The 114307-nt window shown below is 67.0% G+C and carries 103 protein-coding genes, 2 pseudogenes and 1 riboswitch (2 of these 106 only partly in view); of the genes and pseudogenes, 60 read left to right on the forward strand and 45 right to left on the reverse strand.

From position 1 onward, the window contains the following. From U4012_RS03360 to U4012_RS03380, 5 genes are all read right to left on the reverse strand, one after another. Positions 1 to 290: the 5' portion of a type II toxin-antitoxin system RelE/ParE family toxin gene (locus U4012_RS03360; protein WP_415750353.1), read on the reverse strand. The gene continues 79 nt to the left of window position 1, outside the view; only the first 290 of its 369 coding nucleotides appear in the window; the start codon lies at positions 288 to 290; its stop codon lies beyond the left edge, outside the window. A 400-nt stretch (positions 291 to 690) separates the two neighbouring features. Continuing rightward, positions 691 to 1542: a hypothetical protein gene (locus U4012_RS03365; RefSeq protein ID WP_321796188.1), complete on the reverse strand. Its 852-nt coding sequence runs from the start codon at positions 1540 to 1542 to the stop codon at positions 691 to 693. 102 nt (positions 1543 to 1644) lie between these two features. Then, positions 1645 to 1785: a hypothetical protein gene (locus U4012_RS03370; RefSeq protein ID WP_193759801.1), complete on the reverse strand. Its 141-nt coding sequence runs from the start codon at positions 1783 to 1785 to the stop codon at positions 1645 to 1647. 116 nt (positions 1786 to 1901) lie between these two features. Next, positions 1902 to 2234, reverse strand: a complete 333-nt coding sequence (locus U4012_RS03375; RefSeq protein ID WP_321796191.1) for a DUF2322 family protein — start codon at positions 2232 to 2234, stop codon at positions 1902 to 1904. Between the two features lie 273 nt (positions 2235 to 2507). Beyond that, positions 2508 to 3212: a flavin reductase family protein gene (locus U4012_RS03380; protein WP_321796193.1), complete on the reverse strand. Its 705-nt coding sequence runs from the start codon at positions 3210 to 3212 to the stop codon at positions 2508 to 2510. Positions 3213 to 3441: 229 nt separating this feature from the next. Between U4012_RS03380 and U4012_RS03385 the strand changes: the two genes are divergently transcribed. Together U4012_RS03385 and U4012_RS03390 are read left to right on the forward strand one after the other, a co-directional pair. Continuing rightward, positions 3442 to 3768: a thioredoxin family protein gene (locus U4012_RS03385; RefSeq protein WP_257774374.1), complete on the forward strand. Its 327-nt coding sequence runs from the start codon at positions 3442 to 3444 to the stop codon at positions 3766 to 3768. A gap of 10 nt (positions 3769 to 3778) precedes the next feature. Further along, the gene (locus tag U4012_RS03390) at positions 3779 to 4198 is read left to right on the forward strand and encodes a secondary thiamine-phosphate synthase enzyme YjbQ (protein WP_057926333.1); all 420 of its coding nucleotides are present in this window, start codon (positions 3779 to 3781) and stop codon (positions 4196 to 4198) included. A gap of 68 nt (positions 4199 to 4266) precedes the next feature. On the opposite strand, the gene atsR is transcribed toward U4012_RS03390, so the two are convergent. Genes atsR through U4012_RS03410 form a run of 4 tightly spaced genes read right to left on the reverse strand, consistent with a single transcriptional unit; the run spans position 4267 to position 7987 of the window. Next, positions 4267 to 6087, reverse strand: a complete 1821-nt coding sequence (gene atsR / locus U4012_RS03395) for a hybrid sensor histidine kinase/response regulator AtsR (protein ID WP_321796196.1) — start codon at positions 6085 to 6087, stop codon at positions 4267 to 4269. 9 nt (positions 6088 to 6096) lie between these two features. Then, positions 6097 to 6597, reverse strand: coding sequence for a molybdopterin-dependent oxidoreductase (locus U4012_RS03400; protein WP_257774377.1), 501 nt, complete (start codon positions 6595 to 6597; stop codon positions 6097 to 6099). 48 nt (positions 6598 to 6645) lie between these two features. Next, positions 6646 to 7524 (reverse strand): response regulator, encoded by an 879-nt coding sequence (locus U4012_RS03405; protein WP_321796200.1) that lies wholly within the window; start codon positions 7522 to 7524, stop codon positions 6646 to 6648. 40 nt (positions 7525 to 7564) lie between these two features. Further along, the gene (locus U4012_RS03410; RefSeq protein WP_193759802.1) at positions 7565 to 7987 is read right to left on the reverse strand and encodes a hypothetical protein; all 423 of its coding nucleotides are present in this window, start codon (positions 7985 to 7987) and stop codon (positions 7565 to 7567) included. Between U4012_RS03410 and U4012_RS03415 the strand changes: the two are divergent. The 5 genes and pseudogenes from U4012_RS03415 to U4012_RS03435 form a co-directional block, all read left to right on the forward strand. Then, positions 7893 to 8117 (forward strand): annotated as a pseudogene (locus U4012_RS03415) (sel1 repeat family protein); the annotation flags it as partial. The gene U4012_RS03410 and the pseudogene U4012_RS03415 overlap by 95 nt on opposite strands. A gap of 285 nt (positions 8118 to 8402) precedes the next feature. Continuing rightward, positions 8403 to 11426: an ATP-binding protein gene (locus tag U4012_RS03420; protein WP_321796202.1), complete on the forward strand. Its 3024-nt coding sequence runs from the start codon at positions 8403 to 8405 to the stop codon at positions 11424 to 11426. A 268-nt stretch (positions 11427 to 11694) separates the two neighbouring features. Next, on the forward strand, positions 11695 to 11892 hold the full coding sequence (locus U4012_RS03425) for a hypothetical protein (protein ID WP_321796204.1): 198 nt from the start codon (positions 11695 to 11697) through the stop codon (positions 11890 to 11892). Positions 11893 to 12116: 224 nt separating this feature from the next. Continuing rightward, positions 12117 to 12800, forward strand: coding sequence for a response regulator (locus U4012_RS03430; protein ID WP_044845413.1), 684 nt, complete (start codon positions 12117 to 12119; stop codon positions 12798 to 12800). A 61-nt stretch (positions 12801 to 12861) separates the two neighbouring features. Beyond that, complete coding sequence (locus tag U4012_RS03435; protein ID WP_321796207.1) at positions 12862 to 15915, forward strand: ATP-binding protein; 3054 nt, start codon at positions 12862 to 12864, stop codon at positions 15913 to 15915. Between the two features lie 48 nt (positions 15916 to 15963). On the opposite strand, the gene U4012_RS03440 is transcribed toward U4012_RS03435, so the two are convergent. Beyond that, entirely contained in the window at positions 15964 to 16980 is a 1017-nt protein-coding gene (locus U4012_RS03440) for a 1-aminocyclopropane-1-carboxylate deaminase (protein WP_044845411.1), read from the reverse strand. Between the two features lie 191 nt (positions 16981 to 17171). Between U4012_RS03440 and U4012_RS03445 the strand changes: the two genes are divergently transcribed. The 3 genes from U4012_RS03445 to U4012_RS03455 all read left to right on the forward strand — a co-directional run bounded on the left by U4012_RS03445 (position 17172) and on the right by U4012_RS03455 (position 18756). Further along, on the forward strand, positions 17172 to 17672 hold the full coding sequence (locus U4012_RS03445; protein ID WP_124520873.1) for an Lrp/AsnC family transcriptional regulator: 501 nt from the start codon (positions 17172 to 17174) through the stop codon (positions 17670 to 17672). A gap of 110 nt (positions 17673 to 17782) precedes the next feature. Further along, on the forward strand, positions 17783 to 18286 hold the full coding sequence (locus U4012_RS03450; protein WP_044845409.1) for an antitoxin Xre/MbcA/ParS toxin-binding domain-containing protein: 504 nt from the start codon (positions 17783 to 17785) through the stop codon (positions 18284 to 18286). Further along, positions 18283 to 18756 carry an RES family NAD+ phosphorylase gene (locus tag U4012_RS03455; RefSeq protein WP_044845408.1) on the forward strand — a complete coding sequence of 158 codons (474 nt, stop codon included), beginning with the start codon at positions 18283 to 18285 and terminating at the stop codon, positions 18754 to 18756. The genes U4012_RS03450 and U4012_RS03455 overlap by 4 nt, the downstream gene beginning before the upstream one ends. Before the next feature lie 60 nt (positions 18757 to 18816). On the opposite strand, the gene mdeB is transcribed toward U4012_RS03455, so the two are convergent. After that, on the reverse strand, positions 18817 to 21543 hold the full coding sequence (gene mdeB / locus U4012_RS03460) for an alpha-ketoglutarate dehydrogenase (protein WP_321796213.1): 2727 nt from the start codon (positions 21541 to 21543) through the stop codon (positions 18817 to 18819). A 165-nt stretch (positions 21544 to 21708) separates the two neighbouring features. Between mdeB and U4012_RS03465 the strand changes: the two genes are divergently transcribed. The 8 genes and pseudogenes from U4012_RS03465 (at position 21709) to U4012_RS03500 (ending at position 29448) form a co-directional block, all read left to right on the forward strand. Beyond that, a complete protein-coding gene (locus U4012_RS03465) occupies positions 21709 to 22236 on the forward strand; it encodes an Lrp/AsnC family transcriptional regulator (RefSeq protein ID WP_124487053.1) in 528 nt (175 codons plus the stop codon). 256 nt (positions 22237 to 22492) lie between these two features. After that, positions 22493 to 24214, forward strand: coding sequence for a ubiquinone-dependent pyruvate dehydrogenase (poxB, locus tag U4012_RS03470; RefSeq protein WP_321796640.1), 1722 nt, complete (start codon positions 22493 to 22495; stop codon positions 24212 to 24214). A gap of 293 nt (positions 24215 to 24507) precedes the next feature. After that, positions 24508 to 25098, forward strand: coding sequence for a class I SAM-dependent methyltransferase (locus U4012_RS03475; protein ID WP_044845405.1), 591 nt, complete (start codon positions 24508 to 24510; stop codon positions 25096 to 25098). 139 nt (positions 25099 to 25237) lie between these two features. Beyond that, positions 25238 to 25357: pseudogene (locus tag U4012_RS03480) on the forward strand (glycine betaine/L-proline ABC transporter ATP-binding protein); the annotation flags it as partial. 712 nt (positions 25358 to 26069) lie between these two features. After that, the gene (locus U4012_RS03485) at positions 26070 to 27314 is read left to right on the forward strand and encodes a hypothetical protein (protein ID WP_321796216.1); all 1245 of its coding nucleotides are present in this window, start codon (positions 26070 to 26072) and stop codon (positions 27312 to 27314) included. Between the two features lie 230 nt (positions 27315 to 27544). Further along, positions 27545 to 28033, forward strand: coding sequence for a hypothetical protein (locus tag U4012_RS03490; RefSeq protein WP_321796218.1), 489 nt, complete (start codon positions 27545 to 27547; stop codon positions 28031 to 28033). 3 nt (positions 28034 to 28036) lie between these two features. Further along, on the forward strand, positions 28037 to 28729 hold the full coding sequence (locus tag U4012_RS03495) for a C39 family peptidase (protein ID WP_321796221.1): 693 nt from the start codon (positions 28037 to 28039) through the stop codon (positions 28727 to 28729). An 8-nt stretch (positions 28730 to 28737) separates the two neighbouring features. After that, positions 28738 to 29448, forward strand: coding sequence for a hypothetical protein (locus U4012_RS03500; protein WP_321796223.1), 711 nt, complete (start codon positions 28738 to 28740; stop codon positions 29446 to 29448). Positions 29449 to 29544: 96 nt separating this feature from the next. Here the strand turns inward: U4012_RS03500 and U4012_RS03505 are convergent, their stop codons facing one another. Then, positions 29545 to 30921 carry an acetate kinase gene (locus tag U4012_RS03505; RefSeq protein ID WP_415750354.1) on the reverse strand — a complete coding sequence of 459 codons (1377 nt, stop codon included), beginning with the start codon at positions 30919 to 30921 and terminating at the stop codon, positions 29545 to 29547. Between the two features lie 885 nt (positions 30922 to 31806). Then, entirely contained in the window at positions 31807 to 32958 is a 1152-nt protein-coding gene (locus tag U4012_RS03510; RefSeq protein WP_124487047.1) for a porin, read from the reverse strand. Positions 32959 to 33531: 573 nt separating this feature from the next. Between U4012_RS03510 and U4012_RS03515 the strand changes: the two genes are divergently transcribed. From U4012_RS03515 to U4012_RS03525, 3 genes are all read left to right on the forward strand, one after another. Then, complete coding sequence (locus U4012_RS03515) at positions 33532 to 34569, forward strand: ABC transporter substrate-binding protein (RefSeq protein ID WP_124487046.1); 1038 nt, start codon at positions 33532 to 33534, stop codon at positions 34567 to 34569. Between the two features lie 70 nt (positions 34570 to 34639). After that, positions 34640 to 35605: a proline/glycine betaine ABC transporter permease gene (locus tag U4012_RS03520; protein ID WP_321796226.1), complete on the forward strand. Its 966-nt coding sequence runs from the start codon at positions 34640 to 34642 to the stop codon at positions 35603 to 35605. A 14-nt stretch (positions 35606 to 35619) separates the two neighbouring features. Continuing rightward, positions 35620 to 36441 carry a quaternary amine ABC transporter ATP-binding protein gene (locus U4012_RS03525; protein WP_052664826.1) on the forward strand — a complete coding sequence of 274 codons (822 nt, stop codon included), beginning with the start codon at positions 35620 to 35622 and terminating at the stop codon, positions 36439 to 36441. Positions 36442 to 36475: 34 nt separating this feature from the next. Here the strand turns inward: U4012_RS03525 and U4012_RS03530 are convergent, their stop codons facing one another. Next, positions 36476 to 37507 carry an NAD(P)H-quinone oxidoreductase gene (locus U4012_RS03530; protein WP_321796228.1) on the reverse strand — a complete coding sequence of 344 codons (1032 nt, stop codon included), beginning with the start codon at positions 37505 to 37507 and terminating at the stop codon, positions 36476 to 36478. Between the two features lie 121 nt (positions 37508 to 37628). On the opposite strand from U4012_RS03530, the gene U4012_RS03535 reads away from it, so the two are divergent. Both U4012_RS03535 and U4012_RS03540 read left to right on the forward strand, forming a co-directional pair. Then, on the forward strand, positions 37629 to 38528 hold the full coding sequence (locus U4012_RS03535) for a LysR family transcriptional regulator (RefSeq protein ID WP_321796229.1): 900 nt from the start codon (positions 37629 to 37631) through the stop codon (positions 38526 to 38528). A gap of 149 nt (positions 38529 to 38677) precedes the next feature. Further along, positions 38678 to 38977 (forward strand): barstar family protein, encoded by a 300-nt coding sequence (locus U4012_RS03540; protein ID WP_321796230.1) that lies wholly within the window; start codon positions 38678 to 38680, stop codon positions 38975 to 38977. Positions 38978 to 39091: 114 nt separating this feature from the next. On the opposite strand, the gene U4012_RS03545 is transcribed toward U4012_RS03540, so the two are convergent. The 5 genes from U4012_RS03545 to U4012_RS03565 form a co-directional block, all read right to left on the reverse strand. Continuing rightward, positions 39092 to 40759: a GMC family oxidoreductase gene (locus U4012_RS03545; RefSeq protein ID WP_321796231.1), complete on the reverse strand. Its 1668-nt coding sequence runs from the start codon at positions 40757 to 40759 to the stop codon at positions 39092 to 39094. A gap of 15 nt (positions 40760 to 40774) precedes the next feature. Further along, positions 40775 to 41992 carry a mandelate racemase/muconate lactonizing enzyme family protein gene (locus U4012_RS03550; RefSeq protein ID WP_321796232.1) on the reverse strand — a complete coding sequence of 406 codons (1218 nt, stop codon included), beginning with the start codon at positions 41990 to 41992 and terminating at the stop codon, positions 40775 to 40777. Then, positions 41989 to 43320 carry an MFS transporter gene (locus tag U4012_RS03555; protein ID WP_321796233.1) on the reverse strand — a complete coding sequence of 444 codons (1332 nt, stop codon included), beginning with the start codon at positions 43318 to 43320 and terminating at the stop codon, positions 41989 to 41991. Before U4012_RS03555 ends, U4012_RS03550 begins: the two co-directional genes overlap by 4 nt. 129 nt (positions 43321 to 43449) lie before the next feature. Then, on the reverse strand, positions 43450 to 44874 hold the full coding sequence (aldA, locus tag U4012_RS03560; protein ID WP_321796235.1) for an aldehyde dehydrogenase: 1425 nt from the start codon (positions 44872 to 44874) through the stop codon (positions 43450 to 43452). A 336-nt stretch (positions 44875 to 45210) separates the two neighbouring features. Continuing rightward, positions 45211 to 46149, reverse strand: coding sequence for a LysR substrate-binding domain-containing protein (locus tag U4012_RS03565; protein WP_321796644.1), 939 nt, complete (start codon positions 46147 to 46149; stop codon positions 45211 to 45213). A gap of 226 nt (positions 46150 to 46375) precedes the next feature. Here U4012_RS03565 and U4012_RS03570 point away from each other — a divergent pair, with 226 nt between their 5' ends. Continuing rightward, the gene (locus U4012_RS03570) at positions 46376 to 47251 is read left to right on the forward strand and encodes a LysR family transcriptional regulator (RefSeq protein ID WP_044848048.1); all 876 of its coding nucleotides are present in this window, start codon (positions 46376 to 46378) and stop codon (positions 47249 to 47251) included. 85 nt (positions 47252 to 47336) lie between these two features. Here the strand turns inward: U4012_RS03570 and U4012_RS03575 are convergent, their stop codons facing one another. Both U4012_RS03575 and U4012_RS03580 read right to left on the reverse strand, forming a co-directional pair. Continuing rightward, complete coding sequence (locus U4012_RS03575; protein WP_124487036.1) at positions 47337 to 47603, reverse strand: hypothetical protein; 267 nt, start codon at positions 47601 to 47603, stop codon at positions 47337 to 47339. An 85-nt stretch (positions 47604 to 47688) separates the two neighbouring features. Beyond that, positions 47689 to 48681, reverse strand: coding sequence for a hypothetical protein (locus U4012_RS03580; RefSeq protein WP_321796240.1), 993 nt, complete (start codon positions 48679 to 48681; stop codon positions 47689 to 47691). 496 nt (positions 48682 to 49177) lie between these two features. On the opposite strand from U4012_RS03580, the gene U4012_RS03585 reads away from it, so the two are divergent. Together U4012_RS03585 and U4012_RS03590 are read left to right on the forward strand one after the other, a co-directional pair. Then, a complete protein-coding gene (locus tag U4012_RS03585) occupies positions 49178 to 49435 on the forward strand; it encodes a type II toxin-antitoxin system ParD family antitoxin (RefSeq protein WP_124521000.1) in 258 nt (85 codons plus the stop codon). After that, on the forward strand, positions 49432 to 49731 hold the full coding sequence (locus U4012_RS03590) for a type II toxin-antitoxin system RelE/ParE family toxin (protein ID WP_044848069.1): 300 nt from the start codon (positions 49432 to 49434) through the stop codon (positions 49729 to 49731). The genes U4012_RS03585 and U4012_RS03590 overlap by 4 nt, the downstream gene beginning before the upstream one ends. Positions 49732 to 49888: 157 nt before the next feature. Here the strand turns inward: U4012_RS03590 and U4012_RS03595 are convergent, their stop codons facing one another. From U4012_RS03595 to fae, 4 genes are all read right to left on the reverse strand, one after another. Next, entirely contained in the window at positions 49889 to 51223 is a 1335-nt protein-coding gene (locus U4012_RS03595; protein ID WP_321796647.1) for an MFS transporter, read from the reverse strand. Positions 51224 to 51382: 159 nt separating this feature from the next. Further along, a complete protein-coding gene (locus U4012_RS03600) occupies positions 51383 to 52834 on the reverse strand; it encodes an NAD-dependent succinate-semialdehyde dehydrogenase (protein ID WP_321796242.1) in 1452 nt (483 codons plus the stop codon). Between the two features lie 37 nt (positions 52835 to 52871). Then, complete coding sequence (locus U4012_RS03605) at positions 52872 to 53894, reverse strand: aldo/keto reductase (protein ID WP_321796244.1); 1023 nt, start codon at positions 53892 to 53894, stop codon at positions 52872 to 52874. Positions 53895 to 53935: 41 nt separating this feature from the next. Continuing rightward, the gene (gene fae, locus U4012_RS03610) at positions 53936 to 54460 is read right to left on the reverse strand and encodes a formaldehyde-activating enzyme (RefSeq protein WP_011356415.1); all 525 of its coding nucleotides are present in this window, start codon (positions 54458 to 54460) and stop codon (positions 53936 to 53938) included. 326 nt (positions 54461 to 54786) lie between these two features. Here fae and U4012_RS03615 point away from each other — a divergent pair, with 326 nt between their 5' ends. The 3 genes from U4012_RS03615 to U4012_RS03625 all read left to right on the forward strand — a co-directional run bounded on the left by U4012_RS03615 (position 54787) and on the right by U4012_RS03625 (position 56988). Then, entirely contained in the window at positions 54787 to 55704 is a 918-nt protein-coding gene (locus tag U4012_RS03615) for a LysR family transcriptional regulator (protein ID WP_044848054.1), read from the forward strand. 217 nt (positions 55705 to 55921) lie between these two features. Then, positions 55922 to 56272, forward strand: a complete 351-nt coding sequence (locus tag U4012_RS03620) for a hypothetical protein (RefSeq protein WP_321796648.1) — start codon at positions 55922 to 55924, stop codon at positions 56270 to 56272. Positions 56273 to 56427: 155 nt separating this feature from the next. Beyond that, positions 56428 to 56988: a hypothetical protein gene (locus U4012_RS03625; RefSeq protein ID WP_321796248.1), complete on the forward strand. Its 561-nt coding sequence runs from the start codon at positions 56428 to 56430 to the stop codon at positions 56986 to 56988. Here U4012_RS03625 and U4012_RS03630 read toward each other — a convergent pair whose 3' ends face one another. Beyond that, positions 56989 to 57864 (reverse strand): LysR family transcriptional regulator, encoded by an 876-nt coding sequence (locus U4012_RS03630; protein ID WP_044848057.1) that lies wholly within the window; start codon positions 57862 to 57864, stop codon positions 56989 to 56991. A 161-nt stretch (positions 57865 to 58025) separates the two neighbouring features. Here U4012_RS03630 and U4012_RS03635 point away from each other — a divergent pair, with 161 nt between their 5' ends. The 4 genes from U4012_RS03635 (at position 58026) to tam (ending at position 61004) form a co-directional block, all read left to right on the forward strand. After that, positions 58026 to 59345 (forward strand): DUF3422 domain-containing protein, encoded by a 1320-nt coding sequence (locus U4012_RS03635; protein ID WP_321796255.1) that lies wholly within the window; start codon positions 58026 to 58028, stop codon positions 59343 to 59345. A 35-nt stretch (positions 59346 to 59380) separates the two neighbouring features. Then, positions 59381 to 59581: a hypothetical protein gene (locus U4012_RS03640; RefSeq protein ID WP_321796649.1), complete on the forward strand. Its 201-nt coding sequence runs from the start codon at positions 59381 to 59383 to the stop codon at positions 59579 to 59581. Positions 59582 to 59663: 82 nt separating this feature from the next. Then, positions 59664 to 60098 (forward strand): GNAT family N-acetyltransferase, encoded by a 435-nt coding sequence (locus tag U4012_RS03645; protein ID WP_044848060.1) that lies wholly within the window; start codon positions 59664 to 59666, stop codon positions 60096 to 60098. Between the two features lie 120 nt (positions 60099 to 60218). Beyond that, complete coding sequence (tam, locus tag U4012_RS03650) at positions 60219 to 61004, forward strand: trans-aconitate 2-methyltransferase (protein WP_044848061.1); 786 nt, start codon at positions 60219 to 60221, stop codon at positions 61002 to 61004. A gap of 52 nt (positions 61005 to 61056) precedes the next feature. On the opposite strand, the gene U4012_RS03655 is transcribed toward tam, so the two are convergent. Continuing rightward, complete coding sequence (locus tag U4012_RS03655) at positions 61057 to 61647, reverse strand: GNAT family N-acetyltransferase (protein ID WP_044848062.1); 591 nt, start codon at positions 61645 to 61647, stop codon at positions 61057 to 61059. A gap of 384 nt (positions 61648 to 62031) precedes the next feature. On the opposite strand from U4012_RS03655, the gene U4012_RS03660 reads away from it, so the two are divergent. Further along, the gene (locus U4012_RS03660; RefSeq protein WP_321796260.1) at positions 62032 to 62436 is read left to right on the forward strand and encodes a nuclear transport factor 2 family protein; all 405 of its coding nucleotides are present in this window, start codon (positions 62032 to 62034) and stop codon (positions 62434 to 62436) included. Positions 62437 to 62561: 125 nt separating this feature from the next. On the opposite strand, the gene U4012_RS03665 is transcribed toward U4012_RS03660, so the two are convergent. The 3 genes from U4012_RS03665 to U4012_RS03675 form a co-directional block, all read right to left on the reverse strand. Continuing rightward, on the reverse strand, positions 62562 to 64043 hold the full coding sequence (locus U4012_RS03665; protein ID WP_321796262.1) for an aldehyde dehydrogenase family protein: 1482 nt from the start codon (positions 64041 to 64043) through the stop codon (positions 62562 to 62564). A 22-nt stretch (positions 64044 to 64065) separates the two neighbouring features. Beyond that, on the reverse strand, positions 64066 to 65016 hold the full coding sequence (gene speB, locus U4012_RS03670; RefSeq protein WP_321796264.1) for an agmatinase: 951 nt from the start codon (positions 65014 to 65016) through the stop codon (positions 64066 to 64068). A 168-nt stretch (positions 65017 to 65184) separates the two neighbouring features. Continuing rightward, complete coding sequence (locus U4012_RS03675) at positions 65185 to 66093, reverse strand: helix-turn-helix transcriptional regulator (RefSeq protein ID WP_321796266.1); 909 nt, start codon at positions 66091 to 66093, stop codon at positions 65185 to 65187. A gap of 198 nt (positions 66094 to 66291) precedes the next feature. Between U4012_RS03675 and U4012_RS03680 the strand changes: the two genes are divergently transcribed. From U4012_RS03680 to U4012_RS03690, 3 genes are all read left to right on the forward strand, one after another. Continuing rightward, a complete protein-coding gene (locus U4012_RS03680; protein WP_124487026.1) occupies positions 66292 to 66636 on the forward strand; it encodes a cupin domain-containing protein in 345 nt (114 codons plus the stop codon). A 263-nt stretch (positions 66637 to 66899) separates the two neighbouring features. After that, positions 66900 to 68360, forward strand: coding sequence for an FAD-dependent oxidoreductase (locus U4012_RS03685; RefSeq protein WP_321796269.1), 1461 nt, complete (start codon positions 66900 to 66902; stop codon positions 68358 to 68360). 135 nt (positions 68361 to 68495) lie between these two features. Beyond that, on the forward strand, positions 68496 to 69416 hold the full coding sequence (locus U4012_RS03690; protein WP_321796271.1) for a LysR family transcriptional regulator: 921 nt from the start codon (positions 68496 to 68498) through the stop codon (positions 69414 to 69416). Between the two features lie 123 nt (positions 69417 to 69539). Here U4012_RS03690 and U4012_RS03695 read toward each other — a convergent pair whose 3' ends face one another. Both U4012_RS03695 and U4012_RS03700 read right to left on the reverse strand, forming a co-directional pair. Further along, entirely contained in the window at positions 69540 to 69908 is a 369-nt protein-coding gene (locus tag U4012_RS03695; protein ID WP_044848306.1) for a hypothetical protein, read from the reverse strand. 21 nt (positions 69909 to 69929) lie between these two features. Next, the gene (locus tag U4012_RS03700; RefSeq protein WP_124487024.1) at positions 69930 to 70286 is read right to left on the reverse strand and encodes a winged helix-turn-helix transcriptional regulator; all 357 of its coding nucleotides are present in this window, start codon (positions 70284 to 70286) and stop codon (positions 69930 to 69932) included. 135 nt (positions 70287 to 70421) lie between these two features. On the opposite strand from U4012_RS03700, the gene gstA reads away from it, so the two are divergent. The 6 genes from gstA (at position 70422) to U4012_RS03730 (ending at position 77996) form a co-directional block, all read left to right on the forward strand. Continuing rightward, positions 70422 to 71054: a glutathione transferase GstA gene (gstA, locus tag U4012_RS03705; protein WP_321796276.1), complete on the forward strand. Its 633-nt coding sequence runs from the start codon at positions 70422 to 70424 to the stop codon at positions 71052 to 71054. An 86-nt stretch (positions 71055 to 71140) separates the two neighbouring features. After that, positions 71141 to 71521, forward strand: a complete 381-nt coding sequence (locus tag U4012_RS03710) for a hypothetical protein (RefSeq protein ID WP_044848309.1) — start codon at positions 71141 to 71143, stop codon at positions 71519 to 71521. 91 nt (positions 71522 to 71612) lie between these two features. After that, positions 71613 to 72902 (forward strand): TolC family protein, encoded by a 1290-nt coding sequence (locus tag U4012_RS03715; RefSeq protein ID WP_321796279.1) that lies wholly within the window; start codon positions 71613 to 71615, stop codon positions 72900 to 72902. A gap of 11 nt (positions 72903 to 72913) precedes the next feature. Further along, positions 72914 to 74428: an efflux RND transporter periplasmic adaptor subunit gene (locus U4012_RS03720; protein WP_321796280.1), complete on the forward strand. Its 1515-nt coding sequence runs from the start codon at positions 72914 to 72916 to the stop codon at positions 74426 to 74428. Beyond that, positions 74425 to 77631 carry an efflux RND transporter permease subunit gene (locus tag U4012_RS03725; RefSeq protein ID WP_321796281.1) on the forward strand — a complete coding sequence of 1069 codons (3207 nt, stop codon included), beginning with the start codon at positions 74425 to 74427 and terminating at the stop codon, positions 77629 to 77631. The genes U4012_RS03720 and U4012_RS03725 overlap by 4 nt, the downstream gene beginning before the upstream one ends. Further along, on the forward strand, positions 77628 to 77996 hold the full coding sequence (locus tag U4012_RS03730) for a copper-binding protein (RefSeq protein WP_321796283.1): 369 nt from the start codon (positions 77628 to 77630) through the stop codon (positions 77994 to 77996). The genes U4012_RS03725 and U4012_RS03730 overlap by 4 nt, the downstream gene beginning before the upstream one ends. Positions 77997 to 78174: 178 nt before the next feature. On the opposite strand, the gene U4012_RS03735 is transcribed toward U4012_RS03730, so the two are convergent. The 3 genes from U4012_RS03735 to U4012_RS03745 form a co-directional block, all read right to left on the reverse strand. Beyond that, a complete protein-coding gene (locus tag U4012_RS03735; RefSeq protein WP_321796285.1) occupies positions 78175 to 79185 on the reverse strand; it encodes a sodium:calcium antiporter in 1011 nt (336 codons plus the stop codon). Between the two features lie 73 nt (positions 79186 to 79258). Continuing rightward, positions 79259 to 79434, reverse strand: a riboswitch (yybP-ykoY riboswitch). A gap of 139 nt (positions 79435 to 79573) precedes the next feature. Beyond that, entirely contained in the window at positions 79574 to 80989 is a 1416-nt protein-coding gene (locus U4012_RS03740) for a heavy metal sensor histidine kinase (protein ID WP_321796287.1), read from the reverse strand. Next, positions 80986 to 81657 carry a heavy metal response regulator transcription factor gene (locus U4012_RS03745; RefSeq protein WP_044848315.1) on the reverse strand — a complete coding sequence of 224 codons (672 nt, stop codon included), beginning with the start codon at positions 81655 to 81657 and terminating at the stop codon, positions 80986 to 80988. The genes U4012_RS03740 and U4012_RS03745 overlap by 4 nt, the downstream gene beginning before the upstream one ends. A 266-nt stretch (positions 81658 to 81923) precedes the next feature. Between U4012_RS03745 and U4012_RS03750 the strand changes: the two genes are divergently transcribed. The 8 genes from U4012_RS03750 (at position 81924) to U4012_RS03785 (ending at position 89447) form a co-directional block, all read left to right on the forward strand. Then, complete coding sequence (locus tag U4012_RS03750; protein ID WP_321796290.1) at positions 81924 to 82310, forward strand: hypothetical protein; 387 nt, start codon at positions 81924 to 81926, stop codon at positions 82308 to 82310. Positions 82311 to 82404: 94 nt separating this feature from the next. After that, positions 82405 to 82710, forward strand: coding sequence for a hypothetical protein (locus U4012_RS03755; RefSeq protein WP_321796292.1), 306 nt, complete (start codon positions 82405 to 82407; stop codon positions 82708 to 82710). Continuing rightward, positions 82707 to 84371, forward strand: coding sequence for a TolC family protein (locus U4012_RS03760; RefSeq protein ID WP_321796294.1), 1665 nt, complete (start codon positions 82707 to 82709; stop codon positions 84369 to 84371). The genes U4012_RS03755 and U4012_RS03760 overlap by 4 nt, the downstream gene beginning before the upstream one ends. Before the next feature lies 1 nt (position 84372). Continuing rightward, positions 84373 to 85668 carry a multicopper oxidase family protein gene (locus tag U4012_RS03765; protein WP_044848319.1) on the forward strand — a complete coding sequence of 432 codons (1296 nt, stop codon included), beginning with the start codon at positions 84373 to 84375 and terminating at the stop codon, positions 85666 to 85668. Between the two features lie 73 nt (positions 85669 to 85741). After that, entirely contained in the window at positions 85742 to 86089 is a 348-nt protein-coding gene (locus U4012_RS03770) for a copper-binding protein (RefSeq protein ID WP_321796297.1), read from the forward strand. A 14-nt stretch (positions 86090 to 86103) separates the two neighbouring features. Further along, a complete protein-coding gene (copC, locus tag U4012_RS03775; protein WP_321796299.1) occupies positions 86104 to 86484 on the forward strand; it encodes a copper homeostasis periplasmic binding protein CopC in 381 nt (126 codons plus the stop codon). Beyond that, on the forward strand, positions 86481 to 87422 hold the full coding sequence (locus U4012_RS03780; RefSeq protein WP_321796301.1) for a copper resistance D family protein: 942 nt from the start codon (positions 86481 to 86483) through the stop codon (positions 87420 to 87422). Before copC ends, U4012_RS03780 begins: the two co-directional genes overlap by 4 nt. Positions 87423 to 87635: 213 nt before the next feature. Next, the gene (locus U4012_RS03785; protein ID WP_321796304.1) at positions 87636 to 89447 is read left to right on the forward strand and encodes an ExeM/NucH family extracellular endonuclease; all 1812 of its coding nucleotides are present in this window, start codon (positions 87636 to 87638) and stop codon (positions 89445 to 89447) included. Between the two features lie 326 nt (positions 89448 to 89773). On the opposite strand, the gene U4012_RS03790 is transcribed toward U4012_RS03785, so the two are convergent. After that, the gene (locus U4012_RS03790; protein WP_321796306.1) at positions 89774 to 90034 is read right to left on the reverse strand and encodes a hypothetical protein; all 261 of its coding nucleotides are present in this window, start codon (positions 90032 to 90034) and stop codon (positions 89774 to 89776) included. A gap of 250 nt (positions 90035 to 90284) precedes the next feature. On the opposite strand from U4012_RS03790, the gene U4012_RS03795 reads away from it, so the two are divergent. Next, positions 90285 to 92135 carry a S10 family serine carboxypeptidase-like protein gene (locus U4012_RS03795; RefSeq protein WP_321796308.1) on the forward strand — a complete coding sequence of 617 codons (1851 nt, stop codon included), beginning with the start codon at positions 90285 to 90287 and terminating at the stop codon, positions 92133 to 92135. A gap of 51 nt (positions 92136 to 92186) precedes the next feature. Continuing rightward, positions 92187 to 92615, forward strand: coding sequence for a hypothetical protein (locus U4012_RS03800; protein ID WP_044848324.1), 429 nt, complete (start codon positions 92187 to 92189; stop codon positions 92613 to 92615). A gap of 188 nt (positions 92616 to 92803) precedes the next feature. Here the strand turns inward: U4012_RS03800 and U4012_RS03805 are convergent, their stop codons facing one another. Continuing rightward, on the reverse strand, positions 92804 to 93808 hold the full coding sequence (locus U4012_RS03805; RefSeq protein ID WP_321796311.1) for a helix-turn-helix domain-containing protein: 1005 nt from the start codon (positions 93806 to 93808) through the stop codon (positions 92804 to 92806). A gap of 256 nt (positions 93809 to 94064) precedes the next feature. Here U4012_RS03805 and U4012_RS03810 point away from each other — a divergent pair, with 256 nt between their 5' ends. The 3 genes from U4012_RS03810 to glyA all read left to right on the forward strand — a co-directional run bounded on the left by U4012_RS03810 (position 94065) and on the right by glyA (position 97693). Further along, complete coding sequence (locus U4012_RS03810; protein ID WP_321796313.1) at positions 94065 to 95312, forward strand: D-arabinono-1,4-lactone oxidase; 1248 nt, start codon at positions 94065 to 94067, stop codon at positions 95310 to 95312. Between the two features lie 33 nt (positions 95313 to 95345). Beyond that, positions 95346 to 96125, forward strand: coding sequence for a glucose 1-dehydrogenase (locus U4012_RS03815; RefSeq protein ID WP_321796315.1), 780 nt, complete (start codon positions 95346 to 95348; stop codon positions 96123 to 96125). A gap of 320 nt (positions 96126 to 96445) precedes the next feature. Further along, positions 96446 to 97693, forward strand: a complete 1248-nt coding sequence (glyA, locus tag U4012_RS03820) for a serine hydroxymethyltransferase (protein ID WP_124667788.1) — start codon at positions 96446 to 96448, stop codon at positions 97691 to 97693. A gap of 123 nt (positions 97694 to 97816) precedes the next feature. Here glyA and U4012_RS03825 read toward each other — a convergent pair whose 3' ends face one another. Continuing rightward, the gene (locus U4012_RS03825; protein WP_124489854.1) at positions 97817 to 99349 is read right to left on the reverse strand and encodes an amino acid permease; all 1533 of its coding nucleotides are present in this window, start codon (positions 99347 to 99349) and stop codon (positions 97817 to 97819) included. A gap of 408 nt (positions 99350 to 99757) precedes the next feature. Then, on the reverse strand, positions 99758 to 100768 hold the full coding sequence (locus U4012_RS03830) for a GlxA family transcriptional regulator (protein WP_321796322.1): 1011 nt from the start codon (positions 100766 to 100768) through the stop codon (positions 99758 to 99760). Positions 100769 to 100856: 88 nt separating this feature from the next. Here U4012_RS03830 and U4012_RS03835 point away from each other — a divergent pair, with 88 nt between their 5' ends. Then, on the forward strand, positions 100857 to 101972 hold the full coding sequence (locus U4012_RS03835; RefSeq protein ID WP_415750355.1) for a DJ-1/PfpI family protein: 1116 nt from the start codon (positions 100857 to 100859) through the stop codon (positions 101970 to 101972). 242 nt (positions 101973 to 102214) lie between these two features. On the opposite strand, the gene U4012_RS03840 is transcribed toward U4012_RS03835, so the two are convergent. From U4012_RS03840 to U4012_RS03865, 6 genes are all read right to left on the reverse strand, one after another. Beyond that, complete coding sequence (locus U4012_RS03840) at positions 102215 to 103699, reverse strand: aminotransferase class V-fold PLP-dependent enzyme (protein WP_321796324.1); 1485 nt, start codon at positions 103697 to 103699, stop codon at positions 102215 to 102217. Positions 103700 to 103967: 268 nt separating this feature from the next. Further along, the gene (locus U4012_RS03845) at positions 103968 to 104282 is read right to left on the reverse strand and encodes a TrfB-related DNA-binding protein (RefSeq protein WP_044848364.1); all 315 of its coding nucleotides are present in this window, start codon (positions 104280 to 104282) and stop codon (positions 103968 to 103970) included. An 18-nt stretch (positions 104283 to 104300) separates the two neighbouring features. Continuing rightward, on the reverse strand, positions 104301 to 104558 hold the full coding sequence (locus U4012_RS03850; protein WP_321796652.1) for a PAAR domain-containing protein: 258 nt from the start codon (positions 104556 to 104558) through the stop codon (positions 104301 to 104303). Between the two features lie 71 nt (positions 104559 to 104629). Continuing rightward, positions 104630 to 105973: a virulence factor gene (locus tag U4012_RS03855; protein ID WP_321796328.1), complete on the reverse strand. Its 1344-nt coding sequence runs from the start codon at positions 105971 to 105973 to the stop codon at positions 104630 to 104632. 134 nt (positions 105974 to 106107) lie between these two features. Continuing rightward, positions 106108 to 108420, reverse strand: coding sequence for a hypothetical protein (locus U4012_RS03860; protein WP_321796330.1), 2313 nt, complete (start codon positions 108418 to 108420; stop codon positions 106108 to 106110). 18 nt (positions 108421 to 108438) lie between these two features. Then, a complete protein-coding gene (locus U4012_RS03865) occupies positions 108439 to 111063 on the reverse strand; it encodes a type VI secretion system Vgr family protein (RefSeq protein ID WP_321796332.1) in 2625 nt (874 codons plus the stop codon). Positions 111064 to 111087: 24 nt separating this feature from the next. Here U4012_RS03865 and U4012_RS03870 point away from each other — a divergent pair, with 24 nt between their 5' ends. The 3 genes from U4012_RS03870 to U4012_RS03880 form a co-directional block, all read left to right on the forward strand. After that, entirely contained in the window at positions 111088 to 111267 is a 180-nt protein-coding gene (locus U4012_RS03870) for a hypothetical protein (protein ID WP_321796333.1), read from the forward strand. Between the two features lie 787 nt (positions 111268 to 112054). Continuing rightward, positions 112055 to 113305, forward strand: coding sequence for an MFS transporter (locus tag U4012_RS03875; protein ID WP_124489249.1), 1251 nt, complete (start codon positions 112055 to 112057; stop codon positions 113303 to 113305). 145 nt (positions 113306 to 113450) lie between these two features. Continuing rightward, on the forward strand, positions 113451 to 114307 hold the 5' portion of the coding sequence (locus tag U4012_RS03880; protein WP_044848336.1) for a LysR family transcriptional regulator. Its footprint extends 73 nt past the window's final position; the window shows 857 of its 930 coding nt (coding positions 1-857); its start codon is at positions 113451 to 113453; its stop codon lies off the right edge, out of view.

The raw sequence follows: 114307 nt of genomic DNA on the forward strand, positions 1-114307 counted from the left end.
TTCACGAAACAATGAAGCATGACGATACGCCGATCGACGATCGCGCAATAGAACACTCTGGCGATACCTTCGGCGCCCTTCAGTCGCATTTCGTACAGCCCGTTTCCCATTGACTGGGTATGCGGCTCGCCAAGATTCGGGCCGTACTGCTCCATGCGATCAGCGAGCGCAAAAAAACGGGCAAGCAGCGTCGTCGGTAACGTGACGACCCCCGTCTCTACGCGCGCATTGAAGAATTGAATTTCGTACGCGTTAGCCGGCATGATAACAAATATGTTATGTTTGTGCAAGTGCGGAGTTCGCCCGCGACTGTGTACGCGGGCGGGCGTTCGGTGCGTTCGAAGCGTCGTTACGTCGCGTGGGGATTTCGGTCAGGAAGGGGGGCGTTCGACGAGATTCGGATGGCCTGAATCGGGCAACGCGTGCGATTCGGTATCGGCGCGGGTGGCGCACGTTGGAAGCTGCGGCGTGGAGAGGTCGATCATGGAAGTCCCTTTATGCCGGACACGCGTGAACGCGCGTGAAAGGGAGGTCAGTTTGGGAGCGAGCGTGGAGCGGGTCAATTGACCGGACGGCCGATGATCCGATGCGCCGGTACAGTCGATCGCCAATGGATTCGCTGCTTTTCGGTGCGACGACGAACGCATGCCATGCGATCACGCGCGAATCACGCGCACGCCACCGCGCCGATCACTGCTTCCGGCAAGCCACCTGATAATCGATCACGGTATTTGCCGACGGCGTGTCCGGCTCGCCGCCGGCCGTCGTCACGCCGAGCACGCCGGACACACTCCGATACCGCAGCGCGCAATAGCCCATGCCGGTGCCCGAGCACGCTTCGGCTTCGATGATCCCGTGCTTCGCGAGCGTCGCCGCGCCGTCCATCGGGTCCGGCTTCTCGTGCGGACGCAGCGGCTGCCATCCACGCGAGATCAGAATCTTGCGCGCCACGTCGAGCGGCTTGCCGTACACGTTGGGCACGACCGCACGGCCGCGACAGTACGTGCGTTCTGCCGCGACCGTGGTCAGCCGCAAGCCGCCATTTTCTTCGCGCAGCTCGGCGACGGGCGCCGACGGGCCGTCGCCGCCCCAGACCAGCAGCGCGCCGCTTTCCAGCTGCTCGACCGAGCCGAGCTGCCAGCCGGCCGAGCGTGCCGTATAGCCGAGCGCGACGAGCGTCGTGCCGTCGAAGACGCCGATGTTCGCGTTGCGCGCAAAACAGATCGCGCTCGTCCCCGGCTTGAACCCGCTCGCGAACGTGACGACGGTGTAGCGGCCGAGCGGCGCTTCCGAGGTCACGATCCAGCCGAGCCTCGCGACGTCGCGGCCAGCCGCGGTGGCGGTCTTCGCGCGATATTGCGCGCAGAACGCGTCGAGCGTGCCGTGTTCCGGCGAGCGCGGCAGCGCGCCGAGCGGAACCAGGGACGCGCCGGCGATATCGGAGGCCGCACGCAGCGTCTCGGCCGACGCTGCACCGCCGGGTGCGACGCACGCGAGTACCGCGATCGATGCGATGCGGCGGGCAAACAGCGGGACAGTCATGCGATGCACGTGGATGGTCTCCGGGGAAAGAACGGGGAGTCGCGATGGTCGCGGTTTTCCGCGCAGGTGTCACGACGGCAAGCGGTGCACGAGGCGGCGGCGTCAGTGCGCCGCTCCGTCCTGATGCAGCACCTTCTCGAACAGCGCCTGCGCGCGTTCGGCGGACATCCCGTTGTGGAATACGCTCGGCTCGCCTGCGTGCCATTCGTCGCATTGCGCGCATGGAAACCGGAATGTGGCCATGCGTGACCTCGTCGGAACCGTGACGTGTGGCAGTGACGGACGCACGGTGAAGCGCGCGACGGGCGCGAGCCGCTGCGGCGCATCGGCCCGCAGCGTACCCGCCCGTCGCCCGGCGCTCAGGCCTTCGCGACCACGTCCATCCGCAGCGCTTCGCCGCCGTCGACGATCGCGAGCAGACGATCGACGTTCGGGTGCGCGCCCGGGCGGTTGCGCGCGTCGGCGGTGTGCTCCGCGAACACGGCGAGGCCGTGCTCGGCGGCCTTCGCGTCAAGCGCACCGAACGCCTGCTTCAGGTAGTTGTACACCGCGAGCGAGCCCTGCTTGCCCGGCTGGTTCTCGATGCTGGCGACCACGTCGCCGTTCGCGCCGACGAGATCGATGCGCGCGACGCCGTCGATGGCCGGCAGTTGAGCGAGGTTGTCCTTGAATACTGGGGTCGGTTGAATCACTGAAAACACTCCGTCGGTTCGATAAGGGGCGAGGCGGCCCGTATCTTAGCCGATCGGGCGTTGGGTTTCGCGCGGCCCGTGCGCGAGACGATGCAGGGCGCGCGCGGTGGGTGCGGCCGTGCGGGACGGAGCATGGCCTGGAGAGGCGGTCATCGGTGTTCTCCAGGTTATCCGCCGCACCGACGCGCGGCGGCAATGAAGCGGATTCAGGGAAGTGCGGCACGCAGTGACGAGCGATCTCGACGCGGTTCGCGTCACGCAGGCCGCCGCGCGTTATCGCCGGGCAACGTCCATCGACATGCCGGCCTCACGCGAGCGCTCGATGTCCGGGCTGCGATACGCGCGCTCGGGAATCTCGGCGAGCCGCGACGTATGCACCTGATGCGGCGCCAGGCCGTAGAACTTCTGGAAGCTCATGATCAGCGGCGACCATTTGTCGGGATCGATGTGGTCCGGATGGCCGTCAGCCAGCAGATCCGGATGCACGTGCACACGCTGGATGCGCAGCTCGAATACGGTGATCTTTCCGCGCAGGTCGGGCGTGTCGTCGCCGATCCCGTGCGAGGCCGCGACGACGGCCTCCATGTGCACCGGGCATTCGAGCGCGCGCGGCGGCGCGACGGTCTGCGACGCCGCCTCGGTGAGCCCGGCCGTGCCGAACTTGTCGGGTTCGAACACGTAACCTTTTGCCCGCTTCCCGTCGGGCACCGGATACGTGCCCGTCGTGCGCGCGATTCGGTCGACCGCGTGCGCCTGCGCCGACGACGGCAGGTTCAGCACGCATTCGCCCGCGCGCAGCAGGTTGCGCGTGGTCTGCGAACTGGCGGCGATGCCGATCACGCCGCGCCAGCCGAGCCAGAACGCGGACGAGATCGGTGCGAGATTGGCCGTGCCGTTTTCGTTCAGCGTGCTGACCAGCACGACGGGCGTGCCGAAATAGAGGATGTTCGGTTCGGTGACGCGATGCGGAGCATTCATGGTCGGCGCCTTCGTTGATGGATCGGTCCTCATGCTGATCCTGTCGCTGCGGCGCGGCACTCCGGATCTTGTCATGTCATTCCGGCCGGCGCGCGCAGGTGGTGTACGCGTCGGCCGGAGCCCGCCGACATCGCGCGCGCTTTTCCGCTACAGTAGGAAATCGCAGGCCGAGCCCGCCGCATCACGCAGGCGCGCGCGGCCATGTTCCGCCAACGCTCACGAGGGCCTGATGGATACCGAGCAACGCTACACCGCCAATGCGCCGACGCGCGCGGAAGTCGACGCACTGGGCGGCGCAACCGTCATCGAATTCGGTGCGAACTGGTGCGGGATCTGCGCGAGTGCGCAGCCCGCGATCGTCGCGTCGTTTTCCGCGCATCCCGCCGTGCGTCACCTGAAGATCGAGGATGGCCCGGGCCGCCCGCTCGGCCGCTCGTTCGGCGTGAAGCTGTGGCCGACGCTGGTGTTCCTGCGCGACGGTGTCGAGGTCGCGCGCGTCGTGCGCCCCGCCGACGCTAAGCAGATCGAAGCCGACGGCTTCGCCGCATTCGCCTGAGGTCGACATCATGCAACAGGCCATCACGCACATCGGCGTCGACACGCGCGGGAGCGGCCTCGTCGAGTTCACGCCGCAGGTGCGCGCATTCGTCGACCAGCAGGCGATCCGCACCGGGCTGCTGACCGTGTTCTGCCGCCATACGTCCGCGTCGCTGCTGATCCAGGAGAACGCGGATCCGTCGGTGCAGCGCGATCTCGAACGCTATTTCGCGACGCTCGCACCCGAGGACGACACGCGCTACGAGCACGACACCGAAGGGCCCGACGACATGCCCGCGCATCTGCGCACGGCGCTGACACAGGTGCAGCTGTCGATTCCGGTCGAGCACGGGCGGATGGTGCTCGGCACGTGGCAGGGCATCTACCTGTTCGAGCATCGCCGTGCCGCGCACCGGCGCGACATCGTGCTGCATCTGATCGGCGAATGAGTATCGACGGGTGACGCGGCGCAGCGCGCGATGCGATGCCGTGCGCAGGCGCACACGCTATCGCCGGCTTACGCGAGCAGTTTCTCGACGAGCGCGCCGAGTTCGCGAAGGTGGACAGGCTTCGGCAGGAATTCGTCGAATACCTGCTTGTTTTCGCGCAGCGCCGCCGACTCATACGCGCTGACGCCGAGGATCGCCGGATGGCGGCCGTCGTCGTCGGGTTGCGCCATCGCCCGAATGCGCCGCGCGACTTCGAAGCCGCTCAGGTCCGGCAGCTCGAGATCGAGCACGACGATGTCGTAGCGGCCGGTGCCGAAGCGTGCGACGCCTTCCTGTCCGGTGCCGCACAGATCGGCCTCGATGCCGAGCGCCGACAGCATCGCGCCGAGCGTTTCGCGTGCGTTGTCGTTGTCGTCGACCACCAGCGCGCGCCGGTCCCGGTGCTCGGTCGCGGGCGGCAGTGCGGAGGCATCCCCGGCCGCGTGGCCGGCCGTGTCGATGCCCGGCACTTCGGCCGGCAGCGTCACGACGAACTCGCTGCCTTCGCCCACCGTGCTGCGCACGTCCACATGCCCGCGCAGCGTCGTCACGATCTCGCGCACGACGGCGAGCCCCATGCCGATTCCGTCCACGTGCAGCCCGACCGCGTCGTTCGCGCGATAGAACGGCTCGAAGATCTTCGACAGGTGTTGTTTCGCGATGCCGGCGCCCGTGTCGCGCACGGCGATTTTCAATTGCTGGCCGGCCGGCGCGTCGGCGAGCGTGATCGACACGTCGATCGATCCGCCGGCCGTGTACTTGACCGAATTCTCGATCAGGTTCGACAGCACCTGACGCAACAGCTTGCGATCGGAGCGAATCGCGAGATCGCCAGGCTCGACCTGCTGCGCGACCGCGATCCGTTTGGCCGCGATCTTCGCGCGCAGCGGATCGAGCACTTCGGCGAGCAGCGATGCGATGCCGACGGTTTCGGTTTCGGCGAGGCGCTTGGTCGAGCGCAGCTTGATGTAATCGGTCAGGTCCTTGACCAGCGCCTCGAGCGACGATGCGGAATTCTGCAGTCGCCGGATCGTTTTCAGGTTCGCGTCGGATTGCGGCCGCGCGAGCAGGATCTCGATCGATCCGCAGATCGCCTGCAGCGGCGTGCGCAGTTCATGGCTGACCATTCCGAGGAACGCGTTCTTCGCCTCGATCATCTCGAACGCGCGATCGGATGCCTTGCGCTCCGCATCGAGCGCCGCGTTCTGTCGTTCGAGCAGATCGTCGCGCGTGCGCATCGTATAGAACAGCAGCAGGAACAGCGCGCACAGGATCACGCCGAGGATGATGCCGAGCGACACGATCGCCTGCTGCTTTTCCCTCAGCTGATGGAACGTGAAGTCGCGCTGCGCCATCTCGATCGCACGGAAGTCGTTCGCGAGGCCGTTGACCTTCGGCCAGTACGTACTGACCTCGTCGATCACGCGCTGTGCGCCGCCCGGCGCGCTGCGCAGCAACGGCACTTCCTGCCTCAGGCGCGTCATGAATTCGCCGAGCGCCGCGATCTGGGCGCGGGCACGCGGGATGCGCAGCCAGTATTCGGACACCTCGGACGGCCGCTGCAGGAACCCGAACGACACCGACAGGCTGTCGAGCTGCATCTGCACGTGGTCGAAGTCGTCGTCCACGTGCGTCGCGTAGAGGATCAGCTGGCGGTCGAAGCGCGTGTAGACGTTGCGGTATTGCGCGGCGGTCCAGAACACGCCTTCACGCGGTCCTTCGAGCACGCCCTCGTTGACCGACGTCGCGAGCAGGTCCCACAGCAGGAACGCCCATGCGGCGAATCCCAGGATCCACAGCGATCCCAGGACCAGGATGATTTTTCTGTTCTTCCACCGCCCGCGCTTCATGTCGCGCGCTTACTTCACGGTCAGGCCGATGATCTGCCACGCGAACTTGGCTTCGCCGAGCGGCGTCTTGAGCTCGTCGGGATACTGGTCGCGCGGATACATGATCCACAGCGGGCCGTAGTTGTCGTTGCCGAGCACCTTGCCGTTCATCGTGCGCGCGAGGATCACGCCGTACTTGTCGGCATCCGACACGGGGATCGTGAACGTGTATTCGTCGATGCAGCGGAACTCGATCTGCGTGCCGTGCGCGTCGACGGTCTTCAGCACGTCGGACAGGCGCGGTCCGGTGAAGGTCGCCTTCGGCGTCCAGCTCGTCGACGTGACGATCGTGTACTGCGGCAGCGCCATCAGCGCCTGCTCGGTAAAGACGAACATGGTCTTGCCGGGCTGGTTGCTGCGGCCGATCTTGCCGTCGACGGTGAACGTGAACGACGCGGCCCAGCTCGCGGCAGCGATGCCGAGCAGGCCGGCCGTGACCAGGCTTTTGATCCAGATGGTCGAAACGCGCATGTCTTTCCTTCGGTCGTGTGCGTGTGGTGGTGGGTTTTCGCCGTGGGCTCAATTCGCGGCGGCGGCCGTGGCGGACGGCAGCGTGATCTTCAGTTCGCGCGCGACTTCGGCGAACAGGATCGGCAGGCGCACCGGCTTTTCCTCGCAGCGTGCGTTGTAATGCGACACGATGTGCGCGATTTCGTCCTCGCTCGCCTCGCCGGTGGAGATCTTGCCGGTCAGCAGGAAGATCGGCGCGTCGCCGTTCTCGCTCGAGCGGATGCCGCGCACGAGCTCGGCGGCCGTCTGGTCGCCCAGCATCCAGTCGAGGATGTAGCCGTCGAAATCCTCGACTTCCAGCGCCTTGCGGAACGATGCGCCGTCATAGTAAGGGATCGCGTTCACGCCTTTTTCGATGAAATATTCGCACACGGTTTCTGCGACGTCCTGCGAATCGTCGACCACCGCGATCCGCGCCGCGTAGACGGTCGGCTGGCTCGAGCGCAGTTCGATCACGTCGACCGGATAGAGGCGGCCTTCGCGTGCGTGCTGGCGTTCGGTGACGATCCATTCGCCCTGCCACTGCAGCGCGACGAAATCCGTTTCGATCTGGCTGCTGGCCTTCGCCGAGATCGCCGCGCGGCAGCGAAAGCGGCGCGACTCGATCACGAGCGTCGCGTCGATCATCTCGGCGGCGGCCGGCTGCGTGCCCTTGTCGTCGAGCAGGATCGCGGGCGGCACGCCGAAGTGCGTCGCGATGTCCTGCAACTGCGACAGGTTCCACGGGATCAGGCCTTTCATCTTGCGCGTGACGACCGAGAAACTGAGGCCCAGCACGTTCGCGATCGTGGTGTTGTGGCTGCGCGGCGGAATGCCGTTGCGCGTCAGCAGATCGTGCACCTTGGTGGCGGTGATGAGATCGACGTTGGCCTGCTCGCTATTGGGCATCTCGATGGGGTCTCCTGAGGTTGAGCGACGAAGAGCATATTCAAAAGTGACGCAATACGCAAACTTTGAAAATGCGAATCACCTTGACATGCCATTTTTCTCCATTATTATTGCTCACCACGTCACTATTGTTTGTCGCGTCATGTTTGGAGGCCGGTGTCGACACATTCGGCCCGGCGAAAAGCGGCAGCCAGCGCGTGACTGAACGATTCGAAGAGAGCCAAAGAGAGCCTGAGAGAGCCTTGGACTGCGTGTCGGCGTGGGTGAATTGTATTCGCCTCGCCGCGCGCAAGCCGGGTACGCGCTCGCGGGGGCGGGATCGTGCGAAGCAATACGGCGCGAATAAGACGTGGGGAAAAAAGCGCGAAATGGTTCGCCGGTTACTCGCACCGGAGTTGCTGTTGACCGCGTGTGCGCGGGATCCGTCCGTCACCGGCAATACCGTGCGGATCTGCGATGACATAGAGTGTTTCGATCGCCCTGAAGTTTAGGTTTCCTATCAAAAGAAAGGCGATCCGGATGACCGCGAGGATCCGCTCATCGTGTCGCTGAAGCAGGCCGCGAAGACTCAGCCGAAGCCTGCCTATGACCTCGAGTGATTTCCGCGGCGACGGCGTGTGCCAGGCCGCCGCGCGTCGGGTGTGTCGGCACGCGGCCGGGACGCACCCCGCCGCGGCCTTACGCGGCTTCGAATCTAGGTCAAGTTCTAAATGACGCTTCAATCTTAATTGACAAGTACGAAACGGTTCGGCCGGGGTGGACGCTCCCGCACGCGTTTGGCATTGTCGGAACTCATTTCACCTTTCCACTGGTGAGTTCCCGCAACATCGTGCGATCCGGATCGGCATCGTTCGGCGTCGCGGTTCTCGTCGCTCGTCATGCCGCAGAGTCCGCTCCAATCCCTGCGCCGCTATCTGAGCATTTCGGTGTTCGGTGGCGGCATCGTCGTTACGATCCTGGTCCTGATTGCATGCGGTCTCGGGATGGTGGCGATCATCTCGGGCCATGTCGAGGGCGAACGGCGCAATTACCTGAACGGGCTGGAGCAGACGCTCAACGAGATCCAGGTGAGCGAGACGTCGTTCCGCAACGGCGTCGCGAACGCGCAGCTGATCTGGCGCGAAGCCGATAGCGCGCCTGCGTCGGACGTCGACGCGTTCTTTCGCGACGGCCAGCGCGTCGCGATCCGGCCGCATCCGTCGCTCGTGCTCGGCGTGCCCGGGCGAACCGGCGATCGCGCCGAGGTGGCGCGCTACCTGTCGCTGTCGGTGCTGCTGTCGCGCATCTGCGCGGCGAGTTCGATCAATCGCGGGCGCACGCTGGAGGGTTACCACTACAGCACGCGCACGGGCATGTTCGGGCTGGTGCCGAACCGGAATCCCGACGATCCCGCGCTGGCATCGCCCGACGCGCGCGCCCGCGTGCTCGATGCGCTGCACATCGATTTCGAGCGCGCGTATCCGCCGATCGTCGATGCCCGGCCACACGTGCGCTGGCTGCCGCCGTTCACCGATCCCGTGTCCGGGCAGCCGCGCATCCGGATCGCGGCCGAAGCGCGCGACAACGGCAGGACGTTCGCCGTGCTCGTGACCGAGTATTCCCCCGATTACCTGCTGTCGTGGCTGGCCGATTACCGCCCCGGCGGCGCGTTCTACATCACGACCGCCGACGGCCGGCTCGTCGCGATGGATCCTGTCGCGGGCGATGCGGGCAGCACCGCGCGCCTGCTGGAACTGGCGCCGTGGCGCAGTCGCGCGTCGTCGGGGGCGCCCGTGTTCCGCGACGGCTTCCTGCTGTTTCACGGCCGGCTCGAATCGACCGGCTGGACGTTCGCGTATGCGCTGTCGTGGGCCGACGTCGCGGCCGGCGTCGCGCATTCTGCCGGCACGCTGCTGGCGGCAACGCTGCTGACGCTCGCCGTCATGTGGGGATTGCTGCTGCGTTTTCACCGCCGCGAGTTCGCGCCGCTCTATGCGCGTTCGCAGCGCGTGTTCGACAGCGAGGCGCTGTGCCGCAGCGTGATCGAGATGGCGCCGATCGGGCTCGGGCTGATCGCGCGCGACGACGGACATTTCCTGCTCGCGAGCCCCGCGCTGAGGGAGATGGTCGCGCGGTTCGGCGGCGACTTTCACGCGCTGTCGAACCAGGTGGCCGCTGCGTGGCAGGCGCACGTCGCGAGCGGCGGCGACGGCGTGCTGCACGACGATCTCGTGCTGGGCGGCGGCGAGGACGCGCATCTGCACCTCGAATTCATCGCATGCGGCGCGCGCTATCAGGGGACGGACGTGCTGATTGCCGCGGTCGCGGACACGACCGCGAAGCATCAACTGATGCAGAAGCTCGAGGAGGCCGTGCGCGCGGCCGACTCGGCGAACGCCGCGAAATCGTCGTTTCTCGCGGCGACGAGTCATGAAATCCGCACGCCGCTGAACGTGATCCTCGGCAACCTCGAACTGCTCGAGCGCTCGGCGCTCGACGCGGTACAGCATGGCCGGGTCGGCACGCTGCGCACGTCGGCGACGAGCCTGCTCGCGCTCGTCAACGACATTCTCGATTTTTCGAAGATCGAGGCCGGCGCGATGCAGGTCGAGTCGATCGAATTCGATGCGATCGCGGCGGTCGCGCGCGAGTTGAGCGCGTTCGCGCCGATCGCGAAGGCGAAGGGGCTGCAACTGTTCTGCGAAGTCGACGCAGCCGACACGCAACCGATGCGCGGCGATCCGACGCGGTTCGCGCAGGTACTCGGCAACCTGCTGAACAATGCGATCAAGTTCACGAGCGCGGGCCGCGTGACCGTGCGCGTGGCGGTCGTCGAGGAAGGCAAAGGCGCGCCGGCGTTGTCGGTCGCGATCGAGGACACGGGAATCGGCATCGCGGCCGAGCATCGGCACAAGCTGTTCAGCGCGTTCTCGCAGGTCGATTCGTCGATCACGCGGCGCTATGGCGGCACGGGGCTCGGGCTCGCGCTGTGCCAACGGCTCGTCGCGGCGATGGGCGGCCGCATCGAGGTGGCGAGCGAGCCGGGCGTCGGCAGTTGCTTCACGGTTCTTCTGCCGATCGGCGTGGAGGTCGCCGCGTCCGGCAGGCCGGCTCGCGCGCGTGCGCTGACGTTCGTCGCCGCCGATCTCGAGTGGCGTGCGTTCGCGTTGCCGCATCTGCGTGCATGGGGATTCGACATCGACGTGTACGACAGTCCGTCGAGCCTGCCGGCCGGCGTCGCCGGGCCGGTCGTGCTGTTCGGCGATCCCGATGCCTGGTCGCATGCGGAACTGGATCGCTTGCGCGACTGCGCGCCGCTGATTCTTGCGACACGCGACGGCCCGCTCGAACCGTACCGGACGGGCGGCACGGTGCGCGTGTCGAGCTATTCGCTCGGCGGTCTGCGTGCGGCGCTGGCCGATGACGAGTCGTCGGGCGACGCTTCGCCGGGTGATGCTTCGTCGGGCGACGCTTCGCCGCCGAACGACCACGCGATGCCGCGCGGCGGCGGCCGTGCATTGCGCGTGCTGGTCGCCGACGACGTCGCCGTCAACGGCTCGATTTTCCGCGAGCAGCTGCAGGCGCTCGGCTGCGCGGCGGCCGAGGTCGAGTCGGGGCGTGCCGCGCTCGAATCGCTGGCCGGCGGCGGCTGGGACGTGCTGCTGATCGGTGCCGACCTGCCCGACATGTGCGCCCACGTGCTCGCCGAGGCTGCGCGCAGCGCGGCCGGTTGCGACGTGCTGGTTGTGACCTCGCACCTGACGCCGGACGGCATGCGCCGCTGCGCGGCGGCCGGCGTGCGGCGCGTCCTGACGAAGCCCGTGACGCTCGCACATCTGCGCGCCGCGCTCGCGCAGCACGACGGCGGCATGCCGTGGCTTAGGCGGCCTGCCGAGCGCGCGACGGCGCTGCGTGACGAGTAAGCGGTTGTCGAGCGATCGACCGCCGTGAATGCGGCGAATGCAGCGAATGCAGCGAATGCAGCGAATGCAGCGAATGCAGCACATGCAGCACATGCAGCAAATGCACCAAACGCAGCAAACGCGGCAAACGCGGCAAACGCGGCAAACGCGGCAAACGCGGCAAATGCGGCAAACGCGCGAAGCGCTTTGTCGCGGCCCGAAATGAAACAGGCAGGATGCCGGCGGACGCCGCACGGCACATTTCACATCAACCTGGGAGGGGAACGCCGTGCGTCACGCATGGAAGATATTCGCACTGCTGCTCGAGTTCGCCGCGCTTTCCGAGAAGGGCCGCCGGGAATTCCTGACGCTGATGAACGAGTTTCTACTGATGTCGCCGGCGCAGAAACGACGCGCGATCAACGAATGGAAGAGCAGGACGGATGGCGACTCGCCCGATCTGCCGGGCGATTCGCGCCGGCCGTAGCGCGTCCTCCTGCGGGCTGCGCGCCGTGACCTTGCCGCCGCGTCGCGCGCAACGGACCGACGTGCGTTCGACCCGGACGGAAGCGCTTCGGGAATTATCTTAAAATCGAGTCACTTTTTATCCGGCGAGCCGATCACGGCCAGTCGTCGACGCGATGGTGCGAGCATGCTCGCCGTCGCGGCGGGAAACCGGATGCATGACTGCAAGCCTCGGGATACAAGAACATGGACGAATTCTTTGTGCGCGTGATGGTGGCCGACGATCATCCGGCGTCCGCGCTCGGCATGTCGCAGGCGCTTCAGGGCAACAGCACGATCCGGCTCGTCGGCACCGTATCGAATTCGACGGATCTGGTCGCCGCGCTCGACGCGCAGCAGAGCGACGTGCTGGTGCTGGATTACGTGATGCCGGGCGGCAAGTACGGCGACGGCCTCGGGCTGCTGTCGTTCCTGCAGCGCCGCTTTCCCGCGCTGCATATCGTGACGATCACGATGATCGACAATCCGAGCGTGCTGTATGCGATTCACCGGCAGGGCGTGAGCTGCATCCTCAGCAAGTCCGACGCGATCTCGCACCTGATCGGCGCCGTGCATGCGGCCTATGTCGGCGCGAACTACATGTCGCCGCACGTCAAGCAGCTGCTGCAGGACATCGATACGACGCCGATCGCCCGTGCGCTGACGACGCGCGAGATCGAGGTCGTGCGGTTGTTCTGCGCCGGCTACACGGTCGGCGAGATCGCCGCGCAGCTCCATCGCAGCAAGCAGACCATCAGCTCGCAGAAGTCGAGTGCGATGAAGAAGCTCGGCATCGTCCGCGATGCCGACCTGATTCGCTATGCCGACGAGGGGAAGCTCCCCGACGCGTCGGCGTCGCCCGCGCCGGGCACACCGGGCGCACCCGAATAGCGTGGCCGGCCGGTCGCGCCGGCCATGCGCGGCACGCCCGCCATCCTCATCACCCGAACGCATGCCAGACAAACTCAAACGGCACGCCGCGATGGGCGGCAAACCCTTCGACCCCGGCCGCGTCCGGCGTCAGCAACAGGCGCTGCTGTACGGCGGCGGCGCCGCGATTACCGCGTTCATCCTGTTGTGCGCACTGCTCGTGATGCGGCTCGACGTCCATGATTATCTGGCGCGGTCGCGTTCGGCTTTCCTCGGGCGCAAGGCCGAACTCCAGGCCGAGCTGCAGGTGACGAAGGTCCTGCTGAACCGCTACGTCGACAACATGGAGCTGCTGTGGCGGCGCGGCGATTACGCGTCGCCCGACGTGCTCGCGCGCTTCGCGGCCGACGGCGGCAAGCTGGTGTACCGCGGGCGCGGCGGGCAGCCGACGTTCGTCGCGCTCGCGAACGTGACGCCGGCCCATCCGGCCGAGAGTTATGCCGCGTATCTGGCGATCATATTGCGGCAGGCCGAAGTGACGATCCTGCCGACCGCGCAAACCGTGCATTCGGGCTTGAGCGGCTACGTGATCGGGCTGAATGGCGAGTTTCTCGGCGTGGTGGGCCGCGAACTCGCCCAGCGCGCGCTCGCGCTGCCGCCCGGCTTCGATCTCGCGACGTTGCGGCATGAGTTGATGCCGCGCGAGGACAGCGCGCTGCCGCAGGCGCGCACGGGCGACAGCGGCACGCTCGTGGACGCACGCTTCGATCCGCTGCTCGGGCGTACGGTGCTGCGCGTCGCGCAGCCGTTTCGCGACGCGGCCGGCCGGCCGGTCGGCTGGTTCATGTTCAATGCCCGTTCACAGACGGAGGATTTGCTCGCGTCGCACGAGATCGACCGCAGCTACGCGCTCGTCGATGGGGACGGCGACGTCCTCGGCGGCCAGTCGTCCGATCGCAGGATGATCGCGTACGCGCTCGAAGAGGCAAAGCATTCGCACGGCGAGCGCGCGGCCGCGCGCCGCATCGGCGGTCGCTTCGTGATCGGCGACGCGCTGCCCGACACCGATCTGGTGCTGGTGACGACGTTCTCGTGGCGCAGCGTGCTGGCGGCAGTCGCCGCATCCGCGAGCCTGACGGTCGGCGGCGCGTTGCTGGCGATTACCGTGCTGTGGTTCGCGATCGTCACGTTCGACCGGCGCGCGCTGCGCGTCGCGAACCGGCGCGCGATCCGCCTGATCGAGAGCGAGGCGCTCAACCGGACGCTGATCCGCACGGCGCCGGCGGGGCTCGTGCTGCTGTCGCTGGCCGACGGCGAAGCGATCGTGCGCAACGACGCGATGCTCGCGTACGACCGGGAGGGGGCGGGCGAGCCGCTCGGCAAGCGCCTGTGGCGCGCGTACCGCGACGGCGCACGCGGCGGCGGCACCCGCGCGCTCGTCACGCACGAGCTGCCCGTCGAGCGCCGCGGGCGCGATACCGTGTACCTGGACGCGCACATCGTGCGCACCAAGTATCGCGGGATCGACGTGCTGCTGTGCACGCTGCTCGACATCACGGCCCGCAAGCAGGCGGAGGCGTCGCTGAGCGAAGCACGCGAAGCCGCCGAGCAGGCGAACCGCGCGAAATCGACGTTTCTCGCGACGATGAGCCACGAGATCCGCACGCCGCTCAACGCGATCATCGGCAATCTGGAGCTGATGGAGCGCGGGGCGATGCCGACGCCGCAGCGGCGCCGGCTGGCGACGATCATGTCGTCGTCCGATGCGCTGCTGCGCGTGATCAACGACGTGCTCGACCTGTCGAAGGCCGAGTCGAACCAGATGGCGCTCGAGCATATTCCGTTCGATCTGCGCGGCGTGCTGCGCGACGTCGCCGCGATTTTCAGGCCGCTTGCCGAAGCGAAGCGCCTGACGCTCGCGTGCCGGCTGGCGCCCGAGCTCGCCGACGGCTACGTCGGCGATCCGGTGCGGCTGCAGCAGCTCGTGGCGAATCTCGTCAGCAACGCGATCAAGTTCACGACGCACGGCGACGTGACGATCGAGGCGCGCATCGCGCCGGCCGGCGCGGGCGGGCGCGCGGTCGAGATTGCCGTGAGCGATACGGGCGTCGGCATTCCCGAGGGCAGCATGGCGACGCTGTTCGACGTGTATATCCAGGCCGACGCGTCGATCTATCGGCGCTTCGGCGGCACGGGGCTCGGATTGCCGCTGTGCCAGCGCATCGCGAAGCTGATGGGCGGTGAGCTGAGCGTCGCCAGCCGGCTCGGCGAAGGCACGACCTTCGTCGCCGCGCTGCCGTTGCCTGCGGCACCGGCCGGCTGGTGCGCGGCGCTGCCGGCGCCGGTCGCGGGTCACGGAGACGACGGTGGCGACGGTCGCGACGATGGCGACGATGGCGACGATGGCGCCGCGCCGCCGCCGCACGAAGACGGCGAGCCGCTGCGCGTGCTGGTCGCCGAGGATCATCCGGCGAGTCGCGCGCTGTTGCAGGATCAGTTCGACGTGCTCGGTCACGACGCGACGATCGTGACGAACGGTGCCGAAGCGATGCGTGCGTACTTCGCCCATCCGTTCGACATCGTGCTGACCGATCTGGGCATGCCCGAACTCGACGGCTTTGCGCTGGCGAGGCTGCTTCACGAGCAGGGTTCGACGGTGCCGGTAATCGCGATGACCGCGCATGCGACCGACGACGATTACCGTCGGTGCGTCGCGGCCGGCGTGGCGGAGGTCGTGCTCAAGCCGCTGTCGATTCAGGCGCTTGATGCAGTGCTGCGCCGGCAGGCGGCGCGCCATCTTGCGGCCGTCACGGTTGCCGACGAGGGAGACGGTCCGACCCGCGTGTCGATCGAGATACGCAACACCCTGAACGACGCAACCCTGAAGTCGCTGGCGGCGATCGGCGATGCGCTCGCGACCGGCGATCTCGAGCGGGTCAAGGTCGAACTGCATTCGATGCGCGGCGGTTTCGCACTGGTAGGCGACGTCGCAGCCAGCGACGCATGTGCCCGGATGGAGCGCGCGGCGAACGAAGGCGATATCGGTGCGGTCGAGCGCTGCTGGTCCGGGTTCCGGCAAGAGATCGACGCCGCGCTCGAACGTCTGTTGCCCGATAGCGGGGAGCGGAGCGCTTAGGGTTGCGGCGCACCGCGGCGGCGCGCGCCCGCCGCGCGCGCCGGTTCGTCATCCGTTGCGAAAGATCTCCGCATACGCACTCAACGCCGGCACGCCGCCGAGATGCGCATACAGCACCTTCGACCCCGGCTCGAATTCGCCGAGGCGCACCTTGTCGATCATCCCGTGCATCGATTTTCCTTCGTAGACGGGATCGGTCAGCATGCCTTCCAGTCGCGCGCACAGACGAATCGCCTCGAGCGTGCCGTCGCTCGGCAAACCGTATTCGGGCCCGCCGTAACGCGTGTCGAGCACGACGTCCCGTTCGCCGATGTCGCGCCCCAGGCCGACCAGTTCGGCCGTATGCCGTGCGATGCGCGTGATCTGTTCGCGCGTCTGCTCCGGCTTCGCCGACGCATCGATGCCGATCACGCGATCCGCGCGCCCGTCGGCCGCGAAGCCGACGACCATCCCCGCCTGCGTGCTGCCCGTGACCGAGCAGACCACGACGTAATCGAACTTGAATCCGAGCTGCGCTTCCTGCTCGCGCACTTCTTCCGCGAAGCCGACGAAGCCGAGCCCGCCGAGCGGATGCTCGGAACAGCCGGCCGGAATCGGATACGGCTTGCCGCCCGCCTGCCGCACGCTCTCCATCGCTTCTTCCCAGCTGCGGCGAATGCCGATGTCGAAGCCGTCGGCGACGAGCCGCACGTCGGCGCCCATCATCCGGGACAGCTGGATGTTGCCGACGCGGTCGTACACGGGATCCTCGTAGTTCACCCAATGTTCCTGCACGAGCACGCATTTCATCCCGAGATGCGCGGCGACGGCCGCGACCTGGCGCGTCTGGTTCGACTGCACGCCGCCGATGGACACGAGCGTGTCGGCGCCTTGCGCGAGCGCGTCGGGCACGAGGTATTCGAGCTTGCGCGTCTTGTTGCCGCCGAACGCGAGGCCGCTGTTGCAGTCCTCGCGCTTCGCGTACAGCTCGACCTTGCCGCCGAGATGCGCGCTCAGGCGCTTGAGCGGCTGGATCGGCGTCGGGCCGAACGTGAGCGGATAACGGGGGAAACGTTGCAGGTTCATCGACAGTCTCCGAAAGACGGTGGGCAGGAAATCGGATCGGTCGCGTGCGGCCGCTGCGCCGTGTCCCGATACAAAGATGATAGGCAGGACGCCGGGAAATGAGCTTGCGAAATAAGTGGCGAACGCCTACGTTATCGATGTAGAAAAGCATAAGCAGATAATTTTGGTTCGCAGAATTCATCGGAGACGCAATGAAATTAGATCGCAGCAGCGCCGCCCCCGCCGATGCCGCGCCGACGCTCGATCGCATCGACCGCGCGATCCTGCGGCAGCTGCAGCAGGACGCGTCGATCTCGAACGTGAGCCTCGCTGCGAAGGTGAAGCTGAGCGCGCCGGCATGCCTGAGGCGCGTCGAGCGGCTGAAGGAGATGGGGTTGATCCGCGGCATCGTCGCGCTGCTCGATCCGAAGCCGCTCGGTGCCGGGATGCTGGTCGTGATCGGCTTCGTGCTCGATCGTTCGACGCCGGAGGCGTTCGCCGAATTCGAGAAGGCCGCGCAGAAGGTGTCAGGGTGCGTCGAGTGCCACGTGGTGACCGGCGAATTCGACTACTTCATGCTGGTCCGCACGCGCGACAACGAGAGCTTCAATCGCTTGCACGCCGAACAGCTGCTGTACCTGCCCGGCGTGCGGCAGGTGCGCTCGTTCATGGTGCTCAAGGAGATTCTGTCGACGCATGCGCTGCCGGTTTAGTGCGGAGCGCCGTCGATTGCTCCTGGTTACGGATATGCCGTTTGGTCGATTGAAAATTCCCGATTGAGTGTATACAATGAGAATTCAAATTAACCCATTTGGGAGTTTCCATGGCAGCAACCACACCGGCGGCCCGTCAGCCGGCCAAGCGGGCTGCCGCGCCCCGCGCCGCGCCTCAGGCGAGTAGCTCGAACGGCCTGGGCGCCGCCAAGGGCGATTTCGATACCTTTGCCCGGATGGCGCCGATGTCGCAGCGGCGCGCGATTGCGGAGGGTTTCGACGCGGTCATCATCGAGCGCGTCGCGCGCGAGTTGCTCGGCGTGCCGGTTCAGACCCTCTTGAGCGCGCTGAGCCTGCCCAGTTCGACCATTCTGCGGAAAATTGCCAAACACGACCGGTTGTCGCAAGGCGAATCCGATCGCGTTGCGCGCGTGCTCTATGTACGGGGTCTCGCCACCGAACTGTTTGAGGACGGCGAACGCGCAGCGGCGTGGATGAACCGGGCGAACGCGGAGCTCGACGGTTTGAAGCCGCTCGAAGTGCTCGACGTACAGCCCGGCTACGACCGGGTGCGCGACATTCTGAACCGCGCCCAGTTCGGGGTCGGCGCGTGAGGTTGTATCGTCTCGCGAAAGAACGAAAGGGGCACTACCTGGCCGACGACCTGAGCGGGAACGGCGCGGCGATCGCAGGCGGCCGCTGGAATCCTCGCGGCATGCGGGTGCTGTATACCTGCTGCCATGCGTCGACGTCGTTGCTCGAGGCGCTCGTCCATATGTCCGGGTTGCTTCCGGCAGGCGGATTTTATTTGGTGACGCTGGAAGTGCCCGACACCGTGCATGACCACGCGTACCAGCCGGACCTGCCGGACGACTGGGCAGTGCTGTCGCAGGACCCGGAGTCGACCGCCCGAATCGGGCAGGCCTGGCTCGAAGCGGGCGAGCAGTTGGCGATGCGCGTACCGTCCGTCGTCTGCCCGACCGACTTCAACTTGCTGCTGAACCCGCTGCATGCGGATTTTGCTTCAAGTGTGAAAGTGATCGGCAAGGAAGCGTTCGCGCTGGATCCTCGCCTGTTCGGCTAGCCGGCCGTATTGTTTCGGTCGACGAATTGTCGTCGGCTGCCGCTCGATCGCGTCGCCCGATCAGCGCTGCCATGGCGCGACGCCCGGATACGAGGTCTTGCCGAGACGCTCCCGCGCGTCGCGCACGATAGTCGCATCGAGTTCCCCGTCATCAGCCAGCGCCTTCAGCGCGGCGAGCACGATGCTCGCGCGATCGACTTCGAAGAACGCGCGCAGTGCGTCGCGCGTGTCGCTGCGGCCGAACCCGTCGGTGCCGAGCGTCACGTAGCGGCGCGGCACGTACGCGCGGATCAGTTCGGGCACCGCACGCACGTAATCGGTCGCGGCGATTACCGGGCCATGCGTTCCTTCAAGCATCCGCGTGACATACGACGATGCCGATCCGTCGCCGAGCCGAGACAGCCGTTCGGCTTCCATCCCGTCGCGCTGCAACTCGCTGAAACTCGTGACGCTCCACACGGCTGCATCGATCCCCCAGTCGTCCTGCAGCATCCGCTGCGCGGCGAGCACCTCGCCGAGAATCGCGCCCGCGCCGAACAACTGCACGCGTGCGGTCGCGTTCACTGCGGACGGCAGCCGATGCATGCCCTTCAGGATGCCTTCGCGTCGGGCGGCCGGATCGTCGTCGGGCATCGACGGCTGCGCATAGTTCTCGTTCATCACGGTCACGTAATAGAACACGTCGCGCTGCTGTTCGACCATCTCGCGCATGCCGGCATCGACGATCGTCGCGACTTCGTACGCGAACGCCGGGTCGTAAGCGCGGCAGTTCGGAATCGTCGACGCCGTGAGATGGCTGCTGCCGTCCTGGTGCTGCAGGCCCTCGCCGCCGAGCGTCGTGCGGCCCGACGTCGCGCCGACGAGGAAGCCGCGCGAACGCTGGTCGGCGGCAGCCCAGATCAGGTCGCCGATCCGCTGGAAGCCGAACATCGAGTAGTAGATGTAGAACGGCAGCATCGGCAGGTCGTGCACGCTGTACGCGGTCGCGGCGGCGATCCACGACGACACCGCGCCGGCTTCCGAAATCCCTTCTTCGAGGATCTGGCCGCGCGTGTCCTCGCGGTAGTAGAGCATCGAGCCGAGATCCTCCGGTTCGTAGCGCTGGCCGAGCGGCGAGTAGATGCCGACCTGCCGGAACAAGCTCGCCATGCCGAACGTGCGCGCCTCGTCGGCCACGATCGGCACGACGCGCGGACCGATGTCGCGATCCTTGATCAACGCGGAGAGCATCCGCACGAGCGCCATCGTCGTCGACATCTCGCGGCCGGCCGCCTCCAGCGCGAACGCACCCCAGGCCGGCATCGAAGGGACGGTCAGTCCCTTCGATGCCGCCATCCGCCTTCTGGGCAGATAGCCTCCCAGGGCAGCCCGGCGGGCATGCAGGTAACGCATTTCCGGGCTGTCTTCCGCTGGCTTGTAAAACCTCAACTGCTCGACGTCGTGGTCCGACAGCGGCAACCGGAAACGGTCGCGGAACGCCTTCAGGTCGTCGACGTCGAGCTTCTTCTGCTGGTGCGTGGTCATCCGCCCCTGGCCGGCCGTGCCCATTCCATAACCCTTCATCGTCTTCGCGAGGATCACGGTCGGCTGGCCGCGATGGGCGAGCGCGCGCGCATACGCGGCGTGCAGCTTGCGCGCGTCGTGGCCGCCGCGGCGCAGGCGGTCGATTTCCGCATCGGTGAGCTGGGCGGCCAGCGCTTCGAGCGCCGGGTCGCCGCTGAAGAAGCGCGCGCGGTTGTACGCGCCGTCGTTCGCGGAGAAGGTCTGGAACTGGCCGTCGACGGTGTCGGCGAACGCGCGTGCGAGGGCGCCCGCGTGATCGCGCGCGAACAGCGGATCCCAGTCGGAGCCCCACAGCACCTTGATCGTGTTCCAGCCGGCGCCGGCGAACAGCGCTTCGAGCTCGTCGATCACGCGGCCGTTGCCGCGCACCGGGCCGTCGAGCCGCTGCAGGTTGCAGTTGATCACGAACACGAGGTTGTCGAGCCCTTCGCGCGCGGCGAGCGACAGCGCGCCGAGCGATTCGGGCTCGTCCATCTCGCCGTCGCCGAAGAAGCCCCACACGGTGCGGCCGGCGGTGTTCGCGAGCCCGCGATGCTGCAGGTAGCGCATGAAGCGCGCCTGGTAGATCGCGTTGATCGGGCCGATGCCCATCGAGCCGGTCGGGAACTGCCAGAAATCCGGCATCAGCCACGGATGCGGATACGAACACAGCCCGGGCCCGGCGATTTCACGGCGGTAGTGCTTCAGGTGATCTTCGGTGAGGAAGCCTTCGAGATACGCGCGCGCATACACGCCCGGCGACGAATGCGGCTGGAAGTACACGAGGTCGCCGTTCGGGCCGCTTTCATCGCCTGCGTCGGCCGGCGCCGCTCGGAAGAAATGGTTGAAGCCGACTTCGAACAGGTCCGACGCCGACGCGTAGCTCGCGATGTGGCCGCCGAGTTCGCCGTATGCACGATTGGCACGTACGACCATCGCGAGCGCGTTCCAGCGCAGCGCGGCGGACAGCCGTTCCTCGAGCTCGGCGTCGCCGGGGTAGGGCGGCTGTTCGTGCGCGGCGATCGTGTTCAGGTACGGCGTGACGGGGCCGCGCGGCGCCGCGAGCCCGCGGGTGTGCGCATGCGCGGCGAGCCGGCCGAGCAGGTACTGCGCGCGTTCCTTGCCGACGTGCGCGACGACGGCGTCGAGCGCTTCCAGCCATTCGGCGGTTTCTTCCGGGTCGGCGTCGGCATGAGCCGCGCCCGCGCGCCGTGTGGCGTCGATTCCGTTCGACAGGTCCGTCATCGCAGGTCTCCCCGCGCGCCGGTTCGGAGCGGCGCGCAATCAGTGGCAATCGGTCGGATCATGCTACCCGCCGATCCGCAAAATATGCGTCTGATTTCATTGGGATTTCGCTCACGGATAGTGTAAATATTCCGGATGTAGCCACTCTTCCGGAATATTTCGACCATGAGCGCAAACCCGCGTCGGCTCGACCGCATCGACATCGGCATACTGAACCAGCTCCAGCAGAACGCGCGCATCACGAACGCGGAGCTCGCGCGCGCGGTGAACCTGTCCGCCACGCCGTGCTTCAACCGCGTGCGCGCGCTGGAGAAGCTCGGGCTGTTCCGCCAGCAAGTCACGTTGCTCGATCCCGAGCCGCTCGGGCTGCGGATCAACGTGTTCATCCAGGTCAGCCTCGAGAAGCAGGTCGAGGATGCGCTGCAGCGTTTCGAGGAGGCGATCTCGCAGCGGCCCGAGGTGATGGAGTGTTACCTGATGTCGGGCGACGCCGACTATCTGCTGCGCGTCGTGATGCCCGACATGCGCACGCTCGAGCGCTTCATCATCGAACGGCTGACGACGATTCCCGGCGTGTCGAACATCCGGTCGAGCTTCGCGCTGAAGCAGGTGCGCTACAAGACCGCGCTGCCGCTGCCGGCGGCCGGGCTGACGCTCGTCGATCCGGACGAGTCGGCGTCCGACTGGGGCTGAGCGCGGGGCGCCGGCGCCCCGTCCGGTTTCAGGTTTCAGACGAAACGGCGACAACGCGCCGACGATTGCCCGACGCCGTCGAAAGGGGCGGACTGCCGCGGTCCGGCCGCTGCGCGTCGCTGCGCGTTGCCGCGCGGGGCGCTCGCGTCTTCACGACGCCGCGCGGCACGATCGCGTATGCTCGTTCGGTCAGCGGCGAAGGCGGCTGCCGGAGCCGATTCAATCGTGTGACGACCGATCAACGAGCGAGGGCATGATGGCTAGACAGACGATGGCGGAATACCTGGCGAAGACGCTGGCGGCAGCGGGCGTCGAGCGCATCTGGGGCGTGACGGGAGACAGCCTGAACGGGCTGTCGTTCAGCCTGGGCCAGATCGGCTCGATCCGCTGGATGCATACGCGGCACGAGGAAAGCGCGGCGTTCGCCGCGGGCGCGGATGCCGCGTCGACCGGGCGGCTCGCGGTGTGCGCGGGCAGTTGCGGCCCCGGCAACCTGCACCTGATCAACGGGCTGTACGACTGCCACCGCAATCACCAGCCGGTGCTCGCGATCGCCGCGCACATTCCGTCGACCGAGATCGGCCTCGGCTATTTCCAGGAAACCCATCCGCAGGACCTGTTCCGCGAATGCAGCCATTTCGCGGAACTCGTGACGAACGCGTCGCAGTTCCCGCGCGTGCTCGCGCGCGCGATGCGCACCGCGATCGAGGAGCGCGGCGTCGCGGTGATCGTGCTGCCGGGCGACATCGCGCTCGGCGACGGCCCGGAGGAAGCGCCCGCGTGGAGCGACTCGGCGCCGCCGTCGATCCTGCCGGCGGACGCCGATCTCGACCGGCTCGCGGCGCTGCTCAATGGGTCGGACGCGGTCACGCTGCTGTGCGGCAGCGGCACGCAGGGCGCGCACGACGAAGTGGTCGCGCTGGCCGACACGCTCGGCGCGCCGGTCGTGCATGCGCTGCGCGGCAAGCCGTTCGTCGAATGGGACAACCCGTTTGACGTCGGGATGACCGGCCTGGTCGGCTTCAGCTCCGGCTATCACGCGATGGAATCGTGCGACACGCTGTTGATGCTCGGCACGGACTTCCCGTACCGGCCGTTCTATCCGACGAATGCGAAGGTCGCGCAGATCGACTGGAAGGGCTCGCAGCTCGGCCATCGCGCGCCGCTCGCGCTCGGGCTCGTCGGCACCGTGAAGGAAACGATCGCCGCGCTGCTGCCGCGCCTCACGCGCAAGACGCAGCGGCGCTTCCTCGAGAACGCGTTGAAGCATTACGCGGCCGCGCGCAAGGGCCTCGACGATCTCGCGGTGGCCGAGCCGCCGGGCCGCGCGATCCATCCGCAATACCTGACGAAGATCGTCGACGAAGTCGCGGCCGACGACGCGATCTTCACGGCCGACGTCGGCACGCCGACGCTGTGGGCCGCGCGTTACCTGACGATGAACGGCAAGCGCCAGCTGCATGGTTCGTTCAATCACGGCTCGATGGCGAACGCGATGCCGCAGGCGCTCGGCGCGCAGGGCGCGCATCCTGGGCGGCAGGTCGTGTCGCTGTCTGGCGACGGCGGGCTGTCGATGCTGCTCGGCGATCTTCTGACCGCGCGCCAGCTCGACCTGCCGATCAAGATCGTCGTCTACAACAACAGCCTGCTCGGCTTCGTGTCGATGGAGCTGAAGGCGGCCGGCTATCTCGACACGAACGTCGACCTGAGCCCGACCGACTTCGCGGCGATCGCGAAGGGCGCGGGGATCTTCAGCGTGCGCGTCGAGCATTCGGAGAACGTCGAGCACGCGCTGCGCACCGCATTCGCGCACGACGGGCCGGCGGTCGTCGACGTCGTGACGTCGAAGTACGAACTGGCGATGCCGCCGAAGATCGAGTTCGCGCATGCGAAGGGCTTCAGCCTGTTCATGCTGCGCGCGATCCTCAGCGGGCGCGGCGACGAGATCGTCGAGCTGGCGCGGACCAATCTGCGGTGAGGCGGCGGGGCGGCGCGAACCGTCGAGCGGCGAACCGTCGGCGCTCGAGACGGCCCTGCGGCAGGTCACGATCGTCGGCGCGCGGTATCCCGCGCAGCTTCGGCGGCGCAATCAGGGACAATCTTCACGTCGCCTTAAGTTTGCATTTCCTAGAATCGATGGAGCGCCGCGCGTGCGTGGCGGACGGATTTGTTCAGGAGGATGCACGTGAAAGAGCCCCGTGGCGTCGTAGCCCTGTTACAGGCAGTCATTGGCATGCCGAAGCTGATGGCGCAACCGCGCAAGGTTGGCCGATGATCTGGCCGAATGCGTTGCGTGTCTCGGCACTGTTCGTGCGAGAGTGGGTCGGCCGCCCGGCCGCGGTGGGCGCGTTGTGCCCGAGTTCGCGGCATCTGGCGCGCGAGATGGCCGATGCGGTGCCGGACGGCGACGGGCTCGTCGTCGAGCTCGGCGGCGGCACCGGTGCGATCACCGCCGCGTTGCTCGAACGCGGCGTCGCGCCGGGGCGCCTCGTCGTGGTCGAGCGGGCGCCGGCGTTCGTGCAGCACCTGCGGCGGCGCTTTCCCGGGATTTCGATCGTATCGGGCGACGCGCGGCAGCTCGAGCGGCTGCTGCCGCCCGATGCGCGTGTCGACGCGATCGTGTCCTGCCTGCCGCTGCGCACGTTGCCGCGCGAGGACGTGACGGCGATCGTCGGGCAGTGCGAGCGTGTGCTGTCGGTCGACGGCGTAATGATCCAGTTCACCTACGACCTGCGCGTGCCCGAGCGTCACCCGCTGCGCGATCCGGCATTCGTTGCCGATGCCAGCCGAATCGTGTGGGCAAATATTCCGCCCGCGCGCATCGTCACGATGCGCAGGGCCGCCATCGGACAGGTGGCGTGATGCCCGCATCCTGACACGCTACCTTTCATCGACCCTGCGGAGGCCGTCGGTCGCGGCTCATGTTGCGGCGTCCGGCACGCGCGCCGCAGGCCGCGATGCGACCCGCCTGATGAAGCGGTCGAGCGCGTCGCGTAGCCGCTTCATCACGCACGATCTCGACGACGCATCGCGGATCGGCGACCGGATCGCGATCCTGCGCGACGGCACGCCGGACGACATCCTGTCGCGTCCGGCGGACGATGATGTGCGGCGGCTCGTCGAGAAGCAGAGGAATGCGAACTGATATGGCGGGAGCGGGCTAGCGAAGCACGGGGGCGTTTCGCCTGTGTTTTGAGCGGCAGCCTGCCGATACCCGCACGCGGTTGCACCGCAGGCAGCCCGTGGGTCACGTGCGGCGCACCTCGGGGGGATTTGCGTCGCCATTCCACGGCGCTTGCCGTCAGGAATCCTCGTTCCGGCCGATAACCGGACTCGCGCGCGCCCGCGCTCGCCGCGGACAGGATCCGAGGAAAAAGCGCCGAATCATAGTCGAAACATTTCTAAATGGCGCTCCATGCGGGATTTTGATGCCTCATCGGAATGAATTCGGCGGGCGTCCTTGCCGGGCCTGCGTTTGCGATTGGGATTGGATATCCGGTGCTACGGGCATACCCGTATGGGCCGGCCGCGGCCGTTCAAAAGTGAAACATTCCGCGCTTGCAGGGACCTTCTTCGGAAGATCGGACAAGCGTTTGAATACATAGAGAAATCCATCCGCGGGTCGAGAGTGTCCCGGCCCCGTGCCGATCGACACGTTTCAGGCCTGAAACATAAATCGCATGCCGTAATCGGGCGAGGCGGGTTATGTCGCGCAAAGCATCCAACCGGCTCCCTGTCGTCAGGCAGCTGGCGGGATTGGCATCGCCGATGCGTGTTGTCCTCCGGATTGGTGCAGTTGGCCAAGCCGTTCCTCGTTACTTCAGGAGGATTTCATGCGCAAAACTCTATTGGCGTCTGCTGCGCTTCTCGCCTTGGGATGCAGCGGCTACGCAATGGCGAATCCATGCAGCAGCGATACCAGTTCGACATGCAGTCAGAAAGCCGATGACGGATCGAACACTCTCAGCAACGCAGTCAGCTCAACCCAGACCAGCTCCACCGGGTCCAATGCGAATGAAGTTTCGCCTGGCGCGAGTGTCTACCAGGATTCGTACAACAGCACCAAGATCGTCGCGATCAGCAAACTCGACGGGTACGTGAGCAATGTCCAGGTCTGGGGCATCGGCAACAACGCGACCAACTCGGGCAGCGCGGCCGGCGGAAGCGGCGGCAAGGGCGGCAACGGGTATGGCTACGGCGGCATCGGCGGTAATGGCGGAAGCGGCGGTGCAGGCGGCGCCGGCGGCAAAGGCGGCAGCGCGCATAACGGCAGCGCCACGGCGGGCAACGCCAGCAATGGCAGCGCGACGGCCGGCACCGGCAACGGCGGCGGCGGCGGAGCCGGCGGCTCACCTGACGCCAGCGGCGGGGGCGGCGGCAATGCCACTGCGAGCGGCGGCTCCGGCTCCGGCACGGGCGGCGGCGCGATCGCGGCCTCGGTCGGCGTAGGCGGTTCCGGCAAGGGCAGCGGCACAGGCTGGGGCGGCGGCGCCGGCACAGCCGATGCCGGTTCCGCATGGGCCAAGAATCATGGCAGCGGAAGCGCGTCGGCATCGGCCGGCAGCGGCACCGGAACCGGCACGGGTACCGGCACTGGCTCGGGCAGTGGCTCAGGCGGCGCAGGGTCGGCGGGCACGTCGACCGCTTCGGGCGGATCGGGCTCGGGCACCGGCGGCGCGGGTGCGGCCGCGGGCGGCACCGGCGGCGCGGCGGCGGCCACGGCGGGCAACGGCGGTGCCGGCGGCGCGGGCACGGGCGGCGGCGCGACGAACGGCGGCGCGACGACGACGGCCAGCAACGGCGGCGCAACCGCGGGTAGCGGCGCGGTGGGCGCGATGGGCGGCGCGGGCGGCGCAGGCGGCACCGGCAACGGCGGCGTCGGTAACGGCGCGGTCGGCGGCGCGGGTGGCGCAGGCGGAGCCAATGCGGTCAACGCGGGGACGTTCAACATGTCCAACGCGATGGCGAGCGTCGGCCAGACCGCCGCGGGCATCATGGTCGCCAACCAGAACAGCGGCATGGCGTCGTTCGTTCAGCAGGCCGTGACCGTGCAGGCGAACCTGTCCGTAGGACGTTAGCCGGCCGGCCGGGCCTGGCGAGCCGGATGCATTGACGCGGGCGCAGGCGAGCCCGCGACTTGCGTTCCATCGCCGATGGACAGGACCGCCGGCGAGGGCGGGATGGCCGAACGGCCGTCTCGCTCTCGTTGGCGCAGGCCGGGCTGATTTCCGTCGATCGACGGTCACGCGGATTCCGCTCCCTGCGCGCCGGTTTCGAGCCGGCTCGCGCAGGGACCAAGGAGACAGCCATGCGAATCCGAACGGCACTTTTGCTGGTGATATTGCCTGCGGCGCTGCTGCCGGGCCTGACGGCCCATGCCACGGCTGACGGGTCGCGAACCGTTGCGGCGGAGGCCACCGCCGATGTTGCGCCGGCAGCCGCAGCTTCCCCACCCGCCGCGCGCGCGGATTACGCCGATCCGGCCGCGGCCGTCGAGCCCCCTGCGGCAGCCATACCCGCTGCGACCGACACCGCGACCGCTCAAGCGGGCGGCTTCGGTGTCGCGATGACGCCTGACCAGCTCGACGAGCATCGGGGCGGCGATGCGCTGATCGGCCAAAACTATCTGACCGGCGCGGTGACCGACAACGTGGCGAACCGCGTGTCGACCGGCTCGAATTCGATCGCCGACGGCTCGTTCGCCAATGCGAGCGGCCTGCCCACGGTCATCCAGAATACCGGCGCCAACGTGCTGATTCAGAACGCGACGGTGCTCAACGTGCGCTTCGGGAACTGAGCGATGAGACCGGTTGCCGCAGCATGCATCGCGGCGCTCGCTTACGCGCTGTCCGTCCCGATTGCATGGGCGGACGAGATGACGGTCGTCGATCCGGCGGGCGCAGGCTATGCGATGCACGTCACGAGTCTCAAGGAGGCCCGCTTCAAGCGCACCGTCAAGCAGCAATTCGATTTCAGTTGCGGGTCGGCTGCCGTCGCGACGCTGCTGACTTATCAGTATGACTATCCGATGACCGAGCAGACCGCCTTCGCCCAGATGTGGGAGAACGGCAATCAGGAGAAGATTCGCCAGCAGGGCTTCTCGCTGCTCGACATCCGGCGGTTTCTCGACGCGCACGGCTTCGTCGCGGACGGCTTCGAGCTGCCGTTGCAGACGCTCGCCAGGACGCACACGCCGGCGATCGTGTTGATCACCGAGCACGGCTATCACCATTTCGTGGTCGTGAAGGGGCTGCGTGACGGGCGTGTGCTCGTCGGCGATCCGGCCACCGGCACGCGCCCGATGTCGCTGGCGAGCTTCGAGCAGAAGTGGGAAGACCATGTGATTTTCGTGATTCACAACCGGCCCGAGCTGGCGGTGTTCAACGACCCGCGTGACTGGCGCGTCGCGCCCAGCGCGCCGCTCTACACCGGTATCGCGCGCGACGGCCTGTACAACGTCGTGATGCCGAAGCACGGCCCGAACGACTTTTGAGGACCGTCATGAGATCCCAGACCAGGAACATCGCCGGCATCGCCGTGATGGTGTGCGGCGGGGTGACGTCCGTGAGTGCGGCGGCGATGCAGGACGAAGCGCTGGCCGCGACCGACGTGCCGGTCGCGCAGACGAGCGGCGTCGTCGAGGCATCCGCCGCGAATGCGGGCGCGGATGCGGCGCCTGCGGAGTCGCGGGCCGGCGAGGTGCCGATCCTGCGTGCCGCGCCGCTCGCGATGGCGGAGTGCGCGGCAGGGCCGCCGGCCGTGGAGCCGGGCGGCGCGCAGGAACGGAACTGGCCGGCAGCCGGCGCGATCGCGCTCAGCGACGCGCGCCTCGATGCGATGCGCGGCGGCTTCGATATGCCGAGCGGTCTGAAGGTTTCGTTCGGCGTGTCGCGTGTCGCGTTCGTGAACGGCAATCTGGTCACGACGACCAGCTTCAACATCCCGGACATCAGTCATATCACCGCGCAACAGGCGCAGGCGCTGGCGGCCGCGAACGCGGGCGCGCTGATCCAGGTCGGCGCCGGCAACGCCGCGCAGCCCGCCGCGCTGCCGGCGCTGACCGGCGCAGTAATCCAGAACACGTTGAACAACCAGCAAATCCAGGCGGTGACGACGATCAACACGACCGTCAACACACTGTCGACGTTCAAGAACCTGAACGTGATGTCGACGCTGAACAATGCGTTGATCGGCGTGTTGCCGGGGCGATGAAGGCTCGGTGAGCGACCGATGAATGGCAGACGAGCGCGCACTGGCGCGCCGGGGCCCGCGTGCGGCGCGCGGCCCGCCGCACGCGCACGCGGGCGATCAGAATGCGATCGGCACGCGCAGCGTCATGACCACGTCCGGCGTGTCGCGTGTGAGGCCGGCACCGATCGAGAGATTCAGCGTGGTCTTCGGCGACAACCGGTACGAGTAACCGAGGAGCAGTGAGCCGAGGATCACGCGCACCGAACTGGGGACCGTCTGGCCGTTCTGTTTCGTCGGCAGTACGATGCTCTGGTCGTAGCCGAGGCTCACCGACGCTTTCTCGTTCAGCGCGAGGCCCATGCCGATATTGAAACCCCAGATGTCGCCGGGCTGCACTTTGCCGATGAAGTCCTTCTGTCCATCGCGAATCGTGAGGCTGAGATTGTCGCGGCTGAAGCTGTGCAGATAGCTCAGGTTGCCGAAGAACACCACCGGGTCGGACGGAAAGAGCCACGTGAGGCCAGGCTGGATCGCGTAGAAGCCGGAGCCCGTCGGCTGCTCGAGCGGCAGGCCGGTGCCGGTGGCATTGCCGACGCAGCGCGTGACGCAGTCGGTGACGACGTCGAACGGGCTCTTGCCGGTGGCGCTCTTGAAGCGCAGCCAGCCGATGTAATAGAACTTGTCGGGGCCGCCGGTATTGAACTGGTAGCGCAGCGTCATTTCGACGTCGCCGAGGCCTTTGCCGTGGCTGTTGAACGCGTTGTCCTGGGCGGTACCGGTGAAGATCTCGCGGCTGATCGTGTCGTTCGTCGAGTACACATAGGGGACGCGGACTTCGACTTCCATCCGGTTGGTGATCCCGTAGCGCACCGCGACCGCGCCCGTCAGCGTGGTCGTCTTGACTTCCCGCACGTCGACCAGGCCGATCAGCAGCGCCGGGATGATCGTGTAGCCGACGAGTGCGACGCGGTTCGACGACGAATAGCTGAACTGGAACGACGGCTCGACGACGAACTTGTTCTTCGGCGTCAGCACGCCGGGCTGATCGAAGATCGGCGCGACAGGCGGCGGTGCGGTTTCCGCCACCGGCGCCTGGCCGACCGGCCGGCTCGGCGGCGCGGCGGACCCGGCCGACGATTGCACGTTGCCGGGGGCGTTGCCGGCCGCGCCGGGCGCGCCGCCCGGGGAGCCGGTATCGGCCTGCGTCGCCGCGTCGCCGGAGCCGCCGGCATCGCCGGTGCCCGCGCCACGCCGGGCCGCGAGTTCGCGGTTGTCCAGCGCCCGGCTCAGGCGCGAGAGATTGGCTTCCTCGTCGGCCAGTTTGCGCTTGAGCGCACTCAGTTCCTGCAGATGGCGATCGACTTCGTGGCGCAGCGCGGAAATGTTCTCCTGCGTCGACTGGGCGTCCAGCGACTGCGCTTGCGCCTGGGCCTGAAAGAGCAGCACGCTTGCATAGCTGATGGCATGGATGCAGCGAAATGGCATGCGCTTCACGGTGCGTCTCCACGATCGGGCCTGCGGTTCCCCGGTGCACACCGACGGCTGGCCGGCGCGCGTGTTGCCCCGGATCGCCTCGCGTCACATCGCACGCGAGCCAGAGGATGTTTCTCCGGCGGCAACGACATGCGTGACCGAACGCAATGAAACGTCGGCAGCGAGGCCGCGCGCCGACACTCGATTGTCAATGTGCACGACGTCATGTCCCGCCGGCCGAACGACGCGGGGGCAGACCTCACGAGGCTAGTGCAGGCGGGCATCGAAAACCAACCAGACAAACCCTTGCCCACGTACGGTGGACAACGGACGTCACGGTTCTCCCTGTTTCACCGGGGTTTGCGTCAAAACCGAATGCACGTTTCGAGCCCGTGCGCGCAGGCTGCGCGGCGGATTCATGGCAGTGTTTTCCCCTGTGCCGGCGGGCGTTGTTCCGACCAGGCGATGCAGGGGGCCGACCGTCGTTGCCGGAGACGCGATCGCGCGGAAGTCGCGCGTTCCCTTCCATCCGTGGGGCGCGTCGGTTGCGCGGGAAACGATTCGACGCGAGCGCGATCGTGCCGCGGCTCGTCGGCCCGCACGGGTTGAACGCGATCAGGTATCGGGAATACGGCTCGGGCTTGATGGCCGCGCGATACGTCGCGCTCGTCGTGCGGCATGGTCGGTGCCTGACGTCGAGGTGGCACGCAGCGTACCGGCGAATCGTGGGCGGTTGTCCTGTCAGCGTTGACCGGGCGCACGCACGACCTGCGCCGAATCACGTTGCCTCGCGTCGTCGCGGCGCGAAACAAAAAACCCGCCGGCAGGCTGGCGCTTGCGGGCGGGCGAAGACACCTCGGGCCGAGCGGCGCGGGTGTCGCGTGAAGAACGGAGAACCGGGTTGCGTCAGAACTTGTGGCGCAGCGCGAGACGCACGGCCACCTGGTTCGACGTCGACGACGGCGCGTCGGTGCCGGGGATGAACGCGTTGTCGAGAATCGAGTTCGTCTTGTCGCCGGCGATGTGCTGGTACGCGGCCTGCACGTACACGTCGGTGCGCTTCGACAGGTTGTAGTCGGCCATCAGTCCGACCGAGTGGATCTTCGGCTTCGCGTCGCCGGTCGATGCGTCGTACTTCTCGAGCGACAACACGTACTGCGCGCCGACCATGAACGCCGGCGTGATCTGGTACGAACCGTTCACCTCGAAGTTCTGGTACTTGATCGCGCTGACGGTCGCACCCGGTGCGATGATCGCGCCTGGCGTGCCGAGGTAGCCGTTGCCGGTCGGGTTCTTGTAGTTCGAGTTCGTGTATGCGAAGCCGACCGTCGCGGGTCCGAACGTGTAGTTGATGCCCGCGCCGAACACGCGCATGCGCTCGGCGATGTAGCTCGCGTCGTTCGCGGTGATCGCGCCGGCCGAGCCGTCGCCCGGACGGTTCGCCTGCAGGTAGGCGGCGCCGATCAGCAGGCCGTTGTTCTGGTATTGCGCGCCGAAGCTGTACGCGCGGTTGTCCGAGAAGTTCGTGCTGTTGCTGAAGCTGTATGCACCGCCGAACTGGAAGCCGCCGAAGTTCGGGCTCGCGTACTTCACCGTGTTGTCGAGGCGGAACGAGTTGTCGGTGTTGTCGTTGTCGAACGGGTGCGCGAGCAGGTAGCCGCCCCAGTTGCCGTTGGCCGTGGTCGGCGCGAGATAGTCGACGACGGAGTCGTACTGGCGGCCGAACGTCAGCGTGCCGTACTGCGTCTGGCTCAGGCCGACGTATGCCTGGCGGCCGAACATGCGGCCGCCCTGGTTGAGCCGGCCGGTGTTCACGTCGAAGCCGTTCTCGAGCTGGAAGATCGCCTTCATGCCGCCGCCGAGATCCTCGCTGCCCTTCAGGCCCCAGCGGCTGCCTTGCGCGTAGCCGCTCGCCATCTCGTAGACGTGGCCGGTGCCGACGTTGTTCGTGTAGTTCAGGCCTTCGTCGATCACGCCGTACAGCGTGACGCTGCTTTGCGCGAACGCGGGGGCTGCGAAGGTTGCCGTTACGGCGAGCGCCGTCAGGGTCTTTTTCATTGAGAGATCTCCGGGATATCCAGCTTCTTGTATCGGTTGTCGTGAGCGCGTCCGGCGAGGCGCGCCCCGTCATCCGGGGCGACCTGGCGCAGCGCGCGCGGCGCCGGAAACGCGCGATGCGCGGCGGCGCGGCGACCGGCTGGGTCGGGTCGTGTCTCCTCCGATGACACCGCGCATTCTTCCCAAGCCGAAACGGATTCGAAAGCGAGTAATTTCGATGGATGGGATCGGGTTCGCCAATGGGGCGCGGCGGGTCGTTTCGACGGTCGAAACGGTGTGCGCGGCGCCGCGCTTCAATGTGGGTCGAGCGGTGCCCGAACAAGGCTCGACGCAGCCCGTTCCGGGCCGTGCGCGGGCCCGGTGAATCGGCTGAGGGGCCCGTCCGGCGGGCCTCGCGAGGCACCCGACGATCGATTGGCGCTGCCGATTGCAATGATCGGAATTACTCGTTTCCCTAAACATATTGGTGGCTCGACCATGCAGCCTGACCGGACGTGGCTGGCTTCGCGATTTGCCGGTCGCCGCGCATGCCGCGACGCACAAACAACAGATTCGATTTGGAGACGACCCACCATGCAGATTCGACGACTGAAAACGGTCCTTCTCGCCGCCGCGGCGATCCTGTCCGCGCCCGCGGCCCATGCGGCCGGCGGCGCGTGCGCCGACGGCAAGACGGTCCATTTCGCGGGCATCACGTGGGAGAGCGGGTCGTTTGCGACCGAAGTGCTGCGGCAGATCATGGAGAAGGGCTACGGCTGCAAGACGGACGTCGTGCCGGGCAGCACGGCCGCCACCGAAACGGCGCTCGCGCGCAACGACCTGCAGATCTGGGCCGAGCAGTGGACGGGCCGCAGCGAGATCACCGCGAAGGCCGTTTCGTCGGGCGCCGTGAAGCTGATCGGCGACACGCTGCCGGGCGGCACGACCGAAGGCTGGTTCGTGCCCGACTACGTGGTGAAGGGCGATCCGGCGCGCAACATCAAGCCGGTCGCGCCCGGGCTCGTGTCGGTCGACGATTTGCCGAAGTTCAAGCAGGTGTTCGCCGACGAGGAGGAACCGGACAAGGGCCGCTTCCTGAACTGCCCGACGGGCTGGGACTGCGAGCGCGTGAACACGCGCCTGCTGAAGGTGCTGAAGCTCGACCAGTCGTACACGAACTTCCACCCGGGCACCGGTGCGGCGCTCGACGCGGCGATCGCGTCCGCGTACCAGCGCGGCGCGCCGATCGTGTTCTATTACTGGGGCCCGGCCGCGCTGATGGCGAAATACAAGTTCACCGCGCTGAAGATGCCGGCCTATAACGAAGCATGCTGGAAGACGTTGCGCGACGAGAGCAGCACGCACCAGTGCGCGTCGTCGTACATGGTGTCGCGGCTGACGGTCGGCGTGTCGAAGCCGTTCGCCGATGCGAATCCCGATCTCGTCGGCGTATTCGGCAAGGTGCGTTTCCCGATGGACTTCCTGAACCAGACGATCCTCGAGATGACGACGAGGAAGATCGACGGCGCGGCGATGGCCACGCAGTTCCTGAAGACCCGTCAGGACATGTGGAAGCAGTGGGTGCCGGCCGACGTCGCGCAGAAGATCGCCGGCAGCCTGAAGGGCGCGTAACCTGCGCGCGGCGACGGGCCCGCGCCCGCCGCCGCCGTCACGCGCCTTCGCGGCGCGACGGAGAATCAACATGAACGGCTTCTTTCTGCACCTGTCGATCGCCGACTGGGTGAACAGCGCGCTCGAGACGTTCGTCGCGCAATACGGCGACAGCTTCCATCACTTCAGCGCGCTCGTGTTGCGCTACCTGCTCGTGCCGCTCGAAGGCGCGCTGCGCGTCGCGCCGCCGTGGCTCGTGCTGCTGGTCGTCGGCGCGATCGCGTGGAACGCGACGCGTCGTATCGGCCTCGGCGCGCTCTTCATGCTGCTGCTCTACGCGATCGGCTGCTTCGGCCTGTGGGACAAGCTGATGCAGACGCTCGCGCTGATGCTCGTCGCGACGGTGCTGTCGGTTGCGATCGGCGTGCCGGCCGGCATCCTCGCGTCGCGCAGCGCATGGCTGCGCCGGATGCTGCTGCCCGTGCTCGACGTGATGCAGACGCTGCCGAGCTTCGTGTACCTGATCCCGGTGCTGATGCTGTTCGGCCTCGGCAAGGTGCCCGCGATCCTCGCGACGATCATCTACGCGCTGCCGCCGCTGATCCGCCTGACCGATCTCGGCATCCGCCAGGTCGATCCGGACGTGACGGAAGCCGCGCGTGCGTTCGGCACGACGCGCTGGCAATTGCTCGTCAACGTGCAGTTGCCGCTCGCGCGGCCGAGCATCATGGCCGGCATCAACCAGACGACGATGATGGCGCTGTCGATGGTCGTGATCGCGTCGATGATCGGCTCGCGCGGGCTCGGCGAGGACGTGCTCGCGGGCATCCAGACACTCGACGTCGGCAAGGGCACGCAGGCCGGCCTCGCGATCGTGATCCTCGCGATCGTGATCGACCGGATCAGCCAGGGCTTCGGCCAGGAGCGGCGCGCGCGCCGCCGGCTCGCACAGCAGCGCCGACAGAAGGGCGCGTCGCGCGTGCCGTACCGGATGCCGCGCAAGGCGGAGTCGGCGGGCGTCGATTCGAATCAGGCGACGCAATCGTCGCGCGCATAGGAACGGAGGCAGACATGGCGACCATCGACGTCAAACACGTGTACAAGCTGTTCGGGCCGCAGGCCGCGCATGCGCGCGTGCTCGACCTGCTGCGCTCGGGCAAGCGCAAGGCCGACGTGCTGGCCGAAACCGGCTGCAACGTCGGGCTCAACGACGTGAGCCTCGGCATCGAGTCGGGCGAGATCTTCGTGATCATGGGGCTGTCGGGTTCCGGGAAATCGACGCTCGTGCGGCACTTCAACCGGCTGATCGAGCCGACGGCCGGCGAGATCGTGATCGACGGCAGCGACGTGATCAAGCTCGACGCGCACGGGCTGCGCGAGCTGCGCCGTTTCAAGGTCAGCATGGTGTTCCAGAACTTCGGGCTGCTGCCGCACCAGACCGTGCTCGACAACGCCGCGTATGCGCTGCGCACGCGCGGCGAGAAGCGCCACGACGCGGCCGAGGCCGCGCGCAACTGGCTGACGAAGGTCGGGCTCGACGGCTACGGCGATCATTATCCGGACGAGCTGTCGGGCGGGATGCGGCAGCGTGTCGGGCTGGCGCGCGCGCTGGCGGCCGATACCGACGTGCTGCTGATGGACGAGGCGTTCTCCGCGCTCGATCCGCTGATCCGTACCGAGATGCAGGATCAGCTGCTCGAACTGCAGGCGACGCTGTCGAAGACGATCGTGTTCATCACGCACGATCTCGACGAGGCGCTGCGCATCGGCGACCGGATCGCGATCCTGCGCGACGGCACGCTCGTGCAGGTCGGCACGCCGGACGACATCCTGTCGCGTCCGGCGGACGATTATGTGCGGCGGTTCGTCGAGAAGCGCACGAGCGTGAACTGACGCGCGTCACTCCGCCCAGGGCCGCGTACTGCGTTCACTGCGCGCGGTGCGCGGCCGTCGTCAGCACGATCTTGCCGACGTGCACACCGGAGTCGATCAGCGCGTGCGCGCCGCGCGCGTCGTCGAGCGGGAAGGTGCGGAACACCTGCGGCCTGACCGTGCCGGCTGCGACGTGCGGCCACAGGTGCCGTTCGAGTTCGGCGATGAGCGCGCCCTTCTCCTCCGGCGTGCGCGAGCGCAGCGTCGAACCGATGTGCGTCAGGCGCTTGGTCATCATCGGCCACACGTCGAGTTCCTTCGCCGGCCCGTTCAGCGCGCTGACCTGCAGGATCCGCCCGTTCATCGCCGCGGCCCGGTAATTGCGCGCGACGTAGTCGCCCGCGATGATGTCGAGGATCACGTCCACGCCCTTGCCGGCGGTGATCCTGTCGACTTCGGCAACGAAGTCTTCTTCCCGGTAATGCACCGCGTGATCCGCGCCAAGCTGCAGGCTCGCGGCGCGATGCGCTTCCGAGCCGACCGTCGTGATGACGGTCGACGCGCCCATCGCCTTCGCGATCATCGTCGCGGTGGTGCCGATGCCCGACGCGCCGCCGTGGATCAGCACCGATTCGCCCGCCTGCAGCCGCCCGCGCTGGATCAGGTTCAGCCAGACCGTCAGGAACGTTTCCGGCAGCGCCGCGGCTTCGATCATGTCGAGGCCGGGCGGCAGCTTCATCGTCGTGAGGTGATGGGCGACCGCATATTCCGCATAACCACCGCCCGTCACCAGCGCGCTGACCCGGTCGCCCGGCGCGAAGCCGTGCACGGCTGCGCCGGTCGCGACGACTTCGCCCGCGATTTCCAGGCCCGGGATGTCGGATGCGCCGGGCGGCGGGTTGTAGAGTCCCTTGCGTTGCAGCACGTCCGGGCCGTTCACGCCGGCGGCGTGAACCCGGATCAGCACTTCGTCGGCCTTCGGCTGCGGCGCGGGGCGACGTGCGGTTGCAAGGACTTCGGGGCCGCCGGGGCGGGTGATTTCGACTGCCGCCATGTCGGCGGGAACGGGGGAGAGCGTATCGGACATGTTTGCCTCGAAAAGACTGGTGAGTGGTCGGTGAAAAAAGTATAGGCTTGGGCCTTGATGAATTCGCGCAGCGATTTTCACGACCACAGATGCAAATTTGCATCACACCGGGAGAAGGCGCTTGAACTGGGACGACGCACGGATCTTTCTCGCGATCCATCGCGAACGCAGCCTGCGCGGCGCCGCGCGGGCGGTCGGGCTCGACCAGGCGACGGTCGGCCGGCGGCTCGCGGCACTCGAGCGTGCGCTCGGCGCGACGCTGTTCCTGCGCACGTCGGCCGGGTACGTGCCGACCGCGGTGGGCGAGGTCGCGCTGCGCAACGTGGAGAAGATGGAGCAATCGGCGATCGACCTGGTGCGGCAGACCCAGGGCGTCGACCGGCGTCTTGCCGGCGACGTGCGCGTGACGACGACCGATACGATCGGGCTCGAATTCGTGATGCGCGCGATGCGCGACCTGCACGACGAGCATCCGGACGTGCGCGTGCTGCTCAACACGTCGACGCAGGTGGAGAACCTGGCCAAGCGCGAGGCGGACATCGCGATCCGCACGATCAAGCCCGACAATCCCGATCTGCTCACGCGCCGGCTCGCCGCGTGGCCGACGGGGTTGTACGCGTCGGAGGAATACCTGGAGCGGCATGGCGAACCGGTGCCCGGCACCGGCTTCGAAGGGCATGACCTCGTGTGCTTCCTGCCGCACCTGAATGCACGCGGCCCGCTCACGGTGGTCGGCGAGCCGGTGCGCGCGGGGCGGATCGTGTCGGGGCTGAATTCGAATCTGATGTTGCGCGCGGCGGCGCGCGCCGGGCTTGGGCTCGCCGAGCTCCCGGTGCCGATCGCGGAGCGCGACGCGCTGGTGCGCGTGTGGCCGGCGCGTACGTCGGCGCGTCCTTACGAAGTCTGGATGGTGACGCACAAGGACTTGCGGCATACCGCGCGGATGAGCGCGATGATCGATCACATCGTGCAGGTGTTCGACGAGGTGGGCGTGCGGAGCGGGGCGCGGGATTGGAGGTGAATTGAAGTACGAGATGCGGTTCACTGCAGTGTGTCGACGATCTGCGGGATCGGCCCGGGCGGGTGTGACCTGTTCGATGCCGGCGAACCGGCCTTCGGGGCGTGAAAAACGAACGGCCGTAGTGATTTTCCGATGAACGAGAGGGCTCGATGAACCGATTCAGCGTGGACGGAAAAGCGCTTGGCGATTGGGCGAAGTTTCACGACTACTTCGCGAGCGAATTCGGATTTCCGGGTTACTACGGCCGGAACATGGATGCATGGAACGCTTGCATGAGCGACTATTGCTACGAGCACGGCATAGTGTCGCTGCGGATCGACGATGCGGGAGCGTTGAAGGATCGCTATCCGGAGATATTCGCCGCGCTCGTCGAGTGCAGCGCGTTCATCAACTGGCGAGCAACGAAGGAAGGGGGCGACCCGTTGATCGTGTTGTCCTATTGGGCGTAGTCGCGGCGTTGACGTTGCGTTGAGTTGAGTTGAGTCGCATCGTGAAGCCGATCGCCGGGCGGCCACGCAACCGCATCGCGCGCGCCTGCCCGCATCGTCGAGAACGCAGCCGCCTTAATGCGTGACCGTTTCCCGTTCGCTTGCTCTCACGGCAGCCGCGTCGCCACGCACCGCATCCGCCAGAACCAGATCCGCGCCTTTCTCCGCGACCATCATCGTCGGCGCGTTGATGTTGCCCGACGTGATGTTCGGGAACACCGATGCATCGACGATCCGCAGCGCCTGCAGCCCGTGCACGCGCAGCGACGCATCGACCACCGACGTCGCCGCGTCCGGCCCCATCGCGCACGAACCGCACAGGTGGTAGATCGAACCCGACTGCTCGCGGAAATACTGCAGCATCGCTTCGTCGGAATCGACCTGCGGCCCCGGCGAAATTTCCTCGACGGTCATCGACTTCAGCGCCGGCGCGCGCATCAGCGCACGAATCACCTTGCTGCCCTGCACGGCCTCGTCGAGATCCTTCTGCGTGGTCAGCGCATTGATGTGGATCTTGGCGGCATCTTCCGCGCGGTTCGAGGCGATCTCGATCGTGCCGCGGCTCGTCGGCCGGCACGGGTTGAACGCGATCAGGAATCCGGAGTAAGGCTCGGGCTTGATGCTCGCGCGGTCGCTCTTCGGGATCCGGTACGACAGCGGGTTGAAGTAAAGCTGAATGTTCGGCTCCTGCGCATCGGCCGTGCCGCGGAAGAAGCCGCCCGCCTGGTTCACGCTCATCGCGAGCGGGCCACGCTTCGTCAGCAGGTAGCGCAAGCCGATCTTCATCTTGCCGAGCAGGGTGCCCATCTCGTCGTTCAGCGTCGGCCGGTTCGCCTTGAAGTAGAAGCTTACGCACAGGTGGTCCTGCAGGTTGCGGCCGACGGCCGGCAGCGCATGCACGAGCGGCACGCGCCGGCGCGCGAGCAGCGCCGGATCGCCGACGCCCGACAGTTGCAGCAGCTTCGGCGTATCGACCGCGCCGGCCGCGAGGATCACCTCGCGCGCGGCGACGAGCGTTTCGTCGCCGTGTCCGCCCGCGACGACCACGCCGGTCGCGCGCGTGCCGTCGAACGTCACGCGCCGCACGAGCACGCCCGAGCGCAGCGTGAGGTTCGCGCGGCCCAGCGCGGGACGCAGGTACGCGAAGCTGCTGGAGCAGCGTTCGCCGTGCTTCGTGTTCAGGTCGTAGATGCCCGCGCCCTCGAACTGCGCGCCGTTGAAATCGTCGGTGCGCGGCAGGTTCAGTTCGCCGCAGCCCTTCAGGAACTCGTGGACGATCGGATGCACGTCGGCCTTCATCGACGTGATGTGGATCGGCCCCGTCGCGCCGTGATGCTGCGGATCGGTCGCGCCTGCCGCGTGGGTTTCGAGCTTGCGGAAGTACGGCAGCACGTCGTCGTACGCCCAGCCCGGATTGCCGGCGGCCGCCCAGTCGTCGTAGTCGCTGCGCTGGCCGCGCACGTAGACCATCGCGTTGATCGAGCCCGAGCCGCCGACCACCTTGCCGCGCGGGCAGTACAGCTTGCGATCGGCGAGCTGCGCCTCGGGCTCGCTGTAGTACATCCAGTTGTAGCGGCGGTTGTAGTAGGTCTTCGTGAAGCCGACGGGCACCTTGAACCAGAACGACGCGTCGCGTTCGCCCGCTTCGAGCAGCAGCACCGAGTGGCGGCCCGATTCGCTCAGGCGGTTCGCGAGGATGCAGCCGGCCGAGCCCGCGCCGACGATGATGTAGTCGTAGCTCATGTCTGTCCTTTGCGCTCAGCCCTTCGCGGGAGCGAGATCCTTCACGTCGACGGGGTGTTCGCCCATCTGCAGGTGCAGCCGTTCGCCGGTGTACGGTGTGTGGCGCCTCACGACGTCCATGTCGAGTTCGATGCCGAGGCCCGGCTCGCTCGACGGGACGATGTAGCCGTCTTCCCAGCGGATCGGCGTCTTCACGACTTCGGCGTGGAAACCGCCCCACGTCATGATGCTTTCCTGGATCAGGAAGTTCGGCGTGCAGGTCGCGAGCTGGATGCTCGCGGCCGCGCCGACCGGCCCGTTGTACAGGTGCGGTGCGATCTGCGCGTAGTGCACTTCGGCGAGCGTCGCGATCTTCTTCGCTTCGAGCAGGCCGCCCACACGCGCGACGTTCAACTGCAGGATCGATGCGCCGCCCGCCTGCAGCAGCTTGTGGAATTCGTACTTGGTGGTCAGGCGCTCGCCGGTCGCGATCGGAATCGACGTGTGCTTCGCGACTTGCGCGATCGCCTCTTCCTGGCCGGGGGGAACCGGCTCCTCGAACCACAGCGGGTCGTATTTCTCGAGCCGCTTCGCGAGCCGGATCGCCGACGACGGCACCATCTGCCCGTGCGTGCCGAACAGCAGGTCGGCCTTGCTGCCGACGGCTTCGCGCACCTTGCGGCAGAACGTCTCGCAGCGGTCGAGCACATCGAGCGACAGCTGGTGGCCCGAGTAGGCCGTGTACGGGCCGGCCGGGTCGAACTTGACGGCCGTGAAGCCGAGCTTCACGTTCTCGGCCGCGCATTCGGCCGCGAGGTCGGGATCGTCGTAGTCGTATTCGCCTTTCGCGTTCTTCGGGTACAGGTACGTGTACGAGCGCAGCCGCTCGTGGATCTTCCCGCCGAGCAGTTCGTACACGGGCTTGCCGGCGGCCTTGCCGATGATGTCCCAGCACGCCATTTCAAGGCCGCTGACGACGCCCATCATCGTGAGATCCGGTCGCTGCGTGAAGCCGCTCGAATAGGCCTGGCGGAACAGCCGTTCGACGTGATGCGGGTCGCGGTTCAGCAGGTGGCGTTCGAACACGTCGTCGATGATCGGCGCCATCGCCTTCGGGCCGAACGTCGCCGAGTAGATCTCGCCGACGCCTTCGATGCCGTCGTCGGTCTTCAGCTTCACGAAGATCCAGTACATCCCGCCGATATGCGGCGGCGGCACGGCGACGATATGGGTTTCGAGCGAAACGATCTTCATGCGGACTCCTGGATACGGTGAATGCGGTTGAGGCGGTGTTTGAGGAACGCGGCCGCGCCCGCGCCGCAGAGCGCGATCGCAGCGATGTAGCCGAAATAGAACTGGTAGCCGTGCGCGCCCGGCCAGGTATGCGTCACGTAGCCGTTGATCAGCGGCACGAACACGTCGGGCGAATAGCCGAGCACCGAGATCAGGCCGATCGCGAGGCCTGCGCAATGGGTCGGCACCTTGCAGTCGTCGAGCAGCGACCAGTAGAGGCCGCGGATCGCATAGGTGAGGATGCCGATGAACAGCACGAGCACGACGAGCATCGCCTGCGGGCTGTGCGCGGGCGCGGCGATCAGTCCGACGAGCGACAGCGCGGCGAGCACCAGCGCCCAGAACAGCACCGACACCTTCGACACGCGGTCGCCGAGGAAGCCGCCGCCGATGCCGCCGACGGGACGCATCCACAGCTTGAGCGTCGTGATGAAGCCGGCCGCCGTCGCGCTGAGCCCGAAATTGCCTTCGTGCAGGTAGGCCGAGAAGCTGTAGGTCGCCCAGAACACCTGGTAGCCGCAGAACACGATCGCGGCGACGAGCCACAGCTCGGGGATCGCCGCGAGCGTCTTCAGGTCGGTCAGCACGCTGCCTTTTCGGCGTTCCGTCACGGCCTTGCGACCGCCGGCGCCCGCCGGATCCTTCACCAGCGCGAGCAGCACGCCGAGCGCGATGCAGAAGAACGCGTACAGATGCACGACGAGCGTGAAGCCGGCCGCATCGGTGCCGCCGCGCGCCTGCGTCACGTAGGCGAACAGCGTGATCGCGATCGTCGCGAGCAGCGCCTCGACGAGCCCGCGGCCGCCGTCGAGCAGCCCGAAGAAACGGCCCTGTTCGTCGGGGCCCGCGATCATGTTCACGCGCTTGATCACGGCGGCCCAGAACGTGAGGCCGGTGGTCAGCCCCCAGCCGCCGAAGATCAGCACGAGCGTGTGGAACGACGGCCCGGTCGCGTAGACGAGCCCGAGCGCGCCCGTCGCGAGCAGCGAGAAGCAGATCAGCCAGCGCGGCGACAGGCGGTCGGCGAGCCAGCCGCTCGGCAGGTAGCTGACGAGGAAGATCGTGCCGAGCGACGAATACAGGTAACCGAGCTGCACGTCGTCGATATGGAAAAACTGCAGCATCGTCGGCTGGTACACCTGCCGCAGATACAGCATCGGGTAGATCGCGCCCGCGGCAATCACGAGCAGCAGCAGTTGCAGGTAGCGTTGCGCGCGGGAATGCTGCGACGCGTGAGCGTCGTCGTGCAGCGCGAGCGACGCGGCGGGCGTCGACGGTTGGGTCGGCATGATGTCTTCCTCCATCAGGCGTCCTTGAGGCGGACGCCTGCAGGTTTTTTATGTTCTGGTGGGTCAGGGGCGGCGCGCGGCGGGGTGTCGTCGTGCGCGCGCGGGAAACGGTGCTTGGGTGCGGCGGTGTCAGTACTTCATGACGACGAGGCGCGTCTGCGTGAATTCGAGCATCCCGTGCTTGCCGTCGTCGCCGCCGAGGCCCGAGCGCTTCCAGCCGGCGTGGAAGCCCTGGTACGGATCGGCCGGCGTGCGGTTCACGTACAGCTCGCCGGCCTCGATCGCGTTCGCGACGGTCATCGCGGTGCGGTAGCGCTCGGTATAGAGCACCGACGACAGGCCGAACTGGTGGTCGTTGGCCTGCGCGATCGCTTCGTCGATCGTCGTGTAGCGCAGCACGGGCATGATCGGGCCGAAGGTTTCCTCCTGCACGATCTCCATGTCCTGCCGCACGCCGGTGAGCAGCGTGGCCGGGTAGAAGAAGCCGGGGCCGTCGGGAATCGCGCCACCGGTTTCGAGCGTCGCACCCGCCGCGATCGCACGTTCGACCATCCCGTGGATGTGCGCGCGCGCCGATGCGCTGACGAGCGGGCCCATCCGCGTGGCGTCCTGCGCACGGTCGCCGATGCGCACGGCGGCCATCTTCTCCTTCAGCAGCGCGACGAAACGGTCGTGCACGCTGTCGTGCACGTACACGCGCTCGATCGCCGTGCAGAGCTGGCCGCAATGGGTCGTCTTCGACGCGACGAGCGCGGCGGCAGCGCGTTCGAGGTCGGCGTCGGGCTCGATGATCGCGGGCGTCTTGCCGCCGAGTTCGAGCGACGGCTTCGCGATGTTCGCCTTGCAGTAATCGAGCACCTTGCGGCCCGCGTTCACGCTGCCGGTCAGCGTGATCATCCCGACTGCCGGGTGCGTGCACAGCGCTTCGGCCGTCGCGTGATCCATCGTCAGGATGTTGACGACGCCCGGCGGGAAGCCCGCTTCGTCGGCCGCCTTCGCGATCTCGAACGCGGACACCGGCGTGTGGTTGCTCGGCCGCACGACCACGGTATTGCCGGCGATCAGCGCGGGCGCGACCTTGCGCAGCAGCGTGTAGACGGGATAGTTGAACGGGATCAGGCACGCGACGACGCCGATCGGCTCGCGCAGCAGGAACAGGTTCTCGTCGGACGTGTCGCTCGGGATGATCTCGCCCTCGATCCGGCGCGCCCACTCGGCGTGATAGCGCGTGATCTGGCCCGCGTAGACGGCCTCGTTCGACGCGTCCTCGATGCTCTTGCCGGATTCCTGCGCGAGCGCCGCGCCGATCTCCGGAGCACGCGCGGTCAGCGCGTCGGCGAAGCGGTGCAGATACACGGCGCGCTCGGTGCTCGGCAGCTTGCGCCACGCCTTTTGCGCGGCGGCCGCGGCGTCGACGGCGGCGAGCGCGTCGGCCGGCGTCGCGGCCGGCACGCGCGCGAAAGGCGCTTCGGTGGCGGGATTGTGGACCACGATGAACGCGTCGCTTTCCGGGGCGACGAAACGGCCGTTCACGTAGTTGCGTTCAGTGCGCATGAAGTGACTCCTCCGATAATTGCGGGCGGATCGCTTCGGGTGGCGACGCGCGCGGTACGGGACAGAGGCCATTCTCTTCATGCGTTTGGTGCACGACAAACGACTTATTTTCGCGTCGAGCATGAGAAAAATGCACGTTACTCGACCGATCGGCCGGAATCGCGCGTCCGGCAAGGCTGCCGTGGTGCGGGCCGCGAGCGGGACGGGCGGCGGCGGGCCCGCATTTTTCGACTGATCCGGATGCGCGCGCGAGCGGGAGCCGGTAAGGTGTCGGCCGCGGTTGACGCTTCGGCGCGGCGCGGGGCGGTCGGCTACGCTTGGGGCACGGATCGTGTGCTAGGCCAGCGGCACTTGCGGCAGCGGCGACGACGGTTCGAGATGGCGCTTCGCGAGCCACACTTCCTGCTGCAGCCAGTCGCGGAACTGGACGATGTGCGGCAGGTTCGTCTGCTCGGGCCGCGTGACGAACCAGTACGACTGGTGGCCGTCGACGTGTACGTTGAGCACCTGCATCAGCTGCCCGGTCGCGAGTTCGCGCGCGACCATGTGGCGATCGGCGATCGTGATCCCGAGGCCGTCGATCGCCGCGCGGATCGCGTGGTCGAGCAGGTCGAATTCGTAGCCGCCGCGCGTGTCGACGTCGGCGATGCCGGCGGCCTTCAGCCAGTGCTGCCAGGTCAGGTAGCGCTGGTCGTCGGTGGCGAGCACGTGCAGCAGCGTGAAGCGGTTCAGGTCGATCGGCGCGCCGTCCTGTCGCAGCCGCGCATACAGCGCGGGCGCGCAGACGGCGATATGCTGCTCCTGCATCAGCAGTGCGTTGTCGAAGCCGTCCCATTCGCCGTCGCCGAAGCGGATCGCGCAGTCGAGCACGCGCGATTCGCCGAGACTGTCGTGGATGCGGGTCGTGAGGCTCAGCTCGAATTCGGGATGCGCGTCGCGCAGCCGGCCGAGCCGCGGCATCAGCCAGCGCGCGGCGAAGGTGGGCGGCACGTTCGCGCGCAGGCGGTTCAGGCGGGTTTTTTCCTGCAGGCTGCGTACGGTCAGCTCGATCTTGTCGAACGATTGCTGCAGCGCGCGCAGCAGCACGCGGCCGGCCGCCGTCAGTTCGAGCTGGTGATGGCGCCGCTCGAGCAGGGATTCGCCGAGCTGGCCCTCGAGCTGGCGAACCTGGCGGCTCACCGCGCTCTGCGTCACGTTGAGCAGCTCGGCCGCGCGCGTGAAGCTGCCGGTGCGGCCGGCCATCTCGAAGGCTTTCAGCGCATTCAGCGCCGGCATCTTGCGTCTCACGGGGCGGTGTCGTGTCTGGTGCGGGATGCTTATTGTAGGCGGGCGGCGCGGGCGCGGGGACGATCAATGGATGCGACGGAGGGCGCGGGTCTCCGCGGCTTTTACGGCACGGCGGTTGGCGCGCCTCGTTGCGACCTGCCCGCAGGATGGTCGGCGGCGCCGGCCCGCAACAGCTCGAACGATACGAACGATACGAACGAAAGGGACACACATCATGCGACGCCTGCCATCGTTGATCGCGCTGCGATTTTTCGAGGAGACCGCGCGTCACCTGAGCTTCAACCGTGCGGCGGTTTCGCTGTGCGTGACGCAGGGGGCGGTGAGCCGGCAGATCCGGCTGCTCGAGGAGGCGCTCGGCGCGCGGCTGTTCGAGCGCGATCACAAGGGCGTGCGCCTGACCGATGCCGGCCAGCGGTTGCTGCCGTTCATCGGGCAGGCGTTCGATACGATCGAACGCGGCGTCGACGAAGTCGCCGCCACGCGGCCGGGTGCGAAGCGGCGCCTGACGGTGTCGCTGCCGCCGACGTTCGCGACGCAGTGGTTTTCGCCGCGGCTCGGCACGCTTGCGCAGGCGCTGCCCGACGTCGAGCTGTCGATCCGCACCGAGCCGGCCGACGACTGCCATTGCCACATCCGCTTCGGGCGCGCGGCGCGCGCGGGAATGCAGTCGGAGCTGCTGATGATGGAACGGCATGCGCTCGTCGGCGCGCCGCGTTATCGCGGCGATGCGCTCGACGTGCTGCTCGGCCGACTGCCGTCGCTGCATGTGCTGCACGAAGGCAAGCGCCTGACGCTATGGGCCGACTGGTGCGAGCAGGCCGGCGTGCCGGTGGCGCGGATCGCCGACGGCATCGAGTTTTCCACGCTCGAACAAGCGATCCGCGCGGCGCGCAAGGGCGCGGGGCTCGCGGTGGTCGACCTGAACATGATCGAGGAGGAGATCGCCGAGGGCAGCCTCGTGCGGCTGTCGCCGGTGCAGCCGATCGGACCGTTCGGCTATTGGCTCGATGTCGAGCCGGAGAGTATCGCGGTCGAGCACGTGGTTGCGTTTGCCGCGTGGTTGCGGGGGCAGGCGGGGCGGAAGGGGTAGGGCGTGGTCGGGGCGACATGATCGTGTGCCGATACCCGTTGTCACGAGGTCGTGCGGATCGCCCCGGTCGCTGTCGTCGATTCTGTCAGAGAGTGTCACCAGCCGAGGAATACAAATCGGGGTCCAGGCCGAAGTGCATGAACGTTTCGCGGCCCCCGATGGCTCTGGCCTCGGCTTCCGAAATGATGGGTAACTTGCACTTCGACGGATCGATGCGTCCCACGTTGAAGACGGTTCTCGGCAGCGGCGCGGCGGGCGTGCTGATCGGCGGTGCGGCCAGTTCGGCGGAGGACGCACGCGCGAGATTGCGACGGAGTTCGTATGCGAGGAATTCTTCAAGGAGTCGTCGCATTTCCGCGCGCCGGACGACACGATTCCCGTTCGTCGTGCGCCTGCGTGCCGCTGACGGCCGCGCAATCCGGAATCGGGTTATCGGGCTATGCTTTTCTGGCATCGTAAATCCCCTTCTCGATCAAGTAATCGCGTAGCGCCAGCACGGATGCGCCATGCGATGCAACGTCGAATGTCATCCACCGATGTGATCCGGCGGCTCGCCAGAAGTCTCGTCCGATTCGAGTCGTATAAAGCATGCGTAGTGATCGAAGCGAGCCATCGGCCAGCCCGACCGGGTATCCCCGAAAGAACTGGAACAGCGCGGCTTCGTCTGCGTGCGCGCCAGGAATGGAAGCGTCGAAGCCGAACCTCGGCCACGCGTAGTATCCGTAGAGCCGCTGGCCGCCCGATTCCGGCGGCGCTTTGCGGCCGCCGATCGCGAAGGCGGTGATCCGGGCGATGCCCAACGTATCACATGCTCGAACGATTCTCCAGAGCATAGCCGCGCCGAGCCCGGCGGCTGCGCTGTCGACCAGATCGATTGAGCGAAGTTCGAGTACCTGCGAGTCGCCAGTTTGGAAGACGGATATCCGGTTTTCCGATTGGATCAACGTCGGGTGTGTGACGGAGAACGTCAGTCTGCCCGCACTGTCGAGATAGGCCTGTACGTCCGATCCGGACGGCGCGCCGCATAACGAAGCGAGCAACCCGTCAGGAACTTCGTCATCCATACCAAGCAATGCGGAGATGTCCAGATCGTTACGCTCGATCGCCAAGTGACCGTCGAAAAATGCCTTCTCGTACGGCAACGTATGACTGAGATCGACGGGTTGGGTAGACATGGTGGCCGGAAGAATGGAAAACCCCAGCATATCGCCGCGAATCCGCCGCGCCGAGTCCGCCGAACGGCCAACCGCGAGACGGAACGCCCGCCGTCCCGCCGGCCTTACGACCAGTCGAACGTCAGCAGCGCCGCGCGGCTGACCGGCTCGTATGGCCTGTTGCCCGGTGTAATGCGTGTCCAGTTCCTTGCGAAAGCCTGCGTCGTACGTGTCGGGCGGGTTCTCCGGATAGAAGTAGCGCGGGTCGCCGAGCAACGTATAGCGGTTGTTTTCGTCGAGCCGGAACCCGATCCAGTTCGCGCGCAGATAGTCGTTGTGGTGCGCGGCCGTGTCCTGCCCGACGAGCCCGTCATAAGGTTCGACCGGGCTGACCAGGTGGATCCAGCCCTCCCATTACGGATCGATCGCCGACAGGTCGATCGACACGAGCGGATGTGGCGCGCGAGTGCGGCCTGGTGCGCGGCGAGGACGTCGGTGTCCGACGCATAGACCTTCAGGCCGGGTTGTGGCGTGACGATGTCTTCGATCATGATCGGTGTCCGCATGGTGAGCGTTCGGCAAGGCTTCACGCGTGAAGGCGAAAACCGGATGAATGCCGGCGCCGCAGCAGCCTGTCGGAATCAGGTTCCGTTCATCCGCCCGATCGGATGTGAAAGCATTCGCGCTGACCCTCTGGAGATCGTCTTCTTGATAATAGTTGATAGCCGGGATACGCTTGATGGATCGAATTCAATCCGTTCGGGAGGTCGACATGATCAGTGCGGAACTGGGCCAGCAACTGGAGGCTTATGTCGCGAAGCTGGTCGAATCGGGGCGTTACGGGTCCAAGAGCGAAGTGCTGCGCGAAGGCGTGCGCCTGATCCAGGATCGCGAGGCGCAACTGAACGCGCTGGACGCGGTGATCGCGCGCAGCCTGGCCGATGCGCAAGCAGGGCGCGGCGCCGAGGCGGCGGAAGTCTTCGATCGTCTCGAGGCGAAGTATCGGGCGCAGGCGGATCGGCAGGCCTGATCGTGCGCCTGTCCGATTTTGCGATTGCCGAACTCGAAGCGGTCGCCGATTACATTGCACGCGACAACCCGCAACGCGCCGTGACGTTCGTGCGGGAGATTCGCGACAAGTGCATGAGTCTGGCCGCGATGCCGCTGGCGTTTCCGCTGGTGCCGCGCTTCGAGCGTTACGGCGTGCGGCACCGCGTGTACGGCAACTACCAGATCTTCTATCGAGTCGTCGGCGATCCGCCGACGCGGATCGACATCCTTCACGTCCTGCACGGCGCGAGGGACTACGCGTCGATTCTGTTCTGAGCGAACGCGAGCATCTCATCGCGCCCGGAATGAGCGAGCCCGCCCACGACCGGGTGCGACAGAATCGCGCTCGGTGTCGCCGGCGCGCATCGGCGGCGAGTCGAGGCAAACGCCTCGCGCGCGATGAAGCCGGCGGCCACGCAGCCCGCCACCCTCGTCAATGCCCCGACGCTTCCTCCAGCGTCAGATGCTTCGTCTCCGGCGCCCACGCGATGGACACGATCATCCCCACCAGCAACACGCCCGCGAGCGCGAACATCGTCGCGTGAAAGCCGAGCGTCGCGATGCCGGCCGGCAGCAGGAACGTGCCGATCGCCGAACCGAGCCGGCTGCACGCGATCGCGAGGCCCACGCCGCTCGCGCGCACTTCGGTCGGGAAGCACTCGGGCGGGAACACGCCGACGAGGTTGCTGAACGCCGACATCGTCAGCGTGAAGATCGCGAACGCGACGATCATCGCGACGACCGCCGTCGACGGCAGCACCGCGAGCGCGACGAGCGACGCGCACGTCACCGCGAACGAGCCGATCAGGAAGCCGCGTCGCGACAGCCGGATCGTCAGCCAGATGCCGATCAGCGCGCCCAGCACGAGAAACGCGTTCAGCAGCAGGTCCGCACCGAAGCCTTCGGCGAGGCCGATCGTCTTCAGGATCGTCGGCAGGAACGTGTAGATCGCGAAATACGGAATCACGAGGCACACGAAGAACGCGCAGTTGAAAAGCGTGCGGCGGATCAGGTCACGCCGGAACAGTCGCGCGAAGCCGGCATTCGCCTGCGGTTCGGCCGAACCGTCGAGCATCACGTGCGGCCCGAAATGTTTCGCGACGATGGCGCGCGCTTCCTGCGCGCGGCCCTTGCCGAGCAGCCAGCGCGGCGATTCGGGCGTGCCGATCCGCAGCACCAGCACGATCAGCGCGGGCAATGCAGCCGACGCGAGCAGCCAGCGCCATGCGTCGGGCGCGGCGTCGCCGTACGCGAGGCCGAGCACGTTCGCGGCGACATAGCCGATCGTCCAGATCACGCTGAACGAGCCGAGCAGCGCACCGCGATGCTTGCGCGGCGAGAATTCGGCGAGGATCGCGTGGCCGACGGTGAAGTCGCCGCCCATCCCGAAGCCGATCAGCACGCGCAGCACGCACAGTTCGAGCGGCGACGTGACGAAGAACTGCGCGAACGCGGCCGCCGTGATGATCACGAAGCTCGTCAGGAAGATCTTCTGCCGGCCCATCCGGTCGGACAGCCAGCCGAACACGAGGCTGCCGAAGAAGATGCCGATCAGCGCCGAGCTGCCGATCATCCCCATCCAGAACGCGTCGATCGGCATCTGCCTGCCGAGCGCGGCCAGCGCATAACCGATCGTGCCGAGCGTGTAGCCTTCGGTGAAATGCGCGCCGAACGTGAGGCCGGCGATCTTCACGTGGAAGCGGTTGAGCGGCACGTCGTCGAGCGCGACGGGGCGGTGCGGCGCATCGGCGCCACGCGACAGCGGCAACGCGCGCGCGGTGCCGGATTGAACGTTGGCTGGGGTCAAGCTGCCTCCTGGATTGTCATGCGCGATGCGGCGGCCTGCGCGGGCACGAATGCCCGCGAGCGCCGTGCAAGGCGCCGCGCGCCCGGGCGGCGCGCGGCGCGGGTCGACCGCGGGGAGCGGTCAGCGGCCGAGGCCGGCCATCAGCGTGTACTTGAGTTCCACGTATTCGTCGAGGCCGTATTTCGAGCCTTCGCGGCCGAGCCCCGATTGCTTGACGCCGCCGAACGGCGCGACTTCGGTCGAGATGATCCCGTCGTTGACGCCGACCATCCCGCTCTCGAGCGCACGCGACACGCGCCACGCGCGGCCGAGGTCGCGCGTGTAGAAGTACGCGGACAGCCCGAACGGCGTGTCGTTGGCCGCGGCGACGGCCTCTTCCTCGGTCGTGAAGCGGAAGCAGCCGGCGACGGGACCGAAGGTTTCCTCTTCGGCGATCAGCATGTCGGGCGTCATGCCGGTCAGCACGGTCGGCTCGTAGAACGTGCCGCCGAGCGCGTGGCGCTTGCCGCCGGTGAGCGCGTGCGCGCCCTTCGCGGTTGCATCGGCCACGTGCCGCTCGACCTTGCCGAGCGCTGCCTCGTTGATCAGCGGCCCCTGGTCGACTTCACCGGCGAGCGCGTTGCCGACGCGCAGCGTGCGCACGGCGTCCGCCAGCTTGCGCGTGAACGCGTCGTACACGCCGTCCTGCACGAGAAAGCGGTTCACGCATACGCAGGTCTGGCCCGTGTTGCGGAACTTCGACGCGATCGCGCCCGTGACCGCCGCATCGAGATCGGCATCGTCGAACACGATGAACGGCGCGTTGCCGCCGAGTTCGAGCGACAGCTTCTTCAGCGTGTCGGCCGACTGCTTCGCGAGCAGCTTGCCGACCCGCGTCGAGCCCGTGAACGACAGCTTGCGCACGACGGACGAACTCGTCAGCGTCTCGCCGATCGCGACCGCGTCGCCCGACACGACGTTGAACACGCCGGCCGGCACGCCCGCGCGCTCGGCGAGCACCGCGAGCGCGAACGCCGACAGCGGCGTTTCCTCGGACGGCTTCAGCACCATCGTGCAGCCGGCCGCGAGCGCGGGGCCGGCCTTGCGCGTGATCATCGCGAGCGGGAAGTTCCATGGCGTGATCGCCGCGACGACGCCGACCGGCTCGCGCGTGACGACGATCTGCGAATCCGGCTTCGGGCTCGGGATCACGTCGCCGTACATGCGCTTCGCTTCTTCCGCGAACCATTCGAGAAAGCTCGCCGCGTACGCGACTTCGCCGCGCGCTTCCGCGAGCGGCTTGCCTTGCTCGCGCGTCAGCAGCTCGGCGAGCGCATCGCGATGCTCGAGCATCAGCTCGCCCCAGCGCTTCACGCGTGCGCCGCGCTCCTTCGCGGTCAGCGCGCGCCACGCGGGAAACGCGTGCGCGGCCGCGTCGATGGCGCGCTGCGTGTCGTCGGCGCCGCCTTTCGCGACTTTCGCGATCGTCTCGCCGGTCGCGGGGTTCAGCACCGGATAGGTCGCATCGCTCGCGCCATGCGATTCGTGCCATTCGCCGCCGATGTAATGGCCGGTCCTCAGAAATTCGTTCATGTGTGTCGTTCCTTCAGTGCGTCGGAGCCGCAGCCCTTCAGTCCGTTGCGAAGCTGCCCTGCGCCGGACGCGACGCGCGCGCGATGCGCTTGCCGGCCGTGTAGTCGTTGATCAGGTCGCACGGCGTGTAGTTGCGTTCCAGTTCGTGCAGTTCTTCCTCGGTGAGCTGCGTTTCAAGCGCGCCGAGCGCGCTGTCGAACTGCGCGACGGAATCCGCGCCGACCAGCATGCTCGCGACGCCGGGGCGGCTCAGCACCCACGCCTGCGCGATCTGCGCGGGCGGTACGCCGCGGCGCTTCGCGACCTTCGCGACCGATTCCGCGATCGCGAGCGACGCAGCGTCGCCGTACATCTGCGCGGTGAAGAAGTCGGTCTGGTTGCGCGTCGATTGCGGCTCGCAGGTCAGCAGGCCGCGCGCGAGCGGGCTGAACACCGACACGCCGACGCCCTGGTCGATGCAGTACGGCACCATCTCGCGCTCTTCCTCGCGATACGCGAGGTTCAGCTGCAGCTGCATGTTGATCGGCTTGTCCCAGCCGTTTCGTTCGCAGGCCTGCATGATCTTCGCGAACTGCCACGTGTACATCGTCGATACGCCGATATAGCGCGCCTTGCCCGCGCGCACGATGTCGTGCAGCGCGCTCATGGTTTCCTCGACGGGCGTGTTCACGTCGAAGAAGTGCAGCATGAAGATGTCGACGTAATCCATCCCGAGCCGCGTCAGCGACCCGTCGATACCGTCGAGCACGTGCTTGCGCGAATGGCCGCCCGCGTTCGGATAACTGCCCATGTCGTAGCCGACCTTGGTCGTCACGACGAGCTCCTCGCGGCGCGCGTTGCGCTTCAGGATGCGGCCGACCACTTCCTCGCCGACGCCCGTCGAATAGAAGTCCGCGAGATCGATGAAGTTGACGCCGGCGTCGAGCGCGCGGCGCACGATCGGCTCGCTCTGCGCTTCGTCGAAGATCCAGGGCTTCCATTCGGGGGTGCCCATGTTCATCGTGCCGAGACACAGGCGGGACACCTTCAGGCCGGACTGGCCGAGGCGGACGTATTCCATGTTTCCTCCAGGTGCGGCCTTGTGTCGGCCGCTCGTCGTCGTCAGTTTTTCTTCGGGGTGTAGAACGGGTTCGACACGTCGCGCGCGGCGGCGAATACCGCATCGCGATGCGGCAGCCCTTCCATCGCGGCGACGATCGCGTTGCGGCACGCGCGATAGTTGTTCTCGAACACGGCATCGAGATCGTCGGTCTGCGGGTTCACCCAGTTCGCCGACACGACGACCCAGTCGTTTTCCGCCTCGGGCGGCAGCGTGCCGTTCTCGAGCGCTTCGGCCACCGCTTTCGCGATGCCGGCCTGCGACGCGCCCCACGTGGCGTTGCCGTGGAAATCGCTGGCGATCTGCGCCTTGTTGACGTACAGCGTGAGCGGCTTGGTCGGCACGCCCGGCTGCGCGATCACGACGAACGGCGCATGGCCGGCCGACGGCGTCGCGAGGGCCGTCGCGAACGCCTGGCCCGCCGGGCCGTTGCGCGGGCCGACCAGCACGTTGATGTGCGCGAGATTGACGCCGGGGCCTTCGAAGCCTTCGCCGATGTAAAGCTGCCTGGGTTGGGATGCGGTCATTGCGGTGTCTCGTCGATGAGGTTGGGAGTGAGGCGATTGTGGTGGGCCGCGGCGCGGCCGGTGAATCGATGTTTTCTGATCGGGCTATGAGTTTTCGTCGTCTCCGGGAATGCCCGGAGCCCGGCGCGCGGAGGCCCGCCGGGCGGGCCTCGGCCGGCGTCGTGACGGCGGGCGGGGCGGGATCGGCGGGTGGGCATTCGCGAACCGGCTCCGGGTTTGTCATACCCGGGCAGGGGTTGGAGGGCCGGGCGCTTCCGGACAACAATCGGCGTGCTCCGAGCCCTATCTTTCTTCTTCCCTTCTTTTTTCGAAAGCGAGTAATTCCGATGGCTGCCATTCAAAGGCCCGATTGGTCGAAGCTCAGTTCGCTCGATCCCGAGCTGATCCGCGCATTCGTCGCCGTCGTCGAGAGCGGCGGCTTCACCGCGGCGGCCCGGCAACTGCATCGCACGCAATCGACGATCAGCCTGCGGATCCGCACGCTCGAGGAGCGGCTCGACACGCACCTGTTCATGCGCAACAGCCGGCGGCTCGAACTGTCGCGCGACGGCGAGAATTTCCTGATCCATGCGCGCCGCATCATCCAGGTGCAGAACGACGCGATCCTCGCGCTGAAGCAGGCGAGCAGCGACCGCGGCGTCGTGCGCTTCGGGCTGCCCGAGGACTATGCGGAGCTTTGGCTGCCCGACCTGCTGAAGTCGTTCTATGCGATGCGGCCGGGCGCGCGCTTCCACGTGCATTGCCGCACGTCGCTCGAACTGCTCGAACGGCTGCAGGCCGGCGAGCTCGACGTCGCGCTCGTCGTGCGGCACGGGCCGAACGCGGGCGGGCGGCTGCTCGGCCGGCACGAGGTCGTGTGGGCCGCGCACCGCGATTTCGCGCTCGGCCCGCAGGCGTCGGTGCCGCTCGCGCTGTTTCCGGAGACGTGCTGCTACCGGCAGCGCGGGCTGCAGGCGCTCGCGACGGCCGAGCGGCCGTATCACGTCGTCTATACGAGCCAGAGCCCGACCGGCATCAAGATCGCGGTGAACCACGGCGCGGCCGTGACGATGATCGACCGCTGCACGCTGCCCGAGAACTGGCGCGTGCTCGACGAGACCGACGGGTTGCCGCCGCTGCCGGCGGCCGATCTCGAACTGCATCGCTCGCCGGGCATCTGCGATCCGCTGACCGACGATCTGGTGTCGCTGATCGAATCGATGGTCGACGAGCGGCGGCGCGCGTCGCTCGAAGCGTTCGCTTAGCGGGGCAGGGCGGCGCAAACGCGGGTGAGATTGACGCGAACCGCGGCGCGCGGCCGCAACGCGCGCATGACGATCGCGCGGCCCGCCGCAGCTCGGTGTCGTGTTATGTCCCCCGTGCCGTTTTTTGCACGGGCGGCCCGTTTTTTTGCACGACGTTTATCCGGTCTCTTCTAAGCTGGGGACGTGTCGAACAGCCGGGACGGCCTCCGTCCGCTCCATGACCTTCATTCATCCCGTTCCCGCCTGCGATGTCGTCGGCCGCCAGTTGCGCGCCGGCGCACCCAGCAATGTCATTCCGTTCCCGCCGCCGCGCCCGCGCCTGCAGTTGCCCGTCACCTTGACGGCCGATTCCGGCGAACGCGCGCACGCCCGGCTCGCGGCGCTGCTGCATTCCCCGCTCGGCGTGTATGTCGTCAGCGCGCGTGCCGTGCGCGACGTGGTCCACGTGCACTTCGACATCGCGCCGGAAGACCTGGATTTCACGCTGCACATGCTGATCGCGCAGCAGGCCGATGCGGTGATCGGGCCGGTCGCGCGCCGATTGCATGTCGGGCCGAACGCACGGTGAAGCTGGGAACGGTTGTTGCTCGTGGGTTGTCGTTCGTTCCTTGATGGCTTGTCCGATCCGCCGCCCGATCGCCGGTCGCCGTGTCGTCCGCCCGCAGGCGGCGAACCGGCGCGCGATGCTGCGTGCGCGGCGCCGATCACGAATACGGAGGAGTCATGGATCTATTGGAAGCCGTACCTGTCGCGCGGCCGGCGAGCGGCCGGTTACGGACGGCATTGCTGCCGTCCGGCCAGCAACTCGCGCGTCAGCTCGTGACGACGGTGCGCGTGGCCGAAATGCTGCTGCATCAGGCGATCGTCGTGCCCGACCGGCATCAGTGGTCGGTGGACACCGAGCGGGTCGACGCGGCCGGCGGGCCGCTCGAGGCCTGGGAGAGCTTCGTGACCTGGCGGATCGGCAAGGTGTTCGCAGCGTCGGTGAGCCCCGCCGCGCGCGTCAACGATCGCGACCAGGTCGCGGTCGAGATCCGGCTCTGCCTGCCCGAGCAGGACTACGTGGCCGGGCGGCGCGTGAGCACCTTCGGCCGCCGCCACGGCAACCGCTTCGGCGCGACGCTATCGGTCGTGTCGGGCGCGCAGTGGGGCTGGCAACGCGCGGAGCACGTCGCGCCGGAACACGCGCAGGTATGCGGCGATACGCTGGAAGCGCTCGTCGATCGGGTGGCCGCGAACGTCAATGCGGCGCTGGGCGCGGCCGGGTTCGGCGCGACGCGCTGATCACGCGTCGCCGGTCTGGCCGGTCTGGCGCTGCAGGTCTTCCATCAGCTGTTCCGCGAGAAAGTCGCACGGCGGGCGCTTCGATTTCGTGCTGCGCGCGAGGATCAGTTCGAGCGGCGGCAAATCGGGCAGCCCGTGCGAGCGGCCGAGCATCGACAGTTGCGCGGGTATCGCGCAGCGCGCGAGCGGCGCGACCGCGAGGCCGGCCTCGACCATGCTGAGCAGACCGAGCAGGCTCGGGCTTTCATACGAAGTGCGGAACGGCAGCTTCGCGCGTTCGAGGCTGCGGATCGCGTTCTCGCGCGCGACGCTGCCCGGCATGAACACCGCGATCGGCAGCGGCCGTTCTTCCCATACGCGCGGCCCGTTCGTCATCGCGGCCCATGCCATCGGCTCGTGGCGGATGAAGTCGCCGGACAGCCCCTTGATGCGCGTGCCGCACACGAGATCGACCGTGCCGTCCTTCAGGAGCGGCGCGAGCGCGCTGCTCGGCAGCCCGATCACCTGGATCTCGACCTTCGGATAGGTCGCCGAGAATTTCTTCAGCACCGACGGCAGCAGCGACGACGCATAGTCGTCCGGCACGCCGATGACCACCTTACCCGTCACTTCCGGCCGCACCACGGCCGCCCACGCCTCGTCGCGCAGCGCCAGCATTCGTCTGGCGAATCCCAGCAGCACCTCGCCTTCGCGCGTCAGCACGATGCTGCGCGGCTTGCGCACGAACAGCGGCCGGCCGATCGCGTCTTCCAGGCTCTTGATCTGCATGCTCACGGCCGATTGCGAGCGGTTCACCGCTTCGGCGGCGCGGGTCATGTTGCCGGTTTCCGCGACGGCGACGACGGTGGCCAGCACGTCGTGATCGAGCATCTTCATCGGTATCAGGAAAACTGAACGTAACGATCAGCATTATGCGTTTTTATTGTCGCTGTGTGTCTGCCATAGTGGCATCGAGCCGGCCGCATCGTTCGATGCGGTGCGGCGATCACGCCGGCCAGCCCGGCACGCAGCGCCGAACAGGGAAGAGTGGTGTACCGATGATGGATCATCCATTGCGTGCCGCACTGGCCGCGGAATTGCATGCCCGGCCGTTCCTGCGGCTCGCCGAAGCCGTGTCGCTCACGCACTACGCGATCTACGCGGACGGCCAGCCCGACATCCACGAAACGCTGCTGCACGCGCTGTGCCGCGACACCGGCATTGCCGCGCCGCAGGACGGCGCGACCCACTACGCGGTGCAGTCGCCGGGCGGCTGGTACCTGAAGTGGGAGCGCCACACCGAATTCTCGACCTTTACGTTCGTCGCGCCGCGCCGCGACACCGGCTATTTCGACGATCTCGCGATCGAAGGGATTCCGGCCGCCTGGTTCGCACGGCTCGCGGGCATCCGCTTCGTCGCGGTGCGCATGGAGTTGCTGTCGGGCGATGCCGCGCGGCTCGTGTGCGGCGACCTGCGCCGCTGGATCGACGGGCCCGCGCTCGTCGGCAGCAACGTGCTCGGCGGCGGCAAGGTGTACTGCGACTGGCACGTGCGCGACGACGGCTTCATGCGCTTTCTCGTCGTCGACGAGGATTTCCGCGAGGAGCAGGGCGGCCGCCTGCTGCAACGCCTCCATGAAATCGAGACGTACCGGATGATGGCGCTGCTCGCGTTGCCGGTCGCACGGCGGATGAGCCGCGAGCTCGACGAGATCCACGCGGCGCTGCATGCGCTGATGCAGCGGATGGACGCGGGCGGCGCCGACGGCGACGACGCGGCCTTGCTCGTGAAGCTCACGCATCTCGCGGTGCGGGTCGAAGCGCTGTCGGGGTCCGGCGGCCGCTTCAGCGCGTCGCGAGCTTACGAAAAGCTCGTGCTGGCGCGCATCCACGAGCTGCGCGAGGAGCGCATCGAAGGGATGCCGACGATCGCGGAGTTCATGGAGCGGCGCTTCGCGCCGGCGATGGAAACCTGCCGCAGCGTGTGGGCGCGTCACGAGCAGATCGCCGCGCGGATCGCGCGCGCGGTCGACCTGCTGCGCACGCGCGTGAATCTCGCGCAGGAAAAGGACGTCACGCGCCTGCTGGCGGGCATGGAGCGTACCGCGCGCAACCAGCTGCATCTGCAGCACGCGGTCGAAGGGCTGTCGGTGGCGGCCATTTCGTACTACGTGCTGTCGCTCGCAACCGCGGCGTTCAAGGCGCTGCACGTGATGAACCTGCCGGTCGATCCCGAACTGGCGGAAGGCCTGCTGATCGCACCGGTCGTGTTCGCGGTGATTCACATCACGCGGCGCGCGCGCGCGCAGCTCGCGCGGTCGGAGGCCGCGCATGGCGGCGCAGCCGTGCAAGCGGCGACGTTGCAACAGGCAAATTGAATCAGAACATCGACGACATATCGAAAGGAGTGGAGATGACTTTTACGCAAACGCAAGCGGGTTTTTTCACTGGCTACGACGCATTCGACGAACCCGGTCGGGATGACGCCGGCGCGCCGGAAGAGGTGCGCGTGACGTCGTATCAGGCCGTGCTGCAGGAGCCGATGACGTCGCTCGTCGGCAGCACGATCGATCGGCCGGATGTCGCGGCGGTGGCGATTCTCGGGTACAACTGACGCCTGGTCGTTTCGCGTCGATTCACGACGTCCGCCGTGGACGCTGCAGGCCCGGCGGCCCCTTCACGTACACCTTCACGCCATGAACGCGCATCCCGCCGTTTCGCTTCAACTGACCGACATCGAGCAGCCGGCCGCACGCGACCTCATCAGCCGCAAGCTCGGCGAGTTCAACCACGCGATGACGGGCCGATCCGACACGGCGGCGCTCGACGTCTACGTGACCGATCCCGCGACCGGCGAGGTCGTGGGCGGCCTCACCGGCCGGACGTCGCTGGGCCTCTTCTTCATCGACCTCTTTTACCTGCCGGAATCGCTGCGTGGCGGCGGTTTCGGCAGCCGGCTGCTGCGCGAGGCCGAAGCGGAGGCGAAGCGGCGCGGGTGTGCGCGCGCCGTGCTGTACACGATTACGTTCCAGGCGCCGGACTTCTACCGGAAGCACGGTTACGAGGCGTTCGGCGAGGTGCCGTGCGAGCCGGAAGGGACGGCGCGCGTGTTCATGGTCAAGACGCTTTGAGCGAGGTAGCCTGACGTCACCGCGCCGGCGTCGCTACCGAAGACCGGCGGGATCGCAGCATGTGCTGCATCGACGGCGACGGGTAGCGCGACGCCGTCCACGCCGAGCCGGAGGCATATCGTGACAATTCCACCCGATCAATACGCCAGACAGTACGTGCGATTCGAAGACGAACGCACGCGGCCTGTCCGCGACCTGCTGGCCGCCGTGCCGGACACGCCGATCCATACCGCGCTCGACATCGGCTGCGGGCCGGGCAATTCGACCGAAGCGCTGATCGCACGCGCACCCGACGCGACGGTGCGCGGGATCGACGCGTCGCCGGACATGATCGCGGCCGCGCGCAAGCGCCTGCCCGCGCTGCGTTTCGATCTCGCGGATGTCTCCACGTGGGACGATCCGGGCGGCTACGACCTGATCCTGTCGAACGCGGTGCTGCAATGGGTGCCGGCGCACGACACGCTGTTTCCGTCGCTCGTCGGCCGGCTCGCGCCGGGCGGCCATCTCGCGGTGCAGATGCCCGACAACCTCGACGAACCCGCGCACCGGCTGATGCGCGCGGTCGCCGCGGGCGGGCCCTGGGCGGACAAGCTCAAAGGCGCGGCGCGCACCGAGCGGTTCGACGCGCGGTATTACTACGCGCTGCTGTCGCCGTCGTGTTCGCGGGTGGATGTCTGGCGCACGACTTACTACCATCCGCTGCGCGGCGGCGCCGATGCGGTCGTCGAATGGTTCAAGGGCAGCGCGCTGCGGCCGTTCCTCGCGGCACTCGATGAAGGCGAACGCGACGCGTTCGTCGCGCGCTATCGCGATGCGCTCGCCGGTCCGGATGGCTACCCGTCGCTCGACGACGGCACCGTGCTGCTGCCGTTCCCGCGCCTGTTCATCGTCGCGACGCGGAAGTAAGGCGCAAGCAAAGGCGCAAGCAGGACCGGAGCGGGCGGCGGCGGGTCGTCGGTCACGACAGCGGCCGCATCGATTCCGGATCGACCGTCCGGCTCTTCGCGCTTTGCCCGTCGCGCAGATCCTTGTACCAGAAGAGGGCGACTTCCCCGTCGTTCGCGCCGTCGGCGTACAGGAAGCGGTCGTGGCCGCCCACGACGAAGCCCGCCCGCGCGTACGTGCAGCAGGCCGCGACGTTGTTCGCCTGCGTTTCGAGCCGCATGAAGCCGAACCCGCGGCTGCGCGCCCACGCTTCCGCGGCCGCGAGCAGGAACTGGCCGATTCCTTGCCGCCGGCAGCTGCGGTCGACCGCGAGTTCCGCGATCTCGGCCATCCCGTTCCAGCTTTCGGTGATCGCGACGAATCCCGCGAGGCGCCCGCCCGCGCTCGCGCGGAACAGCGCGGTGCCGCCGGACGCCTCGCGCGCCCAGCCGGCCGGATCGAAGCCGTAGTCCTTGCGCTGCACGGGCAGCGCGCGCAAATCGAGCAGATCCTGGTACGGCGCATTCAGCTCCCACGCGATCTCGAACGAAAAGTCGCATCCGTTCAGTTCGTCGGCGGGCAGATCGACCGCCTGTTCGATGCTGATGTGCTCGGCTCGGTCCATGTGTCGGTGTCCTGTCTTCAGCGGGATTGCCTGGTCTTCCCCCGGGGCGGCCGCCGCCGCCTTGCAGCGAGAGCCGGATCGCACCCGTTCCTGTTTTGAATTGATGCGCTCGCACGATGTCTCTTCCCGCGGCGGCGCTCAACGCCCGATTATGCGGGATATCGGCGCGGACTCATCCGCATCTCGTCTCGTGGCGGAGCGCCGATCCCGGCCATGCCGCGTATTCGTCGGCGCATTGCTTCATTTGGCAGGGCGATGCGATCACGCAACGGATGCTCATACGGAATCCACACGGCCCGATTGCCGGAGACCCTCATGGGGGCCGCCTCGCGGTTCGACTATGCTGAATTGTCCGCGGCGAACCTGCGATGACGGGAGAGGGCGATGAGCGAACAAGACAACGTGCAACTCGTGCAGCAGGCATACGCGGCGTTCGGCCGCGCGGATATCGAGGGCATTCTGCAGACGCTTTCCGACAGCGTCGACTGGTTCATCCCGGGGCCGGCCGACGTCGTTCCGTTCGTCGGCAGACGACATGGGCAGCAGGCGGTCGCGGCGTTCTTCGCGGCGCTTGCGTCGGCGCAGACCGCGGAACGCTTCGAGCCGCTCGAGTTCATCGCGAGCGGCAACCGGGTCGTCGTGCTCGGCACGCAACGCTGGCGTGTCCATTCGACCGGGCGCACGTACGAGGACGACTGGGTACACCTGCTCACGATCGAAAACGGGAAGATCGCGGCGTTCGTCGAGTATCACGATACGGAGGCCGAAGCGGCCGCGCATCGACGGTGACGGTGCCGAAGATGCGCCGCGCGTGGTGCCCGGCGGCTTCGGCATCCCGCGCGGCCGGCATGGCCCGCGGTGCCGCGCCGGCCCGCCGGGGATGGTGCCGCCGGCGGCCTGAACGGCCGCGCAGGTCAATCGATCGCGCGCATCGCGTGGCGCAGTTCCTGGTAGCTGCGCAGGCCCGTCACGCCGAGTTCGCGGCCGATTCCGCTGAGCCCGAAGCCGCCCCAGCACACATGCGGGTAGATGAGTTGCGGCGCGTTGATCCACACGAGCCCGGCGCGCACGCGTGCCTGAAACTGCTTCGCGACTTCCGCGTCGCGCGTCACGACGGTCGCGACGAGCCCGTAGCGCGTGTCGTTCGCGAGCGCGATCGCCTCGTCGTCGGTGCGGAACGACTTCACGCACGCGACCGGGCCGAACACCTCGTCGGTCCACAGCAGGTTGTCGGCGGCCGGCTCCGCGACCACGACGGGCGCCATGAAGAAGCCATTGCCGCCGGCCTCGGCGACGCGCCCGCTGAACGCGACGCGCGCGCCCGCCGCGATGCCTTGCGCGAGCATCGCCTCGACGCGCGTGCGCTGCGCGGCCGAGATCATCGGCCCCATCGCGACCTCCGCGGTGGCAGGCGGCGCGACGACGAGCGCGCGCACGGCCGTCTCGAAAGCGGCCATGAAGCTGCGATAGAGGCTGTCGTGCACGAGGATGCGCGCGGTGGCCGAGCACATCTGGCCCGCGTTCGTGAAGGCGCCGGCGACCGCGAGCGACACTGCGACGTCGAGATCGGCGTCGTCGCGCACGATCAGCGACGACTTGCCGCCGAGTTCGAGCGTCACGCGCTTCATGTCCTCGGCCGCGGCCTGCATGACCTTGCGGCCGGCGGCCGTGCTGCCGGTAAACGAGATCTTGTCGATCAGCGGATGCGCGGTGAGCGCGGCGCCGACCTCGGCGCCGCCGTTCACGACGTTGACGACGCCGTCCGGCACGCCGGCTTCGGCGATCAGGTCGAGCAGCGCGTGCTCGGCCGGCGACGTCAGTTCGGACGGCTTCAGCACGACCGTGCAGCCGGCCGCGAGCGCGGGCGCAAGCTTCCATGCGGTCGTGACCATCGGGAAGTTCCACGGCACGATCAGCGCGGCGACGCCGACCGCGTCGTGGAAGCGCTCGGCCGCGACGGTGTCGCTCGGCAACGCGACGGGCTCGGCCTCGAACAGCGCCGGGTTCCCGCACAGCGTCGCGTAATACGCGAACGTCGCGGCGACATCGCCGACGTCGGCTTCGGCCTCGAACGGCGGCTTGCCGCTCACCTGCATCTGCAGCGTCGCGAGCCGCTCGCGGTCGGTTTCGACGCGCTCGGCGATCGTCGCGAGCAGGCGGCCGCGCTCGGCGGGCGGCGTGTCGCGCCAGCCGGCGAACGCGTCGCGCGCGGCGCGGACCGCGGCGTCGACGTGCGCGGCCGTCGCGAATTCCTGCCAGCCGATCGTCGCGCCGGTCGACGCATCGAAGATCGGCGCGCCGGCTTCATCGGAATGCGTGCGCACGGGCTGGCCGGCGATGCGCGCGGCGGGCAGCACGATGGCCGCGGCGGAAGGGGAAAGCTCGGCGGTGGACATGAACGTGTTCCTGTCGATCGGATTAGCGGTAGGCGACGCCCGGCATCACGCAAAGCATCTCGAATGCGAGGTTCGCGCCGACGAGCGCGGTGGTGCCGGTCGGATCGTACGGCGGCGACACTTCGACGAGATCCGCGCCGACGATGTTCAGCCCCTTCATCCCGCGAATGATCTCGAGACCCTGCTGCACCGACAGGCCGCCGATTTCCGGCGTGCCGGTGCCGGGCGCGAACGACGGATCGAGACCGTCGATGTCGAAGCTGAGATACACCGGCGTGTCGCCGACGCGTTCGCGCACCTGCGCCATCAGCGGCGCGAGCGACCGGTTCCAGCATTCCTCCGCCTGCACGACGGTGAAGCCCTGCTGGCGGCACCAGTCGAAATCGTCCGCGTGATAGCCGGTGCCGCGCAGGCCGATCTGCGTGACCTTGTCGCATTGCAGCAGGCCGTCTTCCACCGCGCGGCGGAACGGCGTGCCGTGCGCGATCTTCTCGCCGAACATCGTGTCGTTCACGTCCGCGTGCGCGTCGACGTGCACCACGGCGACCTTGCCGTATTTCCTGTGCAGCGCGCGCAGGATCGGCCACGCGATCGTGTGGTCGCCGCCGAGCGTGATCGGCCGGCAGCCGTTCGCGACGATCTCGTGATACGCGTCCTCGATGCGGCGCACCGAATCCTTCAGGTCATACGGGTTGGTCGCGACGTCGCCGATGTCGGCGACCTGCAGCGAATCGAACGGCGCCGCGCGCGTGGCCATGTTGTACGGGCGCAGCAGCACGGATTCGGTGCGGATCTGGCGCGGGCCGAAGCGCGAACCCGAGCGGTTCGACGTGCCGAGGTCGAGCGGCACGCCGACGAAGCACACGTCGAGGCCGTCGGTCGTGTCGGCCTGCGGCAGGCGCATCATCGTGGCGATGCCGCCAAAGCGCGGCATCTCGTTGCCGCCCATCGGCTGGTTCAGTTCGCGGTGCATGGGGCCGTCTCCTCTTTATGGTGAAAAGCGATCGGCCGATGGTAGAGGAGAACGCGGGCGCGAAGATCTTGAAGTCGCAACGTTTACATCGACGGATCTCGATGCGAACGGCGCCGCCGCATCGACGCGGCGCGACCGGCGGCGGGCGGCCGTCGACGCGCGACCGGATCAGCCGGCGATCGCGGGCGGCGTGCCGGCGTCGTCGCCGTCGTCGCCTACGTGGTCACGCATTGCGGCCGCAGGAAACGCCGGCACGGCCGAGCCCCACGCAGCCAGCTCGCGCTTCGTGCGCACCCCGAGCTTCGCGAACGCACGCTTCACGTACGACTCGGCCGACGCGACGCGCACGCCGAGGATGTCGGCGGTTTCCGGCACGGTCTTGCCGGAGATCAGGTGCTTGCAGGTTTCGTATTCGCGCTTCGACAGCTTCACGCCGTCGGCCGCGATCCGCGCGTCGAACTGCGCGAGCGGATGCACGTCGGGCATCGGGTGCGCGATGCGCCGCGCGGCGGTGGTCGATGCGTGCAGCTCGAGCAGCGGGAACAGCACGTCGCTGATGCTGCGAAAGCGGTTCATTTCGGCGAGCGTGAACGGCGGGCGGTCGCGGCCGCGTTCCAGCGCGATCGAATGCTGCGCATAGCGGGTGCCGCGCGCGAGCACGCATTCATGGCCGATATGCACGTCGTCGAACAGCCGCTGGCGGAATTCGCCGGGCGGGATCGCCGCGATGTCGCGCACGACCAGCATCGTGCCCGTCTTGCCGCGCAGCCCCGCGAACAGCGGGTCGCTGTCGAGAAAGCGCTCGTAGTAGAGCGTCATCACGTCGGAGATGTCGGCGGTCGCGGTGCCGATGCCGCTGCTGCCGATCCATTCGCAGCGGTAGCCGGTGGGCATCGTGCCGTCGACGCGCGAGCGCTCGACGTGCGCGACGTCGAGCGGCACGACGTCGTTCAGCAGTTGCGTGAGACGCGGCACGAAGTGCGGCGTGCCGACCGTCTCGATCAGCTCGCCCAGCGCCTTGAACGACACGTTGAAGCGGTCGGTGTCGCGGTGGAAGGGGTTCACGTTGAGCAGCATGCGGTTCCCCGGTGAAAAGCGGCGGCGATTCTAGCGTCCGAAGTCAAAAACGTCATTAGGGGGAAATACGGTACGGAGTCCTGCGACCCTGCGCGCCGCGGAAAACGCGGTTTGTCCCCCCCGCAGGGGGGCATACCGGGGCAGTGTAAATGAGTAACTTTGTCTCTGCTTTTTTCAATCGAGAGACGAAAGATTCAAATGACCAAACTGATCAAGGACATCCTGCCGCTGGGCGCAGGCGTGGGCGAATTCACGAAGCTCGACTTCGGGATGGACGAAAGCGACTGGCGCGCGGCCGAAGGCAAGAGCGGCAGCTACCTCATCGGCTGGTGGGAAGGCAAAGTCGGCTCCGTGGAGTTCCCGGAAACCGCGGCGGACGAAGCGGTGTGGCTCGTCGAGGGCCGGATCGCGCTGACCGATGTCGAAGGCAACCGCAAGGAATTCACGCCGGGCCAGGGCTACCTGCTGCCGGCCGGTTTCGCGGGCCGCTGGGAAACGATCGAGGACGCGAAGAAGTTCTACGTGCTGCTCGAGAAGTCGTGATGCGAGCGGCCGCCGTGGCGTCGTCGTCAGGTTGACGCGAGGCCCGGCGGCGGCGTTTTCGATCGACTGCAGGCGACGTGCGTTGCGCGGGTGTCGAAGGCACGCGTCGCGGCTTGCGGTGCATCGCGCCGATCGTCGCCGTCGGCGCAACCGAGGCAACCGCGGCGATAGAAGTAATCGGCGCAATCGCTGAATTCGGCGAATTCGGCACGCCGTGCACGCATCGCATGCGCGGGCCGCGATCACGTGGAATGGCTGGGATCATGGAAATGGAAGTCAACGAAGCAACACAAGCCGCACCGGCTCACGCGCACGCCGCGCGTCACGTACCGGTCGCACTGAGCGCCGCCGAGGCGCTCGCGAATACGAAACTGTTCCCGTACTGGCTCGACAACCCGGCCGCGCCGGCCGCCGAGCCGGAACTCGTCGGCGACGTGACGGCCGACCTGCTGGTCGTCGGCGGCGGCTTCACCGGGCTGTGGACGGCCGTGCAGGCGAAGGAACAGATGCCGCACCTGAAGGTGGTGCTGATCGAGGCCGGCAAGGTCGCGCACGGCGCGTCGGGCCGCGCGGGCGGGATCATCTCGACGTCGGTGATGCACGGGCTGCCGAACGCGGTGCGCGTGTTCCCGAACGACATCGCGCAGCTCGAGGAATTCGGCCACCACAACCTCGACGGCTTCGAGGACACGCTGAAGCGCTACGCCATCGACGCCGACATCGAGTGGAACGGCGAGATGACAGTCGCGGTGGACCCCGGGCACCTCGCGCACCTGAAGGGCGACTACGACCTGCATCGCGAATACGGGCACGACGTCGTGCTGCTGAACCGCGAGGAAACGCTCGAGCAACTGAACTCGCCGCTGTTCGCGGGCGCGCTGTGGTCGCGCAACCGCAGCGGTATCGTGCATCCGGCGAAGCTCGCGTGGGGGCTCAAGCGCGCGGCGCTGCAGCTCGGCGTGAAGCTGTACGAGCACACGCCGCTCACGACCGTCACCGACGAAGGCAGCACCGTGTACGTGACGACGCCGAAGGGCAGCGTGCGCGCGCCGCGTGTCGTGTTCGGCAGCGGCACCGCAAAGGTTGGCATTCCTGATATCAACCGCCGCGTGATGCAGGTGCGCGATCACGTGCTCGCGACCGAGCCGCTCACCGACGAACAGCTCGCGCGGATCGGCTGGAAGAATCGCCAGGGCGTGTACGACACGCGCACGCAGCTCAACTATTTCCGGTTGACGAAGAACAACAGCATCATCTTCGGCGGACTGGTCAGCTATCACTTCGACGGCGACCCGGAACCGCACCAGGACGGCCGGCGCGAAACCTACTACCGGCTCGCGGAGGCGTTCTACCGGACCTTCCCGCAACTCGCGGACGTGCGCTTCTCGCACGCGTGGGGCGGCCCGATCGACTACTGCTCGCGCGGCTCGGTGTTCGCGAAGCGCTATCTCGGCGGCAAGGCCGTGTTCGTCGCCGGCTACACGGGCTTCGGCGTCGCGGCGAGCCGTTTCGGCGCGTTCATGGGGCTGAACATCCTGTTCGACCGCGACAGCCCGGAGCGCAAGCTCGACATCGCGAACCAGAGCCCGGGCTACATCCCGCCCGAGCCGATGCGCTGGGTCGCCGCGAAGATCACGTTCCACGCGTTCGACGGCGCGGATGCCGAAGGCGGCTGGAAGCGCGCGTGGATCAACGGGCTCAAGGCGATGGGCTTCCCGATGTAAGCGCCGGTCGTTCACGAACGACGGGTATGGCGCGTGCAGTTGCCGATGACGGCGCGCGTCCGGTCAGGTTCATCGGCGCGGGCGGCCGGTGTCGTGCCGGCCCGGCAACGCGCGAGAAGCGCAGCGGCTTGAAGCATGTTTTCGAATACCACCGATCTCGATCTCCGGCTCATCCGGGTCTTCCTGGCCGTCGTCGACGCACGCGGCATCACGGCCGCCGAGGCATCGCTCGGCGTGCGGCAGTCGACCATCAGCACGCAGCTCTCCGCGCTGGAAGCGCGTGTCGGCTTCAAGCTGTGCGACCGCGGTCGCGGCGGCTTTCGGCTGACATCGAAGGGCGAACGCTTCGCGGCCACGGCGCGCACGCTGGTCGCGGCGACGTCGGAGTTCGTCGCGCGCGTGCGCGACATCGACCGCAAGCTGGTAGGCACGTTGTCGATCGGGCTGATCGGGCAGGCGCCGCTTGTCGAGAACGCGCGCGTCGCCGACGCGATCGGCACGTTCCGCAAGCGCGACCAGGCCGTCACGTTCTCGATGAAGGTCGCATCGCCGCAGGAACTCGAGGAGGGCCTCGTCAACAACCAGCTCGATTTCGCGATCGGGTATTTCTGGCATCGCGTGCCGGGGCTCGACTACACGCCGTTGTTTAACGAGGAGCAGGTGATCTACTGCGGTCGCGGCCATCCGCTGTTCCATGTGTCGCGGCCGGTGTCGATGGACGACCTGCAGGCGCACGACTGGGTGTGGCGTACCTATCCGGTGCCGGAGGAACAGTGTCCGCTGCCGGAGCGGCGCGTGACCGCGAGCGCGGACAGCATCGAGGCCGCGACGATCCTGATCCTGTCGGGCGGCCATCTCGGCTACCTGCCCGCGCATTACGCGGAGCCGTTCGAGCAGCGCGGGCTCGTGAAGGCCGTCGGCCGTGCGACGTTCGGCTTCGATGTGCCGCTGCATCTCGCGATGAAGCGCAACGCGAGCGGCAAGCCGATCGTCGATGCGTTCCGCGAGGACTTGCTGCGCGCGTTCAACATCAAGGCGGCCGCGCTGGCTGCATAGCGCGTGCCGCCCGTGAGGTCCGGCCGCCCCGCGGGCGCGAGGAACAGCGGCAGGAATCACGAAACGCGTGTCGCGGGCGGCGGGCGAACGCGCGGGATGTGAACGAGTATCGGGCGGGCCGCGTTACGCGCTTGCGCTGTCGTCGCGATATCCGCTCTTGCCGTCGAAGATTTCCTTCAGCGCGGCGCGCAGCGCGACGGGATCGTGTTCGCCGGGCGCAAGATGAATCACGTAATGCGTGTTGCCGTCGAGCCGCGCGGCGGTGCGCTCGTCGAGTTCGACGTCGAGCGTGTCGCCCGTGAGCCGCACCGACAGATCGTTCACGTGCGCGGTGAGCTGGTCGAGCACCATCACCTCGATCGACGTTTCCTCCGGAAAGCGCAGCAGCGAGAAGCAATAGTTCTGCGCCGCGTCGTGGCAATAGATGTTCGCGAAGCTTTCGTCGTCGTCGACATCGGACGTGGCCGCGCCGACGGTAGCGTGTAGTTCCATGATGTTTCTCTCGGTAAGGGGTTATCGGGGCAGCGCGGCTTGCGCGTCGACCTCGCAATGCGCATCGCGCGCCTTCAGCCACAGCCCGAATGCGCGCATGACCTCGACGACGGGCCGCAGCCGGTCGCCGTCCGCGGTCAGATCGTACTCGACGCGCACCGGCACCTCCGGATAAACGGTGCGCCGCACGAAGCCGGCGTCCTCGAGCGCGCGCAGATCGAGCGTCAGCATCCGCTGCGAGATGCCGGGCATGTCGCGGCGCAGGTCGCTGAAGCGCTTCGGCCCGTCGAGCAGATACGACACGAGCAGCAGCCGCCAGCGGCCGCCGAGCATGCGCATCGCTTCTTCCACGGAACATCCTGTCGCACTCGTCTTCATGCCGCTGACCCTGTCGGTAACTTTTTTGTGACTACGGCACAAACGACTGCCTTCTTCTCAGCGCCGCGCCGATGCGAGATATTAGCGCCCGCGTCGCGGCGAATCGATAGTCGAACCATCCAATCAAGGAAACGCATGAAGCTTTATCACGCTCCCGGCAGCTGTTCGCAGGCCATCTGCATCGTGCTGCGCGAAAGCGGCATCGACGCGCAGGTCATCAAGGTCGACGCGCGCAAACACGTCATTGAAGGCGGACGCAACTACTACGATGTGACCGAACTCGGCTACGTGCCGCTGCTCGAACTCGACGACGGCACGATGCTGCGCGAAGGACCGGTGATCGCGCAGTATCTCGCGGACCGGCGCCCCGAAGCGCGGCTCGCGCCCGCGTACGGCACGCTCGCCCGCTACCGGCTGATGGAATGGCTGAACTTCCTCGGCACCGAGATCCACAAGGGCTTCATCCCGCTGCTTTACGCGGTGCAGGCGGGGCAATACGTCGACCCGGTGCGGCAGAAGCTCGACAGCCGCTTTGCGTGGATCGACCGGCAGCTCGACGGCAACCCGTACGTGACGGGCGACACGTTCACCGTCGCCGATGCGTACCTGTTCGCGCTGACGGGCTGGGGCAAGGCCGACTGGATGCGCTCGGTGTACAACGCGGACATCGACCTGAGCCGCCATGCGAACCTGCGCGCGTGGTACGAGCGGGTGCGGGCGCGGCCGGCCGTACAGCAGGTGCTCGCCGCCGATGGGCTGGCACGCTAGCGCGTTTTGGGGGCGGCGCCGGACACCGTAAGAAGCCGCTCACGTCGCCGCGCCATACCGCAAACCGCCGCGCTATAATCGCCGCCATGAAACTGCTTCGGACCTTCATCCTGCTGCTGCTTTGCGCGGTGCTGCCCATCAGCGGGCTGGCAGCCAGCGGCTTGACCGGTGAATGTCCGATGCAGCACACGATGTCGATGGAAGCGAAGACGGGCATGAGCATGTCCGCCGACATGAGCGGCTGCGATTCGATGAAAGCGTCGCCCACCGACACCACGAAGGCCAAAGCGAAGGGCATGGCCTGCAAGGTGACGGCCCAATGCCAGTTCGGCAGTCTCTATCACCCGGCCGCCCGCGCCGACGTGAGCCGTCCCGCTGCATTCGCCAGCACGATCGTCTTCCACTACGCGCAGTCCGTCCCGATCCGCGACCCGAACGGGTTGTGGCGCCCGCCCCGCATCAGCTGATCCCGATTTGACCGGTTCACCGCCGAGGCGGTGAGGTTCGTCCCGTGTTCGGGACGTGGAATCCATTCGGGTTCCGACTTGGGGTTACACCATGTCATTCGATTTCTGCACGCCGCGCATGCGGCGTGCGTGCCGGCGCGCGCCCGTGCTTTGGGCGGCGCTGCTGGCGGCGGGCGCCCATGCGCAGCAGTCGCCCGTCACGCTGGACGCCGCGCTGCAGGCCGCCACCGAACGTTCCGCGTCGATGCAGGCCGCGCAGGCTTCGGTGCGCGCGAGTTCGGAAGCGGCAGTCAGGGCCGGCCAGCTGCCGGACCCGATGCTCAAGGCCGGCATCGACAACCTGCCGGTCAACGGCGGGCAGCGCTTCACCGTCGGCCAGGACTTCATGACGATGCGCCGCATCGGCATCGAGCAGGAATGGGTGTCCGGCGACAAGCGGCGGCTGCGCGCGGCGCTGGCCGACGAGCGAGTCGGCCGCGAACGCGCGGACTATCTCGTGCAGCTGGCCACGGTGCGCCAGCGGACCGCGGCGGCCTGGCTCGACGCCATCTACGCGAAGCAGGCGCTCGCGCTTCGCCAGGCGCTGCTCGATCACATGCGGCATGAGCTCAACGCGACGCAGGCGTCGTATCGCGGCGCGAAGGCGAGCGCGGGCGAGGTCGTCCAGGCTCGCGCGATGCTGGCGCAAACGCAGGATCAGGTGCTCGACGCGCGGCAGGCCTATCGCACCGCACTCATCGTGCTCGGCCGCTGGACGGCTGCGCCCGTCACGGACGTGACGGGTACGCCGCCCGCGCCCGAATCCTTCGTGGCGTCGTTGCCGCCGGACGAACTGCGCGTGTCGCAACCGGCGCTCGTCGCCGCCGCGGACGACATCGCGGTCGCCGAGGCCGACGCCGCGGTGGCCGACAGCGAGCGCAGCCCGAACTGGACGTGGGAAATCGCGTACCAGCAGCGCGGCGGCGCGTATTCGAACATGGTGTCCGTCGGTGTCACGATCCCGTTGCCGCTCGATCGCAAGAACCGGCAGAACCGCGACGTCGCCGAAAAGGCCGCGCTCGCGACGAAGGCGCGCCTGATGTACGAGGACACGCTGCGTCAAGTGCAAGCCGATATCAGTACGCAGTCCGAAACGCTGGCAAGCGGCCGAGAACGCCTCGCGACCCTGCGCGAATCGCTGTTGCCCGCCGCCGGGCAGCGCGTGCAGCTCGCCACGGCCGCCTACCGGGCCGGCACCGGTTCGCTCGCCGACACGTTCGCCGCCCGGCGCGCGCAACTGGACGCGCAGTTGCAGGTGCTCGAGCTCGGACGCGACGTGTCGCGGACCTGGGCGCAGCTCGAATATCAGGTCGTGCCGTCGACGATGGCCGCCGCGCAGTGAAGGAGAACCTCATGACGAAGCAATCACTGGCGCGTGCGGTGCTGCTGGCATGCGCGGGCGCGGCGCTGCTCGGCGCCGGTTATGTCGCGGGCATGCGCCATGCATCGGGCGGCGCGGCAGCGGCTGCCGTCGCGGCGGCAGGCACGCCCGATTCGCAGGCAGGACGCAAGGTGCTGTACTGGCACGACCCGATGGTGCCGAACCAGCACTTCGACAAACCGGGGAAATCGCCGTTCATGGACATGCAACTGCAGCCCGTCTATGCGGACGAGGGCGGCGATGCACGGGGCGTCCGGATCGATCCGGGCCTGCAGCAGAACCTCGGCATCCGCTATGCGACCGTGCGCCGGCAGCAGACGGCGGACGGTTTCGATGCGGTGGGCACCACGCAATTCGACGAATCGCGCGCGGACGTCGTGCAGTCGCGCGTCACCGGCTACATCGACCGGCTTTACGCACGGGCGCCGATGCAGCGCATCGAAAAGGGCGCGCCGATCGCGTCGCTGTTCGTGCCGGAATGGCTCGCGCCGCAGGAGGAATATCTCGCGCTCAAGCGGGGCGGGATGGACGGCAGCCTGCTCGATGCGTCGCGCGCGCGGATGCGTGCGCTGTCGATGCCCGACGCGATGATCGCCGCGCTCGATCGCACCGGCCGCGCGCAGACGCACGTCGTGCTGAGCGCGCCGGAAACCGGCGTCGTCAGCGAACTGAACGTGCGGGACGGCGCGATGGTCGCGCCGGGACAGACGCTCGCGAAGATCGCCGGGCTGTCGACGCTCTGGCTCATCGTCGAGGTGCCGGAAGCGCTCGCGCTGAACGTGCAGCCGGGGATGGCGGTCGACGCGACGTTCGCGGGCGATCCGGCGCGGCACTTCACCGGCCGCATCCGCGAAGTGCTGCCCGGCATCAGCACGGGCAGCCGCACGCTGCAGGCGCGCGTGGAGATCGACAATGCGGCGCTCAGGCTCACGCCCGGCATGCTGATGCGCGTGCATGTCGCGGCGCGGAAGGCGGTGTCGCGCCTGCTGGTGCCGTCCGAAGCGGTGATCGCGACCGGCAAGCGCACGATCGTCATCGTGAAGACGGGCGACGGCCGGCTCCGGCCTGTGCCGGTGACGGTGGGCAACGACGTCGGCGGCGACACGGAAGTGCTCGACGGGTTGAGCGAAGGCGATACGGTCGTCGCATCGGGGCAGTTCCTGATCGATTCGGAAGCGAGCCTGAAAAGCGTGCTGCCGCGGCTGGAAGGCGCGGCGGGCGCGAGCGCGGCGCAAGCGCCGGCCGCCGCGGCCGCGCCGGTGTACGAAACCACCGGCAAGGTCGAGCAAGTCACCGACGACGACATCACGTTCTCGCACCAGCCGGTGCCGGCACTCGGCTGGGGCGCGATGACGATGGCGTTCGGCAAGCCGTCGGCACACGCGTTCCCGGACGTGAAGGCTGGCCAGACGGTGCGGTTCGCGTTCGTGCAGCGCGACGACGGCTACCGGCTGACGAAGGTCGAGCCGCAGGGAGGCACGCGATGATCGCGCACGTGATTCGCTGGTCCGTCCGCAACCGCTTCCTGGTGCTGCTCGCCACCGTGCTGATCGCGGCGTGGGGCGTGCATGCGCTGCGGCAGACGCCGCTCGATGCGCTGCCCGACCTGTCGGACACGCAGGTGATCGTCAAGGCGTCGTATCCGGGCAAGGCGCCGCAGGTCGTCGAGGACCAAGTCACCTATCCGCTGACGACGACGCTGCTCGGCGTGCCGGGCGCGAAGACCGTGCGCGCGTACTCGTCGTTCGGCGACGCGTTCGTCTATGTTCTGTTCGACGACCACACCGACCCGTACTGGGCGCGTTCGCGCGTGCTCGAATACCTGAGCCAGGTGCAGAGCCGCCTGCCCGCGGGCGCGACCGTGTCGCTCGGGCCGGATGCGACCGGGGTCGGCTGGGTGTACGAGTACGCGCTCGTCGATCGCACCGGGCGTCACGACCTCGGGCAACTGCGTACGCTCAACGACTGGTTCCTGAAGTTCGAGCTGAAGGCCGTGCCGGACGTCTCGGAAGTGGCGAGCGTCGGCGGGATGGTGCGCCAGTACCAGGTCGTGCTCGATCCGGACAAGCTGCGCGCGTACGGCATCACGCAGGCGGCGGTCGCGGACGCGCTCGGCAAGGCCAACCAGGCATCGGGCGGCTCGGTGGTCGAGCTGGCCGAGTCGGAGTACATGGTGCGTTCGTCCGGCTACCTGCGCACGCTCGACGACTTCCGGCACGTGGTGCTGCGCACCGACGACGCGGGTACGCCGGTGCTGCTCGGCGACGTCGCGCGCATCCAGGTCGGCCCGGCGATGCGGCGCGGGATCGCGGAGCTGGACGGGCAGGGCGAGGTGGCGGGCGGCGTCGTCGTGATGCGCTCGGGCAAGAACGCGCTGACGACGATCGACGCGGTGAAGGCGAAGCTCGCCGACCTGAAGCGATCGCTGCCGCCCGGCGTCGACATCGTCACGACCTACGACCGCTCGCAATTGATCGAGCGCGCGGTGGACAACCTCCGCGACAAGCTGATCGAGGAGTTCGTGATCGTCGGGATCGTCTGCGCGGTGTTCCTGTTCCACCTGCGCAGCGCGTTCGTCGCGATCCTGTCGCTGCCGCTCGGCGTGCTGGCCGCGTTCATCGTGATGCGCTACCAGGGCGTGAACGCGAACCTGATGTCGCTGGGCGGCATCGCGATCGCGATCGGCGCGATGATCGATGCGGCGATCGTGATGATCGAGAACGCGCTCAAGCATCTGGAGGCATACGGCCACGCGCATCCCGGCGAGCCGATCACGACGGCGCGGCGCTGGGAACTCGTCGCGACGTCGGCCGCGGAGGTCGGGCCGGCGCTGTTTTTCTCGCTGCTGATCATCACGCTGTCGTTCGTGCCGGTGTTTTCGCTCGAAGGACAGGAAGGCAAGCTGTTCGCGCCGCTCGCGTTCACGAAGACCTATACGATCGCCGCCGCGGCCGCGCTGTCGGTGACGCTGGTGCCCGTGCTGATGGGGTATCTCGTGCGCGGCCGCATTCCGCCCGAGCACGCGAACCCGATCAACCGAGTGCTGACCCGCGTGTACCGGCCGCTGCTCGAAGCGACGCTGCAGCGCCCGTGGCGCGCGATCGGCGTCGCGATCGCCGCGCTGTTGCTGACGGCCGTGCCGTTGTCGCGTCTCGGCGGCGAGTTCATGCCGCCGCTCGACGAAGGCGATCTGCTGTACATGCCGACCGCGCTGCCGGGCATCTCGGCCGACAAGGCGAGCGAACTGCTGCAGCAGACCGACCGGCTGATCAAGACCGTGCCCGAGGTCGACACGGTGTTCGGCAAGTCGGGGCGCGCGGATACGGCGACCGATCCCGCGCCGCTCGAGATGTTCGAAACGACGATCCGCTTCAAGCCGCGCAGCGCATGGCGGCCGGGGATGACGCCGGAGAAGCTCGTCGACGAACTCGATCGCACGGTGAAGGTGCCGGGCCTGTCGAACGTGTGGGTGCCGCCGATCCGCAACCGGCTCGACATGCTGTCCACCGGCATCAAGACGCCGGTCGGCGTGAAGATTTCCGGGCCGGACCTGGCGGGGATCGACGCGATCGCGACGCAGGTCGAGGCGGCGGTGAAACGTGTACCGGGCGTCACGTCCGCGCTCGCGGAACGGTTGAACGGCGGCCGCTACCTCGACGTCGACGTCGACCGGCTCGCGGCCGCGCGCTACGGGCTGTCGGTGGCCGACATCCAGTCGGTGGTGTCGTCGGCGATCGGCGGCGAGGATGTCGGCGAAGTGATCGCGGGGCGCGAGCGGTTCCCGATCAACCTGCGCTATCCGCGCGAGCTCCGCGATTCGCTCGAGAACCTGCGGCAACTGCCGGTCGTCACCGCGCGCGGCGCGCAGATCCGCCTCGGCGACGTCGCGCGCATCGCGATCGCCGACGGGCCGCCGATGATCCGCAGCGAGAACGCGCGGCTGTCCGGCTATGTGTACGTCGATATCCGCGGCACCGATCTGAGTACGGCAGTCCGTGCGATGCGGCAGGTCGTTGCGCAACAGGTCGCATTGCCGCCCGGCTATTCGATCGCGTGGTCGGGACAGTTCGAGTATCTCGAACGCGCGGCGGCGACGCTGCGCACCGTGGTGCCGGTGACGCTCGTCGTGATCTTCGTGCTGCTGTTCGTCACGTTCGGCTCCGCGGCCGATGCGCTGCTGCTGATGTCCACGGTGCCGTTCGCGCTGATCGGTGGCTTCTGGCTCGTCTGGGCGTTGGGCCACGCGGTGTCGGTCGCGACGTCGGTGGGCTTCGTCGCGCTTGCGGGCGTGGCCGCCGAGTTCGGCGTCGTGATGCTGCTGTACCTGAAGGGCGCGCTGCAGCGCCGCGTCGACGCCGGCGCGCCGCTGACCGATGCCGTGCTGCTCGACGCGATTCGCGAAGGCGCGGTGCTGCGCGTGCGGCCGAAAGCGATGACGGTCGCCGTCGTGCTGGCCGGCCTCGTGCCGATCATGGTCGGACACGGCGCCGGCTCCGAAGTGATGCAGCGCATCGCCGCGCCGATGGTCGGCGGCATGATCACCGCGCCGCTGCTGTCGATGTTCGTCATTCCCGCCGCGTGGCTTCTGCTGCAGCGCCGTCGTGCGCGAGGTGCAAGCCGTCAGCGGCATTCCGATGCAGTTCCTCACGGCATGAACGTGCCGTCCACCTCAACTGGAGAATCCCGATGAAGATGAATCAACTGATCGCCACCGTCACTGCCGTTTTCGCGACCGGCGTGTTCGCCGTTCCCGCGCTCGCCGCGGGCGACATGCCGGGCATGGACATGTCCGGCATGAAGATGTCGTCGGGCGGTGCGGCCGAGTCGCACGCCGCGCTGACCGATGCCGAAGTGAAGAAGGTCGATGCTGCGAGCGGCAAGATCACGCTGAAGCACGGCGCGCTCGAGAACGTCGGGATGCCGCCGATGACGATGGCGTTCAAGGCGAAGGACGCAGCTATGCTCGCCGAGGTCCATGCGGGTGACAAGGTGAAGGTCCGCGTCGAGAACGTCAACGGCACGCTGACGATCGTCAGGCTCGTGAAGGCGTCGTAAGCGCGGGGATGCGGGCGGCATGGCCGCCCGCATCGAGCGTCGTCAAGCGCAGTGCGGTTACGAGGGCAGCGTTCGGGGGCGTACGCCTGTCGGGCGACGCGCCCGATCCGCGTCTTCAGCGCATTCAGCACCTTCAGCACCTTCAGCGCCTTCAACGCATTCAGCGTCTTCAGCGTCTTCAGCGCGTCAACGTCACGAACAGATAACCGACATACCCGGCCCCGTTCGCCAGCAGCGCCCAGATCGCGAGCCCGCGCGCACGCGCATTGACACGCAGCCAGACCGCCGCCGCGAGCGTGATGACCACGCCGGTCAGCACTTCGGGGCGCGGCTCCCACGGCGTCAGCATGATGCCGATCGCCGGCAGCAGCGTGCCCTGGAACACCATCGCGCCGGTGATGTTGCCGAACGCGAGCGTGTCCTTCTTGCGGCGGATCCACAGCACGCTGTTGACCTTTTCCGGCAACTCGGTTGCGATCGGCACGATGATCAGCGACAGCAGCAGCGCGGAAATACCGAGCAGGTGCGACACGCCTTCGACGCCGTGGATGAAGCCCTTCGCCCCGCCGACGAGCAGCGCGACGCCGAGCGCGAGCTGCAGCGCGATGGTCGCAAGGTTGGTCGGCAGCCCGACGCGCGACAGGAACATCGCGTGCGGCGCCTCGGTGCCGTGCCCGGCATCGACGAGCCGGGTCGACGCGCGGAACGTCATCACGACGTACATCACGTAGATGCCGACCAGCATCGCGGCGAGCAGCGCGCGGACCGCCCACACGTGATGCGGGACGAACATCGCGACGGTGGCGAGCGCGAAGGCGGCGATGAAGTAGTTCAGGTCGCGCACGAAGCCGGTCCGCTCGGGCGCGATCGTGCCGGTCAGTCCGCGCGAGCGGATCACGGCGAGCGTCATCAGGAAGGTCGTCAGCGTCGCGAGCATCAGCGGCGCGCCCAGAATCGCGCCGACGCCGATCTCCTCGTTGACCGCCGCGTTCGACGTGCCGCCCGCGAGCGCGAGCAGCGGCACCATCGTTTCGGGCAGCGCGGTGCCGACGGCGGCGAACAGCGAACCGGTCACGCCCTCGGAAATCTTCAGCCGTTCGCCGAGATGTTCGAGCGCATTCGTGAAGAGTTCGGCCGCGACCAGGATGACGATCAGCATGAACGCCAGTTCGACGAGCATCAAGGTCATGCGGCACCTCCGCAGGCAGGCAGGCGGGCAGTGGCGAAACGCGAGAGGGAAGCCAGGAGGAACATGGGGACTCCGTGGTCGGACGTGGACGAACCATGACGCATCTGCCGACGTCCGACCAGGAACGACGCGATGCGTCGATGGTCTCGCCAGACCGATACGGCCGAATACGCCACGGCCGCAGGCCGAGTGTGTTGACGCATTCGCTTTCCGGGGATGGAAAGCAGGCTACTCCCCAAAGACGAAGGGCAGTCTAGCCGAGCCGGCCGCTTTCGGCAAGCGTGTGCGGTCATGCCGCTTCATTCGGGATGGTAAGCCGCCTTCTGCCGGACGCACATGCCATTCCAGGAAGCAATCGGTGTGCGCGCGCGGCGGCGTCACGCGCGTGTCATGCAGCGCCGGCCGGGAAATACAGCGCGAACGTCGTGCGTCCGCCCTGGCTCACGACCTCGACCTTGCCGCGGTGCAGTTCGACGATCGACTTGACGATCGCGAGCCCGAGCCCCGCGTTGCGCGCCGCGCCGTGCCGCGACGAGTCGATCCGGTAGAAGCGCTCGAAGATCCGCTCGATCTGTTCGGGCGGAATCGCCACGCCGCGGTTCGTGACTTCGACGACCGCGAAGCCGGGCCGGGTCGAGACGGCCAGCTCGATCGTCGACCCGGCTTCCGCGTGTTCGAGCGCGTTCGACGCGAGGTTGCTGACGGCGCGGCGGAACAGCGTCGCGTCCGCGACGACCGGCGCTTCGCCGCGCACGTCGAGCCGCACGCCGGCCTCGTCGGCCAGCGCCTGGAAATACGACGCGAGCCGACGCAGTTCGTTGCCGGCGTCGAGTTCGGCGGTCTTCAGGTGCTGCCGCGCGTTGTCCGTGCGCGCGAGAAACAGCATGTTCTCGATCATCCGCTGCAGCCGTTCGCATTCCTCGATGTTCGAATCGATCAGCGCTTCGTATTCCTCGGTGGTGCGCGCGCGCGACAGCGTGACCTGCGACGCGCTGATCACGTTCGCGAGCGGCGTGCGCATGTCGTGCGCGAGGTCGGACGAGAACTGCGACAGCCGCACGAACGCGCGCTCGAGCCGGTCGAGCATCCGGTTGACCGAGGTGGCGAGCTCGCGCAACTCGACCGGGCCGCCGCGTGCGTCGAGACGCGCGTTGAGGTTGTGCGCCTCGATGCGCGACGTCTGCCGGCCGAGGCTCTCGACCGGACGCAGGCCGCGGGACGCGACCGCGTAACCGAGCGCGCCGACCAGCAGCGCGCCGAGCGCGGCCGCGAGCCAGATGTCGACGCGATAGCTTTCGAGCAGCGACTGGCGATCGGCAGCCGTGCGCGCCACCGCGACCTGGACGGTTTCGCCCGACGGCAACGTGGCGCGTGCACGCACGCAGCGCGACGGGCCGATGCCGGGCGGCGCGCAGCTGAACGGGCTGGCGGCCGCGCGCGAGGCACCGGCCGGCTGCGGCCGTGCGATCACCGACGCGAGCGTGTGGCCGGCTGCGTCGGTGTGTTCGACGAGCGGGCGGTTCGCGCCGTCGTAGATGCCGAGATAGACGCCCGGATGCGACAGCAGCACTTCATGGAAGACGGCCGGGTCGGCGCGCAGGGCGGCGGTCGAGCCGCTCGCCCGCGCGAGCTGCAGGAACTGGTCGAGCTTGCCGGCGATTTCGATGTCGTCGCGCCGGGTCAATTCGGCGGACAGCGAGCGGTACAGGTACGCGCCGGTCAGCGCGAACACGAGCGCGGCCACGGCCGCGAACGCGAGCGTCAGGCGCCGGAGCAGCGAATACGGAGCGGGGCCGCCGGTCACGCGCGATCCTCGAGCACGTAGCCCATGCCGCGGATCGTGTGGATCAGCTTCTTCTCGTACGCGTTGTCGATTTTCGCGCGCAGGCGCTTGATCGCCGCATCGACGACGTTCGTGTCGCTGTCGAAATTCATGTCCCAGATCTGCGACGTGATGAAGGTGCGCGTCAGCACCTCGCCCTCGCGTTCCGCGAGCAGCTGCAGCAGCGCGAATTCCTGCGCGGTCAGGTCGATGCGGGTGTCGGCGCGCCGCACGCGGCGCTTGATCAGGTCGACTTCCAGATCGGCGACCTGCAGGATCTCGCGCGCATTGCGCGGCGCGCGCCGCAGCAGCGAGCGGATGCGGGCGAGGAACTCCGCATACGCGAATGGCTTGAGCAGGTAATCGTCGGCGCCCAGTTCGAGCCCCGTGACCTTGTCCTCGATCGCCTCCCGGGCCGTCAGCAGCAGCACCGGCGTCTGCTTCTGCGCGCGCAGGCGCCGGAGCACCTCGAAGCCGTCCAGTTCCGGCAGCATCACGTCGAGCACGACGAGATCGAAATCCTCGTGCAGCGCGAGGAACAGCCCGTCCTGGCCGTTCTCGGCCACGTCGACCGTGTAGCTCGCCTCCGTCAGCCCCTTGCGGAGGTACGACGCCATCTTGGGTTCGTCTTCGACTATCAGTATCCGCATGGTGGTGCAGGCCGTTGGTGATTCCGGCCGGTCAGTGTAACGCGTGAGCTTACGGCGCCGCGCGTGCGCGAAAGATGACCGGAGGATGACGGGATTGTCATCCGGCGCGCGTGCGATGCCGTGCCGCCCTTCATGAAAATCCGGTCATGTTTCGGCCATGTCGTCGTCACGCCGGCGGCGATAAGCTGCGGCCGTCTTGTGTCCGGAGCGCGCCGTCGCGGCGCCGCTCCCGTTCATCCGTTCATTGTCTGCCTGATTCCGCATCCATGTCGTACTGGCGCAAATTCATCCTCGTCGTGCTGCTGGCGCTGTGCGTGCCGCTCCAGTCGTTCGCGACCGGGTCGATGCAGTGCGCGGGCACGGTCGCTGCGGTGCCGCATGCGGAGCATGGGGCGAGCGCCGCTGCGCCCGCTGCGTCGCCTGCAATGCAGCGCATGCACGGCGAACCGCATGAGCACGACAACCACTCGCGGCATGCGACGCCTTGTTCCGCCTGCGGATCCTGCTGTTTCGGCACGGGCATGGCGGCGGTGCCCGCGGTGCCCGTTACGTCGGACATCGGTACCGCAATCGTCTCTTTCGCGCCTTCGACCGTCGTCGTGTCGTTCCTGACCGGCGGCATCGACAGGCCGCCGCGCCGGATTTCCGTCTAGTCCCTGCCCGCGGCCACCGGCCGCGATCCACAAACGGTGCCGGCGAACGCCCGACGTCCGCCGCACGACTCACGACTCACGACGAGAAACATCCATGCGATTGATCATTGCGGCGCTGCTTGGCGCGGCGAGCCTCGTGCCGTCGCTCGCGCCCGCGCAAACCGCCTTTCCCGATCCAGTCGATGCGGCCGCGTCGGTGCCGGACGTCACGACGACGTCCGCGTTCGACGGCTACGTGCCGTATCGCGACGACGCCGGCCCGGGCTGGAAGCAACTGAACCGGGACGTGATGGAGCGGCCCGCGAAGGGGGCCACGAAGGGACCCGCGACCGGACACGCGAAGCCCGGAAACCCGGCGGGCGGCGCAGCCCATTCGATGCACGGAGAGGCCGGGCAATGATGCGATTTGCGATTTCACCGCGATTCGGCGCGACCATGCTCGCGCTGGCATTTCTCGCCGGCTGCACGACGTTTTCGAAGGACGGCGGCTTCGACGCCGTGTCGTCCGCCGCATCCGAGCGCATCGGGAAGGACGCGGTCATCGTCAGGACCGATGCCGACCGCGAAGCCGTCGACAAGCGGACGAAGGAATTGCTCGCGAAACCGCTGTCGATGGACGACGCGGTGCAGCTTGCGCTGCTGAACAATCGCGGCCTGCAGGCGTCGTATGCGGAACTCGGGCTGTCGGAGGCCGATCTCGTGCAGGCCGGCCGGTTGCCGAATCCGCGCTTCTCGTTCAGCCGCACGCGGGCCGGCGACGGCGAACTGAGTCTCGGCCGCACGTTCTCGGCCAATGTGTTCGCGCTGCTGACGCTGCCGCTCGCGACGAACATCGAACGCCGCCGCTTCGAGCAGACCAAGCTCGAAACCGCCGACGCGATGCTGACGGTCGCGGCCGACGCGCGCCGTGCGTATGTCGAAGCCGTCGCCGCCGAACAGGCCGCGAACTATGCGCAACAGGTGCGCGACGCCGCGAGCGCGGCCGCCGAACTCGCGCTGCGCATGCGGCAGGCCGGCAATTCCAGCCGGCTCGACTACGCACGCGAACAGGCGTTCCATGCGGACGCGGTCGCGCAGCAGGCGAAGGCGCAGCAGCAGGCGGTGGCCGCGCGCGAGAAGCTCACGCGCGCGATGGGGCTGTGGGGCGAGCGCACGCGGTACGCGCTGCCCGAGCGCTTGCCCGACCTGCCGAACGCACGCCCCGATCTGCCCGATCTCGAGCGCTATGCGATGCACAACCGCCTCGACATCCAGGCCGCGAAGCTGCGGACGCAGGGCGTCGCGTCGTCGCTCGGGCTCAGCAAGGCGACACGCTTCGTCAACGCGGTCGATCTCGGCTACGTGAACAACTACGAGACCGGCAAGGGGCACGAGCACGGCTACGAGATCAGCGTGGAGATTCCGCTGTTCGACTGGGGCGGCGCGAAGGTCGCGCGGGCCGAGGCCGTCTACATGCAGTCGGCGAACCGGCTCGCGCAGACGGCCATCGACGCGCGCTCGGAAGTGCGCGAATCGTATGCGGCATACACGACGCGCTACGACGTCGCGAAGCACTATCGCGACGAAGTCGTGCCGCTGCGTAGAACGATCTCGGACGAGTTGCTGCTGCGCTACAACGGGATGCTCGCGAGCGTGTTCGAGCTGCTGGCCGATGCGCGCGAGCAGGTCGGCGCGGTGAATGGCTACATCGATGCACTGAAGGACTACTGGCTCGCTGAAACCGATCTGCAGGCGGCCGTCGGCGGCCGCCTGCCGACTGGGCAGACAACGCAGGCGCAGCCGACGCAGGCAACGCAGGCAACGCAGGCAACGCAGGCAACGCAGGCAACGCAGCCAGCACAGCCAGCACAGCCAGCACAGCCAGCACAGCCAACACAGCCAACACAGCCAACACAGCCAACACAGCCAACACAGCCAACACAGCCAACACAGCCAACACAGCCAACACGGCCAACGCCACGCGCGGACGCTCCCGCCGCATCCACGCCCGACGCTGCGTCGCGGCCGGCTTCTTCACCCGTGGCGCAACCGGCGCCCGCAACGCATCCGGAAGGTCATTGACATGGTGTCCCGTCGACAATTTCTCAGCGGCTCGGGTGCCGCGCTGCTCGGTGCGGCGATGGTCAGCAAGGCCGGTGCGGCATCGCTGCCCGAAGCGCCCACGATGGCGAAGGCCGGCACGCAGCCGCCGCTCGTGCCGCCCAACGGCCGCCCGTACACGCCCGTCGCGACGCTGAACGGCTGGACGCTGCCATGGCGCATGAAGAACGGCTGGAAGGAGTTCCACCTGACGGCCGAACCCGTCGTGCGCGAGATGGCGCCCGGGATGAACGCGAACCTGTGGGGCTACAACGGCCAGTCGCCGGGCCCGACGATCGAGGCCGTCGAAGGCGACAAGGTCCGCATCTTCGTGACGAACCGCTTGCCCGAGCACACGACGATCCACTGGCACGGGCTGCGGCTGCCCAACGGCATGGACGGCGTCGGCGGCCTTACGCAGCCGCATATCCCGCCCGGCAAGACCTTTGTCTACGAGTTCCAGCTGGAGGCGCACGGCACGTTCATGTATCACCCGCACGCCGACGAGATGGTGCAGATGGCGATGGGGATGATGGGCATGTTCATCGTGCATCCGAAGGATCGCGCGACGATGCCGGTCGATCGCGACTTCGTCTTTCTGCTCGCCGCGTACGACATCGATCCGGGCAGCTACACGCCGCGCGTCAACGAGATGACGGACTTCAACATGTGGACGTTCAACTCGCGCGTGTTTCCGGGCATCGACCCGCTGCCGGTGCGGGCGGGCGATCGCGTGCGGATTCGTTTCGGCAACCTGACGATGACGAACCATCCGATCCACCTGCACGGCTACAGCTTCGAGGTGGCCGGCACCGACGGCGGCTGGATTCCGCCGGCGGCGCGCTGGCCGGAGGTGACGGCCGACGTCGCGGTCGGCCAGATGCGCGCGATCGAGTTCACCGCCGATCGTCCGGGCGACTGGGCGTTCCATTGCCACAAGTCGCACCACACGATGAATGCGATGGGCCACCAGGTGCCGAACCTGATCGGCGTGCCGCAGAAGGATCTCGCGCAGAAGATCGGCAAGCTCGTGCCCGACTACATGGCGATGGGCAGCACCGGCGGCGCGATGGGCGGCATGGAAATGCCGCTGCCCGACAACACGCTGCCGATGATGACGGGCACCGGCCCGTTCGGGCCGCTGGAGATGGGCGGCATGTTCACGGTCTGCAAGGTGCGGCAGGGGCTCGGCCGCAACGACTATCGCGATCCGGGCTGGTTCCGGCATCCGAGGGGCACCGTCGCGTACGAATACACCGGCGAATTGCCGGACGGTTGAGCGGCAGGCAGCATGCGGCGGCCGCGACGATGCGGCCGCCGGTTTTCGTTTCATTCACTCAGGAGCACGCACGATGAAGAAGGAACTGGTTTCGATTGCAACGGGTTGCATGCTGGCGTTTTCCGCCGCGTCGTACGCGGCCGGCGACATGACCGGCATGGATATGAGCGGCGGCGCGATGCAGGGCGCCGACGCGAAGCGCGGGATGTCGCACGGCGAGATCCGCAAGATCGATACGGGCACGGGCAAGCTGACGATCAAGCACGGTCCGCTGGACAACCTCGGGATGGACGCGATGACGATGGCGTTCAAGGTGAAGGACACGGCGATGCTGTCGCAAGTGAAGGTGGGCGACAAGGTCGACTTCGTCGCCGAGGACGTGAGCGGCGCGCTGACCGTCGTCGAGCTGAAGAAGCCGTGATGGCGGGCATGACCATGAAGATCACCACTCTGGGGCGGCTGGCCGCCCTCGCCACGGCCGGCGCGATCGCCGCCGCCGTGCCGGCCGCGGCATTCGCGCACGGCAAGCTGGAAAGCGCCGCGCCGGCGACGGGCAGCACGGTCGACACCGCGCCCGACACGTTGCGGCTGACGTTCAACGAAGACCTCGAACCGGCGTTCAGCTTGGTGAAGGTGTCGGACGCGAGCGGCAACGCCGTCGCGCACGAAAAGGCGAAAGTCGATGCGTCGAACCCGCGGGTGATGACCGTCGCGATCCCGAAGCTCGCGCCCGGCGCGTACACGGTGCAGTGGGTGGCGATGACGGCCGACGCGCATCGCACCAAGGGTACCTATACGTTCAGGGTGAAGGGGTGAACGAGGGCTTCGTCGGCCTCCTGAGGCTCGTGTCGGTGGCGATCCAGAACACCGGATTCGCCGTCGTCGTCGGCGCGCTGCTCGGCAGCCACTGGCTCGCGCGCGGCGAGTCGGCGTGGCAGCACGGCATCGCGCGGCGTCTCGTCGCGACGCTGCGCATCGCGTCCGCCGTGTCGCTGCTCGCGAGCACCACCGCGTTCTGGGCGCACTGCGCGCTGATGAGCGACGTGTCGATGCTGGACGCCGGGCCGGCCGTCCGCTCGATGCTCGCCGGCACCGGCTTCGGCCACGCGTGGCTGGCCAGTGCGGTGTTCACGGCGGTCGTCGTGCTTCTGTCATTGCTTCGGCATGCGAACGACACGCGCTTTCCGTTCGCGATGTGGGCCGCACTCGCGGGCGTCGCACTCGCGCGCAGCAACGGCGGGCATCCGGTCGACGCGGGGCTGTTCAGCGTGCCGGTGTGGGTCGACTGGCTGCATCTGCTGGCGATCAGCGCGTGGGTCGGGCTCGTGTTCGTGACTGCGTTCGGCGTGATGCCGCGTCTTGCCGGCATGCCGACGAGCGAACGCGCGACCGGCGCTTCGTTCGTGCAGTCGCTGTCCGATGCGTCGACGTATGCGTTGATCGTGCTGTTCGCGACCGGCGCCTACAACGGCTGGCGCGGTGTCGATACGCCCGCGAACCTGCTTGCGTCGACGTACGGACAGATCCTGCTGTTCAAGCTCGCGCTCGTACTGATCGCGGCGGCGCTCGGCGGGCACAACCGGTTCTTCGAGATGCCGAAGCTGCTGGCGGCGCTGAAGGACCCGGACGCCGCGACGCCGGCCGGCCTGTTGCGCCGGTTCGGCGCGGTGCTGCGGATCGAGGCGGTCGTGCTGGCCGGCGTGCTGATGGTGGCTGCCGTGCTCGTGTCGAGCGCGTTGCCGGGGACGGTTTAGCTCCACGGTTGGCGGGGCGAAGCCGGCATCGGGAAATCGTCGCAACAGGGGACGGGATTCATCAGGCGATTTCCCGCTTTTCGACCGCGGGCGCGCGGTCGATCGCCATCGCGCAGCGGTGTCAAAGATTACGTTCATCTGTCTTCCGGTTACTAACAACTGTCATCGAGCGCCGCTAAGCTTTCGCTATCCTCACAACCGGGATTCCCCGCCATGCGCTCGACAATCCGCCTGTTTGCCCCGCTATTGCTGCTTCCCACGCTTGCCGCACCGGTCTTCGCCGCCACTGCCGCCCCCGTCAGCCCGAACTGCGGCGGCAGCACGACGCCAATCGCCGACATCCAGGGGCCGGGTGCGCCGTCGCCGCTCGCCGGCCAGAACGTGTCGATCGAAGCGGTCGTCACCGCCGATTTCGGCGGCACGGACGGCTTCGGCGGCTTCTTTGTCCAGCAGGCCGACGCGCAGCGCCGCAACCAGCCGGGCGTGTCCGAAGGGCTGTTCGTCTATGCGCCGAAAGCGCGCGCGAAGGCCGGCGATCTCGTGCACGTGAGCGGCAGGGTCGAGGAAAAATACGGGCAGACGCAGCTGACGCTGTCGGGCGCGATCGCGGTGTGCGCGAACGGCCAGACGGTCACGCCCGCGACGCTCACGCTGCCGGTCGACAACCCGAACGCGTTCGCCGCGTACGAAGGGATGCGCGTGCGCCTGCCGCAGACGCTCACCGTCACCGACAACTACGAACTCGGCCGCTACGGCAGCGTGATGCTGAGCAACGGCCGCCTGCACACGCCGACGAGCGTGGTGCCGCCGTCGCAGGCACAGACGCAGATCGATGCGAACGCACGCAACCGGCTGATCCTCGACGACGGCTCGAACAAGCAGAACCCGGCGACCGTGCCGTATCCGGCGCCCGAACTGTCGGCCGCCAACACGCTGCGCTCGGGCTACACCGTGCGCGACGTCGAAGGCGTGCTCGAGGTGCGTTACGGCGCATGGCGCGTGCAGCCGCTGCCCGGCGCGGCCGCGCCGGCGTTCGACGCGCGTGCGAACCCGCGCACCAACGCGCCGACGCGCGATCCGAAATCGAACCTGCGCGTCGCGTCGTTCAACGTCCTCAACTACTTCAACGGCAACGGTCTCGGCGGCGGCTTCGACGATCCGAACAACCGCGGCGCGAAGAGCTACCCGGAATTCCAGCGCCAGGAAGCGAAGATCGTCAGCGCGCTGAAGGCGCTCGACGCCGACGTGATCGGCCTGATGGAAATCCAGAACAACGGCTACGGCGAACTGAGCGCGGTGCGCCAGCTCGCGGCGAAGCTCGGCAGCCACTGGCGCGTGGTCGACCCGGGCACGTCGCGCCTCGGCGGCGACGCGATCACGGTCGCGATGATCTACGACAGCCGCGCGGTCGAACCCGTCGGCCGCGCGTCGACGCTCGCGATCGACGACAAGAACCGCCAGCCGCTCGCGCAGTCGTTCCGCCGGATCGGCGGCAAGCAGGCGCTGACGATCGCGGTCAACCACCTGAAGTCGAAGAACTGCCCGGACGCGGCGAACGACGATCTCGACCAGGGCGACGGCCAGGGCTGCTGGAACCCGACGCGCACGCGCGCGGCCGCGAAGCTGGCCGACTGGCTTGCCGGCACGCCGACGGGCGTCGCGGGGCAGGGCACGCTGCTGATCGGCGACTTCAACAGCTACACGTACGAAGACCCGATCCGCCTGCTCGAATCGCGCGGCTACCGCAACCTCGTGTCGCGCTGGATCGGCGCGAACGCGTACAGCTACGTGTACAACGGCGAAGCCGGCTACCTCGATCACGCGCTCGCGTCGCTGCCGCTCGCATCGCACGTGAAGGCCGTGCACGAATGGCACATCAACGCGGACGAGCCGCTCGCGCTGCAGTACACGCTCGCGTACAAGTCGGCCGAGCAGCAGAAGACCTTCTACGCGCCGGATGCGTATCGTTCGTCGGACCACGATCCGGTGCTGATCGATATCGCGCTGCCGGGCGGCGGGCGCTGATCTCCTCCACGTCGAACCTCTGAAGTACGGCGTGCGGCGCTGCCGCACGTCGTCGCGTGAGTCGGCGGCGGCGCGCAAATCATGCGCTGTCGCTCGCTCACCGGCCTCTCTCTCCTCCACGCATCACGTGCCCGATTCGCGATCGCCGCAATCCGATCCGGAACGCGTGGCGCGAATGATCGCTTCTTCGTTGCGAATACCCGCGTATTGCGCATCAATGCCGTTCAGTGCATCCGATGGTTTTATTCCGACACCGAGTAAATAATTCCTCCGTGCCTCATGCAAATAGTCTGAATCGGTATTTTATGGATGATGTCGGGCTTTATTCAATGATTCGCTCTAATCGAATTCGGATAATTAAAATGAAAGAAAAATCCTGTCGATTTGAATGGCTTTTGCGCACGATTCCAATACTCGCCAAGCGCTGCGGGACCTGCGCAAAACGGACGGCATTTCAGGAAAAATGATTCACGCAACGTGTCCAGTTCGAACAATCGTTTTTCTTTCAAATACCAGACACTGACCGCCGTTCGCATCATAAGAGATTTTTTAATATCGGAATGATCTTTGACAACGCGGCGCAGCACCGCCTATTTTTGTCATGTCGTAAATATTGGTAATACGATAAGTCGTCGAAACTGCCAGGGGGCGGCGTTCCCGCATCATTCTCCGCCAGCAGTTTGCTGTGTCTGTATCAAGTTCAGTCTCTCGAAGAAGTCCATTCCCCAACCGCCGTCTGCCGACCGTGCAACGCGAGTGGCGGGTATGCCTGCGCGTTTTTCGCCGGCGATGGCGGCCTGTGTGAAGCGGTATCCGACCCAACACAAGGATCGAGGCATGAAACCAGACAGGAGCATTACCGGCAGCCGCCGCGCACGTCGCGGCCGGCTGGCCGGGCTAGGCGCATTGACCGTCGTGACGATGGTGCTCGCGGGCTGCGGCGGCGACGATTCGTCGTCGGTCGGCGCATCGAGCCTCGCGCAGGCCACCGCCAGCCAGCAGGCCGGCGCGCAACAGGCGGCCGGCAGCCAGACGCCGGCGGCGAACCAGCCTTATGTCGACCCCGTCGCCTATTCGATGAACGCGACCGACGGCCTTGCGGCCGCGCAGGTCTCGGAGAAGGCGGCGGTGATGCATTACCAGTGGCAATCCGGCGGCACGACGGTCAGCTACACGACGACCACCGGCCACCTGACCGCGCAGGACGCGAACGGCAACGCGGAAGCGTCGATGTCGTACGTCGCGTACACGGTGCCGAGCACGAACGGCAAGCCGCGCCCCGTCACGTTCGTCTACAACGGCGGCCCGGGCTCGTCGTCGATCTGGCTGCGGCTCGGCTCGTTCGCGCCGACGCGCGTCGCCACACCCGATCCGCTGTTCGGCAGCAACTGGCCGAACTATCCGCTCGTCGACAACGCGGAAAGCCTGATCGACACGACCGACCTCGTGTTCATCGACCCGCCGGGAACCGGTCTGTCGGAAGCCGTGCTGCCGAACACCAACCAGAAGTACTGGGGTTCGGATGCGGACGTCAACATCATGCGCGACTTCATCCAGCGCTACCTGAACGTCAACAATCGCGGCACGTCGCCGATCTACCTGTACGGCGAATCGTACGGCACGCCGCGTACCGACATGCTCGCGCTGGCGCTCGAATCGGCCGGCGTGCACCTGACGGGGATCGTGCTGCAGTCGGCGATCCTGAACTACTTCGCCGATGCGGTGGAAGCGGTCGCGATCACGCAGTCGACCGAGGGGCTGCTGCTCGAGACCGATACCGTGGCCGGCTACCTGCCCGGCTATGCGGCGGTCGCGGCGTACTTCAACCAGGTGTCGCCGGCGCCGGTCAATCCCTATCTGTATGCACTGCAGACCGAGTTGTTCACAACGCTGATCTACAACCAGCTGCAGCAGTACTCGCAGTCGTGGGTGCTGAGCCAGCTCGGCATTCCGGACGCGCTCGGCACGCCGGTGTTCCCGAGCGATGCGACGCTGACGCTGTGGTCGTTGCCGTCGAGCCTCACGCAGCACGCGCTGCGCGACTACTTCAACGCGAATCCGTTCGGCACGAACCTGGTGCCCGGCACGACGATCGGCCGCTACGACGGACGCGTGTCGTTGCCGAACGCCGACCCGCGGCTGCAAACGGACGGCGATCCGTCGGACATCCTGATCTCGCAACCGTTCACCAACGCGCTCGCGACGCAGATGCCCGACTACCTCGGCTACACCGCGCCGAACGCGACCTACCTGCCGCTGAACGACAACATCATCCAGGTGTGGGACTTCTCGCATGACGGCCAGCCGATGCCCGACACGATCCCCGATCTGCTCGGCGCGCTGCAGCTCAATCCGAAGCTCCGGGTGCTCGCGGAGAACGGCCTCCACGATCTGGCGACGCCGTTCTTCAACACCGAGAAGCAACTCGCGCGGCTGCAGACGGTGAAGGGGCTGAACCCGAAGCTGCAGGTGAACTTCTTCCAGGGCGGGCACATGACGTATCTGGACGACGTGGCCCGTCCGCAGATGAAGCGCGACCTGAAGCTCTTCTATCAGGGCCGGCGGATTCCGACCGCGCTGACGCTGCACACGCTGCCGCCGCCGTGGCCGGACGAGAACCCGGCCGGCACGCCGACCGGCGCCGCGCCGGGCGCGACCACCGCGACGACGCTGGCAGCGGCACCGTAAACCGTAAACGACGGACTCCTTGCGAAAAGGAACCCTCTATTCATCCATTGAATGCGAGTGATCATGTCCCTAATCAACTTGATGCGGCGTATGTCCCCGTTGATCGTCCTCGGTGCCGTGATGAGCAGCGCCCACGCATTGCCGCCGCAGGCGGTGGCGCCGGTGAAGCTGCCGCGCGGCGGGCACGGCGTCGACGGCCCGTTCTTTCCTTCGACCCGCGTGGCACCGGTATTGCCGTCGACCGGCGCGACGCTGCAGCAGCAGGCGCAGAAGCGCGTCGATGCCCGACTCGGCGGCAACACGGTACTGAGCAACGGCGCGGCGGTGACGAAAGCGCAGGCGCAGAGCGGCGGGCTCGGGTTCGTCGCGAAGCACTTCGACGAGATCGATGCGAAACACACCGGTCGCGTGACGATGAGCGACGTGCGGCAGTTCATCCAGCAGCGGCAGGTGCAGGCGCAGCAGGAACAGCAGGAGTGACGGTGTAGCGAGGTCGCGCGCGGGAGGGCGGCCGGTGTCGGCCGGTGCCGATGGGGGCCGGCCGCTCGACCGCGGCGGCGGCCTGCCTTCAACCTGCCGCGGCGCACGTTCGGCCGCGGCTTTCTTCATCGAAGTTCGGTTCATGCGCGGGCAATGCGAAGCCGCGTCATGCTTCACGCGATCGACGCTCAGCCTTCCCGGTGCGCGTAGCGCCTCACCGTCGCCGACGGCAACTCGCCGAACATCGCGCGGTAGTCCTGCGCAAAACTGCTCAGGTGCCAGAAGCCCCACTTCGTCGCGGCCGACGTCACGGACCCGCCGAGCCGCAGCTCGCGGCGAACGTGATTCAGCCGGACCGCGCGCAGGTACGCGATCGGATTCAGGTTGAGCGTGTCGTTGAACGCGTACTGCGCGGTACGCCGGCTGATGCCGAGCTGCACGCACAGTTCGGCGATCGACAGCGGGCACGTCGACGCATCCTGCAGCCGCGCCTGCACCGCGTTGACGAGCGACCAGTACTTCGTCGGCCGCGTCGCGAGGGCGTTCGCATCCGGCGCGGGCATCGTCATCGCTTCCGAAATCGCATACAGCACGGTCCGTTCGAGCAGTTCGATCCGCGCCGGCGTCGTCACGTCCTCGATCGGCGTGCTCTTCGCGGCCGCGGCCATCGTGTGGCGCAGCAGGTCGCGCAGGCGGTCCGCGACCTGGGGCGTCATCGGGATCAGCGGCGCGAAGGTGCGCGCGCGCAGCGACGCGGCGAGCGTGCGCATCGCCTCCGTCGACAGCTTGTCGGGCTCGATCTCGACGTTCACGAGCACGTGCCGGTCGGGCGAATAGAACTCGAACACCGGCTGGCTGGAAAACACATGGAGGCTGTCGCGCCCGCTCTTCTCGCCGCACATGCGCGCATGGCCTTCGAGTTCCAGCGGCACGGCCACCGCGATGCGGTCCGACGGCACCGCGCCCTGCTGCAGGATCACCTTGTCGAGGTCTTCGACCAGGAGCCGGATGCCGCCGAGCGACACGATGGACGACGAACCATGAAACCGGCCGCCCGAGATCTGCGTGTAGTTGAGATGCCAGCCGTCGAAGATCCGCGCCTGTTCCTCCACGTCGGTGAACGCGCAGAACGCCACCGCGCGTGCGAACGGCGGGGCGCCGGAAAAATCGCTCGGATCGGCGGACGGCGTCATCGGAGTCGGGAAGGGGCGGGCCGGATCGACGCATTGTAGCCGTTGCGCGCGCCGGTCAAAAACCCCGGCGGCCCGATTCCCGGAGAAAACCCTCGCTTGCCGAAATCCGATAGTGAAAAGCCGGCCGGCGCAATACCTTTGGTACGAACGGAACACAACGCATCGCGCCGGCGCCGGGAGCATCCCGCTTCGTTGCCGGACGAACCGAACACGGCTGCCGGCGCGGGTCCGGCGGCACTTTTCTGGAGAGACGTCGATGGAGCTTCCACGTGGCGGGTTCTGGCGGAACTGGGTCGGCAATCAGTCGTGCGTCGCCGCGCACATGGCGTCGCCGACCAGCGAGGCGGAAATCGCCGAACTGGTGCAGGCCGCGACGCGCCAGGGCAAGAACGTCCGATGCTCGGGATCGGGACATTCGTTCACGCCGATCGTCGCGACGAGCGGCCTGCTGCTGTCGCTGAAGGACTACGAGGGCATCGTCGCGGTCGACGAGCGACGCAAGCGCGTCACGGTGAAGGCCGGCACGCGGATCAATGCGGTGACGCGTCATCTGAAGGACATCGGTTTCTCGCTCGTCAACCAGGGCGACATCGATTCCCAGGCGATTGCCGGTGCGCTCGCAACCGGCACGCATGGCACGGGGACGACGCTGAGCAACCTGTCGTCGCAGGTGGTCGGGATGCGGATCGTTCGCCCCGACGGCTCGATCATGGAAGTGAGCGACCAGCAGGACCTCGATCTGCTGCACGCGACCCAGGTGAACCTCGGCCTGTTCGGCGTGGTGTCGGAGCTGACGCTGCAGGTGACCGACGCGTTCTGGCTGCACGACCGCGTATGGCGCGAGGACTTCGAGGCGCTGATGGAACAGTACGACGACCTCGCGGCGAAGCATCGCCATTTCGGGTTCTTCTGGTGCCCGACGTCCGAAAGCCGGCACCTGTACTGCCTGCCCGATACCACGAAGGTGTCGAATTCGAAGAAGGACTACGACGTGTGCGAGATCAAGGTGATGGACATCACCGACGAGCGCACGTTCTACGAAGGCGAGCACGAGAAGATCGCGTACAGCTCCGAGGTCTACGCGATTCATTACGTCGCGAACTTCCACGAGCTCGAATACGCGGTGCCCGCCGAACACGGCAAGGAGGCGCTGCGCCGCGTGCGCGAGCTGATCCTCACGAAGCATCGCGACTGCATCTTCCCGGTCGAGTACCGCTTCACGAAGGGCGATCCGGCGTGGATCAGCCCGTTCAATCATCAGGACAGCGTGACGATTTCGTGCTCGGGCGGTCCGAACGGCGTCGACTACTGGCCGTTCCTGAAGGACGTCGACGACATCCTGCGCGACTACGGCTCGCGTCCGCACTGGGGCAAGCTGCACTTCACGAACCGCGACGACGTGGACCGCTGGTTCCCGAAGGCCGAGGCGTTCCGCGAACTGCGCCGCAGCGTGGACCCTGAAGGCCATTTCCTCAACGATCATCTTCGGACGCTGTTCAGCTGAGCGGTCCGAACGAACCAGACTGGAGAACGACTCATGAATGTCAAGATCGACGGGCGCCTGGCCGGCAAGGTCGCGATCGTGAGCGGCGGCGCGGGCGGATGCGGTGCCGCCGCGTCGGAACTGTTCGCCGCGCAAGGGGCGAAGGTGGCGATCATCGACCGCGACGGCGACGCGGCCGACACGCTCGCGGCGCGGCTGCGCGATGCCGGCTTGCAGGCGATCGGCCTCGGCGCCGACGTGTCGAAGCAGTCGGACGTGCGGAACGCAGTCGATGCGGCCTGCAAGCAGTTCGGCAACGCGGACATCCTGTTCAATCACGCGGGCACGCTGATCGTCAAACCGTTCCTCGACATCGAGGAGTCGGAATGGGACTGGCTGATGGGCGTGAACGTGAAGAGCATGTTCCTGATGACGCAGGCCGTGCTGCCGCAGATGCTGGAAAAAGGGCGCGGCAGCATCGTCTGCACGTCGTCGATCTCGGCTGTTTGCGCGACGCCGGGCGAAGTGCTGTATGACGCGACCAAGGGCGCATGCCACATGTTCGCGCGCGCGATCGCCGTCGAATACCGCGATCGCGGCATCCGCTGCAATGCGCTCGCGCCCGGGTTCATCCGCACGCCGCACGGGATGCGCGAGCTGAGGGATCTGCAGGCGATGGGCGTGGACGCGACCGAAGCGGCTATCGCAGTGCAGCAAGGCCGGCTGTGCGAGCCGTCGGAAGTGGCGGCGGCCGCATTGTTCCTGGCGTCGGACGAATCGAGCTTCGTCAACGGCACCCATCTGTTCGTCGACAACTGTTTCTCCGCCGTTTAGGCCCCGATATTCGCAGGAAGCCGACGGGCAGGCGCGAGCTCCCCAGGAACGGCAGGTTCTGTCGAAGGTTCCGCAGCGATGCGGACCTTCGATTTTTTTTGCCGGTTCGCCGCGCGATGTGTCCTAGCGGATTGTCGTAATCCTTCTATCTGAACGAATTTGCGTCTGCTGGAATGGCAATGCCGAATCACCGTTCAGCCGGCGTCGCGGGGCGGCATGGTTGTCGACGTCATCGAGCGCCGGTCCGGCGCTCGACTTCGCGGGTCCGGGCAAGTCCGGCCCACCAGGGTCAATCCATCACTCTCTTTTGATCAATCATCATGTTCAATCGCACTACCAGCACCGTCGCCAACGTCGATCCGGAACTCTGGACTGCCATTCAGGACGAGAACCGCCGCCAGGAAGACCACATCGAGCTGATCGCGTCGGAAAACTACACGAGCCCGGCCGTGATGGCCGCACAGGGTTCGCAGCTCACGAACAAGTACGCGGAAGGTTATCCGGGCAAGCGCTACTACGGCGGCTGTGAGTATGTCGACGTGGTCGAGCAGCTGGCGATCGACCGCGTGAAGCAGCTGTTCGGCGCGGAAGCCGCGAACGTGCAGCCGAACTCGGGTTCGCAGGCGAACCAGGGCGTGTTCTTCGCAATGCTCAAGCCGGGCGACACGATCATGGGGCTGAGCCTCGCGCACGGTGGCCACCTGACGCACGGCTCGCCGGTGAACATGTCGGGCAAGTGGTTCAACGTCGTCAGCTACGGCCTGAACGAACAGGAAGACATCGACTACGACGCGGCCGAGAAGCTGGCTAACGAGCACAAGCCGAAGCTGATCGTCGCGGGCGCATCGGCGTTCGCACTGAAGATCGACTTCGAGCGTCTCGCGAAGATCGCGAAGTCGGTCGGCGCGTACCTGATGGTCGACATGGCGCACTACGCGGGCCTGATCGCAGCGGGCGTGTACCCGAACCCGGTGCCGCACGCGGACTTCGTGACGACGACGACGCACAAGAGCCTGCGCGGCCCGCGCGGCGGCGTGATCCTGATGAAGGCCGAGTACGAGAAGCAGATCAACTCGGCAATCTTCCCGGGCATCCAGGGCGGCCCGCTGATGCACGTGATCGCGGCGAAGGCGGTGGCGTTCAAGGAAGCGCTGTCGCCGGAGTTCAAGGAATATCAGCAGAAGGTCGTCGAGAACGCACGCGTGCTGGCTGAAACGCTGGTCAAGCGTGGCCTGCGGATCGTGTCAGGGCGCACCGAAAGCCACGTGATGCTGGTGGACCTGCGCGCGAAGAACATCACGGGCAAGGCAGCGGAAGCGGCACTCGGTGCTGCGCACATCACGGTGAACAAGAACGCGATCCCGAACGATCCGGAAAAGCCGTTCGTGACGAGCGGCATCCGCCTGGGCTCGCCGGCGATGACGACGCGCGGCTTCGGACCGGCGGAAGCGGAGAAGGTCGGCAACCTGATCGCCGACGTGCTGGAAGCTCCGGAAGATGCCGCGACGATCGAACGCGTACGCGGTCTGGTCGCGGAGTTGACCCAGCGTTTCCCGGTCTACGGCTGAGACGCGGCAATCGGGTTCGACTGCCGACGCGGTTGAACCTCGCGCGTTCCGAAGCGATGTAAAAAAATCCGGCTCGCACACCGCGAGCCGGATTTTTGGCGCTGTGTGCGAATGGGTGCCGCGTCACACGGTCGGATCGACGTTCGCCTCGAGTTCGCGAATACGCTCGTCGTTACGCGTGTCCTTGAGCACCGGCGGCCCGGCGAAGGACTTGCGCACGCCGAACCCGTACCAGATCACCATCAGCACGCCCACGAATGCGACGAGCACGTAGAGCACCTTCTCGTTCGGCGGCTGGATGCCGACGTACGCGAGCACGCACGCGCCCACCAGCGCGAGCAGCGCGCACGGCTTCGACCAGATGCCCAGCTGGAACGGGCCCTTTTCGGTCCACGTGCGCCCTTCGGCGAGCATCCCGGAACCGATCGGCATCGCATACGAGATGAACAGGAACACGGCGCTGCCCGCGCTCAGTACCGAGAACGCGTCGCCGTACAGCGTGACGACGATCGCGAGCACCGCGCAGGTCCAGATTGCCGGGCCGGGCGTCCGGTGATTGTGATTCACGCTGCGCAGCAGCTTCGACGCCGGCAGCCCGCCGTCGCGCGCGAACGCATACATCATCCGCGACGTCGACATGATCGCGGCGAGCCCGCACACGTAGTTGATGAAGAACATCGCGAGCTCGAGGCAGACGCGCAAGGTCTTCGGGATCGGCGCGAGGATGGCTTCGAAGAAGCCGGTGCCCTGTTTCATCGCGGCGGTCAGGTCGGGCATGACCAGGACGAACGTGCACACCATCACGTAGCCGAACACCGCGGACCAGAACACCGAGCCGATGATGCCGCGCGGCACGTTCTTCGCCGCGTCGTGCGTTTCTTCCGACGTATGCGCGGACGCGTCGAAACCGGTGATCGTGTAGGTCACCAGCAGCAGGCCGGACAGGAACGCGAGCGGCGTGGTCTGCTTCGGCCAGGCGCCGCCGTCGACGCCCGTGTAGTTGGTGAAGGTGACGAGCCGATGCAGGTCGAACGTGACCGGCGAGTAGACCAGCAGCGACACGACCAGCGCGATCGTCACGACGAAGATCAGGTAGCCGGACAGGTCGGTGATCTTGCTCGCGATCCGGATGCCGCGTGCGTTCAGGATCGCCTGCGAAATCGTGATGACCGTGATGAACGCGGTCTGATGCCACCACGTCAGGCTGTCCGGACCGACACCGAACATCGGTGCGATCAGCGTCTTGAAGAACGGATCGTAGGTGCCGAAGTTGATCGCCGCGATCACGAAGATCAGGCCGATCAGGTTGAGCCACGCCGTCATCCACCCCCATTTCTTCCCGCCGAGGATCGCGCCCCAGTGATAAAGGCCGCCGGCGGTCGGAAACGCGGACGCGATCTGCGACATCGACACCGCGACGATCAGCGCGAACAGCGAGCCGAGCGGCCAGCCGAGGCCGACCGAGGCGCCGCCGGCCGCGGAAAACGCCAGTTGAAACGCGGTGATGCCGCCCGACAGAATGCAGATCACCGAAAACGACACGGCGAAGTTCGAGAAGCCGTTCATGCGTCTCGACAGCTCCTGCGCATATCCCATCTTGTGGAGGAGGCTTACGTCGCTGTCGATACCTGCATCAGGCTGGATTTTCGCATCCATATTCGCTCCGTCACGTATGTCCTGCGAGGCAGGACCGTCATCGCTGCCCGGGCCCGGTGCTGCGGCCCGCTCCTGGAATTCGTCGGCGGGCACGCGTTGTCATGCATCGATGGCGATCGCGTATCCGGTCCGATACGGAACGGTATGAAGCCAAATCTCGCGGCGATATCGGATTTCGGCAATCCGGCGAAACTCCGGACGGGTGCACCGTTCGGGGGCATCGCGTGGCGGGCTGAATATTTGTAAGGAATCCATGTGGATCGGGATGATCCGTACTTGTCGAAATGCGACAGCCGGGGAAAAAGTACGCTCCCGTGAAGGGCGACATGGCCCGCAATCGCTTTCTGAAGTCGACCGCGCCCCGTATCGCAATCCCGTGAGTCGGCCCGGCCGGGAACCTGGAGCGGCCTACTCGGCTTGCTGCTTGCCGGGTTTCCGTCCGAACCGCGCACGGTAGTCGCGCGGCGATATCCCGACCCGCTTCGCGAATGCACGTTGCAGCGCATCCACGCTGCCGAACCCCGAACGTTGCGCGACCCGTTCGAGCGGCCAGTCTGCCCGCTCCAGCAGCGCCTTCGCGCGCTCGACGCGTGCGGCCAGCACGAATTGCGCGGGCGGGAGCCCCGTCTCCTTGAGGAAATTGCGCGCAAACGTGCGCTCGCTCATGTGCAGGCGCGCGGCCAGCGCGGCGACGCCGAGGTCGCCGGTCGGGTCGTCGGCGATCGACGTGAGCAGCGCGCGCATCGGTGGCGTCGCGTTTGCCTGGATGTCGAGACCGACGCTGAACTGCGCCTGTCCGCCGGGACGGTGCATGAAGAGCACGAGTTCGCGCGCGACCGCGAGCGCGGTCGGCGCGCCGCAGTCGGCCTCGACGAGTGCGAGACACAGGTCGATGCCGGCCGTCACGCCGGCCGACGTATGAAACGGCGGATCGCTCACGTAGATCGCATCCGGCTCGACCCGCACGTCGGGGCAAAGCGCCTGCAGCGTCGCGCACTGATTCCAGTGCGTGGTGGCGCGCTTGCCGTCCAGCCATCCGCCCGCGGCGAGCACGAACGCGCCCGTGCAGATGCTCGCGATCCGCCGCGTGCTCGCGATCCGCGTGCGCAGCCAGGGCAGCACGCCGGCGTTCGACGCCGCGTGCCGCAGCGCCGCTTCGCTGCCGCCTGCGACGATGATCGTGTCGATGCGTTCGGGCAACGCCGCAAGCGCGGTCGGGCCGGCAAGACGCAGGCCCGCGTGCGTGACGATGTCGTTGCCGTGTTGCGATGCGAGCGTGAGCCGATAGCGCGGGACATGCCCGGGAAGATGGCGGTTCGCGACCGCGAACACTTCCATCGGGCCGGTGATGTCGAGTGACTGGACGCCTTCGAAGCCGACGACGACGATGTCGCGTGCCGGACCGGTTGACTGGGGCATGGCGGAAAGTGCGGTGGAGTTGTCATTGTGACCGCGTGCATGATCCTTGTAATTTTCCGCACATGCAATCGATTGACGCGGGTGGGCGATGCGGGAATGGAACAGAAACGGGGCGATGCGCGTGGCGGTTGCGCTGCTCGTATGCGCGGTGCTGGGCGCGTGCATGTCGGGGCAGTCGGGGCCGTCGGCCGCGCACGGCGCACGAACGGTCACGCAAACGCTGAGCGTGAACGCACCGAAGGCGGGCCGCACGCGGCCGCTCGTTGCGATCGTCGCGGACAATGCCGGAACGGAGACGACCGATTTCATCGTCCCGTACGCGATTCTGAAGACGTCGGGCGCGGCCGATGTCGTGGCCGTGTCGGCCGACGCCGGCGCCGTCGAACTGATGCCCGCGCTGCGGATCCTGGCCGATACGACGTTCGACCGGTTCGACGCGGACGTGCCCCTCGGCGCGGACGTCGTGATCGTGCCGGCCTTGCATCGTGCCGACCGGCCGGCCGTGCTCGCGTGGCTGCGCAAACAGGCCGCTGCCGGCGCCACGATGGTGGCGATCTGCGATGGCGCGGCCGTGCTCGCGAACGCCGGGCTGCTGCGCGATCGCATCGCGACCGCGCACTGGTATTCGCGCGACGGGCTGCGTCGCCGTTTTGCCGATACGGCGTGGGTCGACGATCGCCGCTACGTGATGGACGGCAACGTGATGACGACGAGCGGCGTGTCGGCGTCGATTCCCGCGTCGCTTGCGTTGGTGAATGCGCTGGCGGGGCCGGTGGCCGCGCGCGAAACGGCACGCGACATCGGCGCGCACGGATGGAGCGACGTTCACGACGGCAGCCGGTTCGGGTTGACCGCGCGTGCCCTGGCGACCGCACTGACGAATCGCGTCGCGTTCTGGCGGCATCGGACCTTCGATCTGCCTGTCGCGAGCGGATTCGACGAACTTCCGGTTGCGCTCACGGCGGATGCGTGGGCGCGGACGTGGCGCAGCGACATCGTCGCAACGGCGGACGCGCACGTGATCGAATCGAAGCACGGGCTGCGCTTGCTGACGCAACCGGCCGATGCCGGCCACGCGCGCGTGACGATTCCGGACGGGCGGCGCGGCGACGCGGTGCTGCCCGGTGTGCTCGGCGACGTCGCGGCGCGCTACGGCGACGCGACGTCGGACTGGGTGGCGCTGCAACTGGAGTATGCGAAGTAGCGGCTGCCGGGCTTGCGCGTTACCCGGTGCAAACCGTGCCTCCGACGCCGGAAAAGGCCCGAGCGGACGATGTCCCGATCGACGAGCCCGGCCGGTGCCAGCGGACATGCGCGCAGCACTTCGCGCTTTCCACCGACTTGCATTCGGCGTTTGATCGCGACGCCCGGGCGGCCACGCGTCGAAACGTCGGTTTCGAGCATGAACGTGGACGCGCGCGATGCTTCGTTACATGCGGGCTGCGCTCAGGCCGTCGCCGTCCGCCGCGCCGTCAGCCGGTTCCACAGCATCCCGGCGCGGCTTCCGCTTCGACAATAGGCGAGCACCGGCTTCGGCAGCGCGTCGACCAGCGCGCCGAACGCGTCGACTTCCGCATCGTCGATCCGGTCGCGTTCGACCGGCAGATAGCGCGCGTCGAGGCCCAGTTCGCGCGCAGCGGCGGCGATTGCCTCGAAAGCCGGTTGATCGGCGCTTTCGCCGTCCGGCCGGTTGCAGATCACCGCGCGAAAGCCGGCGCTGCGGATCGCTTTCAGGTCCGCCGGCGTGATCTGTCGCGATGCGGTGAACCCGGTCGCTGCCGCGGCCCGGCATTGCTCGAGTGCGCGCGCGAAACATGCGATCGCGAAATCGACGTCCTGTTCCGTCGTGAAGCGGCCGAAGCTGATCCGCACCGTGCGGCCCGCGGCTTGCTCGTCGAGGCCGATCGCGGTCAGCACGTGGGACGGCGCGCCGCTGGTCGAGTTGCATGCGGAGGTCGACGACACGGCGAGCGCATCGCCGAGCATGAACGGGAAGAAGCCCGGCACGTTCACCGTGAGGCTCAACGTGTGCGGGATGCGGCGTGCCGCTGCCGCGTTGTGCGTGATGTCGCCGAGCGCGAGCAGTGCGTCCTTCAGGCGTGCGCTGAGTGCCGCGATCCGCGCGGCTTCGCGCTCGAGTTTTTCAGCGGCCAGTTCGCACGCCACGCCCATGCCGACGATCTGGTGCGTTGCGAGCGTGCCCGAGCGCAGGCCGCGCTCGTGCCCGCCGCCGTGGATCTGCGGTGCGATGCGCTCGGCGATCTCGCGGCGGACGAACAGCGCGCCGATACCCTTGGGGCCGTACACCTTGTGCGCGGACATCGACAGCAGGTCGATGCCGAGCGCGCGCACGTCGATCGGCGTCTTGCCGAGCGCCTGCGCGGCGTCGACGTGCAGCAGCGCGCCGGCCGCATGCACGATGCGCGAGATCGCGCCGATGTCGGTCAGCGTGCCGAGTTCGTTGTTGACGAGCATCAGCGACACGAGGCCCGTATCGGGGCCGATCGCCGCGGCCACGGCGTCGACGGTGATTTCGCCGTCGGCGGTGGGTGTCAGGTAGGTCGCGGTCATGCCGCGCTTCGACAGGTTCGCCATCGTGTCGAGGATCGCCTTGTGTTCGATGCGGCTCGTGACGAGGTGGCGCTTGCCGGTCGCGGTCTCCGCGTAGCCCTTCAGCGCGAGGTTGTTCGATTCGGTGGCGCCGGAGGTCCAGACGATCTCGTCGGCCTGCGCACCGATCAGCGCGGCGACCTGCGCGCGTGCGTGCTCGACCTTTTCCTTCGCGAGCCGGCCGGCGGCGTGCGAACTCGACGCGGGATTGCCGAAGATGCCGTCGGCACCGAGGCAGGCCGTCATCGCTTCGATCACGCGGGGATCCGCGGGGGTGGTGGCTGCGTAGTCGAGGTAGTGCAGCGGGGTGGTATCGCTCATGTCCTTCTCTGGTTCTTTCTCTTCGGAATGGGAGAAATGATACGAGGGAGGACGGGGAAAAAGGATCCAAAGTTGGCTGGGAATTCAGAGCGATGTGGAATAACGTTTTCTTTTTGTTTGATATGGGGGAATTTGTTTTCGTCCGGGCCTGATAGAAGATCGGGAATTGTTCATGCGGATGCCGGCGCGGCCGGGCGCTGCCGATGGGCGTTGCCCGGCCTGCCTGCGACGTATCGGATGTCCGTGAACGCCTTGAGGGGCGCGTCGATCACGTCAACTCGTCTTGATCGGGCTGATTCGATAAACGATGCGCGTCCTGCACCCAGGCATGCAGCGCTTGCTCATATTTCGTCGGGATCGTAATCGTGAGCGTGGTGAGGTGCGTGACGTTGCCCGGTAGTTCCAGATACCGCTGCCACGCCTTGCGAACGAGCTGCGACATTGCCGAGCGGTTCATACCCAGTTTCGCGGCCAGCTCCCGCTGTGGGCGGCCCTTCACGAAAATCTCGTGCAGGGCCCATTGGTTCAACGGTTTGATCCGGGTATCTTGAAGCCGCAGCAGCTGGAACTGTTCGGCGGTCATGCGTCGTATCTTCAGCATTCAGGGGTGCCCGGAGCTCGGAATGGAAGAAATGAGCGTCGCGCCGCACGAAGTCTTGTGACCGTCGAATGCGGCGGCCCGACCTTCGACGTTGAAGGCAGCGTCGCCGGCGGCAATCGTGCAGGCGCCGTGGATCGGACACGAACACGTGTCGCCGAAGCGCGCGACCGCGCGCCCCATGACCTTGCTGATTTCGGCGCCGGACTCGACCCGGCCGCCGTGGGTATGGCTGTCGCCTACCCGGATGATTCCTCGCATGTGACTCGTCCTCTCGATGATTCGCGCGGCATTGGTGTTTTGCTCGCCACATGCCGCGGTGCTGGTTGGCGTCACCACGAATAGCCTTGCATGCCGTAGTCGGTGTCGTGTCGGCGTCCCCACCACGGGAGGTACGCGTTGTTGCCGCCGCGTGCACGGAACCAGTCCTGGTCCGGATCGATCGGGGTGAGCTTCGACGGTGGCTTGACGACGACCGCGACAGGGTGCTCGGGGTCGGTCGTGCCGGCTACCAAGGCGTTGCCGCCGAAGTGGTTGATCCGGCCGATTGCGAGTGCGACGTCGGTCAATGCGCTGCCGGTTCCCATGTCGCCGAGCAGGGCGGCCGTGTTGAAGGTCTGATTCCTGTGGTCGTATTCAGGAAGGGTTTCGGTCAAGGTCTGCGCGAGCGAGACAACGCGTGACGACGCTGCGTCGCTGGGTACACCTGCGTCGTGGACGATGTAATTCAGGTCGGTAACCGCAATGCCGGCGTTGCGTGCTGCTTCGCCGATCGTGGCTTTCCATGCCTGCACCGTTCGCGTCGTGCCGACCTTCGGCGAAAAATCGTGCGTGTTGCCAGTTGCGGCCTTGCCGATCCAGGCGAGCGGCTCGCGCTCGGTGTTGAAGTTCGGGCCGGCGAGGAACAGCACGACGAGGTTTTCGTTGATCTGCGCATCCGTGGGCGGGAAGTTCGGGGCGTCCCAGTTCATTGCCCATACGGTCTTGTCGGGGTTCGCCTGTAAATAGTCCAACGCGTTATTCAGCGATGTGAAGCCGGCGTTTGCGCCGCCTTGGGTGATTTGCACGTCGGGAGGCGTGCCGCGGCTCCACATCGTCGGGAAATGCCGGTTGCCGATCGAGAACGTCTTTCGGATCGAGTCTTTCAAGTAGGTTTGCGAGTCGTCGATTTCGAGTCGATTCGGAATGGCAAGTTCGACACGAATGCCCGCCAGTTCGCGCCAGTCATTTTTATTGGCCGGGCTCACCGTGTAGAAATATTTCGGATTGGATGCATAGCGTGAGCTAAGTAGGAGCGGAAACTTGTACATGTACTTGTGGTAGAAGCCCTTGAACGTTTCCTCGCCCTCATTGCCGTAAACCAACGCCCCAATCGACTGAAGCGTGGAAAATGACTTCGGGTCGGTGCGCACCATGTCGTCGTTCTTGTTCGGTGCGGCGAGCCCTTGCGTCCACAACAATTGCCATTCGGTCGGATAGTCCATGCGTTGCAAAGGATTCAACCAAATCAGACCGACCACCTGCGCGACGAAGGGCTTCACCGGCTTCTCGGCTGCCAGCGCCATATTCCCTACAGCCTCCTTGGCAGGCGCAGCTTGTGCCGGACGCATCACTGACGTGGTCAACAGAAACACCATGAGCGCAGCCAGGCCAGGTACAACAATGAAGCGTTTCATCCAATCTCCTATTTCCACATGTGCCGGATCGGGTTGCTCTACGTAAGCCATCAGCATGGCCATGAGCACGACGGTAATCAGCCATGCCGAAACGGCAATAGCGACACGTCGCGGCCATGTAGCGATTAGCGCCTTCAAATCACACCTCCGACTTTCAAATAAAGTTCTCCTTCACGTTGATCCGCGATCGCGCCGGGAATATTTCCTTCGCTGCCCTCGGTATGTACCCATTCATGCAGCGGCAAGTCGTCGAATTTTCCGCGTGAAAAATATTCGTAATACTTCTTGTTTGGATTGTCATCCGGAATACCTTCACCCATCCGCCAGTCCGCCTCGATACGCAACGCTTTGAGTTGCTTCTCCGTTACGTAGCACAAGCCCACCGCGACGTCATACGCAAGCGCCTTTTCGGCATGCTCGGGATTGGTCATCGTCGTTGAGTGATTCGTGGGGCTGTTGGTCGCACCGCGATCGAGCCAATCGACGATCTGTTTGTCGCGCCAATCCTTGTAGCCTTCGGGCATCGCGCTTTTACCGTCCTCGCCGATCACGTGGCCGTCGCGATCGAGCCACTCCGAATTCAGCGTTCGGCGCGCTTCCATTCGCATCAGCGCGCGGTCCTCGTAACGCTGTCCGGCTTCCGTTGAGGCTGTACCTCGGGCGACGCTGTCCTCGTTCTTTGCCTTGTACTGGTCGTACGGATCGTCGCCGCGCTTGTCTGCCTCGGTCTTGTTCGCATCGCGCCAAGCAGCCGGCGGATCGTTGCCTTCGTTGAAGTCGCTTGTCGCATCGCCGTCCTTCGTCTCGACGGGTTTACCGAATCGCATCGCCTTCGGCGGGAATGGCTCGTCAAGCGCCGGAGCATCCGCCACCACTGTCCAGCCCTTCGGCGGATCGGCGTTCACGCGGAGCATGTTCAATGCCGAACTGATTCCGGTCACGACGAACATGAGTGGCGCGGTCACGAGCGTCGCCGCCATGCCCAGAACCGATTCATTTCCCTTGATCGCGCCGACGAGATTGAATTTGGCCGGCGGTGACGGCGGATACCAGAATCCAGGCTTCGTTCCTTGTTTGCCATGCCGCCAATCGTCTTCCCAATACCGGTACGGTTTCTGCACGCCGACCGGAAAACCGGAAGCAAAGACCCGTTGCGTCAGGATGCCGGCTGCCCCGATATCGTCGAGTTCGTGCTTGCTGATGCCACGCCAGCCGATCCCTTGCACCGTCACCGCCGAAATCACTTGGTCGTGCGGGCAGCAATATGCGGTGACGCGGCCATATGTCGATTCATTCAGCCCGTGCCTCGCGCGATCCTCTTGCGCCGCATAAGACCGATTGCTCGTCGGCGAGACCCGCTCGTTTTCCATGTCCTCATCGATTTTGTCGGCAGGTTGTTCGTATGCTTTTCGAGCACCGATGATCGACAGGAATGTGCCGAACGTCTTCGCGCGCGCCACGTAGGTTTGTCGTCCACGCCGTCCGCTGCCGTCCTTCGTCGCGCGTTGCGACCAGGTATCCATGAACGTATCGGATTTGTATGGGCCGTCTGCGTTCGCCAAGCTATATGGTGCGTTCGCCAGCACGTAGGCGTCTGCCACGCAGTGGCCCGAGCGCCCCCACGGATCTTCGACATCGGGGAATGCGTCGCCGAAGAACGCCGCCGTGAGGCCGACGATATTTCCTTGGCTGTGGCATACGACGGTAATCGGCACGTCGGCCTGCATGCTTCGGATCGATTCGATCAGTCTGGCCAAGCGCAACGCGGCGAGTACGCCATACGCACGCGGCGGCGCGCGATACAGCGGACGATTGGTTGGATTGATGCCTTGCACGGTCATCCAGCCCATCGTTCGATCATCCAGACCGCCGTGCCAAAGATCGGGCAGACTGGCACAGCCGTTCGTGAACGGGCCGCCGCCCCAATAGTCCTTTTCGTTCAGGAAGATCTTGTCGCCGTACTCCTTCAATTCCGCAGCAGTCGCGCGATAGCCCCAGCGGAAATGAATGACGGGCGAGAACGACGGCTCGGGCTTGACGTAGTTATTGGGAAGCAGCTTCGGATTGAGAAACCCATCCGGCGTCACACTCTCCGTGTACTTCGCGGGCGTCAACTGTCCGGCGTCGATACCGTGATACATCATCTGATCGTCCAGACGTCCGAGCCGGCGATTCAGACCGGCGCACAGCCCTTCCTCCGAGGCCTCGAACCATTCGCCCTCCGAGTTCACCCCATGCACGAAGATCACGATACCGGGCAAGGGCAATTGCTTGATGCAGATGAGCGGCGTGTTCTTCGCGAACATCGTCACGCCTTCGCCCCGGCCGACGACGATCGGCGGCGGTGCCGGCCGCGACACAGCTACGTCGTCAGCATCGACTTTCGCCGCAGGTTGGTCGCGATGAGCAGTCGCCATCAGCGGAGGGTCAAGAAATGAATCAGTCATGCAGTTTCCTTCGCGATCCTATGTATTGTTTTTGATGAACTGCACCGCCAGTCTCTCGAACTGGTCAGCATCGACGGCCGGAAGTTGGCCGGCCGCATCGCTCGACAAGTTCGATAGCGGTCCGGACGGCCTTTTGACCTCTCCCTCGAATCCCGCAGCCGCGTTGCCGTCGGTGGATCGGACCAGCTTCGGTACGCGACCAAGCGTGTCCTGACCAAACTTCGGCATGTCCGCACTCATGCTTGCAGGCCCGTCCCACACATGCCCTGCCGACTTCACCGTGAATGTCCCCGGACATCCCAGTTCGATATCCCCGCCGCGCAGCTTGAGATACGCGCCACCGGACGTGACGAACACGACTTCATCGCTCGCCGTGCCGACGAGGCTTCCGCCACTGGCCGTCAACTGAAGGTTCTTCGCCGAATCGACCTGCGTATCGTCGTGCTGCGATTGAATCGTGACCTTCCCTCGATTCGCGATCGCCGACACGCCGTCGCCGTGCGCGAACATCGCGACGCCACGACCGGCATGCAGCTTGATGCGCTCGCCGCTGCTGACCTGAACGTGTTGCTGCGCGATCTGATCGATGTTCTCGCCCGCATACATGACGTGCGTCCTGGGCGTGACGTTGAGCGACCCCGACTGCGCGCCGAACGCGATCAACGCGGGCGCATCGCCGGTCGCACCGGGCCGCGCACCGTCAGGCGTCCAGTTGCGGAACGCATCGGCGACGTTGTCCTGACCGGCGGTATCGGCCGACTGTCCGCCATGCTCGCCGGCATAGTCGCCGAGCGATTTGAACAGCGCCGTGCATTCGTCGAGCAGTCGAATCAGTTCGTCTCGATCGAGCTGACCGCCGGTGGCCCGTGTGCGCGCATAGGTCGACAACAGGATGCCCTGCGCCGCGCGCAGTGCCGCGGCGGCGTCGGTGCGCAGCTCGGCACCTTCGCCGCGATCCTTCCCGTGTCCGCTTTCGCGCGGCTGCGTCAGATAGCCGAGATTCAGTTGGGTATGCGCGTGTTCGCTCGCCAGCTGCGCCGAGATTTGCGACGGCGTATCGTCGAGACGAAGCTGGTTGTAGCGCCGGCCGTTGATTTCCTTGGTCTTGATGCCCGACAGGAAGCGGTTGCCGGGGAGCGCGCCCGTATGGGTGAACGTCACGGGCGGGTTCGCGCCGTTGCTCAGCACGCCGATGATGACGAGCCGGTCCGGGTCGCCGGACAGACATCCCAGCAGCACTTCCATGCCGACGCGCGGCAGGAAGAGCGCGCCGAAGTTGCCTCCGGCGAGGCTTGTTCCGACGCGAATCGGCGCACTGTCGCCAGCCCGGCCGTTCGTTCCGGCGCCTTGCGCGTGCGCATGATCGGCCGGATCGTGTCCGTGGATCAGCACGCGCACGCGGCCGGCCACGTCGCAAAACACTTCCTCGCCCTGTGCGCCGACGATCGTGCCGGTCAGCAGGTGAACCGGCGGCACATCGACCTTCGGATCATAGGCGGGCTTGAGCGGCACGCCGCGTCGCACGCACGTGAAACGGTTTTCATAGCGCGTGTCGGTTTGCTCCGGCAGATCGACAGGTGCCGGCGCAGCCGTTTGCGCGAGGTTCCGGCTCGCCGCGAACAACTTGTGCGTGCGGCCCGCGAGCGGCTTCGGCAGGTTGTTCCAGATATCGTGCCGAACCGACGTGACGACGAACTGGCGACGATCGGCCGGCCGCATGTCCAGCTCCGGGTCGCCCGTCAGCGTGAACCAGTGGCCGACGGGCAGGTCGCGTACGCTGCTGATTCCGTCGTAACGCTCGGCTTCGAACTGATGCGCCAGTATCCGGTCGCGCGTGATGCGATCGTGATCGCGCCATGAGTCGCCGACGTGCGGGATGTCGATCGCGACGTCGGTCAGCAGGCGCGCAAGGTCGTTCCCCGCTTCGCCCTGGTCAAGGTCCGTGACAGCGGTGGAGTCATCTGCACGCGCTGGCTTGTAGTCCCAGGACGCGCGGCGGACCTGGCCGGGAGACACGCTCTGGCAGTGCGCAAAAAGCGTCACCGTGTCGCGTTGTTCGGTTCCGGCGTCGCGCGGGTGAAGCCGCAACGTACCGGCCGGCGCTTCCTTCAGGCGATGCGGGTCGTCGCAGAACACGAGCGTATGAAGCGGCCACGCGTCGTTCATGCCGCGCGCGCCTCCGGCCGGCTCGGCCTTCGCGAAGACCGTGATGCCTTCCCGACGCAGCAGACGCCGGATGAAACGAGCGTCCGACTCGTTGACCTGCCGCGTGAGTTCGCGCACCGGATAGCGATCGGCCTGCAATCCGGACAGGTCGAAATCGAATGCGCGCGTGAGTGCGTGGCTGCGCAGTTTCCACTCGTTCATCAGCGTCGCGAGAATCTCCGTCACGTGGCGCGATCGGAATACGCGGGCGTTGGTGCGACGGTCCATCAACGACAGCGCGTCACACACGTGCAATTGATAGACGGTCAGTTCGCCGTCGGATTGACCGGTTCGCACTTCGCGTACGATCGCATTGATCGCACGCGTACTGCCGCGGTCGGTCGTCAGCCGGACCGATACGGGCAGGCCGAGAAACAGCGTCGGCGATAGATGATCGTGGCTCGACACGCAGGTCAGTTCGCCGTCGATGCCGGACATCAGGCCTTCGCGGATATCGGCGTGATGGAGCGCAAGCAAGTGGCCGACCGCGCGCTGCGCCCGGCCGAAATGGAGATCGACGGGGCGCGTGCTCCCGTCGGTCAGACTGGTCGCAAATTCCCGAAATGTTCTTGCTATCGACATCGCCATAATCTCATTGCTTTTTTATTGATTGGGATTTGTTTGAAATGCGGTCCTGTTTGAAATGAGGAAATTGGATAGAAAATTCGCGTCGAGAATATCAAGCTTGCAGGTCTTGATAAATGTATTTTTGTTTTTGTGTGGCTAGATGGTTGGTTTGAAACGGTATTTTTCTTTTTCGGTGATTTGGATGGTTTTTAAAAGTCTTGTATTGATCGGCGAAAAGGGGGCGCGCGGTGATTCTGTCAGATTGCGTGGTTGTCGTGCGGGCCGTTTTATTTAAATAAAATCGATTAACGGTCTTTGGGGATCAGATCCGTCTGATTTCGAAGAAAATGGCGGCGTATTGCGTTGACGAAAAACATGTGGACGGATTGCTTCGTGCCCGCTCGGAGCGCATCTGCCGGTTGCCGGTCTCGTCATTCGCCGCCACCTGATCAGCGCGCGGCCGGGCGGCGCGCCGAACCGCGTTCATCGGTCGTGCAAGCGGCGTCGCCTGCGGGCCTCGCTGATGTCTATGAGGGATTCCCCCGTAACCGGGGAAGGCGCGCTGCTTCAACGCTGCCGCCGTTCGCACAGCGCTTCTCCACCGACCTTTCCCGCCCGCAGCCGCCGATTATTTGCGTTTCGCGAATGGCGCGTTCGCCGGTTGTTCCATACCCGATCCGCCTGCGCGCACCTATCGTTCGGGCGTCGGCTGATTGAATTCGACGCCTGCAACCGGAAAGAAGCCGGACAGGCGGCCGCCACTTCCTCGCGACTAACGTCGCGTCGCATACCCAAGACAACGGACCTGGCTGATGCGCGGACGCCCCGGCGCGCGCAAGCGGACCAATCCACGGAGACAGACATGAAAGCAAACGAGTGGGATACCTCCTATGAGTGGAAGGCGGTGACGCTGCTGGCGCTCGGCTTCGGCCTGGTCGGCCTCGACCGCTGGCTCATCGCACCGCTGTTCCCTTCGATCATGAAGGACCTGCACCTGAGCGCGCAGGACGTCGGCAACTGCATCGGCGTGCTCGGCCTGTCGTGGGGCATCTTCGCGGCGCTGATGGGCGGCATCTCCGACAAGGTCGGCCGCCGCAAGGTCCTGATTCCCGCCATCATCGCGTTCTCGCTGCTGTCCGGCTTCTCGGGCCTCGCGGGCGGCTTGCTCGGCCTGATCGCGATCCGCGGGCTGATGGGCGTCGCCGAAGGTTCGTTCTGCCCGACCAGCTTCGCGGCCACCGCCGACGCGTCGCACCCGCGGCGGCGCGGCCTGAACCTCGGGCTGCAGCAAAGCGGCTTCGCGCTGTTCGGGCTGGCGCTGTCGCCGATCATCGCGACCCAACTGCTCAACGTCGTGTCGTGGCGCTGGGTGTTCGCGCTCGTGGCCATTCCCGGGCTGATCCTCGGCGCGATCATGTTCTTCGTGATCCGCGAACCGAAGCGCGCGAAGGAGGTCGTGTCGGAGCACGCGCCGGCGTCGCTCGGCCATGTGCTCAAGAGCCGCAACATCCTCGTCGCGATGGCCGCGCTGTGTTGCGCGATGACCGGCGTGTTCGTGCTCGGCGCGCTGCTGCCGCTGTACCTGACGGATTACCTTGCGCTCGGCACGCAGAAGATGGGCCTCGTGGTGTCGGCGATCGGCTTCGGCGGCTTTCTCGGGCAGTTCGGGCTGCCGGGCCTGTCCGACGTGGTGGGCCGCCGCCTCGCGAGCATCGCGGGCTTCGCCGGCACGGCGGTGATGCTCTACATCTTCCGCGGCCTCGGTCCGCAACCGGTCGTGCTGTTCGTTGTCCTGTTCGTCGCGTCGTTCTTTACGCTCGGTCTGGTGTCGTTGCTGTCGGGCCCCGTCGCGACCGAAGCCGCGCCCGTCGGCCTCGTGTCGACGTCGATCGGCGTGGTGGTCGGTTGCGGCGAGATCTTCGGCGGCGGCATCGCGCCGGCGATGGGCGGCTACGTCGCCGCGCACTTCGGGATCCAGAACATTCTGTGGCTGCCGATGGGGGCGGTGCTGCTCGGCATCGTGGTCAGCATGCTGCTGCGGGAGACGGCCCCGGCCGTGCTGCAGCGCCGCGTAGGCGTGCAGCCGGAGCTGTCGGCGGGCAAGCAGCCGTAACGTGCGGCGCGGTCGTACCGGCTCCCGGTGGCCGGCGGCCGGCGGGATTGACACCCGTCCGGTGACAGTGTGACGCGTTCGGCTTGACCCACCCGGCCGGCAGGTGCGGTTAGACTGCCGGTTTGGCTTTCGGGAAAGGTGCGGCATGGACCGGTTTCTGAGCATCGAGGCGTTCGTCAGGGTCGCGGAGGCGAGCAGCTTCGCGGAAGCGGCGCGGCAGCTTGGGGTCACCAGTTCGGTCGTGACGAACCGCATCCAGCAACTGGAAAAGTTCGTCAACGCGCCGCTGTTCCATCGCAGCACGCGCCACGTGCGGCTGTCCGAAGTGGGCGAGACCTTCTACCGCGAATGCGCGGAAGTCGTGGGGCGCGTCAACGAGCTGACCGACCAGATGCGCGAGCTGCGCGCGACGCCGACCGGGCGGCTGCGCATCCAGATGCTGCCCGGCTTCGCGCTCGATCACTTCGGCGTGCCGCTCGCCGAATTCAATCGCCGCTATCCGGGCATCCAGCTCGACATCATCGTCAATGACCGTGTCGTGGACCCTGTCGAAGAAGGGTTCGACATCGCGTTCCAGATCTTTCCGCCGATATCCGAGTCGCTGATCGAGCGGCGCCTGTTCGTGGTCCGACGCCTGTTCTGCGCGTCGCCGGCCTACCTCGACGCGCATGGTGCGCCACAACATCCGCGCGAATTGCTGCAGCACACCACGGCGCTGTATTCGGGTTATCCATCACGTAACCGCTGGACGCTGACGCGCGGCGACGAGGTCGTCGAAATGGAGCTGCCCGGCATGATCCGCTCGAACTCCGTGCACCTGCTGCGCGAGTACGCGCTGACGGGCGGCGGCGTCGTGTGCCTGCCCACGCTGGTCGCGAGCGACGCGCTCGTCGCGGGCCGGCTGGTGCCCATCCTCACCGACTTCCAGATCGCGCCGCTGAGCTTCGCCGCCGTTTATCCCGCAACGCAGCGACAGGCGCTGAAGGTGAAGGCGCTGGTCGA

Origin of the sequence: Burkholderia sp. BCC1988 (assembly GCF_905339895.1) — a bacterium.
Taxonomy (GTDB): Bacteria; Pseudomonadota; Gammaproteobacteria; order Burkholderiales; family Burkholderiaceae; genus Burkholderia.

Coding starts and splice junctions, on each gene's coding strand:
- U4012_RS03475 (WP_044845405.1), top strand. CDS start 24,508: ATGATCTGGCCGAATGCGTTGCGTGTCTCGGCACTGTTCGTGCGAGAG.
- U4012_RS03445 (WP_124520873.1), top strand. CDS start 17,172: ATGAAATTAGATCGCAGCAGCGCCGCCCCCGCCGATGCCGCGCCGACG.
- U4012_RS03800 (WP_044848324.1), top strand. CDS start 92,187: ATGCGAGTGATCATGTCCCTAATCAACTTGATGCGGCGTATGTCCCCG.
- U4012_RS03575 (WP_124487036.1), bottom strand. CDS start 47,603: ATGCGACGACTCCTTGAAGAATTCCTCGCATACGAACTCCGTCGCAAT.
- atsR (WP_321796196.1), bottom strand. CDS start 6,087: ATGAAGCGCGGGCGGTGGAAGAACAGAAAAATCATCCTGGTCCTGGGA.
- U4012_RS03640 (WP_321796649.1), top strand. CDS start 59,381: ATGACTTTTACGCAAACGCAAGCGGGTTTTTTCACTGGCTACGACGCA.
- U4012_RS03565 (WP_321796644.1), bottom strand. CDS start 46,149: ATGCCGGCGCTGAATGCGCTGAAAGCCTTCGAGATGGCCGGCCGCACC.
- U4012_RS03500 (WP_321796223.1), top strand. CDS start 28,738: ATGAGATCCCAGACCAGGAACATCGCCGGCATCGCCGTGATGGTGTGC.
- U4012_RS03695 (WP_044848306.1), bottom strand. CDS start 69,908: ATGGAACTACACGCTACCGTCGGCGCGGCCACGTCCGATGTCGACGAC.
- U4012_RS03525 (WP_052664826.1), top strand. CDS start 35,620: ATGGCGACCATCGACGTCAAACACGTGTACAAGCTGTTCGGGCCGCAG.
- fae (WP_011356415.1), bottom strand. CDS start 54,460: ATGACCGCATCCCAACCCAGGCAGCTTTACATCGGCGAAGGCTTCGAA.
- U4012_RS03465 (WP_124487053.1), top strand. CDS start 21,709: ATGAGCGCAAACCCGCGTCGGCTCGACCGCATCGACATCGGCATACTG.
- mdeB (WP_321796213.1), bottom strand. CDS start 21,543: ATGACGGACCTGTCGAACGGAATCGACGCCACACGGCGCGCGGGCGCG.
- U4012_RS03400 (WP_257774377.1), bottom strand. CDS start 6,597: ATGCGCGTTTCGACCATCTGGATCAAAAGCCTGGTCACGGCCGGCCTG.
- U4012_RS03760 (WP_321796294.1), top strand. CDS start 82,707: ATGATGCGATTTGCGATTTCACCGCGATTCGGCGCGACCATGCTCGCG.
- U4012_RS03665 (WP_321796262.1), bottom strand. CDS start 64,043: ATGTCCACCGCCGAGCTTTCCCCTTCCGCCGCGGCCATCGTGCTGCCC.
- U4012_RS03520 (WP_321796226.1), top strand. CDS start 34,640: ATGAACGGCTTCTTTCTGCACCTGTCGATCGCCGACTGGGTGAACAGC.
- glyA (WP_124667788.1), top strand. CDS start 96,446: ATGTTCAATCGCACTACCAGCACCGTCGCCAACGTCGATCCGGAACTC.
- U4012_RS03690 (WP_321796271.1), top strand. CDS start 68,496: ATGTTTTCGAATACCACCGATCTCGATCTCCGGCTCATCCGGGTCTTC.
- U4012_RS03585 (WP_124521000.1), top strand. CDS start 49,178: ATGATCAGTGCGGAACTGGGCCAGCAACTGGAGGCTTATGTCGCGAAG.
- U4012_RS03865 (WP_321796332.1), bottom strand. CDS start 111,063: ATGTCCGGCATCGACGGCGAACTGACCTGCGTGTCGAGCCACGATCAT.
- U4012_RS03870 (WP_321796333.1), top strand. CDS start 111,088: ATGGAGCGCAAGCAAGTGGCCGACCGCGCGCTGCGCCCGGCCGAAATG.
- U4012_RS03620 (WP_321796648.1), top strand. CDS start 55,922: ATGACCTTCATTCATCCCGTTCCCGCCTGCGATGTCGTCGGCCGCCAG.
- U4012_RS03430 (WP_044845413.1), top strand. CDS start 12,117: ATGGACGAATTCTTTGTGCGCGTGATGGTGGCCGACGATCATCCGGCG.
- U4012_RS03390 (WP_057926333.1), top strand. CDS start 3,779: ATGCAACAGGCCATCACGCACATCGGCGTCGACACGCGCGGGAGCGGC.
- U4012_RS03440 (WP_044845411.1), bottom strand. CDS start 16,980: ATGAACCTGCAACGTTTCCCCCGTTATCCGCTCACGTTCGGCCCGACG.
- U4012_RS03615 (WP_044848054.1), top strand. CDS start 54,787: ATGGCTGCCATTCAAAGGCCCGATTGGTCGAAGCTCAGTTCGCTCGAT.
- U4012_RS03765 (WP_044848319.1), top strand. CDS start 84,373: ATGGTGTCCCGTCGACAATTTCTCAGCGGCTCGGGTGCCGCGCTGCTC.
- U4012_RS03825 (WP_124489854.1), bottom strand. CDS start 99,349: ATGGATGCGAAAATCCAGCCTGATGCAGGTATCGACAGCGACGTAAGC.
- U4012_RS03605 (WP_321796244.1), bottom strand. CDS start 53,894: ATGGAATACGTCCGCCTCGGCCAGTCCGGCCTGAAGGTGTCCCGCCTG.
- U4012_RS03435 (WP_321796207.1), top strand. CDS start 12,862: ATGCCAGACAAACTCAAACGGCACGCCGCGATGGGCGGCAAACCCTTC.
- copC (WP_321796299.1), top strand. CDS start 86,104: ATGAAGATCACCACTCTGGGGCGGCTGGCCGCCCTCGCCACGGCCGGC.
- U4012_RS03530 (WP_321796228.1), bottom strand. CDS start 37,507: ATGTCCGATACGCTCTCCCCCGTTCCCGCCGACATGGCGGCAGTCGAA.
- U4012_RS03630 (WP_044848057.1), bottom strand. CDS start 57,864: ATGAAGATGCTCGATCACGACGTGCTGGCCACCGTCGTCGCCGTCGCG.
- U4012_RS03855 (WP_321796328.1), bottom strand. CDS start 105,973: ATGAAACGCTTCATTGTTGTACCTGGCCTGGCTGCGCTCATGGTGTTT.
- U4012_RS03385 (WP_257774374.1), top strand. CDS start 3,442: ATGGATACCGAGCAACGCTACACCGCCAATGCGCCGACGCGCGCGGAA.
- U4012_RS03550 (WP_321796232.1), bottom strand. CDS start 41,992: ATGAAGATCGTTTCGCTCGAAACCCATATCGTCGCCGTGCCGCCGCCG.
- U4012_RS03810 (WP_321796313.1), top strand. CDS start 94,065: ATGGAGCTTCCACGTGGCGGGTTCTGGCGGAACTGGGTCGGCAATCAG.
- U4012_RS03725 (WP_321796281.1), top strand. CDS start 74,425: ATGATCGCGCACGTGATTCGCTGGTCCGTCCGCAACCGCTTCCTGGTG.
- U4012_RS03745 (WP_044848315.1), bottom strand. CDS start 81,657: ATGCGGATACTGATAGTCGAAGACGAACCCAAGATGGCGTCGTACCTC.
- U4012_RS03485 (WP_321796216.1), top strand. CDS start 26,070: ATGCGCAAAACTCTATTGGCGTCTGCTGCGCTTCTCGCCTTGGGATGC.
- speB (WP_321796264.1), bottom strand. CDS start 65,016: ATGCACCGCGAACTGAACCAGCCGATGGGCGGCAACGAGATGCCGCGC.
- U4012_RS03515 (WP_124487046.1), top strand. CDS start 33,532: ATGCAGATTCGACGACTGAAAACGGTCCTTCTCGCCGCCGCGGCGATC.
- U4012_RS03450 (WP_044845409.1), top strand. CDS start 17,783: ATGGCAGCAACCACACCGGCGGCCCGTCAGCCGGCCAAGCGGGCTGCC.
- U4012_RS03735 (WP_321796285.1), bottom strand. CDS start 79,185: ATGACCTTGATGCTCGTCGAACTGGCGTTCATGCTGATCGTCATCCTG.
- U4012_RS03370 (WP_193759801.1), bottom strand. CDS start 1,785: ATGGCCACATTCCGGTTTCCATGCGCGCAATGCGACGAATGGCACGCA.
- U4012_RS03875 (WP_124489249.1), top strand. CDS start 112,055: ATGAAAGCAAACGAGTGGGATACCTCCTATGAGTGGAAGGCGGTGACG.
- U4012_RS03700 (WP_124487024.1), bottom strand. CDS start 70,286: ATGAAGACGAGTGCGACAGGATGTTCCGTGGAAGAAGCGATGCGCATG.
- U4012_RS03680 (WP_124487026.1), top strand. CDS start 66,292: ATGACCAAACTGATCAAGGACATCCTGCCGCTGGGCGCAGGCGTGGGC.
- U4012_RS03715 (WP_321796279.1), top strand. CDS start 71,613: ATGTCATTCGATTTCTGCACGCCGCGCATGCGGCGTGCGTGCCGGCGC.
- U4012_RS03365 (WP_321796188.1), bottom strand. CDS start 1,542: ATGACTGTCCCGCTGTTTGCCCGCCGCATCGCATCGATCGCGGTACTC.
- U4012_RS03795 (WP_321796308.1), top strand. CDS start 90,285: ATGAAACCAGACAGGAGCATTACCGGCAGCCGCCGCGCACGTCGCGGC.
- U4012_RS03850 (WP_321796652.1), bottom strand. CDS start 104,558: ATGCGAGGAATCATCCGGGTAGGCGACAGCCATACCCACGGCGGCCGG.
- U4012_RS03600 (WP_321796242.1), bottom strand. CDS start 52,834: ATGAACGAATTTCTGAGGACCGGCCATTACATCGGCGGCGAATGGCAC.
- U4012_RS03510 (WP_124487047.1), bottom strand. CDS start 32,958: ATGAAAAAGACCCTGACGGCGCTCGCCGTAACGGCAACCTTCGCAGCC.
- U4012_RS03815 (WP_321796315.1), top strand. CDS start 95,346: ATGAATGTCAAGATCGACGGGCGCCTGGCCGGCAAGGTCGCGATCGTG.
- U4012_RS03730 (WP_321796283.1), top strand. CDS start 77,628: ATGAAGATGAATCAACTGATCGCCACCGTCACTGCCGTTTTCGCGACC.
- U4012_RS03840 (WP_321796324.1), bottom strand. CDS start 103,699: ATGAGCGATACCACCCCGCTGCACTACCTCGACTACGCAGCCACCACC.
- U4012_RS03785 (WP_321796304.1), top strand. CDS start 87,636: ATGCGCTCGACAATCCGCCTGTTTGCCCCGCTATTGCTGCTTCCCACG.
- aldA (WP_321796235.1), bottom strand. CDS start 44,874: ATGCGCACTGAACGCAACTACGTGAACGGCCGTTTCGTCGCCCCGGAA.
- U4012_RS03685 (WP_321796269.1), top strand. CDS start 66,900: ATGGAAATGGAAGTCAACGAAGCAACACAAGCCGCACCGGCTCACGCG.
- U4012_RS03405 (WP_321796200.1), bottom strand. CDS start 7,524: ATGCCCAATAGCGAGCAGGCCAACGTCGATCTCATCACCGCCACCAAG.
- U4012_RS03845 (WP_044848364.1), bottom strand. CDS start 104,282: ATGACCGCCGAACAGTTCCAGCTGCTGCGGCTTCAAGATACCCGGATC.
- U4012_RS03555 (WP_321796233.1), bottom strand. CDS start 43,320: ATGCCGACCCAACCGTCGACGCCCGCCGCGTCGCTCGCGCTGCACGAC.
- U4012_RS03860 (WP_321796330.1), bottom strand. CDS start 108,420: ATGACTGATTCATTTCTTGACCCTCCGCTGATGGCGACTGCTCATCGC.
- U4012_RS03675 (WP_321796266.1), bottom strand. CDS start 66,093: ATGCTGCTCAACGTGAACCCCTTCCACCGCGACACCGACCGCTTCAAC.
- poxB (WP_321796640.1), top strand. CDS start 22,493: ATGGCTAGACAGACGATGGCGGAATACCTGGCGAAGACGCTGGCGGCA.
- U4012_RS03710 (WP_044848309.1), top strand. CDS start 71,141: ATGAAACTGCTTCGGACCTTCATCCTGCTGCTGCTTTGCGCGGTGCTG.
- U4012_RS03490 (WP_321796218.1), top strand. CDS start 27,545: ATGCGAATCCGAACGGCACTTTTGCTGGTGATATTGCCTGCGGCGCTG.
- U4012_RS03750 (WP_321796290.1), top strand. CDS start 81,924: ATGTCGTACTGGCGCAAATTCATCCTCGTCGTGCTGCTGGCGCTGTGC.
- U4012_RS03380 (WP_321796193.1), bottom strand. CDS start 3,212: ATGAATGCTCCGCATCGCGTCACCGAACCGAACATCCTCTATTTCGGC.
- U4012_RS03805 (WP_321796311.1), bottom strand. CDS start 93,808: ATGACGCCGTCCGCCGATCCGAGCGATTTTTCCGGCGCCCCGCCGTTC.
- U4012_RS03755 (WP_321796292.1), top strand. CDS start 82,405: ATGCGATTGATCATTGCGGCGCTGCTTGGCGCGGCGAGCCTCGTGCCG.
- U4012_RS03540 (WP_321796230.1), top strand. CDS start 38,678: ATGAACCGATTCAGCGTGGACGGAAAAGCGCTTGGCGATTGGGCGAAG.
- U4012_RS03830 (WP_321796322.1), bottom strand. CDS start 100,768: ATGCCCCAGTCAACCGGTCCGGCACGCGACATCGTCGTCGTCGGCTTC.
- U4012_RS03645 (WP_044848060.1), top strand. CDS start 59,664: ATGAACGCGCATCCCGCCGTTTCGCTTCAACTGACCGACATCGAGCAG.
- U4012_RS03635 (WP_321796255.1), top strand. CDS start 58,026: ATGATGGATCATCCATTGCGTGCCGCACTGGCCGCGGAATTGCATGCC.
- U4012_RS03655 (WP_044848062.1), bottom strand. CDS start 61,647: ATGGACCGAGCCGAGCACATCAGCATCGAACAGGCGGTCGATCTGCCC.
- U4012_RS03410 (WP_193759802.1), bottom strand. CDS start 7,987: ATGTCATCGCAGATCCGCACGGTATTGCCGGTGACGGACGGATCCCGC.
- U4012_RS03570 (WP_044848048.1), top strand. CDS start 46,376: ATGCGACGCCTGCCATCGTTGATCGCGCTGCGATTTTTCGAGGAGACC.
- U4012_RS03770 (WP_321796297.1), top strand. CDS start 85,742: ATGAAGAAGGAACTGGTTTCGATTGCAACGGGTTGCATGCTGGCGTTT.
- U4012_RS03420 (WP_321796202.1), top strand. CDS start 8,403: ATGCCGCAGAGTCCGCTCCAATCCCTGCGCCGCTATCTGAGCATTTCG.
- U4012_RS03720 (WP_321796280.1), top strand. CDS start 72,914: ATGACGAAGCAATCACTGGCGCGTGCGGTGCTGCTGGCATGCGCGGGC.
- U4012_RS03495 (WP_321796221.1), top strand. CDS start 28,037: ATGAGACCGGTTGCCGCAGCATGCATCGCGGCGCTCGCTTACGCGCTG.
- U4012_RS03835 (WP_415750355.1), top strand. CDS start 100,857: ATGCGGGAATGGAACAGAAACGGGGCGATGCGCGTGGCGGTTGCGCTG.
- U4012_RS03625 (WP_321796248.1), top strand. CDS start 56,428: ATGGATCTATTGGAAGCCGTACCTGTCGCGCGGCCGGCGAGCGGCCGG.
- U4012_RS03545 (WP_321796231.1), bottom strand. CDS start 40,759: ATGAGCTACGACTACATCATCGTCGGCGCGGGCTCGGCCGGCTGCATC.
- U4012_RS03660 (WP_321796260.1), top strand. CDS start 62,032: ATGAGCGAACAAGACAACGTGCAACTCGTGCAGCAGGCATACGCGGCG.
- gstA (WP_321796276.1), top strand. CDS start 70,422: ATGAAGCTTTATCACGCTCCCGGCAGCTGTTCGCAGGCCATCTGCATC.